At 66.2% G+C, this 115,343-nt stretch carries 68 protein-coding genes (2 of these 68 running past the window's edge); 23 read left to right on the top strand and 45 right to left on the bottom strand.

Going from position 1 to position 115,343, the window contains the following annotated elements:
• The 10 genes from ACIG5A_RS17875 to ACIG5A_RS17830 all read right to left on the bottom strand — a co-directional run.
• Positions 1–10,552, bottom strand: partial view of a hypothetical protein gene (locus tag ACIG5A_RS17875; protein WP_397241300.1) — the 5' portion only. It extends 6,041 nt beyond the left edge of the window; the window shows 10,552 of its 16,593 coding nt (coding positions 1–10,552); it begins with the start codon at positions 10,550–10,552; its stop codon lies off the left edge, out of view.
• A gap of 16 nt (positions 10,553–10,568) precedes the next feature.
• The gene (locus ACIG5A_RS17870) at positions 10,569–11,066 is read right to left on the bottom strand and encodes a YbaB/EbfC family nucleoid-associated protein (RefSeq protein WP_397241299.1); all 498 of its coding nucleotides are present in this window, start codon (positions 11,064–11,066) and stop codon (positions 10,569–10,571) included.
• Between the two features lie 2 nt (positions 11,067–11,068).
• A complete protein-coding gene (locus ACIG5A_RS17865; protein ID WP_397241298.1) occupies positions 11,069–11,422 on the bottom strand; it encodes a hypothetical protein in 354 nt (117 codons plus the stop codon).
• A gap of 124 nt (positions 11,423–11,546) precedes the next feature.
• A complete protein-coding gene (locus ACIG5A_RS17860) occupies positions 11,547–12,041 on the bottom strand; it encodes a YbaB/EbfC family nucleoid-associated protein (RefSeq protein ID WP_397241297.1) in 495 nt (164 codons plus the stop codon).
• Positions 12,031–14,811: a hypothetical protein gene (locus tag ACIG5A_RS17855; protein WP_397241296.1), complete on the bottom strand. Its 2,781-nt coding sequence runs from the start codon at positions 14,809–14,811 to the stop codon at positions 12,031–12,033. Before ACIG5A_RS17855 ends, ACIG5A_RS17860 begins: the two co-directional genes overlap by 11 nt.
• Positions 14,812–14,821: 10 nt before the next feature.
• Complete coding sequence (locus ACIG5A_RS17850; RefSeq protein ID WP_397241295.1) at positions 14,822–15,118, bottom strand: hypothetical protein; 297 nt, start codon at positions 15,116–15,118, stop codon at positions 14,822–14,824.
• A gap of 319 nt (positions 15,119–15,437) precedes the next feature.
• Entirely contained in the window at positions 15,438–17,984 is a 2,547-nt protein-coding gene (locus tag ACIG5A_RS17845) for a hypothetical protein (RefSeq protein WP_397241294.1), read from the bottom strand.
• Positions 17,985–18,111: 127 nt separating this feature from the next.
• A complete protein-coding gene (locus ACIG5A_RS17840; protein ID WP_397241293.1) occupies positions 18,112–18,435 on the bottom strand; it encodes a hypothetical protein in 324 nt (107 codons plus the stop codon).
• Positions 18,428–20,965: a hypothetical protein gene (locus tag ACIG5A_RS17835; RefSeq protein WP_397241292.1), complete on the bottom strand. Its 2,538-nt coding sequence runs from the start codon at positions 20,963–20,965 to the stop codon at positions 18,428–18,430. Before ACIG5A_RS17835 ends, ACIG5A_RS17840 begins: the two co-directional genes overlap by 8 nt.
• Before the next feature lie 13 nt (positions 20,966–20,978).
• Positions 20,979–21,476, bottom strand: a complete 498-nt coding sequence (locus tag ACIG5A_RS17830; RefSeq protein ID WP_397241291.1) for a YbaB/EbfC family nucleoid-associated protein — start codon at positions 21,474–21,476, stop codon at positions 20,979–20,981.
• Between the two features lie 183 nt (positions 21,477–21,659).
• Here ACIG5A_RS17830 and dtd point away from each other — a divergent pair, with 183 nt between their 5' ends.
• Positions 21,660–22,103: a D-aminoacyl-tRNA deacylase gene (dtd, locus tag ACIG5A_RS17825; protein WP_397241290.1), complete on the top strand. Its 444-nt coding sequence runs from the start codon at positions 21,660–21,662 to the stop codon at positions 22,101–22,103.
• A 31-nt stretch (positions 22,104–22,134) separates the two neighbouring features.
• On the opposite strand, the gene ACIG5A_RS17820 is transcribed toward dtd, so the two are convergent.
• From ACIG5A_RS17820 to ACIG5A_RS17805, 4 genes are read right to left on the bottom strand one after another with little or no spacing between them, the layout of a single operon-like run.
• Positions 22,135–22,956 (bottom strand): ESX secretion-associated protein EspG, encoded by an 822-nt coding sequence (locus ACIG5A_RS17820; protein WP_397241289.1) that lies wholly within the window; start codon positions 22,954–22,956, stop codon positions 22,135–22,137.
• The gene (locus ACIG5A_RS17815; protein WP_397241288.1) at positions 22,953–25,013 is read right to left on the bottom strand and encodes a hypothetical protein; all 2,061 of its coding nucleotides are present in this window, start codon (positions 25,011–25,013) and stop codon (positions 22,953–22,955) included. Before ACIG5A_RS17815 ends, ACIG5A_RS17820 begins: the two co-directional genes overlap by 4 nt.
• Complete coding sequence (locus ACIG5A_RS17810) at positions 25,006–25,821, bottom strand: ESX secretion-associated protein EspG (RefSeq protein ID WP_397241287.1); 816 nt, start codon at positions 25,819–25,821, stop codon at positions 25,006–25,008. Before ACIG5A_RS17810 ends, ACIG5A_RS17815 begins: the two co-directional genes overlap by 8 nt.
• Positions 25,821–27,626 (bottom strand): hypothetical protein, encoded by a 1,806-nt coding sequence (locus ACIG5A_RS17805; protein ID WP_397241286.1) that lies wholly within the window; start codon positions 27,624–27,626, stop codon positions 25,821–25,823. Before ACIG5A_RS17805 ends, ACIG5A_RS17810 begins: the two co-directional genes overlap by 1 nt.
• A 321-nt stretch (positions 27,627–27,947) precedes the next feature.
• Between ACIG5A_RS17805 and ACIG5A_RS17800 the strand changes: the two genes are divergently transcribed.
• From ACIG5A_RS17800 to ACIG5A_RS17785, 4 genes are all read left to right on the top strand, one after another.
• Positions 27,948–28,442 carry a YbaB/EbfC family nucleoid-associated protein gene (locus ACIG5A_RS17800; protein WP_397241285.1) on the top strand — a complete coding sequence of 165 codons (495 nt, stop codon included), beginning with the start codon at positions 27,948–27,950 and terminating at the stop codon, positions 28,440–28,442.
• Positions 28,443–28,445: 3 nt separating this feature from the next.
• Positions 28,446–55,763 (top strand): C2 family cysteine protease, encoded by a 27,318-nt coding sequence (locus tag ACIG5A_RS17795; protein WP_397241284.1) that lies wholly within the window; start codon positions 28,446–28,448, stop codon positions 55,761–55,763.
• Positions 55,756–56,067 (top strand): hypothetical protein, encoded by a 312-nt coding sequence (locus ACIG5A_RS17790; protein WP_397241283.1) that lies wholly within the window; start codon positions 55,756–55,758, stop codon positions 56,065–56,067. The genes ACIG5A_RS17795 and ACIG5A_RS17790 overlap by 8 nt, the downstream gene beginning before the upstream one ends.
• A 125-nt stretch (positions 56,068–56,192) precedes the next feature.
• Positions 56,193–57,707, top strand: coding sequence for a hypothetical protein (locus ACIG5A_RS17785; RefSeq protein ID WP_397241282.1), 1,515 nt, complete (start codon positions 56,193–56,195; stop codon positions 57,705–57,707).
• A gap of 15 nt (positions 57,708–57,722) precedes the next feature.
• Here the strand turns inward: ACIG5A_RS17785 and ACIG5A_RS17780 are convergent, their stop codons facing one another.
• The 3 genes from ACIG5A_RS17780 to ACIG5A_RS17770 form a co-directional block, all read right to left on the bottom strand.
• The gene (locus tag ACIG5A_RS17780) at positions 57,723–58,514 is read right to left on the bottom strand and encodes an ESX secretion-associated protein EspG (protein ID WP_397241281.1); all 792 of its coding nucleotides are present in this window, start codon (positions 58,512–58,514) and stop codon (positions 57,723–57,725) included.
• Complete coding sequence (locus ACIG5A_RS17775; RefSeq protein ID WP_397241280.1) at positions 58,511–60,709, bottom strand: hypothetical protein; 2,199 nt, start codon at positions 60,707–60,709, stop codon at positions 58,511–58,513. Before ACIG5A_RS17775 ends, ACIG5A_RS17780 begins: the two co-directional genes overlap by 4 nt.
• A gap of 213 nt (positions 60,710–60,922) precedes the next feature.
• Positions 60,923–61,204, bottom strand: a complete 282-nt coding sequence (locus ACIG5A_RS17770; RefSeq protein WP_397241279.1) for a PLD nuclease N-terminal domain-containing protein — start codon at positions 61,202–61,204, stop codon at positions 60,923–60,925.
• A gap of 379 nt (positions 61,205–61,583) precedes the next feature.
• On the opposite strand from ACIG5A_RS17770, the gene ACIG5A_RS17765 reads away from it, so the two are divergent.
• Both ACIG5A_RS17765 and ACIG5A_RS17760 read left to right on the top strand, forming a co-directional pair.
• Positions 61,584–62,084 carry a DNA-directed RNA polymerase subunit beta gene (locus ACIG5A_RS17765; protein WP_397241278.1) on the top strand — a complete coding sequence of 167 codons (501 nt, stop codon included), beginning with the start codon at positions 61,584–61,586 and terminating at the stop codon, positions 62,082–62,084.
• Positions 62,085–62,167: 83 nt separating this feature from the next.
• Positions 62,168–62,935 (top strand): class I SAM-dependent methyltransferase, encoded by a 768-nt coding sequence (locus ACIG5A_RS17760; RefSeq protein WP_397241277.1) that lies wholly within the window; start codon positions 62,168–62,170, stop codon positions 62,933–62,935.
• Positions 62,936–63,334: 399 nt separating this feature from the next.
• Here the strand turns inward: ACIG5A_RS17760 and ACIG5A_RS17755 are convergent, their stop codons facing one another.
• The gene (locus tag ACIG5A_RS17755) at positions 63,335–64,303 is read right to left on the bottom strand and encodes an alpha/beta hydrolase family protein (protein WP_397241276.1); all 969 of its coding nucleotides are present in this window, start codon (positions 64,301–64,303) and stop codon (positions 63,335–63,337) included.
• A gap of 67 nt (positions 64,304–64,370) precedes the next feature.
• Between ACIG5A_RS17755 and ACIG5A_RS17750 the strand changes: the two genes are divergently transcribed.
• On the top strand, positions 64,371–64,919 hold the full coding sequence (locus tag ACIG5A_RS17750; protein ID WP_397241275.1) for a helix-turn-helix domain-containing protein: 549 nt from the start codon (positions 64,371–64,373) through the stop codon (positions 64,917–64,919).
• 47 nt (positions 64,920–64,966) lie between these two features.
• On the opposite strand, the gene map is transcribed toward ACIG5A_RS17750, so the two are convergent.
• From map to rpsH, 9 genes are all read right to left on the bottom strand, one after another.
• The gene (gene map, locus ACIG5A_RS17745; RefSeq protein WP_397241274.1) at positions 64,967–65,767 is read right to left on the bottom strand and encodes a type I methionyl aminopeptidase; all 801 of its coding nucleotides are present in this window, start codon (positions 65,765–65,767) and stop codon (positions 64,967–64,969) included.
• A 6-nt stretch (positions 65,768–65,773) separates the two neighbouring features.
• The gene (locus ACIG5A_RS17740; RefSeq protein ID WP_397241273.1) at positions 65,774–66,319 is read right to left on the bottom strand and encodes an adenylate kinase; all 546 of its coding nucleotides are present in this window, start codon (positions 66,317–66,319) and stop codon (positions 65,774–65,776) included.
• The gene (secY, locus tag ACIG5A_RS17735; RefSeq protein WP_397241272.1) at positions 66,316–67,635 is read right to left on the bottom strand and encodes a preprotein translocase subunit SecY; all 1,320 of its coding nucleotides are present in this window, start codon (positions 67,633–67,635) and stop codon (positions 66,316–66,318) included. Before secY ends, ACIG5A_RS17740 begins: the two co-directional genes overlap by 4 nt.
• A 138-nt stretch (positions 67,636–67,773) precedes the next feature.
• Entirely contained in the window at positions 67,774–68,217 is a 444-nt protein-coding gene (rplO, locus tag ACIG5A_RS17730; RefSeq protein ID WP_397241271.1) for a 50S ribosomal protein L15, read from the bottom strand.
• Position 68,218: 1 nt separating this feature from the next.
• Positions 68,219–68,398, bottom strand: coding sequence for a 50S ribosomal protein L30 (rpmD, locus tag ACIG5A_RS17725; protein ID WP_062983142.1), 180 nt, complete (start codon positions 68,396–68,398; stop codon positions 68,219–68,221).
• Positions 68,399–69,061, bottom strand: a complete 663-nt coding sequence (gene rpsE / locus ACIG5A_RS17720) for a 30S ribosomal protein S5 (RefSeq protein ID WP_397241270.1) — start codon at positions 69,059–69,061, stop codon at positions 68,399–68,401.
• A 31-nt stretch (positions 69,062–69,092) separates the two neighbouring features.
• The gene (rplR, locus tag ACIG5A_RS17715; protein WP_397241269.1) at positions 69,093–69,500 is read right to left on the bottom strand and encodes a 50S ribosomal protein L18; all 408 of its coding nucleotides are present in this window, start codon (positions 69,498–69,500) and stop codon (positions 69,093–69,095) included.
• A 2-nt stretch (positions 69,501–69,502) separates the two neighbouring features.
• Positions 69,503–70,042 (bottom strand): 50S ribosomal protein L6, encoded by a 540-nt coding sequence (rplF, locus tag ACIG5A_RS17710; protein ID WP_397241268.1) that lies wholly within the window; start codon positions 70,040–70,042, stop codon positions 69,503–69,505.
• A 15-nt stretch (positions 70,043–70,057) separates the two neighbouring features.
• Positions 70,058–70,456: a 30S ribosomal protein S8 gene (gene rpsH / locus ACIG5A_RS17705; RefSeq protein ID WP_397241267.1), complete on the bottom strand. Its 399-nt coding sequence runs from the start codon at positions 70,454–70,456 to the stop codon at positions 70,058–70,060.
• Between the two features lie 307 nt (positions 70,457–70,763).
• Here rpsH and ACIG5A_RS17700 point away from each other — a divergent pair, with 307 nt between their 5' ends.
• From ACIG5A_RS17700 to ACIG5A_RS17665, 8 genes are all read left to right on the top strand, one after another.
• Complete coding sequence (locus tag ACIG5A_RS17700; RefSeq protein WP_397241266.1) at positions 70,764–71,066, top strand: WXG100 family type VII secretion target; 303 nt, start codon at positions 70,764–70,766, stop codon at positions 71,064–71,066.
• Positions 71,066–71,353, top strand: a complete 288-nt coding sequence (locus ACIG5A_RS17695) for a WXG100 family type VII secretion target (protein ID WP_397241846.1) — start codon at positions 71,066–71,068, stop codon at positions 71,351–71,353. The genes ACIG5A_RS17700 and ACIG5A_RS17695 overlap by 1 nt, the downstream gene beginning before the upstream one ends.
• Complete coding sequence (locus ACIG5A_RS17690; RefSeq protein ID WP_397241265.1) at positions 71,353–72,567, top strand: colicin E3/pyocin S6 family cytotoxin; 1,215 nt, start codon at positions 71,353–71,355, stop codon at positions 72,565–72,567. The genes ACIG5A_RS17695 and ACIG5A_RS17690 overlap by 1 nt, the downstream gene beginning before the upstream one ends.
• A gap of 18 nt (positions 72,568–72,585) precedes the next feature.
• The gene (locus ACIG5A_RS17685; RefSeq protein WP_397241264.1) at positions 72,586–72,816 is read left to right on the top strand and encodes a hypothetical protein; all 231 of its coding nucleotides are present in this window, start codon (positions 72,586–72,588) and stop codon (positions 72,814–72,816) included.
• 41 nt (positions 72,817–72,857) lie between these two features.
• Complete coding sequence (locus ACIG5A_RS17680; RefSeq protein WP_397241263.1) at positions 72,858–73,202, top strand: YbaB/EbfC family nucleoid-associated protein; 345 nt, start codon at positions 72,858–72,860, stop codon at positions 73,200–73,202.
• Positions 73,203–73,341: 139 nt separating this feature from the next.
• A complete protein-coding gene (locus ACIG5A_RS17675; RefSeq protein ID WP_397241262.1) occupies positions 73,342–74,829 on the top strand; it encodes an AIM24 family protein in 1,488 nt (495 codons plus the stop codon).
• Between the two features lie 346 nt (positions 74,830–75,175).
• Positions 75,176–76,348: a diguanylate cyclase domain-containing protein gene (locus ACIG5A_RS17670; RefSeq protein WP_397241261.1), complete on the top strand. Its 1,173-nt coding sequence runs from the start codon at positions 75,176–75,178 to the stop codon at positions 76,346–76,348.
• A gap of 81 nt (positions 76,349–76,429) precedes the next feature.
• A complete protein-coding gene (locus ACIG5A_RS17665) occupies positions 76,430–77,083 on the top strand; it encodes a Uma2 family endonuclease (RefSeq protein WP_397241260.1) in 654 nt (217 codons plus the stop codon).
• A 163-nt stretch (positions 77,084–77,246) separates the two neighbouring features.
• On the opposite strand, the gene ACIG5A_RS17660 is transcribed toward ACIG5A_RS17665, so the two are convergent.
• The 4 genes from ACIG5A_RS17660 to rplN are packed head-to-tail and all read right to left on the bottom strand — an operon-like array spanning position 77,247 to position 78,691.
• Positions 77,247–77,432, bottom strand: a complete 186-nt coding sequence (locus tag ACIG5A_RS17660; protein ID WP_014981705.1) for a type Z 30S ribosomal protein S14 — start codon at positions 77,430–77,432, stop codon at positions 77,247–77,249.
• A 4-nt stretch (positions 77,433–77,436) separates the two neighbouring features.
• Entirely contained in the window at positions 77,437–78,003 is a 567-nt protein-coding gene (gene rplE, locus ACIG5A_RS17655) for a 50S ribosomal protein L5 (RefSeq protein ID WP_397241259.1), read from the bottom strand.
• 2 nt (positions 78,004–78,005) lie between these two features.
• On the bottom strand, positions 78,006–78,320 hold the full coding sequence (gene rplX / locus ACIG5A_RS17650) for a 50S ribosomal protein L24 (RefSeq protein ID WP_397241258.1): 315 nt from the start codon (positions 78,318–78,320) through the stop codon (positions 78,006–78,008).
• A gap of 2 nt (positions 78,321–78,322) precedes the next feature.
• Positions 78,323–78,691, bottom strand: a complete 369-nt coding sequence (gene rplN, locus ACIG5A_RS17645) for a 50S ribosomal protein L14 (RefSeq protein WP_397241844.1) — start codon at positions 78,689–78,691, stop codon at positions 78,323–78,325.
• A gap of 325 nt (positions 78,692–79,016) precedes the next feature.
• Between rplN and ACIG5A_RS17640 the strand changes: the two genes are divergently transcribed.
• Complete coding sequence (locus ACIG5A_RS17640; RefSeq protein WP_397241257.1) at positions 79,017–81,059, top strand: M13 family metallopeptidase; 2,043 nt, start codon at positions 79,017–79,019, stop codon at positions 81,057–81,059.
• Positions 81,060–81,132: 73 nt separating this feature from the next.
• Here ACIG5A_RS17640 and ACIG5A_RS17635 read toward each other — a convergent pair whose 3' ends face one another.
• Positions 81,133–83,034: an ABC transporter ATP-binding protein/permease gene (locus ACIG5A_RS17635; RefSeq protein WP_397241256.1), complete on the bottom strand. Its 1,902-nt coding sequence runs from the start codon at positions 83,032–83,034 to the stop codon at positions 81,133–81,135.
• 313 nt (positions 83,035–83,347) lie between these two features.
• Positions 83,348–84,244, bottom strand: coding sequence for a hypothetical protein (locus ACIG5A_RS17630; RefSeq protein ID WP_397241255.1), 897 nt, complete (start codon positions 84,242–84,244; stop codon positions 83,348–83,350).
• Positions 84,245–84,553: 309 nt separating this feature from the next.
• Here ACIG5A_RS17630 and ACIG5A_RS17625 point away from each other — a divergent pair, with 309 nt between their 5' ends.
• The 3 genes from ACIG5A_RS17625 (at position 84,554) to ACIG5A_RS17615 (ending at position 87,360) form a co-directional block, all read left to right on the top strand.
• The gene (locus ACIG5A_RS17625; RefSeq protein ID WP_397241254.1) at positions 84,554–86,002 is read left to right on the top strand and encodes a hypothetical protein; all 1,449 of its coding nucleotides are present in this window, start codon (positions 84,554–84,556) and stop codon (positions 86,000–86,002) included.
• Positions 85,995–86,270: a hypothetical protein gene (locus ACIG5A_RS17620; protein WP_397241253.1), complete on the top strand. Its 276-nt coding sequence runs from the start codon at positions 85,995–85,997 to the stop codon at positions 86,268–86,270. Before ACIG5A_RS17625 ends, ACIG5A_RS17620 begins: the two co-directional genes overlap by 8 nt.
• Positions 86,271–86,379: 109 nt before the next feature.
• On the top strand, positions 86,380–87,360 hold the full coding sequence (locus ACIG5A_RS17615) for an ABC transporter substrate-binding protein (RefSeq protein ID WP_397241251.1): 981 nt from the start codon (positions 86,380–86,382) through the stop codon (positions 87,358–87,360).
• Between the two features lie 2 nt (positions 87,361–87,362).
• Here the strand turns inward: ACIG5A_RS17615 and ACIG5A_RS17610 are convergent, their stop codons facing one another.
• From ACIG5A_RS17610 to ACIG5A_RS17565, 10 genes are all read right to left on the bottom strand, one after another.
• Positions 87,363–88,469 (bottom strand): DUF6545 domain-containing protein, encoded by a 1,107-nt coding sequence (locus tag ACIG5A_RS17610; protein WP_397241250.1) that lies wholly within the window; start codon positions 88,467–88,469, stop codon positions 87,363–87,365.
• Positions 88,466–89,551, bottom strand: coding sequence for an MAB_1171c family putative transporter (locus ACIG5A_RS17605; RefSeq protein ID WP_397241249.1), 1,086 nt, complete (start codon positions 89,549–89,551; stop codon positions 88,466–88,468). Before ACIG5A_RS17605 ends, ACIG5A_RS17610 begins: the two co-directional genes overlap by 4 nt.
• A gap of 69 nt (positions 89,552–89,620) precedes the next feature.
• Positions 89,621–91,408, bottom strand: coding sequence for an MFS transporter (locus tag ACIG5A_RS17600; protein ID WP_397241248.1), 1,788 nt, complete (start codon positions 91,406–91,408; stop codon positions 89,621–89,623).
• A 119-nt stretch (positions 91,409–91,527) separates the two neighbouring features.
• Positions 91,528–96,036, bottom strand: coding sequence for an amino acid adenylation domain-containing protein (locus ACIG5A_RS17595; RefSeq protein WP_397241247.1), 4,509 nt, complete (start codon positions 96,034–96,036; stop codon positions 91,528–91,530).
• Entirely contained in the window at positions 96,033–101,993 is a 5,961-nt protein-coding gene (locus ACIG5A_RS17590) for an amino acid adenylation domain-containing protein (protein ID WP_397241246.1), read from the bottom strand. The genes ACIG5A_RS17595 and ACIG5A_RS17590 overlap by 4 nt, the downstream gene beginning before the upstream one ends.
• A 12-nt stretch (positions 101,994–102,005) precedes the next feature.
• A complete protein-coding gene (gene nbtC, locus ACIG5A_RS17585; protein WP_397241245.1) occupies positions 102,006–105,113 on the bottom strand; it encodes a nocobactin polyketide synthase NbtC in 3,108 nt (1,035 codons plus the stop codon).
• Positions 105,106–106,419, bottom strand: a complete 1,314-nt coding sequence (locus ACIG5A_RS17580; protein ID WP_397241244.1) for a polyketide synthase — start codon at positions 106,417–106,419, stop codon at positions 105,106–105,108. The genes nbtC and ACIG5A_RS17580 overlap by 8 nt, the downstream gene beginning before the upstream one ends.
• The gene (locus ACIG5A_RS17575; protein WP_397241243.1) at positions 106,416–107,171 is read right to left on the bottom strand and encodes a thioesterase II family protein; all 756 of its coding nucleotides are present in this window, start codon (positions 107,169–107,171) and stop codon (positions 106,416–106,418) included. The genes ACIG5A_RS17580 and ACIG5A_RS17575 overlap by 4 nt, the downstream gene beginning before the upstream one ends.
• Positions 107,172–107,380: 209 nt before the next feature.
• The gene (locus tag ACIG5A_RS17570) at positions 107,381–108,316 is read right to left on the bottom strand and encodes a methionyl-tRNA formyltransferase (RefSeq protein WP_397241242.1); all 936 of its coding nucleotides are present in this window, start codon (positions 108,314–108,316) and stop codon (positions 107,381–107,383) included.
• A gap of 58 nt (positions 108,317–108,374) precedes the next feature.
• Positions 108,375–109,661 (bottom strand): SidA/IucD/PvdA family monooxygenase, encoded by a 1,287-nt coding sequence (locus tag ACIG5A_RS17565; RefSeq protein WP_397241241.1) that lies wholly within the window; start codon positions 109,659–109,661, stop codon positions 108,375–108,377.
• Between the two features lie 140 nt (positions 109,662–109,801).
• On the opposite strand from ACIG5A_RS17565, the gene ACIG5A_RS17560 reads away from it, so the two are divergent.
• The 3 genes from ACIG5A_RS17560 (at position 109,802) to ACIG5A_RS17550 (ending at position 112,606) form a co-directional block, all read left to right on the top strand.
• Entirely contained in the window at positions 109,802–110,257 is a 456-nt protein-coding gene (locus ACIG5A_RS17560) for a hypothetical protein (protein ID WP_397241240.1), read from the top strand.
• A 105-nt stretch (positions 110,258–110,362) separates the two neighbouring features.
• Complete coding sequence (locus tag ACIG5A_RS17555) at positions 110,363–111,070, top strand: siderophore-interacting protein (protein ID WP_397241239.1); 708 nt, start codon at positions 110,363–110,365, stop codon at positions 111,068–111,070.
• Between the two features lie 135 nt (positions 111,071–111,205).
• Positions 111,206–112,606, top strand: a complete 1,401-nt coding sequence (locus tag ACIG5A_RS17550) for an alpha/beta hydrolase family protein (protein WP_397241238.1) — start codon at positions 111,206–111,208, stop codon at positions 112,604–112,606.
• 38 nt (positions 112,607–112,644) lie between these two features.
• On the opposite strand, the gene ACIG5A_RS17545 is transcribed toward ACIG5A_RS17550, so the two are convergent.
• Both ACIG5A_RS17545 and ACIG5A_RS17540 read right to left on the bottom strand, forming a co-directional pair.
• Positions 112,645–114,393, bottom strand: coding sequence for an ABC transporter ATP-binding protein (locus ACIG5A_RS17545; RefSeq protein WP_397241237.1), 1,749 nt, complete (start codon positions 114,391–114,393; stop codon positions 112,645–112,647).
• Positions 114,390–115,343, bottom strand: partial view of an ABC transporter ATP-binding protein gene (locus tag ACIG5A_RS17540; protein ID WP_397241236.1) — the 3' portion only. 900 nt of this gene lie beyond the right edge of the window; only the last 954 of its 1,854 coding nucleotides appear in the window; its start codon lies beyond the right edge, outside the window — the gene reads right to left on this strand; the stop codon is at positions 114,390–114,392. Before ACIG5A_RS17540 ends, ACIG5A_RS17545 begins: the two co-directional genes overlap by 4 nt.

Genomic DNA, 115,343 nt, shown 5'->3' with positions numbered 1-115,343 from the left:
CGGCCTGGGACTGGCGCAGGATCTGCTCGTGCCGCTCCGCGCTGCGCCTGCGGATGGCATCGAATTCCGCGTCGGTCCGCCGTGTCGATTCGGCGTGGCGCTCCGCGATGTCCTGTCGCAGTGCGTCGAAGTCGGTGGCGATCGGACGATCGGGGTTTCCGGCGCGCGGGGTGTGATCCGGTCGACCGGCCGGGTCGGCGGGGCCATTCGGCTGGTTCGGGTCCTGTGGCGGCAGTGGGCCTTCCGGACCGAAATCGGTGCGCCGATGGGTGATTCGGCCGTCGTCACCGTAGGTGATCTCGACGTGCCATACCACCACATCCGGGCGCGCGAGTAGCGGGCGCAGCTGCGGATGATCGGCCGCGAGCTGGGCGCGAACATCACCGGGCGTATTCCAGCCGACCACAACGATGCGCGGCGGCTCGCCATCGACGATCCCGACGCCGTCGTGGTCGTCCAGTCGGTGCGCGCCCTCGACCGCGACAGCCTCGCGTTCCATCGCCCGCGATACCGCATGGTCCAGGATCTCCAGGTTGGACTCGGCCTCATTGAAGCGAATTGCCGCGTCCCGCAATGCCTGAACGCGCTCCTGATGACCGGCTTGCTCATCGACCCGCATGGTCTGGGTCGCCAACCGCTCGATCGTTCCGTCCAGTGCCCGCTCGATGAGCTCGCTCTCGTCGACCCGCAGACCACGCATGGCCTCCGCGCGCTCAGCCCGAGCCGCATCCAATTCCCGGACCGCTGCGGCATTCTCGGAAGCGAGTCGGTTGGTCACCCGGCGCGCCAAGTCCGCGTCGACTCCAGGACGATCCGTCGATCCGGCAGGATCGTGATGCGGTGTTCCGCCCGCTCCGGCGCTCTCCGAGCCGCCGTTCCCGTCGGAGGGATCCGGAACAGCATTGCGCGCGGGCGGATCCGACGGCGGTTTACCCGAACCGCTCCCGGCCGCACCCTTTTCGGGGCCGGGCTCCGACTCGCCGGGGACAGACGACTGGGTCGGCTGCTCCTTCGACCGGGCATTCCCCGGGTCGACCACTTCTTGGGACCCCTCCGGGATCTTCTTCGCGGCGCCGCCCGATGTCGGCTTGTTCGGATCGGACGGGTTCAGCGGGCGCGGGCCGCCGCTCTCCTCGGGCGGGGGTATGCCGGGGTCGTCGCCGAGTCGGCGGGGCGGTTCGGCCGGGGGCAGGTGTTCTGGATCCGGTGTGCCGTAGAGCTCTTTCAGCAGGGCGTCGAGTTTCCGGATCTGCCCGGCGCGCCTGCGGATCTCGTCGCGAATCTTGGCGTGCTCCTTGGCCAGATCCTCCGCGCTGAGACCTTCGTGCTTTTCGATCTTGCCGTCGCGGTAGGCCTCGTAGATCTTGCGGAATTGCGCGTCGTCGGCTCCGGAGATGTCGACACCGATCAGGCGCGCCCAGTCGCGGTTCGGCTCGGGGCGCCACCCCTGCCTCGGCTCGTCGCGGGTCCACGCGCCGTTGCCGGACGGCCGGTTGGGATGCTCGGCCAAGGTACGCCCGAAATCGAGCGGGTCTCCGGACGGCACTGCGTCACCGATGATTTCGCGCAGGAAATGGATGGCGTCGCGGTCGTGGATCCGGGGTTCGCCCGCGATCCGCGGATCGTTGGTCAGATCTCCCCGCGCCACCTCGGAATACGGATCCGCCTTGATCAAGCCCTCCGCGTACCGCGTGAACGCCTTCTGGAGTTCGTCGCGCGCACCGGCCCGTTCCAGCTTCGCCGCGATTCTGCGCAACTTCTTCGCATCCAGCGCGTTCTTGTCGATCGGGTGCTCGATCTTGCCGCTCTCGGGGTCGACCTTCGTCTTCTCCGGGTGCACACCGTCGAACTTGACCTCGTGCTGCTTCGCGAGTTCCTCGAGCCGCTTCACCAACCGGTTGCGCGCGTCATCGGCCGCACCGGAATCGATGGCGCGCACCTGCTTGTCGTAGTTGGCCAGATCCTTGATCTGCTGCGCGCGCAACGCATTTCGATGCTTGGGGTTGGTGAGCTCCTTGCCGATCAGCTCCGGAGTCAGCTTCTCCTCCGGTATACGCAGCCGCGCCGCCAGCTGGCTGCGCGCCTTGCCGACATCGTGGAACGACTCGATGTCGTTCATCGAGCGCGCGAAATCGACCAGGGCTTCGAGTTGCCCGGCGCGAAGAGCATTGTCCAGCTTCAAATCTCGGATCAGCTCCGCGAATCGATCCTGGTGCAGTGCGTCGGGCGCCACATTCCCCATGTCGCGCACCAGATCAACCAGCTCGCGCAGGACTTCGGCCCTCGGCCGCGGCGCCGATGGGGCTGCCTCACCACCGGGCGCATCCACGTGCGGCGTCTCGGCGGGCGTCGCCACCGGGTGCCACTCACCGTCGCTGCCGCGCAGCAGGGTCACCTTCAGCTCACGACCATTGACCGTCTCGGTCTGGTGACGCACCTCCGGTGTCTCGATCGGATCGAGATGGATGCGGCCCGAACGATCTTCGCGCGCCACCCGGAAATCGACCTCGACATCACCGCGATTCACCGCCCTGGCGAGTGCCGGATCGCCCGCGAGCGCCGAGGCCAGCGCCTCCGCGCGCGAGCGCGGACCGTCGACCACGATCAACCGATCCGGCTGCCCCGCACCGACCGGGATGCGCACGACCTGATCACCGTGCGGCGTACCGATCGGCGTCTGGTCACCGCCATCGGGATACAACCGCGTGCCCGCGGCGTCGGCGAACTCGCGAAGACGTTCGGCGCGCGCCGCATTCGCCTCGCGCAAACCATTCAGGGCATCCTCGAAATGGCCCGCGGCCAGCGCGTCGAGCACGCGCGGGGTCAGCTTGTTCAGATCGATGCCGAACATCTGCGCCCAGTTGGACAATTCGTCGCGCAATTGATCACGCCGCAGCGCGTGTTCGAAGAAGGCACGCCGTCCCTGGTCGCGGCCCAGTTCGCTGTCCGGATGGATATCACCCCATTCCTTCAGCGGATCCGCGCCATTGCCGACCGGAATGTATTTCTGCACACCGGGATCGCCGTCGAAAGCCCGGTTGATCTCCTGAAGGAAGCGGCCCATCGGGTTTTCATCGAAGAAGCTGACTTCACTGCCGTACGGCACCGGACGACCGGTCGGATCAGGTTCACCGCGCCGGATCTTCGGTGTCGCGTCCTGGTCCTCGTCATCGTCATCGTCATAGAAGAGGTCGTCGTCCTCCTCGTCGCGGCGATGAGCTTGCGGCTCCTCGAGTTCCGGCTTGGTCTCGGGCCCGTCGAGCTCAGTGCGGCGCGTGCCCAGGTCTTCGTGGACGAACGGCCTCGACCGTTCCTCGTTGACCCGTCGGGCGGCATCGGCGAGACCTTCGATCGCCGCCGCCTCGCGCAGCGTCCGCTGCTCCTGCTCGTCGATGACCCGGCGCACGGTCAGCGGATCTTCATCGGGCAGATGGAAGCCGAGCCGGTCCGCCATATCCGTCAGCGACTCGCCCTCCGGCGGCGGACCATCCAGCTCCGGATGTGGCTGCGCCGCATGCGGTTCCTGCTCGAGCCCCCTGGCCTCCTCATCGCTGACGAGGCCGAGGCGCTCCATATCGTCGATGATCCGCTGGCGCTGAGCGGGATCCGCGACGGCGAGGGTGTCCTCGAGTACCGCTCTGGCCTCTTCGGGGCTGATCCGCCGCACCTCGAACAGATCGGTGATGGTCTGCCGCACCAGGTCCGGGTCGGCGTCGCTGACCCAGAACCGGTATTCGGAACCGTCCGGCGTGCGCGGCACCACATAGTCACCGACGGAGTCGGGTACCCGGCCGGACAACTTGCCGAAGATCGGCAGATGCTCCCGGTTCTTCCAGACCGTCGCCCCTTCCTTCAGGATTCGGGCGACGTTCGGCGCTTTGTCCGACGAATCGGGCGGCGCATCGATGTGCGGCGTATTCGATGGCGGATGCGCGGGCGGCGGTGGCACATGGTTGAACAGGTCGGGCGCGTGCGCGGCGCCGTCGCGCAGCGCGGTCTGCCCGCGCCCGTCCTCGCCCGAACCGGACGGATACTTCGGGTAGTCGCCGATGTAGCCGCGCACCCGCAGCGCATCCCGGATCCGCTCCCACACGCGACCCATTCGAGACGGCTTGTGCGGCTCCACTTCTCCGGCTCCACCGGGGCGAATCTGCGGTCCGTCGCCCGCGATACCGACAACCCGCCAGCCATTCGCGCCATCCGGCTCGATGATCAACGGCACCCGCTCACCGTCGACATCGATGTCTACCCGCCAGGTGCCATCCGGCCGCAGCACCGGATCGAGTTCGGCGGGCGGTAGCGGCAGCATCGACGACTCGGCGGGATCGCGCGGGACCGGCAATGCCGAATCCCTCGACTGCTCCTGTGTCTTCGAACGCGCAGACTCGGGCTGCGTGGTCGACGGTTCGGGGGTACCCGCTGGTTGCCGCGTATCCGCGTCGGATTCCCTAGGTGGCGACGTATCTTGCCGCGCCGCCTCCTCGGTCCGCGACCGCGAACCTGCCTCCGAGGGCGGCACCTCGGACTTCGCATCCGCGATGGCGGGGCGTCGCACCTCCTCCGTGTGTGGGACGCTCTCCGGCTTCGCGGCTCCCCGCGCTGTATCGGCGGGGCCGGTCGGCGGGGCCGGTTCCTGGTGCGGCAGCGCACCATCCGGACCGAAATCGGTGCGGCGGTGCACGATTCGGCCATCATCGCCGTAGGTGATCTCCAGGTGGCTGACCACGACCTCGGGCCGGTGCAGCAGCGGGCCGAGGCCGGGGTGCTCGGCGGCGAGTTGTGCCCGGACATCACCGGGGGTGTTCCAGCCGACCACGACGAGCCGCGGCGGATCGCCGTCGACGATGCCGATACCGTCGTCGGTGCGGCGCGCGCCCTCCGCGGCCAGCGCCTCGCGCTCCATCGCCTGCGCGAGCACCTCATCGAGATACGCCAGCTTGGCCTCGGCCTCGTCGACACGTCGCGCCACTTCGTGCAGCGCGGCCTCGTCGACAGTCAGCCCACGCATTGCCTCGGCGCGCGCCTGGCGCGCGGCGTCCAGTTCATCTGCTGCCGTGGCATTCTCGGCCGCGAGCCGGTTGGTCTCTCGCCGCGCGAGATCGGCATCCACCCGCGGACCAGGCCCGTCGGGCTCCGGCGAATCACCAGTAAGCGCCGGAGGTTTCGATGGTGGCTCTCCCGAACCACCGTCGGCAGCACCCAACTCGGGCTCGGCCGCCGGTTCACTGTCACCGGGCAACGTCGGCTTGGGCGGCAACTCGGCTTCACCCGAGGGCTCCGGCTTCGGCGGCAACTTGCGCTCGCCCGAATCCTCCGCGCGTGCCGGAGGTGTCGATGGCGGCCGCTTCGAGTCACCGCCATCGGAAGCAGGCGGTGGCGCATCCCCTTGTCGTGAATGGTCCTCGCGTACAACCGGGTTCGACGGCTCCGCAGGACGCGTGCCGGAGCGTGTTTCCGCGCCGGACGATGCAGGAGCGGACTCGGACGGCCACAGCTTCACATCCACCGGCTGCGCCCGATAGATGTATTTGCCCGTGCTCGAATGGCCCGCCTCGGCCTCCTCCATCAGCAGCCGGTGCAGTGCCTTCGCGGGGGCGGATGCGTTGTCCCCGTACCGTTCTACCTCGCGGTACGCATCCGCGAGCGCCTCACCCGGGTCCAGCCTGTCGCCGTTGAAGCTGTACTCGGTGAGCTGATCGGTCCAGGCCCGGAATCCCTCTTCGGTCGGATTCTCCGTGGTAGCCAGGTATTCCGCTCGCAGAGCCTCGAGCACTCGTCGCTGTGCGCGCCCCTGTCCGGCGTATTCCAGCACATGCCCGAGTTCGTGCACGATGACCTCGTATACAGGCCGCTCCGCACCGACGACTCTGGTTCCGTCGCGACTGGTCTTCGAGGCCACCGTATCCTCGGCGTGCCCCCATGCCTGCCCGACGGCCGATTCCGCGAGCATGATGATTGTCGGCCGAACCATGCGAAGGCGTTCGGCCAGTGGGGCATCCGGGCCCACTCGCGGACTGGTGTCGGTGTAGGCGACACCACCCTGCGGATGGTTCGGGCCCGCGGGTTCGATGCGTATCCCGGCCAGGGGCATGCCGGGGAATTTGCGCATCGTGTCATCGATCGCGCGCGCGATCTCGCGCACGACTTCCGGATCGACGCCGCGGAGATGGAAACCCGCCACCTCGATCGAATACCGTCTGGCCAGCTCACGGGCGACTTGCTTGGGGTTGCGCGAGGTCCACTCGTCGACGATGCGCTCCGAGCCCGGCGGCGCCTCTCCCAACGCGCGCGGCTCGCCACCGTCCGTCGCGGCGCCACCATGAAGGCGCTCGGAAATCCACTGCCGCAACCTCTTCCGTGGACGCTCGCCGGATTCCGGGCGAGGATCCTCGTTCGAGGGGGTCGCGCGTTCAGATGGGTCGTCACCGGGTCGCGTCGGCGTGCCGACGCGTGCTTCGAGGTCGGTGAGCCGGTAGCCGTGCTCGTCGAAGGCATCGGGAACGCGCAGGATCAACTCGCGCAGTCGTGGATCCATCGGTCGTACCGGCTTGCCCTCGGCGTCGAACACGATCGCGTAGTGCCGCGCGACTTCCCGCGGGACGAGCGGCGGAAAGTCGTGCACCGAACCGGTACTCGGGTCGCGGACGGTGATCCTGCCGCCCTCGTTGACCAGTGCGTACGCATGTGCGCCGACACCGTGTTCATCGGCCGCGCCCTTGTACGCGTCGACGACCAGCGCGGTCGCGCCGTCACCGAGTTCGAGCAGCCTCTTGCGAATATCGTTGTGGCCGTCGAACTCACGCATGTGACCGCCCGCGGCCGCCTGCACTTCGGCCGCGGACATACCGTCCAGCCCGACGCGCCGTGTCGGCAGGAGTATCCCGTCGTTGCCGGTGATGCTGCGCAGCAGCCGCAACGTCAGCTCCGCGCATCGGCCCCGGTTGCGTTCACCCAACGGCCGCTGCACATCGTCGGTGCGGTGCGCGGCGTCGCCACGATCACGCGTCGACTCCGCGTCCCGCCGTTGGCTTTCCCCCGCACTGTCACGACGCGTGACCGGGCCTTCATCCCCGCCGACCGTCCGCGTGGATCGCGCCGCGGCGCCATCGTTGGCCGGTGGCACGAAAGCGGCGTCGGGTGATTGCGCTGCGCGACGCCGTGGCTGAACGGCCTCACCACCACGGTTCGCTCGAGCGCCAGCATCCGAATCAACCGCCAACCGCTGATCCGCAGGCCGACGCTCAGGCATCCTGCTGTTGTGCTGCCCGGAATCCGCGTGCACCCCATCGGAATTCACCGGCCGACGTTGCCCGTCGCCCTCCCCGGCGCGCTGCCCCTCCGACTGCGGGACCGCCCGCACCGGCCGCTCCACATCCGGGCGCGGACGAGTGCCGTCGCCGCCGGTGTCCCCCGGCCGAGCCGTACGCCCCTCGCCCGCTTGACGCCCATCGGACCGTGACTGAGCAACATCCGGGTGCGGCCGAACCACATCGCCCGGGTCAGCAACACGTCCGTCAGTGGACGGGCGCGCATCCGGCCTGGACCGCTCGGCATCCGGGTGCGGGCGAGCCGCGTCACGAGAGGTGTCACCCGGCCTCGGAGCACGACTGTCATCCGAGAGGCGCGTATCGGACCTGGGCCGCTCGGATTCCGGATGCGGCCGGACGGTGTCTCGGGGAGTATCGCCCGGTCTCGTCTGGGCGGTATCCGGCCGCACGCGCTCGGCATCCGGATATGAGCGGGCTGGCTCCGAAGTCGGCGCGCTGGCGTGCTGGGGTCGATCGGAAGGACGTTCGGTTGCTGCCGGATCGGCGTCGGCGGCGCGAACGACCGAGTCAGCCTGCGGATGCCGTACTTCGCCGGTCCGAGCGGCGGAATCCGGTGAATCTGTGCGTGTGTGCTGCGGCTCGTCGGTGCCACCGGCGCGGACCGCGTCGCGGTGGGGTGAGCTGGTACGAGACTCGGCCGTATCGGGCGCGGGTCGGGTCGCGGGTTCCAGGTTCGCCGCACGGACAGGATCGGCGTTCGGATGCGGTTCGGCGTTGTCGCCGGTCCGCGTGGCGGCGTCCGGTATGCCTGCGCGGGTGTGCTGCGGCTTGTCGGCGGTGCCTGCGCGAGTCGTATCGGTGTGGGGTGGGTTGGCAGCGGTGTCAGCCCCGGATCGCATCTCGGCGGTGTTGCGGTTGTCCGTACCGAGGCGGGGTTCCGGCGTTGCGGTGCGCTGGGCGTCGGGCTTCGATTCCGCGCGCGATGGGTCGGTTCGCGGGGTGTCGGTGGTCCGAGGCCGGGTATCGCCGGGGGCGTCCGGGCGTGGCGTGGATGTGGATGCGCTGTTGCGTGTTTCGGCGGTGGGGCGGGCGTCGGCAGTGCCGTGTGGCGGGGTGGACGCGGTGGTGGGCGGGCCCGCGACCGTCGGCGGGGTCTGCGCGGGTGCGGAATCAGCCAGTGGGCGGGCGCCATTCTCGCCGGGTATTCGGCTGGAATCGCTGTTCAGTGCATCCAGGCGAGTGCCGGGCTCTGGAACGGCGCCTGGGGTATACGCCGGGCGCAGTGTCCCGTGATCGGCGTTCTCGCCAGGCCGGACACCGTCGCGTGTGGCCGCCGCATCGTGCGGTTGAGCTGAATCAGAGTGCGGTGCAGCGGTATCCGTGGCAGCGGTACCCGCGGCGTGCGGGCGAAGACCGTTGTCCGGACCGCCATGTGCCGCCGCGGTGTCCCGCACCGGCGCGGTGTCGCCGCCGCTACTGTCCGCGACAGCATGCGCCGGGCCTTCGGGCGAGGCAGCTCGGGTTGCCGGAGCGGTATCGCCGCCGTCGCCCGCCGGGCTGACATGTGCCTGCTCATCGGCTGCGGCGGTTCGCGTTTGATGCGTATCGCCCGCTGCGAGGTCCGCGGACGAATCGAGTTCGGCCACGGGCGTGCTTTCGGCGCGTGCCGCGGCTTCAGGCGCGATGACATGGGACGGGTCGTCCGGTGCGGCGCCGGCGTGCGGTGTCGCGGTCTCCCCGGTGCGCCCGGCATTGTGATCGGGCGGCGAATCCAGATGCGTATCACGGGTATTCGAGCCACCGGCATTCGTGTCCCTGGCGCTATGGTCGGCGCCACCGGGTGCGTCCGGTTCGCCTGCGCTCCGGGTGCCCGAGTGATCTCCCGCGTTCGACGCGTCACCCGCGCGCGGCGCGGGCGCGGAATCATGGTGCCCAGCACCGGTATTCGCCGAATCGCCGACTCCCCTTCCGGTGCCCGCCGAGTCGCCCCCGCCGCGGCCGTTCGCCGACGCATCTCCGGCACGACTGTGCGGCTGGTCGGTGCCGCGGCTCCCCGCGGCGGTGTCCCCTGCCCCGCGCACACCGCCGCCGGGACCGTCGCCCCGGCCCGACGGGCCCGAGCCGGTCGCGGGTGGCGCGCCGTTTCGAGCCATGCTGTCGCCGGAAGTCGATGCCGGAGCACCGTTTCGAACCATCGCGTCGGAGCCGGTGCGCGCGGGGGCGGTATCCGGTGGCTGATAGCCGATACGCGGCCCCGCGGGCTCCGTCGCGCGGTACCAGTCGGGATGGCGATTGTGATAGAAGTGGTCGGCCCGGCCCCGGCTGAAGCCCGATGCCGCGCCGTTCGTCGCGCCCGCGCTGATCATGCGCCAGTCGAAGTCGACGTTCGTCTTGTCGGCGCCCTTCTTGAAATCCCAGTTCCCGTTGCCCTGATAGGAATTGACGCCGAACTGATAGCCGACCGCGGCCGCGTACCCACCCGTCGCGCCCACCGTGCCCGCGACCAGGCCGGTGATCGCGCCGTTCGTCCCCGGCCCGAACCGCGGTACCCGCGGCCCGTCGCCGACCTTCTTGGTCAGGCTCTTGCCGATCAGATGCCCAGCGCCACTGCCTGTTAGCGCGCCGACCGCCGAGCTGACCGCCGTGGTCGCCAGCTGAGTCGTGTCGACATTCTTCCGGTGTTTCGCCTCTACCTGATACTTCTGGATCGCCCAGTCCTGCCCGGTGCCGATGGCGGTATCGATCGCGATATGGCGCACCAGGAAGTTCGCGAGCTTCTTCCCGAGCACCTTGCTGAGCAGGCTGACGATCCGGTTCATCAATCGCTGGGCGATCAGCCGGACCGTGGCTCTGGTGCCGATGATGGCCAGCGCTTCCTCCGCGGGCGCGGTCGGCGGGAAGAGCCAGAAGATCGCGATCTCGGCCACCAGGATGGCGATCGAGGTGATCACCATGATCTGGGCGTATTCGATTTCGGTGCCGACACCATCGGCCGCGTCGGCCAGCGACTCGAAGTCCTTGATCAGCAACTCGAGCGACTGCTCACCGCCCTTGCCGTAGACGGCGAGGTCCTTGATCATCGCGTCGACGCCCTCGCCCTGCGGATACGCGTTGCGCGTCGCGGTCTTCGCGGCCTCGATATCGTCGAGGATCTTCTTCAGTTCACCCGCGGCGGTGCGCCAATCGCCCGCCAGCGCCCACATACCGTCCGGATCGCCCTCGGGGTACTCCGAACCGGCGACGACCTCCAGCATCCACTGGAGCGCCCCGGGGATATCAACCATCAGAGATCAGCGCCACTCACCACACGGAATCGGTGACTCCACGGTCGTGATTCGGAACCATCGCCTCGACGTCACGGAATTCCATTGCCGTGCTGTCGTTCTCATCACCCGCGGCACCCGTCGGCAATAGCGGAACCGGCGGCGACTTCGGGGCCTCGGCGCCGAAGTCGGGTAGACCGTCGATGAGTTCGGACAGCTTCGGCAGTCGCGCCCGGCGATCGTGCAGCGGCGCCATCAGTTCCTGGTTCTTGCGAGCGACCTCGGCACTGGCCTGTTGCGCCGCCGCCGTCACCGCTCGGGCGATCTCGGGAAAGCTCAATTCCTCGATGCCGGAACCGAATTTGGTCTCGATGATCGTGCCCTCGGCATTGACCGTCACGGTGACGCGCTTACGCACGGTCGCGCTGGCGGTGAGCTGCACGCGCGCCTGCTGCACCTGGGCGATCGAGCGGAACTGCTGCTTGACCTCCGAAAGCACGCTGGCCAGTTCGGCCTTCGCGAAGTCGTTGGTCATGCTCAACCCCCGAAGGAGTAGGCGTTGGCCTGGTTCATCTGCGCGAGCAGGTCGGCAGACTTGATCTGCCCCTTCTCATAGTTGTCGTAGCTCGTCGCGGCGTTCTTCACGTTGGTTTGCGCGTTCGCGCGGCCGACGCCGTAGCCCTGCGCACCGTTGTAGAACTGGTGCCCGATCTTGTCGTCACCCCATGGCCTGCCCCGGCCGGCCAGTGCGGCATCCAGGTTCGTCAGTACACCCTTGAGACGATCACGTACATGTGCCGTCTTGAGCTGCGCGGCCTTGCGCAGTAGATCAGGATCGTTCTCGACGCCGTCCGCCATGACCGTTCGCTCCTCGGGTGCTCTCGCGGTCACCCGCGCCGTTCACTTCGGATACTCCGGACTCGACGATGACAGTCGAGAGCAACTCACCCATTGACCGAACGTGAACGAAAAGTGCAGTGCCAGTTACGCACCGGCCTATCCGTTCGCCCGGCGTTCACCAGCCGCGGTCGGTCACACCGCCACCGCGCGGGACGACCTGCTCGATATTCGTGAAATCCGGTGCTGCTTCCTCGAATCCGCGACGGCCTCGGGGTTGCTCGGTCGATACCGTTGGCTCGTGCGGGATCCGATCACGCAGATCCGGCATCCCTTCGACCAAGTCGTGCAGCTTGGGCATCCGCTCCCGCTGGGCCAGCAAGGGCGCCATGACTTCCTGCTCCTGTCGCGTAGCGTCGGCGACGGCAAGCTGCGCCGCCTCTGTCATCGCCTTGGCGATCTCGCCGTAGCTCAGGTCCGCGATATCGGTACCGAACCTGGTGTCGATGACCGTGCCGTCCACGTTGACGGTGACGGTCACCCGCTGCCCGCGCACCGTCGCACGACCGGTGATCATCGCGCGCTGCCGCTGAACCCGCGCGATCATGCCCATCTGCTGATCGAAATCCGCCAGCAACTCGGCCAATTGCTCCTTGGCACCCTCATTCGTCATCCGACCTCCTGATATGTCCACGCGGGGTCTGCTCATGCCCCGGGTCCGACGACCGCGTGCGGTCCGGCGAGTGCACAGGTATCGAGTCCGGCCGGGTTGGTTCGAGAACCGGTGTCGGTTCAAGCGAAAGAGTCGGCGCGGACCTCGGATCCCGAGTTGAAGTGGGTACCGGGTCCGATGTGTGCATGGACTCCGACACGAGCGCGGATATGGGCTCCGACACGTGCGCGGACCCGGGGTCCGGCACAGGCGCGGGCATGGGCTCCGACACGAGCACAGGTATGGGGTCCGGCCGCTGCGCCGGTTCCAGTCTCGGCATGGGGCTGGGTTCCAGCGTCGAGATAGGCGTCGACGCCGAGGTAGACATGGGGCGCGGAGTCGGGAGGTGACTCGGCGCCAGGATGGACCTGGAATCCGGCGTCGGCGCAGGTGTGGGCGTCGGCCCGGAGTCCGGAGTCGGCGTCGAGTCCGGAGTCGGAATCGGCGTCGGGGTAAGCGTCGGCTCCGGAGTCGGCGACGGCACCGAAGTCGGGGTGGGCGACGTCGGGATGTGCGTCGGGGTGGGCGACGTCGGGATGTGCGTCGGCGTCGGCGTCGGCGTCGGCGTCGGCGTCGGCGTCGGCGTCGGCGTCGGCGTCGGCGTAGGGATGCTGCTCGGCGTCGGGGTGGGCCTGGAATCCGGTGGCGACGTCGGGTCCGGAGCAGGTCTGGAACTCGGCATCGAGGGTGAGGTACGCCCGGGGCTCGGTGTCGGGAAGGGGCTGGGTTCCGGTACCGGCGCGGGAGTCGGTTTCGCGCTCGGCGTGGGAGCAGGGGGCTGAATCGGCTTTTGGGTCGGCTCAGGCGCGGGAGGTGGGGCCGGTTGGGGGTGGGGATTGTGGTTCCAGGTGCTGTCGGGAGCAGGTGCGGGCGCTTCGTACGCCGGAATCGGCGGCAGCGCGAAATATCTTGGGGTGTACGGGATCTGCGATGCCGTCTCCGGCGCTTCGGGCTTGGCCGGGGTCGCAGGGGCCGGTTCGGGTGCAGAGGTGGCGCCGTCGGGGTCGAGATCGGGGCGCGGCGCTGGGATCGCGCCGTCCGGATCGGGAGTGGTGCGCGGCGAGGTCGCCGGATCAGCGGTGTGCCGGTCCGGTGCCGATTCGTGGCCGAATTCGCTTGCGCTCCGCGAGTTCTGGCGGTCGATCTCCTCGTTCAACTGTCGCTCGGCCTCGGCAAAACGCTGCCTCATGCGCTGCTCGGCCTTGTCGAAGTCGGCGTCGCGCCTGCGGTCCGCCTCGTCGAAACTCTCGTTCCTGCGACGATCGCTCTCGTCGAAACGCTGGTCCGCACGGCGTGCGGCGTCGTCGAAACGCTCGTCGATGCGCCGCTGCAACTCGTCGAAACGGGTTGTCGCCGTGTCGGAGTCCGCCGCGCGGCGTGCCTGTAGCGGCTCGCCGGTCGCTCCATGATCACGTGCCGCGCCCGGTCGCTCGGGCACACCGGCTCGATTCTCCGCCCCTGCGGAATGACCCTCATTTCCCGCCGGTTGACCTTCGATACCCGCTGAGCGCCGCGGGTCGGGCCCGGCACCCGCCGGATCGACAGCCTTGGGTGGCGCGGCCGACGGGGAATGGGTGCCGTCGCCCACAGACCGTCTTTCACCCGATGTGGCAGCCGGTCGCTCTGGGCGGCCTCCGGTTTGGCCACGCACCGCCGCACCGTTCGCCGCCGGAGCCGCAGGACGCGAACCACTTCCCGTTGGATCGTGTGCCGTACTGCCGTCGCCGCCGCCCCGACCGGCGTACGCCGCGGCTTCAGGTGCGCTGAACCCCGTTGCGCCAGGACCATGTACGGCCACCCCGTGCCGGAATCCCTTGGCGCCACCGACGAGACCGCCGAAAGACGCACCGCTGGTGGCGACCCGGGGATCCCAGGTCAGCGGATTCCAGTTCGTCAATGAGCCGTCAACCAGGCCGCCGATGGCGTATGCCGCCTCGCCGCCGATGACGCCCGCGCTCGCGCCGACCACGGCCCCTCTGGCCGCGCCGGTCCAGCCGTTGGTTCGCATGGGTATCGCATGGGCTGCCTTGCCGAGCAGCGCGCCTGCCCCGCCACCGAACAGACCGCCGACACCACCGGCCATGGCGGTCATTCCGGCCCGCTCCGAGTCCATCTCGGTGCGTCGCCCGACGGTCCGCTGATAGCCCTGGATGGCGAGATCCTGCGCACTGGCGATACCCGCGCTCAGAATGACGTTCTGCGCCAACCACTTCGCCACCTTGCCGAGCGCCGCCCTGGTCACATAATCACGAATGGCGGCGACCGCGCGCTGGCCGATGATCCGGCACGCGACACGGGACGACGCGATGGCCACCGCATGCCCCGCCCCCGGAAACAAGGCCGCGAAGGCGAGTTCTGCGGCGAGCATTGCGAGCGTGCTGTAGACCAGGATCTTGGTGTACTCGATCTCGGTGCCGAGCGCGTCCGCGGATGCGGCGACCGTGGCGAGGATATCGGCCAAATGCTCGATGGATTGGTCCTGTTCGGAGCCGTCCCCGTATTCGAGCGCCCGCAGCCGCGTCTTGATGGCTTCGACGCCGTCACCCCACGGGTACGCGTCGGCGGTCGCCTTTGTCGCATGGGCGAGGTCCGGCAGCAACTTCATCAGCTCATCGCTGGCCGTGCGCCAATCGTCGGCGATGCCCCACATCTCGTCTTCGTCGCCCAGCGGCCACGCCGAACCGGCGACGTAGCCGAGCCAATGCAGCGAACTGGGCAGGTAGATCGACAATGTCGTGCCGCTACATGTGATCCTGGTCTTTGAACATCCTTGCCGTCTTGCGTTGCCCGGACGCGTAGGAGCCCAGTGTCTTCGCGACGTTGCCCATGCCCTCGGTCAGGTTCGCCCGCGCCTTCACGTAACCGTTGTCCCCCGCGGCGAAAGTATTGCCGTAGCTGTCGTCACCCCATGCCTCACCCCTGGCCCGCAGCGATGCCTCCAGCTTCGCCAGGATGCCGTCCACCTTGACCTGCAACATCTCCATCTCGCCTGCCGCACCCAGCAATCGCGCAGGACTGATCTCGATCTTGCTCGCCATCCCGAACACCTTTCGCCACGCTCCAACCGGATCCGACGATCGCATGCGCGCCGAGTCCCCGAACAGCCTGCGGAAGCGGAATTTACGACGCCCTGATAGTGGCTGCCGGACAAGGGAAATCGGCCAGACACCCGCCATGCTCCATCACGGCAGGTCCCGCTCGCTCCCGCACCAGACTCGGGGCTCAGCCCGCGTCAGCGGTATTGACGACTCTTTGACGGAGCCTCTGCCGAGCGGACACTTTTCCGACCCCCGAGGCAGATTCCGGTCGAATCCACCGAAAACTGTCCGCGCAGCAGAGATCCGCCGAGCACGACGGTTACGAAGCTCGTGGCGGAACAGCTGGATCCGGTCGCGACGGCGGATCCGGCGGGCATGGATCCGGCTCCGCAGGCGGCACCGGACGGCACGGATCCGCGGGCGGATGCGGATGCGGATGCGGTGAAACAGGTTTGGGCGGCTCGGGTCGCGGCGGAGCAGGCTTGGGCGGCTCAGGCCGAGGCGGAACAGGTTGGGGAGGTTCAGGCCGAGGCGGAACAGGTTGGGGAGGTTCGGGCTGAGGCGGAACAGGCTTGGGCGGCTCAGGTCGCGGATCCGGTTGGGGCGCAGGCGACCACATCTCTGGCGGTGCGGGCGCCTCATACGTATCGATCGGCGGCACACCGAAGTACCTCGGTGTGTACGGCAATTCGGATGTCGGTTCCCGCAGTGGCCTTTTCGGCGGCGCCTGCGGGGTCGCCGCCGGAGATGTCGCCGCGGGCGCGTGCCCCTGACCGGCCGATCCCGACTGCGATGCGGGTGTATTGGGCGTCGACCAACCACCATCCACCGAGGACGACCATGATGTCTGGGATCGGCCACCGGGCGTGGTTGCCGCGGCACCGGGCTGCCCGCTCATCGTGTCCGGCGCCGTCGCGTAGGTCCCCGAATCCGACAGTGAGCCCTCCGCCGTGTGGAACGACCCCGACTCCGAGCCTGTCGATCCGGATGATCGAGCATCGGAGCCGTGCGCCGAGGAGATGTCCTGGCGCACCGGACCTTCGCTCGCACCGACATGCGCTGCCGGTTGGTGACCGTCACCGCCGGGGCCGGTCTGCGCCGCCCCCGCACCGGGCCGAGGCCCGGATGTCGTTGCCGACGTGGCGGATTGGGACCGCACGTCACCGGCGGTCGGGCGCGCCTCGCCGACAGTTCCTGAGCTCCCGCCGCGCGCCGCACCGACATCGGGTCCGCTCGAGGATGTTACGGATCCACCGGACGACGCGGCCGCGTGTTGCACCGGCGCAGCGGCGCCACTGTTCGACCCGGAACTCCCGGCGGCGACGTGCCCTCCCGCACTGGGACCAACACCCGATGCCCCCGATGGCTGCGACCGGCCGTCCTGTGAATGACCACCAGCTTGACCATGCCCACCGCCGCTGGCCCTCGAATCCGCCGCACCGTGCTGTGAGGCGCCACCAATGTGTTGGGACCCTGCGGAATTCGACGATCCCGATGCTGTCGCCCTGTCCGGCCTGGAAGAAGCCACTACGTCGCGATTCGTACCGGCACCACCAGATTGGTGGCTGTCATTACCGGTCGCCGAGGTCGCTTGGCTGTGACTCGAAACGGGTGCGCGAGACGACGGTTGATCGCGATCGGCCGAGCTGGTGCTGGTCTGACCGGCGCCCCGACCGTCGGCTGGAGTGCGGCCGCTGGTGCCGACACCTGTGCCGCCGTTACCGACCGAGGTCGAATGCTGAGTACCCGCCCCTTCACCGGACGCATGACTCGGAGTATTGGTACGGATCGGGGCCGAGCCGTCGCCGAAAGTGCGGGCGGCGACTCGGCCCGCACCGGGTGCGGTGAATTGTCCTGCGGTGGGCAGCTTTCGGAAGGTATCGCGAAACCCCTTGCTGCCACCCGTCAACGCACCCATCGAGGCACCACTGACCAGTGCCATCGGGTCGACGGGGAAGACCGGGCCACCGGTAATGGCCGCGCCGACCGTCCAAGAGGTGAGCGCGCCCGCGACACCGGCCCCCGCGCCGACGACGATGCCCTTGCCGGTGTGCACTGCGACCGATTGCCATGAGCTCCGGCCGACAACAGTCGGCATGAGACGCCAGCTTGCCGGGGCCTTCCCGATCGCCCACGTGCCGAACTTGTTGAGGCCACTGCCGGCGAAGCCGCCGACCACACCACCCGCCGCGCCGGTGGCCGCGGTGATGCCGACCCGCTTCCAGTCCACCCCGGTGCGGTGACCAGCGATGTTCTGCCCCACCTGGATGGCAAGATCCTGTCCGGCCCCCAACCCGGCACTGACCGCGGCACTGCGGAACGCCTGCGGCATGAACTTCCGCACGATGAACCTGGCCACCGTCGGTCCGGCCAGCTTGGTGATGACCCGTTCGATGGCGGTGGCCATCCGACCGGCGATCAACCGCATCGTGCCGCGCGTCGCGGCGACAGCCGCCGCTTCCGCCGCGGCCGCGGTCGGTGGAAACAGCCACGCCATCGCGATTTCGATGAGCAGCATGACCAGCGACGTGATGACCAGGAGCTTGGTGTACTCGATCTCGGTAGCGAGCGCGTCGGCGGATTCGCCTACGCTGCCCAGTAATTCGGCTAGGTGCGCGACGGATTGGTCACCGGCGGTGAGCTTATGGAGCGCGTCGCGCATCTGCTCGACCCCGTCGCCGCCCGGGTAGGCCGCCAGCGTCGCATCGGCCGCGACGTCGAGATCGGCCAGCAAGGCACGCAATGCCCGGCTGGCCTCGTTCCAGTCGTCGCGGATGCCCCACATCGTGTCCTCGTCGCCCTTCGGCCATGCCGAACCGGCGACCCAGCCGAGCCACTGCAATTCATCGGGCATGTAGATCGACACCGAACACCCTCCGCACGATGGGCCCAGTCAGCCCGTTCCACAGCGGAATTCAACACGTCCCCGCGGGTCGATTTCGATGTCCCTGACGACTCCTTGACGGTGAACCGAGCGCCGATCCCCCGGGTCGTCAGGTGCGCAGCTGCGCGTCCCGGGTATTGAGGGCTTCCTGACCGTCCAAGTTGTGTGCCGCGTCCCGCTGCCCCGTCGCGAGCTCGCCGAACGTCTTCGCCATGCTCTGGCTGCCGAGGAAAAGACTGTCGCGCGCGGCGATGTACCCCTTCTCGCCTTTGGCGAACTTGTCACCGAAACCATCTGCTCCCCAAGGAGATCCGGCCGAGTTGAGCTTAGTCTCCAAATTGGCGAGTGTGGTCTTCATCTGGTCGTGGATCGCCGCCGACTTGTTCGCGGCCGACCGCAATTTGACCGGATCCACCGTAACCGTGTCAGCCATTCCTGTTACTCCTGTCTGTTTCGTTGTCGCGCCGCTCCTGGCGACTGTCCGCGCTCAACTGGAATGCCACATCGACATCCGCCGCGTCACCCGCCCGCGGCTTATGCCCCGGCGGGCAATAACCGTGTCCCGGATCAGGTTTCGGCGGCGGCCCAGGATTCGGGCTCGGGCTCGGACTCGGATTCGGGCTCGGACTCGGACTCGGACTCGGATTCGGGCTCGGGCCCGGATTCGGGCTCGGACTCGGACTCGGGCTCGGGCTCGGGCTCGGGTTTGGATTCGGCCCAGGTGCCGGGCCTGGGTTCGGTGCCGGGCCAGGGCCAGGGCCAGGGCCAGGGCCAGGGCCAGGGCCAGGGCCAGGGCCAGGGCCAGGGCCAGGGCCAGGGCCAGGGCCAGGAGGATGATCGCCGTTGCCTGGATCAGGTTTCGGTGGATTCGGCCCGGGCACGGGTCCTTGGCCCGGATTCCGTGTGCGCCCGGGATCGTCCATGTGGTCAGGTAGCCAATCACCGGCACTCGGCGCCGGTGGCGCCTCGAATTTCCCGGGCAGCGGCCCCCAGTCGACAATGACCTTCGGCCGCGTCTTCGCCTTCAGATCCTTGCCAGGTCCGAGGAATGGCCGCTCGCTCACCTCCGTACCCGCGGCCACGAACCGCTCCGCCGCCGGTGCCGGTGCCGGTGCCGGTGCCGGTGCCGGTGCCGGTGCCGGTGCCGGTGCGGCAGCTCTAGCGGGCTCATTGGCGTCCACCGACGACCCCCATGAGGTCGGCGCCCCACCACCGACGCGCGGCGCTGCGTGCCCCGTCCCCCCACTCGACGCCACAGGACCCGAGGCCACACTCGACGCCGCGGAGCCCGCGGCAGTGGACGCCCCGGCACCGCCTGTGCTGCCATGGGCCATCGCACCCGACACGCTCGACCCGATGGAACTACGTGCCGTCACAAATGAATTCGAGTTCCTGGTGCCCGAGCTGTTCGACGACATCGTCGAGCGCGCATCGTGGAAGGACTGGCCGAGCGAATCGCGAGTGCGCGCCGAAGACCCGTCACCGCCTGCGGGCGCGTCAGCCGAATTCCCGTGCTGTGCACCGCGATTTCCGATACCGCCCGCCGCTGTCCGCGCACCCTGGTTCTCATGCATCGACGGCGCGCGCACAGACTGATTCCCGTTGACCGACGGCGCACGCACACCCTGGTTGTCATGCGCCGACGGCGCACGCACTCCCTGGTTCCCATCCACCGATGGCGCACGCACACTCTGATTCGCATTCGCGTCCGCCGACGGCGCACGCACCGACCCGTGGGATCCGCCACTCTGCACGGCCCCGGCCCCGGCCCCGGCTACGGCCCCGGCCCCGGCCCCGGCCCCGGCTACGGCCCCGGCCCCGGCTACGGACTGCGGCACCTCGCCGTTGACCGATCCCGCACGCGAACCGCCTTGCCGCGTCTGCACACTCGGCACGGGCGCGGCCGGTGCGGGCGCGGATCCGTCCGAAGGCTTGCTGGCCCAGGCGAACCGGCGAATGTCGCGGCTCGACACCGATCGCATCGTGAACGCGCCACGCGCCGCACCGACGGTCGCCCCTCTGGACGCGCCACCGACCCAGCCGGCCGGTGAGCCGAACGAATCCCACGATCCCGTCGTCACACCGACGGCCAAGTTGCCCATCGCCGTGCTGATCACACCCGACCCCGCACCGATAAGCGCCCCGCGGAGCGCAGGGACCCCGGTCTTACCCGCAATCCGATTGCTGATCAGCTTGTCCAGCCCGAAACCCGCGTAGCGCGCGAACTCTCGTCCCGGGATGGTGCCCGCCAGCGAGGACAACAGCGAGATTCCCAGCTGCCGCCCGTCGAACGCCCTGCGATGTCCCGCCCGGAGCTGCCCGACCTGCACGCTCGCGTCCAATGCCATCGACGTGAGGCCGGACTCCAAGAACTTCACGCCGTACACGCCCCACCCTTTCGCGGTGGGCAGCACGAACTTCCCCTGGGTGATGGTCTTGAAGAAGTAGCGCTTCTCGGCGGACGCGCCGAGTTTCCGCGCGATGTTCTCGATCCACTTGGCCAGCTTGTCCTCGACCACCCGGAGGATAGAGCGGGTGGTGGTGATGGCCGCCTTTTCGGCGGCGGGCGCGGTCACCGGAAACACCCAAGCCCAGATGATTTCCAGCAGCAGCCAGACCAGCGACACAATGATGTTGATCTTGGTCGCTTCCAGCTCGGTACCGAGGTCGAAGGCGGAATCGGAAATGGCCGCGAACAGCTTCGCCAGCGTCTCGACCGAATGATCGCCGGTCAGCAGCTGATCGAACCTGGCGCCCATCTGCGTACGGGCCTGCCCCTCCGAATACGCGTCCATAGTGGCGGATTTGGCTCCGGCGACCGCCTCCAGCAGCACCTTCAGTTCGCCGCTCGCGTCCTTCCACGCATCGGCGACCGCCCACATCTTGGTCTCATCGCCCGCAGGCCACTTCGATCCGGCGATCCAGGCGAGACCCTGCAACCCGTCGGGAAGCTCGAGGCCCATTGTCCGTCCCTGCTCACCAGTCGGAATCCACGATGACCGAGCGCCGCGAGAGCTCGACGGTATCGCTGAACATCGGTCCGCCCGCCTGCTTTTCGACGCGTTCGGGCGACCCGGGCGGTGCGAGTGAGGCCGGTGGCGCAACCGGGATCACCGCGTCGAGGTCCGGCGCACCCTCCACCAGCGAGGACAACGGCGGCAGCTTCGATTTACGTTCCAGCAGCGGCGCCATCAGCTCGTGGTTCTGCCGCGCCACATCGGCGGCCGCCTCCTGGACGGCGCTGGTCATCGCGCTCGCGATCTCGTCGAAGGTGAGGTCCCCGATATCGTCGGCGAACCTGGTTTCGACAAGCACCCCGTCGGCGTTCACGGTGACCGAGATGCGTTTGTCACACGCGACCGCGCTGCCGGTGAGCATGGCGCGCCGCTGCTGGATCTGCGCGAGCCCGCTCAGCTGTTCCTGCAGACCTTCCAGCATGGTCGCCATATCGGCCTTAGCTCGCTCGTTGGTCATCGCCACTCCACGGTTCACCGGTCATCGGATCTCCACGACACCGCACAGCGGTGAATTCCCGATGTCGCGCAACAGAATTCGGTTTCCGAATCCATCACCCGCGGATCAGCGAACCATCATCGGCCCCGCCGCTGACCGGACCACCCGCCGATGCCACCGGCGGGCAGGGCATGATCCACCGATGTGCGAATCCTGCTGCAACGAGTAACCATGGCCACGGTATCCGTCGACGATGAGATCGTCGGCCGGATCGACCCCGCCGCACACGGTGCACCGCACGGGTTGCTCGCGCTTGTCGGCGTGACCCATGACGACACCGAGGCGACGGCAAAAGCCTTGGCGGACAAGCTCTGGCGGCTGCGCGTCCTGGACGGCGAACGCTCCGCCGCCGATCTCGACGCCCCGATTCTGGTGGTCAGCCAATTCACCCTCTACGCCGACACCGCCAAGGGCCGCCGCCCCTCCTGGTCGGCGGCCGCCCCCGGCGCGATCGCCGAACCACTGGTCGACGCCTTCGCGCAGGCGCTGCGCGACCTCGGCGCCACCGTCGCCACCGGACGGTTCGGCGCGCACATGCACATCGAGCTGATCAACGACGGCCCGGTAACCCTGCTCCTCGAAGGCTGACCGGACCGCCGATGCTGCCGTTGATCAGCGATCACCACCCGGCGCTCGCCGACCGGTTCCTTTCCCGAAGAGAGTCTGAATCCCCTGCTTCCCAGTGTGTTTCGAGTCGTTCGACCATTTCTCCGATCGCCTCGTCGATCATCTCGATCAGCCTGCGCGCTTTGACGCCCGCCGCAACCGGATTGACGCCGACCGGAATCACATAGCGGCCGTCGTCGGACAGGTCACGCCAGCCCAGCGCCCGCGACCCCATCCCGCGCGGCCCGAACTTCGACCTGCCCTGGCAGACCGTGATCATGCCGATGGATGTGGTCGGCGCGCCGAGGAACCGCGTGCTGCGTTCCAGCGAAGCATCGCCCTCATCGGCCACGATCGACCTGGTCTGATGGAAGGAGCTGTCGGGCTCGGGCCCCTCCACGATGGTCACGTTGCCCCACTGGCCCGGCGGGGTCTCGGGCAGTGCGGCAACGATCGCCGCCGCGATACCGCGTGGCTGAATGTCGGCGATCGTGAATCCGCCACTGTGCCAGATGGTTTCACCGGGCAGCTGGGTTACCACATAGGCGCTCGAGCCCGCGCGCGCGGCATGCACCCGGATCCGACCGGCCGGATTCTCCCAATCCGCGGGATCCCAGCCGTCCACCGCAACGTAAACGTCGGGGAGGTGCAGAGTCTGGACCATCTGGGCCAGGAATCCATCGGCGCGCAACTGCTGCCACACCTGATGCACCTCGCGCTCGTAATCCTCCCGGCATGGGGTGCGACTCATGAAGGTGAACGGCGTCGGCAGCCGCTCGCCGGTATACCGCTCCCACACCGCACTGAATTCGAGATCTGTCAGCGTTCTCGTCACGGCGACGGCTCGATCACTGGCTTCATCGCGGGAGGCAACGGGCCGAATCCTTCCTCGAGATGTTCTTTGGAATCCAGATACTTGGCGCGCTTGTGCTCCCCCTTGCCCTGGTTGGCCGCGCCCGGTGCACCCGCACCCGGAGCGCCGGGCGGCATGCCGGCGCCCGCGCCCGACATGCCTGGCCCCGCGGCGCCCGCGCCCACCGGTAGGCCCGCGGCGGCGCCCGGAAGTGCCACGCGCGGGAAAAGTTTCGAGGACTGCGAAGCACCGGGGGCGGACGGCCCCGCGCCGGGACCGCCACCGATCGCGCCCGCGCGACTACCAGGTCCGCCCGGTCCGCCCGATCCACTCGTCCCGTCCAGCCTCGGTACCCCGGGCAGTCCAGCCATCGCCTTGGCTGCCTGATCCGCCTTGGCGGCCGCGTCGGCGGCACGCATCCGCTCCGCGGCCTGCGCCTGCGCGGCTTGGCTCGCGGCATTGGCGGCTTGGCTCGCGGCATCCTTTGCCTCCGATCCCGGGCCGTTCCCGGAACCCGGCGCGCCATCGCGGGATGACGGTCCACCAATGGTGGGCAGACCGGGAACGGATGGGCTCGACACGGGCGGCGTGTACTCGGGTAGCGGGCCCGAGCGGGCCGAGGGCGGCGGCGGAATATCGACATCCGGCATCGGACCTCCGATTGTCGGCGGTGGGATGTCCAGACTCGGCGGTGGTGGAACACCCGCGCCCGACGGCATCGGAACGTCCGCGCTCGACGGTGACGGGATATCCACGTTCGGCGGCGGCGGGACATCCACGTTCGGCGGCGGCGGGACATCCACATCCGGAACGCCCGACCCGCCGCCGATATCTCCGCCCCCATCGGGAAAGAGCGTCTTCAGCAAATCGCTCAGGTCGGGCTTTTCGTCACCACCGCTCTTGTCGACATCGATGTCATTGTCACCATTTTTGCTGTCACCGGGTTTGTTGTCGTCTTTATTGCCGCCACCCCCTATAGCGGGCGGCGCGACAAGACTGACGAACTCCTTCTTACTATTGTCTATACCGTCGGCGTAGTGCACCTTGAAATTTTCCTGATACCCGGGAAGCTTCCGCGCCTCATCGACGATATAAACGCCGTCACCCCTGCCTTCATGATCACCGGGCCGATTGCTGTTGTTCCAGTGAACGTACTTCTCTTTCGGCGGGTCGGGATACGGCTTGGTCGGCATGGAAAGTCGCGTAGTATGCAGCCATTCCGATGTGTACTTCAAATTGGCCGCCATGATCTTCATACCTTCGGCCAAATTGTTCACCGTGACACTGTATTTGCTCACCGCGCTGGCGGCCGCCGTCGCCCCCGGGCCCTCCCACTTGTCGGCCTTCGCGGTCACCAGATGCTTGTCGAGTTCCGTAACGGACGCGGTGATCGTCTCGTGCCCCCACTTCCAAGCGCCGCCCGCCTCTGCGGCCAATTGCGCTTTCGAAGGTGTCCCACCCAGCTCCTGCCCAAGCTTGTAGAGCTTGTTCCATTCTTGAGCACTCGGCGTTTCGGTCGCGAAGGTTATCGTTTCCGATCCATTGTTCGAGTCATGTTTCGGGACGGAGTCGGAAGGCGGCTTGTATTTCTGCGGCGTATAGACCACATTCGGCGCCGGATCTTTCGTGATCTTCATGCCGTCCAGGTACTTCATCGTGTCGGCCGACTTTCCGTCGGCATCACCATATGCCCGTCCGGCATCGCGAAATGCCTCACCCATCGCAGTGAGCAGCGCGACATGCGATTCCAGGATCTTGACCAGGTTTTCCGCTTTGTCGTTGAACGCCTTGGTCAGAAAGAATCCCGAATCCATCGACCCGAGCTGGGGTAGGGTAGCGGCCTTCTTGCTGATCTCGTTTTTGATGGCCAGCAGCATGCCGATCATCACATTGCAACCGTCGGCGCACTCCTTGGCGGCGCTGGGCTGGAACTTGAGTTCTCGATCGGCGACCTGCTTCTGGATCTGGCCTATGGTCAGCTCAGGCGGGTTAGCGGGCTTGTCCGGGGGCGTGGGCGGTTTCTGGGGATCGTCAGCCACCGTATCGCCTTCCCGCTATCGAATCGCCTGTTTCCCAATGGGTTTCGAGTCGATCCACCATCAGATCGATCGCCTCGTCCAGCACTCCGATCAGTCGCTGAGTTCCGGTCCCCACAGCGATCGGGTCGTCATCGTGGACGATCACATAGCGGCCGTCGTCGGGCAGGTCGCGCCAGCTCAGCACCTGCTCGAGGATGCCGCGCGGACCGAACTTCGACCGGCCCTGCCGGACGATGATCTCCCCGGTGGTCGTTGCGGGCAGCTCCAGAAACCGCCTGCTGTTGACCTCACGGGAGTCGTCACCGTCGAGCAGCAGCGGGCCGCGGTACTCACCGTCGTCGTCGGCCTCCGGCTCGGCCACGATCGGCACATTGGATCGTCTACCGGCCGGAACCGCGGGCAGGGCCGCGACCACCGTCGCGCCGAGGCCGCGCGCATCACATTCCGCGATGGTGTAACCACCACTGTGCCCTACGGTCTCGCCGGGCAGCTGGCTGAGCACATAGCCGGATGCGGCGGAGCGCGCGGCGACGATTCGGATCCGTTTGCCCGGGTTATCCATATCGTCTGCACACCAGCCCCGAGCGCTCACGAATACGTCAGGCCGACATACCGTTTCGATCGCACCGACAACCTCGGTCGGCACGCTGTCGCGCAACCGTTCCCACACCTGCACTTTCGCCCGCTCGTACTCGTTGTGCCCGGTGTATCGGCAGGTGTAGGTGAACGGATAAGGCAGCGGAAGGTCGGTGTTCCGCTCCCACAGCACCATGAAGTCGAGATCGCTGAACGACCAGGTCGCGGACATCAGTCGAGCACCGGTTTGACCGCGGCGGGTTCGATGCCGAATTCCTCCAGGAACTCCTGCTCCACCGGCTTGTTGCGCCGATCGGCCGAATGCCCGCCGGTACCAGTGGATCCCGGCGCGCCAGCGCCCGCCGCACCGGGGCCCCAGCTGCCAGGCGGCGCGAGTACTTGACCATCTGGGGCCGGAAGTGCCGCTCGCGGAAAAAGTTTCGATGCCTGCGGCGGCGTGACCGAGGGCACCTCAGCTGCCAACGGCAATACCTGACCACCCCCCTTCGGACCGGGAATGCCCGCACCCGGAACACCACCGAGCTCCGGCACCTTCAGCCCGGCGGCAAGGTTGGCGGTATGGATCTGCACAGCCGCCTGCGCGATCTGCCCCACGGTCTGCCCCACGGCCTGAATCCCTTGGGAGAATGCGCTGATCAGCGGGCCGATGATGTTCTGGTTCGCCGATCCGGGGTCCGGAGCAGGCCGCGGCGATCCACCGGGGTTGCCGGGCTTGGGATCACCCGGTTTCGGATCACCCGGTTTCGGATCACCCGGCTTGGGATCACCCGGTTTCGGATCACCCGGCTTGGGATCACCCGGTTTCGGATCACCCGGCTTGGGATCACCCGGTTTCGGATCGTCCGGCTTCGACGTCCCCGGGGCCGAGCCACCACCTGACCCGCCACCGCTGCCTGGGCCACTCCCACCTGGCGAACTCTCGCCGCCTGGCCCCTTGTCTCCAGGTCCCTTGTCCGCGGGCGACTTATCTTTGGGCCCATTGTTCGCGGGCGACTTATCTTTGGGCCCATTGTCCGTGGGCGACTTATCTTTGGGCCCATTGTCCGTGGGCGACTTATCTTTGGGCCCATTGTCCGTGGGCGGCTTATCCGCCCCTGCCGGTTCGGGCAGTCGCGGAAACAGCTGATCGGAATTCTGCAGACCCTCGCGGAATACCTTGTCATAGATCTCGCGATATGCCGCGAGCGTTTTCTCGTCCTCCTGCGCGGGCATGACTCCCAACTGAGTCCACGTCGCATTCAGCCAGTCCGCGGTATATTGAGCATTGTCGATGACTATTTTCATGGTGTCGCGCAGCTCTTGCACCGACGAGTAATATTGACCGACCGCCTTGTGCGCCGCGGCAGCAGCCTTGCCCGTCCAGCGGTTCTCTTTTATCTCTTTGAACTTGTCCTGCAGCTTGCCCGCATCATCGACATACTCTTTGGCCGTCGTCTCCCAGACATACTTCAATGTCATCATGGTGTTCACATCGATCGACTGCGCAAGGCTGTACAGCATGGACCATGACATACTGCTCGCCGGATCCGGATCAATGGTGGCTTTATCCATCCCGGCGCCAAACTTAGGAATAGTCGGCTTGTTCGGTTTGGCTCCCCCTGGATGCGTCTTATCGGTCGAGGGAATGAGTATCACATTCGGCGGGGATGGTTTGAAAGATATGTCGTCGAGTGATTTGAACCAGTCAGCCGAATCATGTTCGTTCGCGGCGAAAGCCTTGCCCGCGGCAACGAAGGTCTCACCCATATCGGTGAGCACCGTGAGATGCTTGCCGAGCACGGCGCCGAGCTGGACAGTCTTGTCGTCGAATTTCTTCGCGAGCGCCTTGCCCGAATCCCGATTCCCGATTCCGACGACCTTCGGCGTCTGACCGACCCAATTCTTGAAGCGTTCGGTCCGGGTGATCAGTTCCGCAATAGCCTTCGCAACATCCAGCGCGACACCCGGGTCGAGCTGGAGGTACTTGTCCTTCGCCTGCTGTTCGAAATAGGACCACGAACCCGGTTGGCTGACCACCGCTACTCCCGTCGACAATCTCTGCACACTGCGATCTCGGACCACCACGCCACTGAGAGCAGCCGTCGCGCACTAGAATTGAACACCCGGGTCGCTCATCGGCGGATCATCGTGAGCTCATCGCCGGATCACCGAGCGCTATCGGCCCGAGTGGACCTCATTTCGCCGTCATTCATGCATCATCGCCGCGGGAAAGCGCAGGATATCCAGGCGCGCAACGACTTCGAGGGCGCTTACGCCCGATGGTTCATGGGTAACGTTGCCACATGATGCCGCATGTGCGCCGCATTACCGCAAATCCGGATGCCGCAGGAGAAAGTCATGGCGAACGAAGCGGCGAAATCGGATCTCGCCGACCTGATCGATACCGTTCAGGCTCACGTGCGCTCGCTCGCGAGCGCCCATGAGCAGCGAGCTCAGCTCACCGCGAGCGCCACCGCATGCGATAAGCGAATCCGCGTCACGGTCAACGCCGATGGTGTACTGATCGACACCACCTTCGCCGACGACATCGCCGACCTGACCTACGACGAGATCGCCGCGGCCATGACCGAGGCGGCGCAGTCCGCGGCGGCAAAGGTGAAAGCCGAAGCCGAACAGCTGTTTCAGCCGCTGCAGAAGCAGCGGTCACGGCTGCCCAGCCTGTCCGAGATGGTGCCAGGACTGCCGGATCTGCGCGATTCGAGTCTCCAACCGCGCACCGCGCCGACCACGCCACCCGGCCATCCGGATCGACAGCGGGACAATGTCACCCAGTTCGATGATGTCGTGCCGCAACCCGTGCACCGGTCGGTCGTCGCCGACGCCGATTGGTAGTCGATGACGGTCACGATTCCCTCCTGGCTGGAGTGGACCAGCTGGATCGCGGGTTCGGCCTGGCCGGAGGGCGACGAAACTCAACTGTTCGAGATCGACCAGGAATGGAAGGCCGCCGCGCGGGAACTGCGCGCGATCATTCCAGAGTTGCAGGACGCCACCAGAACAACGCTGATGTCCTACTCCGGCGACGGGGCCGAGGCGATGCGCACCGAGTTCGCGGGCCTGTTCGCCGGTGATACCTCGATCGAAGCGATGGCCAAGCGCCTCCACGAATTCGGCGAGTACGCCAGAGATGGCGGCGCCCAGATCGAGTACAGCAAGCTACAGATCCTCACCACACTGGTCATCGTCGCCATCGAAATCGCCTGGGCCCTGTCGACATTGTTCGGCGCCGCGACGATCGGCGCGATCGAGACAGCGGGACAGGCCGCGACACGCGTCGCCGCCACCACGCTATTGAGTCGTCTCGCCGCCATGGGCACCCGGCAGGCCCTCGTCTCGTTCGCGAAGAAGGCGGCCATCGGTGTCGCGTTCGGCACCGCCACCGGTGCCGCGCAGGAGCTGGTGGTTCAGGGCATTCAGATCGGACGCGGACATCGCGATTCCATCGACTGGGCACAGGTCGGCATCACCACCGCCATCTCGGGCATCAGCGCGCTCGTTGCCTTCCCGGTGGGTTACGCGTTCGCGGGCGCGATGACCGCACCGAAGAGCGCGTGGGGTGCCGCGTGGCGAGCAGGTGCGAGCGCCATCGTCGCGGGGACCGCGGGCATGGGTGCGGGCTATGCCGCCGGTGGACTCATGACCGGCAACTGGGATTTCGATCTCGCCATGGTCGTCGGCGGGATGGCGGGCGCGTTGAGCGGCAGCGTGGAGGGGGTCAAGAGTCACTTCACGCCGCACAAACTGAACCCGTCCGCCCCGCTCCCGGCTATCGACGGCAGCCTGCCACACCCGTCCGGCTCGGGCGATGCGACGGTCAGCGCCAAACCGGGCTCGAGCGACGCGAACGTCCGGCCGAACCCGGCCGCCGGCGCCAAGCCGAACCCGGGCGAGACAGTCTCGCGCGCGACTACCCCCGACAAGGCAGCGACCGACCGCAAGCCGACCGTCGACCAGAGTTCGGCGTCATCGAAAGGCAGTCCCCAACAGTCGAATTCGCCGCAGCAACGCGGTGAATCACGGCCGCGCACCGACGGCTCCAGCCCCCGCGCGAGCATCGATTCCTCCAGTCCGGCCGGCACGGGGAAGCCCGGTTCTGTCACGGCGCCGCACACCGGACCGGCCAAGCCGACCAGCGTCGAGCACAACCCCGCGCCGGGACAGCGCAGCGGTTCGCCCTCCACCACTGGCGAATCCACGACCAAACCCACGATCCCACCGCAGCGCGGCGCGGGTCTATCCGGCAGCACCGAAGCCACGTCCGGCGGCAGTAGGCCGGTGCAGCGCAGTGGATTGCCGGGCGGCACCGTGGAGAACAGCAACAGCAGGTCGGCGCAGCAAAGTGGATCATCCTCGGTCAGTAAGGAATCCGCGACGACCAACGACAGGTCGGCATCGCGGTCTGCCCTCCCCGGCACCGCACGCGAATCCGGTGATCGGGCCGAGGCGGACACCGCACGGTCGACCGGGATCGCCGCGCGCTCCGGACAGTCCTTCGATGTACCCCTCACCGCGGCGGTAACAGAACCGATCTCGACGACCGAGCCGACCACCACCCACGCACTGTCGAACACCGAACACGCCATCGCTTCGGACGGCTTCGAACCCATCCCGCAGTGGGTGCTGGATGATGTCGTCCTGGTAACGGAGCCCGACCTCACCAATGTTCCCGCGCCGCAGGGCTATCAGTGGGAGAGCATGGTCCGCAACGGCAACTGCCTCCTGCAAGCGCTCGCTCTCGCCGAAAGGGTGCCGGGCCGCACCCCTGCTCAACTCGACGCCCGCATCCGAGAGCTGCGCCGCGATCTCGCCGATTCGATAGCCACCAACTTCGAGACGAATCCCGAACGCTATCTGGGGATCTCCCTCGAAGAGTTCCCGGCCCAGCTCGAGCAACTGCGCGGCAACGAGTTCTACACCAACGACCTCTATGACTTCATGGTGTACGAAGCCGCGCCGCACCTCGGCATGAATCTCGAAGTCCATCGGGCGGGTGGTGCGGAGCCGCGAACACAGGGCGTGGATTACCTCGAGCGCGACGGCAACCGACACCATGACCGCCCGCCGAACTGGCAGCCCGATGCCACGTTGCTACTGATCGGCAATCATTACTTCCTCGCAGTGGCAGACCCTGCCGCAGCGCCCCATCACACGGCACAGGGGCCGCACACAGGACGAACACAGTCGCACACTCCGCCCGACACGTCGGCAGTGCCCGACGCTGATCAGGCACATACCGCCATCCCGCCGCAGACGTCGCCCCTACCCCATACCTACGACGCGGCTGCCCCGGTCCCACCACGGCCCTCCGCCCCGCCACCGCCCGAGACCGCCACCACCACAACCGAAGTCGCGCCCAAACCGGCAACCACAACAGACCCCGCGGTACACGGCGACGAAACGCAACTCCAGCACGGAGCGGATCGACCGCAAGATCCAGCACCACAACACCTTTCGCCCGACAGCCAGCGAGCGAATCCGGATGCCGCGCACCCGCTCACCTCCGCGCTCACACCGGACGCGCTCACCGATCTGCGTACGAGGTGGGACTCGTTGCTCGGCGGAATACCCGAGGAGCGGATTCACACCGAAACCGCCGATGCGATCGTCGCCGCGAAACAGAAGGCCGACAACGCCTTCCGTGCGTGGTCCGACCTGAGCCAGGCCGAACGCACCGCCCTGACCTGGAGCGAACCACATCGAGTCGGACGGACCGAGGGTCTCCCCGCGGGCGATCGCGACCTGGCGAACCGGACCGCGATCCATCGGGACTACAGCGCACTGAAGGACCGCGCCGCAGCCGGTGAGCGTTTGACAAAGGTCGAACAGCGGGCACTGACCAACCTCCGCGACACGATCCACCAGCTGAACGAATTCACCGATGCTGCAAGAGAATTGGTCGATATCCGCGGTACAGAGAACCCCTGGCCGCACGACGCACCGCCGAAGGTGCACGTACTGAGCTACGACGCCGCCGCGTATAACGGCCGGGGCCGCATCGTCCTCGCGATCGGCGATGTCGACACCGCGCATTCGGTCTCGTGGCATGTCGGTGGCGTCGGCACCAACCTGCTCAGGCTCGACTACAAGTTCAAAGCGGCGAGCAACCACTTCCTGGAGACCATCCGCTGGCTGGACAACGACAAGACCGCCGCATCGGTCGTCTGGATCGGTTACGAGGCCCCGCAGAGCACGATCAAGCCCGGCAACATCGTCAAGACGATCAAGAGCATCGTCACCCCCACCCTCGCACAGCAGGGCGGCGCGCGGCTGGCGCACGACATCGCGGTATTCAATGAAGTACGGCGTCTGCGCACATCAGCCGACTCAGCCGCGAATTCGCTGCCGCTCAACTACATCTTCAGCCACAGCTACGGCAGCGTCGCCACCTCCTACGCCGGACAGGGCGGGCGACTGAAGAGCGAGGTCAGCGCCATCACTCTGCTGGGGTCGCCAGGTGCGGGACCGCTGGCTCGATCGGCGGAATTCGGCCTGCCACCGAACAAGGTATTCGTGGCGTCCTCCGGCCGTGACCCGATCACCCAACTGGGTACCAGCAGGCAAGGCACCCGCAACCAACTCGTCGTCGCCGGGCTCGGCGTCGACCCGTCCACCAGAGACTTCGGCGCCACGCGATTGCAAACCGGTTTTCCTCGCGACTTCGGCAACCCGCATGGCGCCCACTCCAACTACTACCGATTCGAGGGCAGCGATCGCGCGAACGCCGGGAAGGCGTTGCGTTCCTTCGCCCGGATAGCGGCCGATCGCCCGCCCCTCGACGTCAAACCACCGCGCCGCAGTGGCACGTCGGTATACAGCGACATCGCTCGTCTGTGGGACCGAATCACCTCCGGCAATCCCTCGACAGCGCCCGGCAGCGAGGGCACCGCACCACATCAGCACCAGCCAACCACCCAGCACTCGGAGGCGACGCGCGCCACCGAGCCGCAACATCCCACCGCTGGAACACGACCGGACATTCGACCACGCACCTCATCGCGCCCTACCGCGAACGAGGCCCGCCCCGTCATCCCGCCACGCACCGACGGAACGCGACCGCACATACCGCCGCGCACCTCATCGCTACCCACGCATACCACGAGTCGCACAGCCGAAGCCGCACCGGCGACAGCCGAAGCCGCATCGCCACACGCACTCGAATCGACAACGAGCCCGGCGCACGGCGAAGAACCGCGCGACCACATCGGTGGCGTGTATCCGCCATCTGGCCGCTGGAAAGCCATGCCGCGCAACGGCGACGGCATGTTCCACGCCCTCGCCCACACCCTGGGCATGACCGACGCCGACGCACCCGGCGACCTGCGCGCCCACGTGGCCGGAACACTCATGGCCAACCGCGATGAGTACCTACCGTTCTTCGCCCCCGACTCGTTCGCCGAACGTCAACGCGCAGAGGACACTCGCCGCGCCACCTTCGACAGCGAAGACCATGACGAGGCCGCGCAAGCCACCGAACGCACCCGCCGCGCCGACTTCGACAAGGCGCGCGCGGACGAATACGATCGCCAGGTCGAAATCCTGCTCCTGACCGGCAAATTCAACAACGAGGTAGCAGACTTCGTACTGCCCGCCGCCGCCCGCGCCTTACAACTCAACCTGGTCGTGCTCCACCCCGGCGGTCACCGAACCCCACTGCTGCACGGAATTCCAGGCCAATCCACCCACTTCCTCTTCCGCGAGAACACCGAACAGGGCGCCTATCACGTCGCCGTCCACCGCGACGGCACCGTGGTCACCGACAACCCCGCACCGCGAAAAGCGGGTGGAGAATTCACCCCTGACCACGGTGAGACCTACTTCGGCGACGACCTGCTCGGCAAGCTGAATACCGAACCGTCCGCAAACACCCCGCGCCACACCAGCAACGTCCACACACAGCAACTTTCCGTATCGACACCCACCGCCACACCGATCAGCGTCGAAGCCGCCTCCCCCAGCCGTGCGCCGATCTCGGTCGTGGATCCGGCCCCCTCGGCGCCGCCCGACATGAGTCACCGCAACCTGACGTCCAGCATCGATGGCGTCGAGGCACCGAAAGGCCATGTGTGGGAACGAATTACGGATCTGACCGACTTCCTGTATCGAGTCGACCACATGGCGAAGACCCCCGACCCCGACGGTCGGACGCTGGCGATGGATACCCTGCGGCGGACCGTCGCGGCCGCGCTCGAGCATGAACGCGCGGCGATCTCGGATCAGCTGAGCACGGACAGCGCGAAGCAGCGCGACGCGCGCCCCAACGAGAGAATCGCACTGGGGCTGCGCATCGCTGGAGCGCGGCAGAGCATCCGACAGCTCAATGATCAGCTGCGAGAGCTACGAACGCCGTCGGGGCCCTTCGGTGGAACGCATGCCGATCCCCTCCTGCGGAAGGCCGCCGCCGCGACGTCGGCCCATGTCGAGATACGCAGTTGGAGCGGCATCGAACATCTCGGCACAGCCAAGCCGGGCAGCACGCACCCGGTACTCCTGCAGACCGATGATCACTACTATTTGGCGGTCGAGGCCCACGGGCTGAGTGCACCCCAGGGCACCGCCCCAGCGCTGGCACGGCAACCCGCGGCCGCGGTCAAGGTCCCGAACGAAGGCCTGATCCTCGTCGGCACGGATGGCACGACAATCCGGCTCCCCCGCACACAGACAGACCTCATCATGACGCCGATCCCCGGCGATAACGTCCATTTCTCTGTGCGTTACAACGACAAGGCAGTAGTTCTGCCGCGATCGATACTCGAAGCAGGCTTCAACGGCAATAGATGGCTCGGTAAAAGTGGCGGTATCCGATATACCGACCCATGGGGGCAACCGATCGAACTCGCGAACGGTGCCACCATCGCGGTCAAGCATGGTGAAGGTGATACCAAGTGGATCAGGGATCCGAGAGCCACCGAAGAGGAAAAGTGGATCCCGATCCGCGACACCGATTCGGCGCTACAGATACCAACGATAGAAGATCGAACGGATGCACCGGTTTTCCTCAGGAAGCCGGAGCCGTACACCGACCAACTGTGGATAACACCGGACGATGTCCGTCAGGGCGCACTCGGCGACTGCTATCTGTTCACCCCCCTCAAGGCCCTCGGCGGACGACCGGATCTGCTCCGGGAAATGATTCGTGAATATCCGGACGGCACGGTGGCCATACGATTCTTCGAGAACGGCGAACCCGACTGGACTCGCGTCGACAAGAATATCTACGTCCACTCGGAAACCCGACAAGGCCATTACGCCGGGCATGCTCCCGCGGACGGCCACCCGCCACTGGTCCCGGTGTACCGAGAAGCACTGTGGCCCACGCTCGTCCAGAAAGCGTACGCCGCGCGCTTCGGCGGCGAGAACGGCTACCAAGGCATAGATGGCGGCGGTCACGCCGGTATCACGGCGAATCGCCTCGGCCTCGGTTCCACCCTTCCGGACGGCAGCATCAACCGCACCGCGCGCTCGATCGATACCGGCTTTTATCTACACCCGATGCGATTCGCGCCGACAACGTTGGCAAAACAATTCGGGATACCATTAGAGCTGGCGCGACACGTCGTCGACTCCACCGATTCAATTCTCCATGAGCTCAATTCGATCGTTAAGCACCGAGAATTGCAGAAGGTGCATGGTAACGACATAGCCGCTTTGGACCGAGAGTACTCGGCGTTTGTTCGCGACGACTTTCAGGCGTTGCTCGACAAAATTTTCGGAGATCAATTCCGTGACGAAAAGAATCGCCTCACCGACTTTGTGAATTCCGTTTATTCGGAAGCCGGGCCAGATCGAAACATCCGCCACTTCGAACATATGAACAGGGCGGTAGCCGACACATTAGCCTCCGCACTGCGCAGCGATACAGCAGTCTTTCTGGGCACCCATACACTCGGGTCGGGAGCGGAGAACACCACCGCCGTCCCTGGCCTGGTCGGCCAACACTCGTACCTGCTGCTGGACATCGAAAGAGATGCGAACGGGCAACCCGTTCGGCTCATTGTGGAGAATCCCTGGAGTAATCAGCCGCGGGAAACCAATCCGACGCGACAAATCGCGCTGCTCGACAGACAAATCGCCGAGAAAAGTGCCGAGCTCGGGCCGACTATCGCCATGATGCGGCGAACGATCTCCGTTGCCGAAGAGCAGATCGCCACCTCGACGTCACAGCTCGATCAGCTGCGGCACGAGGCCAAGCGGCACCTGCCCACCGCACTCACCGGGCCCGATGAGGCAAAAGCAGCGGCCGTTCGGAATATCGCCGACTTGAACGAACGCATAAACTTGCTACGTCCAGAGATCGAAGACCTGCAAATTCTGGTCGATGACCATAAAACGCGGCTCGCTTCCCTGGAGCAACCCATCAGCGTCCTCGAGCTGCAGCGGGATACCGTGCTGCGCTGGCAAGCAGCCGGGGCAAAACCGTTCGATGTCTACCCGGACCCGGTACCCGGGATCGAGTACCGCATGTATGGCCCGAGCAACGTTCACGAGACACGCCGCGCGCGGGGAATCATCGCGATCGATCTGGAACATCTGCCCAAGTTCACCACGCTCTCCATGAGCGACCGCACCGCCAACGTCCCCCACGGATCAGCGCAGTCCCAACCCCCCATCGACCCGATGTCCTTACACGGCCCGGCCGTCGCCTCCGCCGACCCGGCGCACACAACCACCCCCACTGCCACTGCGGCACAGCACCCGGTCCATCCGACCGAAGTCACACCACCGCAACTCCCGCCCGAGCCAACCGTCGCCGCGATCGGGGCGACGGTCGTCGGCGAACGCCCTCACCCGGGTGGCGACATCCACGACCGCATCAACGGCGTCTACCCACCCGAGGGTCGCTGGATTTCCATGCCGGGTGAGCGGGACGGCGTATTCCATGCGATCGCCCGCGCATTGGGACGTACCGAAGCCGACGCACCTTCGGTGTTACGCGCTCTGGCAATCGACGAGCTGACCCGCAACCGGGAACTGTACCTCGGCAGGTTCCTTCCCGACGATCTCGCAGAACGGCAACTGACCGAGCAGCGCCGCCGTGTTGCCTTTGTGAACTCGACAAACAACCGCATCATCCAAGAACGCGAGCACACGCGGCGTCGCGAATTCGATACCTTGTTCGAACAGAACCGGAATTCCGCATACCACCGCCAGCTCGAACTCCTGCGCACGACAGGCACATTCGACCACACCGCGACCGACCAACTACTTCCGCTGGCAGCCCGTGCCGCAGGGCTCGAGCTGGATGTCGTCCAGTCCACCGACGGTCAGACACTCGCGCTACTACGCCGACCGGCGGCACCCGCCACACACGGACGGCTGACAACGCCCTCTGCGTACGTCCTACTCAGCGACGAAACCGCCAGTGGCCGATACCATCTCGCCGTCAGCGACAACGGCACCGCCGTCACCGTCAACCCGGACCACTACCGCAGGCGCGAATGGTTCGTGCCCGAACTGCACGAAACCTATTTCGGCAACTACACCGACGACATCGTGCGGGCGCCTGCGGAACCATCGGCGGTGACCCCGACTCCGCCTGCACATGTTCGAGTAGACGATGGACAGCTCGTACTGATCGACGCGGACGGGAAGGTGTTTCAGCCGACAAAGGAGTATTTGTGGTTCGTCCAGTCGTCAGATGAGCACCACCTCACCATTTCGGTGCAGGACGAGTCGGTTCGGCTACCCAGGTCGCTTCTGCAAGACAACTTCATCGTGGCAACCATCTTCGACGGTATGACAGTCCTCTCGTGGGACGGCAGCGGCGGTGGTATTCGATATGTCGACCCGCTCGGCACGGTGGTCCGGCTATCGAACAGCACACCGATCATCGCCCTGCCGGGCGAAGGGAACAGCCTGTCGATCCGGAGCCCCCAGAACCGCGACCCGTCGGCATGGCTCGAGGTTCAGGATCCGGCCGGAGCGTTGCGCATGCCGACGTTGGCCGATCGCAGCGGCGAACCGCTGTTCGGACCGGACGGGCCGCATCCTGACGATGCCGTACAGGGCGGGGTCGGCGACTGTTTCCTGATCGCCGCCATGAAAAACCTTGCCGAGCACAATCCGAACGCCATCATCGAGATGTTTCACGACTACGGTGACGGCACCGTCGGCGTCCGATTCTTCTACGACAACAGACCGCACTGGGTCCGCGTCGATCAGCAAATCTATGTCGATCCGCACAACGGGTACGGCTACTACGCGGACCATCGGCCTGGAGAGCCGCTATGGGCCGCGCTGGTCGAGAAGGCGTACACGATCGCCTTCGGCGATGAAAATGGCTATCACAGCATCGATTCCGGCTATTCCGCCCTTGCCAGTTCTCGATTGAGCAACGATTTCTACGACACCGATCATTGGCTGCTGCAGAATCCTTGGCGCGCGACAACCGACGAAATGTTCCTGTCCCCCATGCGATTCGACGCGGACACATTGCAGCGACAGTTCAGCGAGACGATCCGCCAGCGGATCGCCCGCGACCTGCGCGCGCAGATCACACAGACCATCGCGAGCATCAGCACGATCGAGAGAGGTAGCGAATATTCGCGCGAGCGGATCATCCAAAACCTTCGTAACGGTTTTGCCGAACTCAGAGCGGAGTTCCAGGGCACACAGAACCTGCCTGCCGTGTCCGCACTCATCGATAGGATGGGCGCGCAAACCGCCGATATCATGCGCCAGAAGCTCCCGCCCCTCATCATCGGCCGGAATTTCACCGCCGCTGAGCGACTCCAACTCGCCGCAGCCTTGCACAACCAGCTCGAGACCGATCTCCATCAGCGGGTCACCGAGGCTGTCCAGCACAGCGGGATCCGCAGTGATATCGCGTTCGCTCGCAGGCTGATCGACGCCGAATCCGCTTGGCAGCAACACTATGCGGATCGGACGGCGGAGAAACAAGCAGAGCTATGGACGGCTCCGGTCGAGGAGTTCCTCCAGTACTCGATCGAGAAACCCAGAGTCTGGACCGAGTTCTATCATGCGCAGTTCAATGATTTCCTCGGACAGCACTTCGGGGAGTGGCCGCTGGAGATCCGTGCCGCGACCGAGTACATCCAGGCCGTCTACCCCAAGCCCGATACGCCCGCCAACCTGACCGATTTCCCGATCCTCACCCAGGCGGTCGGACACCAGATCGCACAAGCGTTGGCGCGCGGTACCGCGGTGACCGTAGGCACTCATAAACCCGACACGGGTCCGCTAGTGGGCAATCACGTGTACTCGGTCATCGGCATCGAACGGGATGACCATGGCAATCCCGCTCGAGTCATCCTGGAGAACCCTTGGAACTATCGGCTGCCCGGCGCTCTGCTTCCACCGAGTTCGCCGGATCCAGTCCCCGGCATCGAATACCGCAGGGGCGACCAACACGCCCCGGGCGGGTCACGTCGTGGGCCCGGGATCATTGCGGTGGATCTGACGCATGTCGTCAAGTTCGCCGCACTGCAACTGTCCGGCAGTGGTGAAGTTCATCGGCTCGGGCACGACGTCGTTCCTGCACGGGAACCGGCCGGCCCCGCACTCCCGCCGGTGGCGGCCGAACCGCAGACCGCGCAGCAGCCCGACCATTCCAGCGAAACAGACCGGCGTGCATCGCATCTGGAAGTGGAGGAATTTCCGGAACCAGGCAACCCCGTCCCGGTTCCCGTCAAAGTGCTTGGGCGCGAACTGATACTGGTCGCCGAGGACGGCAAGGTCGTCCCTCTGCGCGAGGCGAAGCCGTTGCCCGGCCGGTTCACCGATGACGACCACTACGCGATGGAAATCCCTGCCGGACCGATACGAGTGCACACCTCGCTCCTGGAGCAGGATTTCATCACCGATCCCGCCACCGGAACCCTGCACTGGCAAGGAAACGAAGGCGGCATTCGATTCATCGACGGCCTCGGAAATCCGGTGCTGCTGCGCAGTGACCAGGCGATCGTGGCAGTGGCCGAGCAAGGCACGAACAAACTGATCCGCGACCCGCGAGAGCCGAATTCCGCTGCATGGATTCGGATCGACGATCCGGACAGCGCACTGTCCCTGCCCGAGCTCGTCGATCGCCGTGACGACCCCCTGTACCCGCCGAGCGGCCTGCCCCGCCCCTTCGACGCCTGGCAAGGCAACGTAGGCGACTGCTACCTGATCGCCACGCTGAAAAGCACTGCCGAGCAAAACCCGCGTGCGATCACCGACATGATCCACGACTACGGCAACGGCTTCGTCGCCATCCGGTTCTTCGACGAGGGTGACGAGGTGTGGGCCGTCACCGACAAGCACATCTACGTCGACCCGAGCACGCAGGACGGCTATTTCGCATGGCACCGCACCGGCGAACCGCTGTGGCCCGCCCTGATCGAGAAGGCTTATGCCTTGGCGTTCGGTGACGGTAACGGGTATCAGGGCATAGACGGCGGCAACGCGGGTACGGTCGCGGCGCGATTGATTCCCGATGTCGACGATCGCGGGTGGCGGCCGCAGCCGGTCCGCACCATCGAGGACCAAGAATTCCTGTCGCCCATGCGTTTCGACCTCGACACGCTGCATGCGCAAGTCACTGAACTGGTGCGCAAAGCCGACAGCGGGGCTGCCGCGGACATCGAGTTCTCCCGCCGACTTCTCGCCTCGGAACGCGTATGGGATCGGTATCACGACAACGGCACTCACGGGGCGTGGTACCGGCTATCCGACGACGAGCGGTCGGCACTGCAGCACGACACGAATGCGATGAGAAATTTCTGGCGCGACTACTTCGCCACACGCTTCCAGGAGTTTCTCGAGCGCCGATTCACGCAGTGGCCCACCGAGACCGCCGCGCTCCAGGGCTACATAGAGGACATATACGGCTTACCCGGTCACGAGGCCGGACGATCCGACTTCTCGGTGCTGGCTCGAGCGGTCGCACATCGGATCGACTACGCGTTGCAGCGTGGCACCGTCGTCACGGTCGGTACGCACGAATTCGGTACGGACACCGACACCGCCTCCGGACTGGATGGCACCCATGTCTACTCGGTCACCGGCGTGCGGAAGTCCGCGGATGGATCGCCCACACACATCCACTTGGCGGATCCGAACCAAGACGGTTCCCGATTCCTGGCAGTCGAACTGCGACACCTGGCCAAATTCACGATTCTCGACCTCACCGGCGCAGGCGCCCACGGTCTCTACGGACCGGATACCGAACAATCGCCCCGATTCGCGGTGCAGCACAAGGTATCTGCCCACCACACACCGGATAGCCCGGCGCTATCCGCCGTTGCCGAAGAGGTACCCGCACCCCATGGCGAAGTGCGGGAAGCCGTGGCTCGCAACAACGGCGACATCCGCGATCACATCAACGGCATCTACCCACCCGAGGGTCGCTGGGAAGCCATGGCGGCCAATGGTGATGGCGCTTTCCACGCTATCGCTCGCATCATCCGGACAGGGAGCGACAGCACCGCGACCGCCGATTCCGTGCGGGCCGAGGTTGTCCGAGAGTTGGTCGCCAACCGTGAGCACCATCTCGAGGCCGGACGGTTCGCCGCACTCGAAAGCGCGGAGCACTTCCGACGAGAAGTCTTCGATCTCGATGAGCACGACCCCGTTGCGAGCCGGGCCGAGACGGCTCGACGCTCTCTCTTCGATCAGACCTTCGACCAGTTGCTCGCAGCGCAGTACCAGCAGCACCTCGAAACTCTGCGCACGACTGGACCTTTGGAATCCACTGAGGTACGTCCACTACTCCCCGGTGTGGCACGTGCGTTGCGGCTGAACCTCGACATCGTCGACTCGACAGGCGAGACAACGTCATTGCGGCATGGAGCGCCCAATTTGCCGGCACATGTCCTGTTCCACGACGCCGACAGCGGGCACTACCACCTGGCTGTACAGCGCGACGGCAGACCTGCCCGCACAAACCCGCGGGGACAGGGTGACTGGTTCGCCCGCGACCTCGACGAAACCTTCTTCGGCGACCATCTCCTCGCGCAGCTGGAGTTCGAGCCCTTCCAGGAACCGAACCTCCCGACGCCCACGGCCGCATCGAAGCTCGCTGTGCCACCGCCGATCCCGTATCGCGTACACAGGGACGACCTCGTGTTGGTCGGCTCCGACGGCGGAATCGTCCGACTGAGCAGGAACAAGCCGGTCGTGGCCGCGACCTTCCTCAACGGCCACTACGAGGTGGTCACCTCGCACGGGAAGGCACGACTACCAGAAGCGCTCGTCGAAGAGGTCCTGGGGGTGCGCCGTAAGATCGGCGGCGGCCCGAGCTCCGTCGTCTTGAAGTGGGAAGGGACAAACGGCGGCATCCGGTTCATCGATCAAGGCAGACAGGTGGTGTATCTACCGCACACCGAGCCTGCTGTCCTGAAACCCCCGTCGGGGGACCAGGTCGGATGGTCGATCAGGGATCCGAAGAACCGCGCTGAGAATGCCTGGATTGCGGTCAAGGACCCCAGCGAAGTACTGCACATTCCGGTGTACGTCGACCGCAGCACCGACCCATTGTTCGGATCCGGCAACCAGCCACATCCTGACGATGTCGGCCAGGGGCGCGCAGGCACCTGTTACTTGCACTCCGTTCTCCAAAATCTGGCCACCCATCGCCCGGAAGCGCTCCGCGAGGTATTCCACGAATACGGAGACAACACCATAGGTGTCCGACTCATTGTCGACGGCGACGTGCGATGGGTCCGGGTGGACAAGCACATATATATCGATCCGCAGACCCGCGAGGGCTACTACGCCAAACATGCGCCGGGTGAACCACTGTGGGCCGCGTTGTTCGACAAGGCGTATGTGGCAGAATTCTGCGGCGGCAATGGTTATGCCGGCATCCGCGGTGGTTACCCCCATGAAGTCGCCCAGCGCCTGCACAAGGGTTTCTACCTGGCAGGCGATGAGAGCGTGCAGCGGCCCGTGCTCAGCGTCAAAGACGGCTCGCCACTGTCACCTATGCGATTCGGCGAGGAGGCGTTGCACGAGCAGATCGGCGTGATCATGCGCTCGGCACTCGAAAAGGAATTGCTCCAGCAATTCGATAGAGCGTTCACAGATTTCGCCGAGACCGGCGGACCTCTCGACACCGACCTGGCACAAGGCAACCTGACTACCGCATTACGTCGCGCAAGCACGAGAACTCTCTTGGAATGGTTCTCGTCGAACCCCACCGAATCCGAACGAAATCTCATGGAAGACCTGAACGGCCGGATCGCCCGGAGCGTGCGTGAGCATATTTCCGCCGTGGTTGTCGAGCTCAACACCACACTCGAATCCCAGGCAAAATATGATGCGGTCACCAATCTTGCCGACCGCTTGGTTTCCGATACCAAGAATTTCGTCGGCGACAACATCAAGGCCGATATGGAGTTCGTCCGCCGACTGTTGAGCGAGGATCGCGCCTGGCACGGCCACCACGAAACCGAGCTCGCACGACGAGCGCAGCAACTCACTCCCACAGAGCGGTCACGATACAGAGCTGATCCATCAGCGATGGAAGAGCTCTATCGCGAACACTATCGCGACACCTTCCTGACGTTTCTCGAGAGAGACCAGTTCAGCGATTGGCCGCGAGAAAGAGCGTCCCTCGGGGCCTACATGCGGGCCGTGTACGGCGATGATGCCTCCGCCGACGCATCGGCCGCGTTCACTGTCCTGCCCCAAGCGCTGGCCCGCCGAATCGAGGAGGCCTTGGCTCGTGGCACTTCGGTGAACCTGGGTACATTCCGGTTCGGGCCGGGTCGGGAGAATGTCACCGCGCAGCCCGGATTGATCGGCGGCCACGCCTATTCGGTGATCGGCGTCGAATCAGGCACGGACGGACGGCCAGCGCGCATCATCCTCGAACAGCCGTGGAACCACCGGCTGCCGCAGCATGACCTCATACGACGCCAGCCGGAACCGCTGGCAGGCGTCGAGTACCGCACACAAGACACAGTGAACCCCGGTGGCCTTCGCACCGGGCCGGGCGTGATCGCGGTCGATCTCCATCATCTGACCATGTTTCGCGACTTGTACATGGTTGGCCCCGGCGCGCCGAATCTGCCCGAGGCGAAACGACCGGCCGACCTGCTGGCCCCCGCTGCCACGCCGACCGTGCCATCGCCCACGCCGCCGACCGCATCCATACCGGATCATTCGGATGCCGGCATCGAGTCGCCGTATCCCAGCCCGCAGGAAACCACAGCTGCCCCCGAAAACGCTCCGCTGATTCCGCCCACACCACCGCTGGTCGACCACGGCATGCCGTCCGCGGACGCCTGGCCGACTGGAGCCGACGAGCCCTACCTGGGCAGCCTCCTCGATACGCTGGCGACCGGCGAACCCGCTTCTGCGGCACCGGTTTCGCACACGGCGGTTCCGGTCCACGCGCCGAAGGGTGAGCTCACCCTCATCGGCGCCGACGGTAGGTACTTACATCTGCAATCGGCCATGACGTTCTCGGCTGTGCCAGTCGGCGACCACTACGAAGTACCGGTCAAAGCCGGGGCGCTACCGGCGGTACACCTGCCGAAGTCGATCGCGGGACGCGACTTCACCTTCGATCCCACCACCCAGACCCTGCACTGGAACGGAACCGGCGCGGGTATCCGATTCGTCGACCCGCTCGGCAACCCCACACACCTCGCAAACAACCAACCCGTCCTGCTCGTGCACGACGGCGAGGCCATGCGAGTCCACGACCCACGCAATAGGCATCCACTGTTCCGGGATCAGGCCGCTTGGCTCCGAATCGACGTGCCTGCCGAACTGCTGCCCGACTACTACCGACTCGGCCTGCGCGCACCTGCCGTTACCCCGAAACTCGCACCACCCACGATGGTTTCGGTCCACGCACCGGCAGGCGAACTCGTCCTCATCGGCGCCGACAACAAGGTCCTGCACCTGACACAGGCACAACGCGACCAGCCACTGCAGGCTCGTGTGGTCGGCGACGAGCTCGAGGTATCGACGCCACACGGTCCGGTGCGAGTGCCGAAATCGTTGAGCGGGAACGACTTCAGCCACGACCCGACCGCCGGAACGCTCACGTGGAAGGGCACCGGCGGCGGCGTTCGATTCGTCGACCCGCTCGACCGGGCAGTGCTCCTGTCGAATACCGAACCTGTTGTCGCAGTGCATGACACCGGAACGACGAAGTGGATTCACGACCCACGCAACCAGGACCACGCGGGATGGCTCCGGGTAGACGACACGATCAACGCGCTACCCATCCCCGATGGATACGAACGCGGCCTGCAAGCGCCAGCGGTCACACCGCAAGTGGAAAAGCCTCCGCTGGTTCGGGTATCGCCCCCAAGGGACAAGCTCGTCCTGATCGATGTCCACGGCAAGATCGTGCACCTGGGGCCAGGCGACAAGCTCCAGATCGACACCAGCACCGCCTTGTACGACAACTTCCCGGTGCTCGTGGACGGCCGAACGCGGCTGATTCCACCATCGCTTGTGGCAAGCGATTTCACCTTCGATCCCGACGCCCAGACCCTGACATGGGACGGGAACGGTAGCGGGATCCGATTTGTCGATCAACTGAAGCTGCCGGTGCTGCTGTCATCGGATCAGATAGCGGTGGCAGCGCAGGCCGAGGGAACGAAAGCACGAATCCGCGGCCAGCACAACCAGGATCCAACAGCGTGGCGTGAGGTCGACGACCCGGACCGGGTGTTGCAGCTGCCCGTCTATGCCGACCGCAGCGGCGAATCGCTGTTCGGGGCGGATGGGCGACCACATCCAGACGATGCCGCGCAAGGCAAAACAGGCGATTGCTACCTGATCGCGCCGCTGAAGCACCTCGCCCGATTCAACCCGGGCGCGATCCTCGAAATGATCCACGACAACAGTGACGGTACGGTCAGTGTCCGCTTCTTCGTCGATGGCGAGCCGCGGTGGATCGCCGTCAGCAAACACCTCTACGCCGACCCGGTAACCGGGCACGCCTACTACGCCAGGCATCACCCCGGTGATCCGCTGTGGCCCGCGCTCGTCGAGAAGGCATACACCGCGCTGTTCGGCAACGAAAACGGATACCAGGGCATCTGGGGCGGGATCCCCGCCGAGGCCGCCGAGCAATTGCGCGCGAATTTCCACCAGGCCGTCGGCGGCGGGCTGCAGCAGCCCGTGCGCGCCGTAAGCGATGCGACGTTCCTGTCCCCGTTGCAGTTCGACGCCCACACGCTGCACCAGCAGGTCACCGACACCATGCGGCGACGGCTTGCCGAGCAACTGCACTTCACGACCACAGACATTCTCGACGGTCTTCACGACGAGATATCGCCGTCCCGGCGTGCCGAGATGTTCTCGAGGCAGCTGTTCGATGCGTTACCCACCAGGATCAGCCGAACCCTCGACAGGTGGACTGCTGCCGGCACTGCCTCGATCATCGGCGATCTCCACGAAGAAGTCGCCCTCGCCTTCGCGCACTTCCCAGGATCGTCCAACCTGGCCGACCTCCTCGCCGCGCGCCCCGTGATCACGGAATCCGGGCTCGCGCTCAGTGATGTCGCGCGCCGCGCGATCACCGATCGGTTCGAGCACCCGATCAGCGCCCTGCACCTCCAGGCCGTGAGCACGCTGCTGGAAGTACTCGGCGATGACCGGAACGGAGTCAACACACCACAGCAGATAAGTGACGCGTTGCGCCCAGGGTTCGCCCGAACGCTGTCCTCCGCCGGTATTCCGCCGGATGTCGCCAACCGGCTCATAGCCGCCCTTGATCGTGCGGTCGTAGAGACCACGCAACGCCAGCTCACGGATACCCCTGATCGGCGCGCCCTCCTGGACGTCATCGACGCGCTCGATCAGCAGATCGCCGCTACCGTGCGACAGGAATTCACCCAGGCTGTGGACGCGGAAATCCAAGCCGTGCGCACCGTTATCACGGAGACCATCACCGAGCTGTTCGACCGCAGCACAGCGCAACTCGACACCAGCGCGCAACGCGGACGTACCGTCGAGCGGCTGCACGCGGAGTTCATCCGAATTCTCGGCGAGCACTTCTCAGCGGATCATCCACAATCCAGTACCGCCAGTCATCTCATCGAGGGATTGGACGCGCTCCGACCAGAGGTCGAGGGGGCAGTGCGCACACTCATCCCGGACGAGCCCCTCACAGACACCGTGCGTCAGCAGCTCACGAATACCGTCCGCCAGCAGCTCCCGGGCGCCTTCGCGGACATCACCGATATCGTGCGCGATGCCATCGAAAGCAAGCTCGACCGCCAATTCGACAACCTGTCCGCTGAGTGCGCGCAAACAATCGCAGGCCACTTCGACCATGGCCTGCTGCCACAGCACGCGCGCACTGTACGAAATCAACTGAGCGAGGCGCTGAGCGAGCAATTCGCTCGAAGGCTGGGTAGTTGGTTCCCGGGTGACACCCACCGGGACGCCCACACTCGGCTCATCAACGCCGTCGATACGCAGGTCCGCGCGATCCTGCGCACGCACATCCCGGACGGTCCCGGTCCGATGGCCGCCGACGCTGGCCAGCGGCTCACCAGAGCAGTCACGCGGCAGGCGACCGACATCGGGCGAAAGGCACTGTTCGCGGCCGTGGACAACGACATTCGAACCTTGCGCACCGATTTCACCGACACCATCTCCGAATACCTGAACCGCGCCCCTGCTGCGCGATCGCACGCTGATCTCCGTGCACAGCTGACCGCCGCACTGGACGCACGGCTCACCCGAACCCAGGGCCGATGGCTATCCGTCGACCCGGATGAGAACACCTTTGCCCACCTCATCGAGTCCCTCGATCGACGGGTCACCGCGACCGTCCGCGCGGGCTTGCCGGACGATATCAGCCCGCACAACATCAAATCCGTGTTCGGGAGTCTGCGTTCTGGCCTCGAACACGAGATCGCCGACATCGTGGACGGACACATTCACGGCGATTTCGAGTTCGCCCGCCGACTCAGCGACCCGGCTCTCAGGCGCGAGTGGCTCGACCGCTACGAACGTCACTATGGTGCGAAATGGGCGCAGCTGTCGACCGACGAACAAGTTCGGTACAACTCCCACGGCGACTTGAAAGCCGAGTTCCGGCGCGCGACCGAGCGCGAGGTGTTCCAAGATATTCTCGCCAGCCATTTCACGCCGTGGCGGCACGAAGTTTCCAGCATCACTTCATATCTGGATGCCGCGTACACGATGGCAAACGACTTCGCCGACTTCCCCATCCTCGCCGAGGCGGTCGGTCACCGGATCGAGTACGCGCTCAGGCGAGGCGACACTGTGTCGCTGAGCACCCGTTCCTTCGGCCAGGACCGTCAGACAACCAGATTCCCCGGGCTGGTCGGCAATCACGCCTACTCGGTGATCGGTATCGAGCCAGGGCCTCCCGCACGCGTGATCCTGGAGAATCCGCACGACTACCGGCTCGATGGGGCAGCCCTCCGAGCGCGCCACCCCGCCCCCATCGACGGCGTCGAATACCGTGAGGGCTCAATCGAACCAGGTGAACCACACCGTGGCCCGGGAATCATCGCCGTCGAGCTGAGCCAGCTGACCAAGTTCGGCTACCTCGATATCACCGGTGCGGGCGCCTACGGTCTACACGGACCGGCTCACCCGACTATCGAAGGGCCGCCGCGAATCGCGGTCCAGCACGAGGTAGCCGCTAGCCCCGCACCGGATGGTTACGTGTGGGATCCCTTGGCGCACAACGGTGCAGAGATGCCAATCAATGGCGACTCTTTGGTACACGCACTGGCCCGAATCGACAGCGAACGCGGCCGGGAGACTCCCGATCTCACGTCTCGCGTACCCGAACTGCGACAGGAGATCGCCGATTCGATGGCCGCCAACTACGCGGCCTACCGCCCCGAGTACAGCCGTGAGATCTCCGATGAGGAATTCCGGGCCTACGCCGAGGACCTACGAACGAGCCTGGCCTACAACAACGACGCGCAGGACCCCCTACTCCGCGAGGCCGCCCGCTATCTCGGCTTGAACCTGGAAATACACACCCAGGAAGAAATCCACTACGTCACCTCGGGCGGCACGCGACACACGGGAGCACCGGCGAACTGGCGACGTGACGCCGCACTGCTGCTGGACCGCGGCCAGTATCAGCTCGCCGTCCCCGAGACGCCGCTGTCCGGCGACACCAGCGCCTACGGCGATCACCTGCTGTCGCTTCTCGAGTACGAGCTCCCCGGCGATTCCATCGATGACCTACCGCTGAGAGGCTCCCGCGCGGACGACGCACCGCCCGCACCCACCGTCGCACCGCCCCCGCGAACGGCTCCACCGGTTCCGGTTCGTGTACCGAAAGACACGCTCGTGCTGATCGGCTCCGACGGCAAGGTCATCCGGCTGGCCACTGGGCATCGACTCGAAATCGCCATCACTACGGATGGTCACCATGCCGTTCGGGCGAACAACGAGATCGTCCGGGTACCGAAGTCATTGTTGGCGAACGACTTCGTCGTCGAGGCCATGCAGCTGCGTTGGACGGGGAACGGCGGCGGAATCCGGTTCGCCGATGCGCACAACAACCCGGTGATCATGGCGCATGATCAACCGGTCGTCGCAACACATGTTCCGGGGACCCACAGCGCGAAGATGATCAAAGACCCGTCCAATCCGGTTGCGACAGCGACGCTTCGGATCGATGACCGCGCTGGTGCGCTGCCGATGCCTGGTTATGTCGATCGTGCGAACCATCCGCTTTTCGGGGTCGACGGCCCACATCCCGACGATGTGGGACAAGGCGCGATCGGCGACTGCTATCTGATCGCACCGCTCAAAAGCCTTGCCCTCCATGACCCATGGGCCATCACCGAGATGCTGCACGACTACGGAGACGGCACCGTCGGAGTCCGATTCTTTGCCGACGGAGCGTACGAATGGATCCGCGTTGACAAGCAGATCTATGTAGACCCGCGCACCGGCGACGGCCACTTCGTCAAACATCTTCCCGGAGAACCGATGTGGGCCGTCCTCATCGAAAAGGCCTACGCGGCCCGATTCGGTGGTGAGAACGGATATCACGCGATCGACCGCGGGATTACGTATCAGGCCGCCAGACGATTGGGCAAGGGCTTCTACCTGGACGAGCACGGCGTGATCCGCCAGCCGACCCGCAGCAATGCCGACACCCGTTTCCTGTCTCCTATGCGGTTCAGCCTCGATGCGCTGCATGAACAGATCACCCACACCATGCGGTCACGACTCGCAGGAGGGCTGAACCACGCCATCCGCCTGGCCTTGATAGTCCAGCAGGAGCCCACCGCGCACAATCTGGACGTCGACGGCATGCACGCGCAGATGACCGCGGACCTGCGACGAGAGGTTGACACGGCGATAGGTGAATGGTCCTCGACCGCCATCACTCCCGCGCACCAGCGGATTGTCGACACCCTCCATCAGCAGCTCGCCGAGACCATGCGCACACATATCACGCGCTTCGCAGAACAGTTCAAAGCCGAAACCCTGCTCGAAGGCGTCCTCGAAGCCCTCGACGCGGCACAAGTCGACGCGACCGTACGTGCCCACATCACGGAGATCGAGCGGTTCACCACCGAGCCCAGCGCCGATGACATCCTGGCAACGCTCGACGAACGCGGCCCTGCATACGCAGCCACCTTGATCCGAAGGGCGCTCGAGGACTATGAGCCGACCATCCAGATCCACGACGCCCTGGGCGAACATGTCACCGAGTTCGCGCAGAAGTACACCACCGGTGATATCGAATTCGCACGCAAAGTCCTTGCCGCAAAAAGCCAGTGGGACAATCATTTCCGCGCCGCACACAAGATGGAATTCGATCCGCTACCGAAGGAGATCCGGGATCGGACAAGAGACGAGTTCATCCGCAAACAGTTCGCGGAGTTTCTCACTGCCACACAGTTCACGGACTGGCCACGCGAGGTCGATGCCCTCAACGCGTACATGGACGGCGCTTTCGGCGGAAAGGGGGATCTCGCCGAGTTTCCGATCCTGGCCCGCGAAACGGCCAGCCGGATCGAGTACGCGCTGGCACATCGTGACGTCGTGGTCCTCGGCACCCGCCGTCTAGGCGACGGCGAGGAGAACGCTACCGCCTTTCCCGGGCTGGTCGGCACCCACGCTTATACGGTTATCGGCATCGAGCGCGACGCAGCCAACCAGCCGGTCCGGATCATCTTGGAGAACCCCTGGACCTACCGGAACGCCGAAACGGCCGACGCGCTGAACCACCCGAGGCCGAGCGATGGCATCGAGTACCGTTCACACGGCCTGGCCGCTCCGGGCGAACTCCGCCGCGCGGCCGGTGTCATCGCCGTCGATATCAAGCTCCTGCCCAAGTTCCACGCCCTGCATATCAGCGGCGCTGGCGCGCATGGACTCTACGGACCGGAGGCGGTATCGCCGCGACGTGTCGCGCCCCCCAAAGGGCCGCCACCTCCACCGCCGATCACACCGGTGCCACCCCGCCCGAAGGGACCACCACCTCCGCTACCGGTCACCCCGGCACCACGACGCCCGCCGGGCCCGCCGCCCCCGCTCCCTGCCACACCGGCGCCAGCACTACCGCCGAGCGGACCACAGCGCCGAGCGGCCATCCCGCCACTCCCAACGACCGTCGCAGAGCCGACCCATGTCATCGACGACTTGATCGAAACCGGCTCACAGGTACCGCAACTCACCGAGGCGACTGCTGGATCGGCCGCCCTCGAAGGCCGTGTGCTGGAACCCATCAACGACTTCTTCGATTTCCTGCACCGCGCTGTCCATCCGCGACCGAGTGACGGGCCTGCCACGCGTACCGCCGAGATCAATGGACTACGCAGCAAGGTGGCGAGGCGACTGGACCAGCAGCGCAGGGCGCTCCGCATCGAACTCCGCCAGGGCCACCTGCCGGACAGCCCGGCACTCCAGCGGCAAACCAGTCCACTCGAGAGCCGAATCCGCACACTCGACGACCAGATCGCAGCGTTGCTGGATACGCGCAGTCCCTTCGCGGGCCGGATCGACTCGGATCTGTTCGAAGCGGCGGCCGCGGCGACGGGGCTGCGCTTCGGACAAGACGGGGTTCCTGTTCAACGCCTGGGGACCGATTACTACCTGGCCGCTCCCGAACACGGTCTGCGGGCTCCGGAGCATCGACCGGCCTTGGCCACGACACCACCGATACCGACGAACCCCCCGGGCGGGCATCTCGTCCTGATCGGCGGGAACGGCGAGGCCATCGCGCTGATACCGGGCGAGTCGGAGCAGCTTCGAATAAACCATGCATATCACAGTGACACTCATATCGAGGTGCAATACCGCGGCGAGTGGGTGGAGCTTCCCGCATCGATGGTGTCGACTGGATTCCAGCCGGATAAGGACCGGCTCCACCTGAATTGGGATAACGAGCACACCGGACTCCGGTTCGTCGACGCCAACGGAAAGTTGGTCGCGCTATCCGGTGACAATCCTTTCATGGTCGAATCAGCCGGCGCCGACCGCAGTTGGATCTGGGATCCCGCCGAATCGGACCGTCGCTCACGAGTACTGATCATCGACCGATACGACGTACTGTCTATGCCGATACTGGAATCCGCGGACGATTCTCCCCTGTTCGATCGCCGGGGACCGAGCACCGATGACGTATCCCAAGGCAGAGTCAATGATTGCTATCTGATCGTTCATCTCAAAAACCTGGCACTGCGCCCAGGTCTGCTCCGCTCGATGATTCACGACTACGGCGACGGCACCGTCGCCGTACGATTCCTTGCCGAAGGCGTACCGGAGTGGGTTCGAGTGGATAAGAGAATCTATTACAACTCATGGACTTCCAGCGGTCAGGCGGTAATGCACATACCAGGTATGGCGCTGTGGCCCGCACTGATCGAGAAGGCATACGCGGCGAGATTCGGCGGCGCGCAGGGGTATCACGGTATTGATTACGGATTATCGGCCGATGCTGCCGACCGCCTCGGCATCGGCTCGATACTGTCGTACGGCAGCGAGTGGGGTCCGCTCCATTCCGGCGTCGAGAACACGGTCTTTTTACATCCAATAAACTTCACGGCGGAAACCTTACGCAGACAATTCGGCGCACCGCACGAGTGGGCGTCGATATTCACCGGCGCGAAGGAACGCTTGCGAAAGCATCTCGACGACTGGGGGGATGCGGAAGCCCAGGCGAAAAAGGACAATCCCGACGACCGCGATGCGCCCGTTCGCATCTCGCGCGAGTTCGTTCGTCGCGATTTCCGGGCGGTGGCGAAGGAGCTTTCGCAGGGTAAATGGGCCGACCAGGTGGAGGCGCTCGACCGCTACATGGCGGACGCGTACGACCCGGACGGCCGGACCGCGAATATCCAGAACTACCCGCAGGTGTTCGGCGCCATCGCCACCACCATTCAGGCGGCACTGAGCAAAGGCACGACGGTAACGCTCGGCAGCGCCGTGCTCGGGCACAACCAGGAGGGCGCGCGACAGGTTCCCGGTCTTTTCGGAGGCCACGAATACCTTGTGCGCGGTATCGAGATGGACTCCAGCGGGCAGCCCATCAAAATTGTCCTGGAGGACCCGGGGAGTACTCCGTACATGGAGCCGGATCCAGAGCGTGCGGGAGAGCGGCGCTTTCCCACTCCGGTCGACGGTATCGAATACCGCATGTATGGCCCACGCAACAGATTCGAGCTGCCGCGGGCAGGCGGCGTCGTCGCGATCGGCCTCGAGCACCTGCCGAAATTCACTGTGCTGTGCTACAGCAACCAGTCCGACGACCTCGTACACGCGCCTACTCCAATGCACGATGAGGACGGCCCTGCCGCCGCCGCTATACCGACCTCCACCGTCGATGATGTCGGCGCGCCACCCGGCTACCTCTGGAAAGCCATGCCCCGCAACAGGAATCGCCTCTTCTCTGCGCTGCTCGACGCTGAGCCGCGCAACGCCGCGCTACTCGACGCTCTCCCTGCGCCGGACGGGATGGCCCCCGAGTCCGCCGCGGACCCGCTCGCGAAGCTGCGGCGGCTGACGTTGAGGCAGCTCGCCGTCGATGTCGAGCGCTACTCACCGATGTTCGCCCACCGCGTCGACTTGCTGCGGGACGAGCACCACAAACGCCTCGAGGTCATGCGCGACGGCGGCAGCGCGATCGACTATTCCGGCGTGGACGCATTCGGATTCGACGCCGACTATCGATTCCTGAGAAATATCGAATTCGAAAGACGGCTAAGGGATTTCGCGGATGCCGGCCTGTATGCCGACAGTTTTGTCGAGGTGTTGGCGCGCGGAGCAGCCGACGTACTGGGGATTCAGCTCGTACTGCACGCGGACGACGGAGTGGTGCAGCGATTCGGACCCGAAAATGGTCCGTTGGCCACTCTGCTGGTCCGCGACGAGCGAGTGTACGCCGCCGTTCCGGAGGCTGCGATGCCCACGGCCCGCACCTCGCCCGACCCCAAGCCCGAGTTCCCTCGGCCGTTGCCGCACCGGGAGATCGGCTCGGTTTATGCTTCTGGTCCGCAAGGCACGGAGTTCGGCGAAAGCCACCTTGCCCGAGCAAGAGAAGAGCTCCCCGACCGGACCTACCTAGCAGCGGTTCGGTACACGCTGTTTCCAGAGGTCGATAGTCAACTGGCCGACCCAGCCCACATCCGACGACTGGCCACCGACCGCTACGCCGCCTACCGACTGCAATCACTCTATGCCGAGCACCTGGAGCGCACGACCGCACCCGACGACTTGGTCGCCCCGCACCAGGACGACCTACATAGGCTTGCGGTAGCACTCGATCTCGGACCGGACGCAGACCATCGGGAGAAGGACTACTTCGCGGTCGATCAGGAAACGCATTCGCGCGAATTCGATCGCAGGCTGATCGCGCACCTGGCCGCGGATCCTACCCGCGTGGGCAAGATCGTCGCGCTTGGCGAGCAATATCTCACGACCTTCGACGGGTACGATTTTCTCAATCTGGGCAAGTCCGAGTCGATCTTGAACGCGGCGCCGCGAATCATCACCGAGTCCACGAGCGTGCGGCACCTGGAAACACTGCTGCGGGAGCGGCATGACCATTTCGTCCAGCATCTCGATCATGCCTTCACACAGCAAGATCGAGCCCAGTCGCTGTCATACAGCGTGCTGGCGATCAAAAAGGCGCCGACGCTCGAGCGGATACTGCAACGGCAATCAGGCGACCTCGGGCTGCCCGGGACCATAGCGGGCCGAGTGGCGAATCTGGCTGGTGAACGCGACAGGATCGGGCTCGCTGTCGCGCTCACCACCGAACTCCGCGGTCGGATTGTCACCGAACCCCGGTATCTGGCTGCCACACTCGGCAACGAGCTGATTCACACGATCGATACTCCATTCGTGCTCGAGCTCATCGTGCCCGCGGGCACCGAGGCGCTGTGGCTCGGAAAGGAAAGCACTCACCCGACAGCACCCGAACTGCTGCTGCGGCGCGGGAGCAGCTACCGGATCCTGCATGTGCGGGCCCAGGTGGACGGTGGGCATCTTCGCTACATCGTCCGCGCCGACGTCGTCCCCGCCGAGGCCGCCTCGCCGCAGCGGAACTCGCTGGAGCCGCGCACAGCAGATCGGTCACTGAACTTGCCGGGCAACCAATTCATCGGCCATATCGACGGCGTCATCACCCCTGCCGGGCACGTCTGGGAACGGGTGGCGCGCAACGGAGATCACCTGGTGGATGCCCTTCGGCGGGCGATGCCCGACCGCTTCGCGACTGTCGAGCCCGCGCCCACCGGCGAACAGTCGCGGCGCCGAGTCGCCGCCGTGCTGCATGCTCAGCGTGACGACTACCTGCCCCGATTCAAAACCACCCGCTATCTCGAAGCGGTCGGCAACCTCAACCAGTCGCAGCGTGATGTGAACTGGGCCCCAGCGAATCTCGCCCACGAATGGGCGGCACTGGAGCATTGGCGCGCTGTCGAATTCGATCGCCAGCTGATCGAATTCGTGCGTTCCGGGTCCCACCTCGGCGACATCGGTCTGTTTGCCGCCATGGTGTACGCCGAACAATTCCACCTCCGCTTCTCGTTCAACGACACCCGGGGAAACCTCCACGCCATCGGTCCGGTCACCGGCCACCGCGTCGATCTGCTCATGGTCGACGACATCTTCTACCTGGCCGTCCGCGATCCGAACCCGGCACCGCCGGCACCAGTACACCGGCCGCCATCCCCGCCACTCGACCCCCGACCGCAGAAGAAGCAACGAACAGGAGCACACAATGCCTGAACCCATTCGCATCGAAACCCGTGGATTGCGTACCGGCTCAGCCGGACTCGAGCACGTCGGGGAGCGCGTCGACGCGATCCTGGCCAAGCTGATGGCCTCCGCCGCGATGCGTGGCACCCCATGGGGCACCGACAAGCCGGGCAAACAGTTCGCCGAGGGCAACCAGGGGTATATCACCGGGCGCAGCAACCTGTTCGGCTCGTTGAAGGCCAATGCCGAGCGCATGCAGGACCAGGCGAAGGGGTTGCGCGAGACCGCGGTCGCCTTCGAGGTGACCGAAGCCGAGAACAAGCGTCAGCTGTGAACGTGCGGACATCGTGGTCGCCGGGTGGTCACCGGGGCGGGCGGTGCACCGATACCGTAGCGGCGGATCGGCAACCGTGACAGACTCGGTGGCCAGGCGGATGCGGTGGCGGTACGCGGAGGATCATGCGGGAAACGAGGGTCGCGATGGACGTGGATGCGATCGAGCGCCGGATCGCCGCGGATCGGTACGCGGCGACCGATCGGACGATGGAGCACGAACTCCAACTCGCCACCTCACTGTGCGATTTCGCGAAAGCCTTGCTCGCCACCGGGGTCGGCGGTCGGCGCGATCGCACACGCGAGGCGCTCGGACCTGCGGAGGAAGCGGTCGCCATCCGGCTGCGCTGGCTGGCGGCCGGACAGGTTTCGGCGCGGTTTGCCGGTGACGTGAACGAGGCGCTGCGACTGTTCGAGCAGTCGGCCCGCAACGGCGGCAGGCGCGATCTCACGGTCCGCACGATCCGGCGCGCCTGCGACACCTATCGTCAAGTGGCACAGACATATCCCACCGCCGCGGGCATGTGCGCCGACGGCCTCTCGAAGTGCGGCGTGTGGCTCGGCAGGCTCGATCAGGACGCGGCGGTATCGGCCACCGAGGACGCGGCGCAGATCCGCAGCATGATCGCCGCGGCGCAGCCGGAGCTGTCGGGCAAGTACCTGCAGAGCCTGAGCACCCTGCTGCGCACGCTCATGGTCGGCCGCTCGCGCAAGCAGGCCATCGCGATGTACCGCGAACGCTATGCGGCGATGACCTCGACGAATATGTCGATCCGCTTGCGCGCGTGCGGTATTCGCGATCTCGACCTCACTCCCAAGGCGCTCAACGCGCTGACCGAGCTGAACTGCCGCACGCTCGAACAGGCCGGGCACCTGACCCAGCAGCAGATCCTCTATCGGACCTCGGGCGATCTGTCGACGGTCGAGGAGATCAACTGGCGGCTCGCCCTCGTCGGATTGCGACCGCTCGCGCCCGGCGCCGAACCGGATCCGCCGGCACACCCGGTACAGATGGGCAGCACCTTCGGTGCGCTCTGTGTGCGGCTGCCCGGTCGCAATGCCGCGGCGATGCTGCGTGCGGCGATCATCGCCGCCTACGGCACCGACGACGTCTACCCGATCGATCGCGCCACCTATCTCGGATCCGACGAAAAGCGGCCGGAGATCACCGATCCCGAGCTCAACACCGCGGACACGCTCGGTGACGACGTGGTGCTGATCGATACGCCGTCCGGCGGCTGGGTCACCGTGATGAGCATGAACTGGGAGTTGGCCCCGCTCGGGAAACACCCACTGGCACTGCGGCTTTCCACCGACTGGCCGGTGATCAGCGTGACCCAGACCGCCGACGTCGCCTACGAACTGTGCTGGTACGAGAACGGTGTCGCCACCCAGTACGCGGGCCTCGGCAGGCCGAGCGGGCAGGCGCCGCTGGATACCCCGTTGCGGCCGTTGGACTTCGGCATCCTTGCCGAATACGGGGCGGGCCATGCGACCGAGGCGAAACTGCGTGCCGCGTTCGGCAACAACCAGATGTTCACCAAGCTGAGCGGTTTACCCGACAGCGGGCTGCGCCAGGTCGGCGCCGCGGGTATCGATCACGGCACGCATGTGCTGTATTTCGGCAAGACCGCGCCGTGATCGTTCCCGTTCGGGCTAACCCATGACTTCCCAGTGTGTTTCGAGCCGGGACAGGATGCCTGCGATCATCGTGTCGACCTTCGTCATCAGCTGCCCGGCACCCATGCCGATCGCCATCGGCGCATCGTCGAGCTCGATGACGTAGCGCCCGTCATCGGGTAGATCGCGCCACACCAGGGTCTGTTTGAGGATGCCGCGCCTACCGAACTTCGAATGTCCCTGGCGGACATTGATGACACCGGTCCGATCGGCCGGGGTATCGAAGAACCGTTCGGTGGGGCCGATGGTCGGCCGGTTCACCCGCTCTGTCACCAGACCGCGCGCGACCGGCTCCGCCTCCTCCTTCGGCCCGACATCGAGCGGAAAACTCTTCTGCTTGCCCGCGCCGACGTTCGGCAGTGTCGCGACGATCGCATCGGCCAGGCCGTGCGGGCCACACTCGGTGATCGTGAAACCACCGCTGTGCCAGGCCGTTTCACCGGGACGCTGCGTCAGGATGTAACCGCTGGCCCCGGAGCGCACGGCACGCGCCCTGATCCACTTCTGCGGATCCTCCTCGTTGCGGTCGTACCAGCCCATCGCCTGCACCAGCACCTCGGGACGCGCGATGACCTCGAGCACCTCGGCGATCGAGCCGTCCAGCGTATCCCGCAGCCGCTGCCTGATCTCCCAAGCGTTGCGCGCGTAATCGCTCTGGAACTCGAACCGGCTGGTGTAGGTCATCGGTTTCGGCGGCAGGTCGCCGCCGGTGTACTGCTCCCACAGCACGTCGAACTCGTCGTCGGTGAACTCCCACACCCGGGTCACGAATCAGCCGCCACGGTATGCCCACCCCGGGAATCCGCTTGGACCGCAACAGGTTCGGTGCCGGAGGCGAGGCCGGGCAGACCGGCCCATGATGGTGCGCCCGCGGCGGCGCCCGCCCCGATCCCTGGCAGCTGCACCACTGACGGTTGCGCCGCGGGCACGGAACCGATCACCCCGGTCAAGAACTCTTCGAGGCTTGGTAGCCGTGGTTGCGGCGCGAACCACGGAACGGACGCGCGCGGAAACAGTTTCGACGCACCGGTGGGTGTCGTCTGCGGCAACCCACCCGCGGGCACCGGCCGCGCCTCGGTCGGGACGATCTGACCGGGGACGGGCTCCTTGGGCGGGATGTGCATGAAGTCGGCCAGCGGCCGCAATTCCGGATTGGTCGCGATCATGTCGCGGATCTGCGGGAACTGCTCGAAGAACTTGTTGAAATCCGGAAACGGGTGCAGCGCCTGGAACTGTGCGATCGCCTGCGCCAGATTCGGAATGGCCTCCAGCCCCTTGGTCAGCGCGGTCACCAGCGGCGTGAGCACATCCGGGACGTTGCCGTTCCCATTTCCGTTACCGTTGTTGCCGTTACCGTTACCGTTACCATTCCCGTTGCCGCCGGGCTTATCTTTGTCGCCGGGCTTATCCTTGTCACCGGGCTTATCCTTGTCACCGGGCTTATCCTTGTCACCGGGCTTATCCTTGTCACCGGGCTTATCCTTATCACCCGGCTTATCCTTATCACCCGGCTTATCCTTACCGCCGGGCTTATCCTTGTCACCGGGCTTCTCTTTGCCATAACCGGGGTCAGGATCGTTCGGAAGCGGCGGCACCTTGGGCTTGCCCGCACCGCCAGGCTGCCCCTTGCCCCCACCACCGGGCAGGCCCCCACCACCGCCGGGCGAGCCCCCACCACCGCCGGGCTTCTCCGCACCACCGGGCGCACCAGGACCACCGGGCTTCTCCGCACCACCGGGCGCACCAGGACCACCGGGCTTCTCCGCACCACCGGGCGCACCAGGACCTCCCGGCTTCTCCGCACCGCCAGGCGCACCAGGACCACCGGGCTTCTCCGCACCGCCAGGCTTGCCAGGCGGGATAGCCTGGAGGTTCCCCGGCGGCGCGGGCGCATCCGTCAGCGGTGGGAATGCCGCGTCCGAGTGCTGCAGTCCGAATACGTAATGGTCACGGAATGCCCACCGGAATTCATCCTGATCGCGCATGTGGGCAAAGTTGCCGAAGAACCCGCCGACACCATTCGAAGGCATGAGGCTCTCGGTCATGGCCAGCCACCGCGCAACGTATTTCAGATTCTCACCGACGTGCGCCACCTGGCCGCCCAATGACTTGAAATTATCGTTGTACCCGGCAATGGCCTTGACGGCCTGCTCCCCGCCATAACCTTGCCAATTGTCTTTGGTCAGTGCGGCAACCTTTTTGTGCATCGCTTCGCCCGCCTCGCCGAGCTTATCCGCCACGTCGACCAATACCACCCCGGCCTGTCCCGCGGTTTCGTGGTAGATGTGCTCTTTGAGGAAATTGAGCCGGGCTATCGATATGCCCTTCCAGTTCTCCACCTCGATCGTCGGCGCGTCCATGCCGGTGATACTCGGGCCGACCTCCCCGGACTTGGGTCTGAACGCCGGCAGCTTCTTCTTGGCTTGCTCGTCGAGCGTGCCGTCCGCCGACGTCTTCATCCAGTCCGGACGTTTGGCGGGACCGTCGGAGTTGTATTTCTCGTACCAGCTATCCGTATCCGGATCCTCGTTGTATTTCGGCGGCTTGTACTTCAGGTCGCCCAGGCCTGGACTCGAGGAAATGTCGGCGAGTTCCTTGGTCGCATCACGGTATTTGCTGAGATCGTCCGCCGAAAGACCGTCCTGCGCAATATAATTGGCACCAGCGGTCTTGAACGTCTCGACGAGGTCGGCGAGATTCTGCTCGTGCTTCGCCAGGTTCTCTTTCAGCTGCGTGGTCTTCTTGTTGAACTTCTCGGCCAGGTCTTTCCCGGAACTCAGACCGCCGAAGTGGCTGACATCCTTGATATGCGCATCATCAGCGGCGCCGCTGAAAAGCTTGATCTGCCTGATCATCTCGGAACAGGCACTGGCGCAGTCGAGCGCCGCCTTCGGATTCACGTAGATGTTCCCCTGCTTCGCCTGATCTTTCAGACCGGCCCAGGGTGACGGACCACTTGCCATGTCGACGCTCCTTCGACGCCAACACGGCGCCCATACCTCATCAGCAACCTCGGCCGAGTCTAGGTCATGTGGGCGAAAGTTGACCGCCTCGAGCGTCGTTCGAGGTGGCCGGCGCCAATTCCTTACCAACTCCTAACATCCCGCCGGCAAGAATTCAGCGATGTAATGCCGTCCGGCAACCGTTGCGTCAACGACCCCGTGGCAGAACCATCATCACGCGGCGGGTGTGTGCGGAGCTGCTTGAATGGCGGAGTTACGGCCCCAGATGAACCAGACCAGCGGGCCGAGGAACGGGAAGGCCAGCATGAGCAGGATCCAGATGGCCTTACCGCCCGTCGCATAGTTGCGAGAGCGTAGCGCGCTGACCAAACCGGCGACGAAGAGAATGATCCCGCCGAGAGCGATGGCGATAGCGAAGACGGCGAGGGCGATCGAACCGGCGGTTTCACCGGCATCAGCCAGGTTGGATGCGGAAGCGAGGGCGATCGTTGTCATGCCATCCACGGTAGATGGGCGCATACCGACCGCGCATCGGTAATTAACCCTGAAGTTGCTTGCTCGATATCAGCCCTCGGGCGTACGACTCGAGGACTATCCGGCGTGGATCACCCACCTGACCGGCCGAGTCGCCACGTCCGCCGGACCGCGCATCGCGCGCACCCCACGCCCCGCCGCCGATCGCTTGATCGGATGCGCAATCCTGCGATCGCAAACGCGAATCTTGTTCCGCCCGAGATATTTTCACGTGAACTAATCGAACGGAATGTTTCGGCCCCTAACGGGCGATGCTCTACTGGAAGACGCGCCTTGACGGTGCCGATGTGGCGAGGCTCGGCGCGGCACCACTACTTCTATGCGAGTCGAGGCCCCACTCATGGACCAACTGGCGTTCGCCGATACACCGACGTCTCGGTGCGCCTTCTACCGACACACCTGTGGCCTGCCCGCCGGGATTCATCCGGAGATCGGGCGGATCGTCGTCAAGGCGGGAGCCGTCGGCGCGATCACCATGCCGGCCACCTTAGGTCAACGCGTTCGCGACGACTTATTACATAAACGCATCGCGTTGGGACCGATCATCTCTCATGCTCGGTCCGGTCGGTGGACGTTCCTGGTCCGTCCGGATGTCCGCGACGACGTGCAGGTGTTCGGCGAGTTGTTCCGGCTCAACGTGTCGATCGTGCCGATCGGCGGCGAGATCGCGCTCCCCTCCCCCGACGACGCGCGCACCGGCTACCGCCAGTGGGTGGTGCCGCCGCGGGACAATGCCCGCCCGTCCGGCCTGGATATCGTCGCCGCCGTCCGTTCCTGCGCCGAGCGTGCCAACTCCACCGATCGCCGAACCTCCCGACCCGCCGCCACGGTCTCCGCCTGACGGCGTCCGGCGCATGGTGTGCCGCCGTACCCCTCACCCGCGGCACACCATGCGGCCCGGCACCCCGGCCGTAGGGTTGACGTATGCGGAAATCGAATGACGAACGCGGCCTGCGCGCCAGACGGGCCAGGTCATTCGGCCCGCATGCCGCCGACTACGCGGAACATCGCCCGGACTATCCGGCCGCCGGAATCCGGTGGGCGCTGGAACCGGTTGCGAGCGAGCACATCCCGACCGTGCTCGATCTCGGCGCAGGCACCGGCAAGCTGACCGAGGGCCTGCTCGCGGTCGGCGCGTCGGTGCTCGCGGTCGAACCGGACGAGGCGATGCGCGCCGAACTGCTGCGCCGCCATCCGGAGGTCACCGCGCATCCCGGCACGGCGGAGGCGATTCCACTGCCCGACGCGTCGGTGGACGCGGTGCTGGCCGGGCAGGCCTTCCACTGGTTCGACCCGGAGCGCGCCTTCCCGGAAATCGCCCGCGTGCTGCGCACGGGCGGGGTGTTCGCGGCGCTCTGGAACGAGAACGACGTCAGGGTCGCCTGGGTCGCCGGTCTCAACCGCCTCACCCAGACGGCGGCATCGGTGCCCGGGATCCAAGGCGCCGACACCTTGCCGCCCCACCCCCTGTTCCCGAGCTTCGATCGTGCGGTGTTCGCGCATTCGCAGCGGCGCACCGCGGAATCCCTCGCGGCGACCATCGGCACCCACTCGCACACGCTGGTCATCCCGGAGCGCGATCGCACGGTCCTACTCGACCGAATCACCGCCTACCTGCGCACAACTCCGGAGACCGCGCGGGGCGAATTCGATCTGCCCCTGGTGACATCGGTGATTCGCGCGGTCCTGTAGCTCCGCCCGGACCCCGGACGCAAGCGTAATCGGTACCGAATTCGACCAGAACTACGCACACACTGCGTAGGTATTCCGCGTGGCCGCAACATGATTCGAGTAGTTGCCTACTCGGGCTCGACCACCCACCCCGGGCATACGGTTATCCCATCGTAGAAATCGGAAAGTGAAATACGAAGGGAGACAGCACCATACGCCCCTCGGCACCTGGAATGGTCAGGCGCACAAGGCGCGGGTGGAAGGAACGACGTCACCGATCCAGCGGCGGAGCTGGGTATCGCTCGGCAGCAACGTTGCCGTAGCGAGATCGACCAGGATGCGGGCCCGGCCCGCGGCGGCGTCGGTGCGACTCGGTTCCTCGCCGCACAGTGTGACCCGACCCGGAGTGTCGACCAGCCGTCAGCGACCGGATGCGTGCAGCCAGTCGGCGATATCGTCGATCACCTCGCGGTCGACATGCTGTGGGCGTTCGAGATCCGCGGGCAGAGGTACCCCGCTGCCTCGGTAGAACATGTGGTCCTCGCCGGGGTAGATCCGAATCGTCACCTCCGGCTTGTCGCCGAGGCCCGCCTGCCAGCCCGCCAGATCGTCGGCGACCGTCACGTTGTAGTCGCGGCCGCCCTGCAGGATGAGCATGGGTGTGTTCAGTGCCGCCGCGGTGGCGACCGGATCGTAGTCGCGCAGGTCGAGCCAGTAGGAGCCCGGCGCGCCGAAGGGTAGGTCGGACGGCGGAGTCGACACCGAAAGTTCGTGGCTGTCCACCAGTTTCGCCTGTTCGATCATGGTCTCGATGGGCGGAAGCGCGGCGAGCGTATCCGGCGCGATCTCGGCGAGCAACCGGGCCACCCGCACCATTGCCCACTGCATCGGCACGGTGTCGCCGGCCAGGATCACCACTCCCGCGACGGACGGCGCGGCCTCGGCCACCCGCGGCGCGAACTTGCCACCCATGCTGTGCCCGGCCACGAAGATCCGATCCGAATCGACCGCGGGCTCCGCACGCAGCAGCTCGATCGCCGAAACACCGTACGGCACATATTCATCGGCCGCGACGACACCGGGCGTGCCCCAGAACTCCGCGGCGTGCGTGAAGCTCGCCTTGTCGAACCGCAGCACCGCGATGCCACGACTCGCCAGCCCCCACGCGAGATCCTTGAGCGTCTTGTTCGGCCCGACCGTCGCATCGCGGTCGAACGGGCCGCCGCCACTGAGCAGAACCGCGGCCGGATGCGGCCCGGCGCCGCGCGGGATGCTCAGCGACGCGGCCACCGGCAGCGCACCCACATCCAGCGTCACCTCCCGCTCCTCGAAGGTCGTCACGTCCATGTACGCCGCGGGCTGCCACGTCGCCACATCGATCTGTCCCATTGCGGTCCTCCTGCGAAGCAATCATTCTCGACTTTGAGAACGTTATCAGTTGTGAGAACATTCGTAAATGGACACGATGGAGCTGCTGGTGCACCCGGTGCGACTGCGGATCGTGCACGCCATGTCGGGCGAGCAGATCCTCACCACCGCACAGTTGTGCGCCCGTCTGCCCGATGTCTCCAAGGCCACCGTGTACCGGCACGTCGAACTGCTCGCCGCCAACGGCGTGCTCGAGGTCGCCGACGAACAACGGATCCGCGGCGCGGTGGAGCGTCACTACCGGCTGCGCCGCGACCGCGCGGTGATCGATCCCGAACTGGCCGCGACCGCGACCACCGCCGACCACCGGCATATCTTCGCCTCGGCCATGGCCACCCTGCTCGCCGAGTTCAACGCCTATCTCGATACCGAAAACGCCGACCCGGCAGCCGATCTCGTCGGCTACCGGCAGCACTCGATCTGGCTCAGCCGCGACGAGCTCACCGCGCTGATCGACGATCTTCGCGCGGCCATCATCCCCCGCCTGGCCAATGCGGCCGCGCCGGACCGCAGACAGTACCTGCTCAGCCCGATTCAGTTCCCGATCGGGCAGCCGCAGGCCGAACCCGGCGCATAGCAAAGCGCCCGGTACCGAAGTACCGGGCGCTCAACGTTTTTCGGGCTCTATTCGTCACGCAGGGTGAGGATGCGCGGGCCGTCCTCGGTGACCGCGACGGTGTGCTCCCAGTGCGCGGCCCTGGTGCCGTCCAGCGTCACCACGGTCCAGTCGTCGTCGAGCACCTTGGTCTGGCTGGTGCCGAGAGTCAGCATCGGCTCGATCGCGAGCACCGAACCGACAACGAGCTTCGGGCCCTTGCCCGGATCGCCCTCGTTCGCCAGGAACGGATCCATGTGCATCTCGCGGCCGATGGCGTGGCCACCGTAGCCGTCGACGATGCCGTAGGCGCGGCCGTGCAACTCCTCCGCCGCGCGGGTGCCGAGTTCGATGGCGTGCGAGACATCGGTGAGCCGGTTGCCCGGCAGCATCGCCGCGATACCGGCCTCCATGGACAGCTTGGTGGCCTCGCTGAGCAGCCGGTCGGCCTCGATGATGGCGCCGACGCCGAAGGTCCAGGCCGAATCACCGTGCCAGCCATCGAGAATCGCGCCGCAGTCGATGGACACCAGATCGCCCTCGGTGAGGATTTCGGCGGCGGTCGGAATGCCGTGCACCACACGGTCGTTCACCGACGAGCAGATCGACCCGGGGAAGCCGTGGTACCCCTTGAAGGAAGGCACGGCCCCCGCATCGCGGATCACCTGCTCGGCGACCTCGTCCAGCTCCAGGGTGGACACACCCGGCTTGGCGGCAGCGCGCACCGCGACCAGGGCGCGGCCGACGATCGCGCCGGCCGCCGCCATGGCATCGAGTTCTCCGGCGGTGCGAAAAGGCACCACCTTCTTGGACTTACGCCCGAAGACCATACGGCCTCAGTGTCCCAGCGCTCGCAACGCGCGCGCGTTGACGTCGTCGACCTCGCCGACGCCGTCCACCGTGACCACCAGCCCGTCGTAGTGCTCGAGCAGCGGTTCGGTCTCGTCGCGGTACACCCGGAGCCGGTTGCGGATGACGTCCTCGTTGTCATCGGCGCGGCCACGCGCGAGCATCCGCTCGACCACGGTGTCCTCGGGCACGACGAAGCACAGGACGGCGTCCAGCTTCTTGTCCATATCGGCGAGGATCTTCTCCAGCGCGTCGGCCTGGTCGACCGTGCGCGGGTAGCCGTCCAGCACGAAGCCGTTCACGGCATCGGGCTCGCCGACGCGCGCCTCGACCATCCGGTTGGTCACGTCGCTGGGGACGAGATCGCCGTTGTCCATGTACTTCTGGGCCTCGCGGCCCAGCGGGGTCTGCTGGCTGATGTTCGCGCGGAACAAGTCCCCGGTGGAGATGTGCGGGACGCCCAGCTTTTCGGACAGCAGGACGGCCTGGGTGCCCTTGCCGGCACCCGGCGGACCGAGCAGAACAACTCTCACTTGAGGAACCCTTCGTAATTTCGATTCATCAGCTGGCTCTCGATCTGCTTCACGGTGTCGAGACCGACGCTCACCATGATCAGCACCGCGGTGCCGCCGAATGGGAGGTTCTGATTCTGACCGCCACCGATATCCAGGAACAGATTCGGTAGTACCGCGACGAGACCGAGGTAGATCGAGCCGGGGAGGGTGATTCGGCTCAGCACATAGTTCAGGTAGTCGGCGGTCGGCTTACCGGGACGATACCCCGGAATGAAGCCGCCGTACTTCTTCATCTCGTCGGCGCGTTCCTCCGGGTTGAAGGTGATCGCGACGTAGAAGTAGGTGAAGAACACGATCATCGCGAAGTAGATCGTGATGTAGACCGGGTTGCCCGGATTCACCAGGTACTTCTGGATGATCTCCTGCCACCAACTCGGATTCGTATTGTTGCGCGAGGAGGTCAGCTGCGCGATCAGGTTCGGCAGATACAGCAGCGAGGACGCGAAGATCACCGGGATGACACCGGCCTGATTGACCTTCAGCGGCAGATAGGTCGAGGAGCCGCCGTACATCTTCCGGCCGACCACACGCTTGGCGTACTGCACCGGAATTCGGCGCTGGCCCTGCTCGACATAGATGACGACCGCGATGATCGCCAGCGCGGCGACACACACCAGCCCGAAGACCAGGCCGCCGCGGTTGTCCAGAATGTTCTTGCCCTCGGAGGGAATTCGCGCCGCGATACCCGCGAAGATCAGCAGCGACATGCCGTTGCCGATACCGCGCTCGGTGATCTGCTCACCGAACCACATGACCAGGGCGGCGCCCGCGGTCATGACGAGCACGATGATGATCATGCCGAAAATGCCGGTGTCCGCGAGGATGTCCTTCTGGCAGCCCTGCAGCAGCTGACCGCGCGCCGCTAGCGCGACAAGGCCGGTGGCTTGCAGGATCGCCAGCGCGATCGACAGGTATCTGGTGTACTGCGTCATCTTGGTCTGGCCGGCTTGGCCTTCCTTGCGCAGTTCCTCGAACCGCGGGATGACGACAGTGAGCAGCTGAATGATGATGCTCGCGGTGATGTAGGGCATGATGCCGATCGCGAAGACCGACAGCTGTAGCAGCGCACCACCCGAGAACAGGTTGATCAGCTGATAGATACCGGCGGAATCACCGCCGGAGACCAGAGCGATACAGTCCTGCACCGCTTTGTAGTCGACGCCGGGAGACGGCAGCGAGGCACCCATCCGGTACAGCGCGAGCAGCCCCAGCGTGAAGAGAATCTTCCGCCGTAAGTCCGGAGTCCGGAAGGCCGATACGAAGGCGGAAAGCACAGATCCTCCTGGCGAACGACATGGTCATGCCATGGAATATTTCCCCACGGCGAGTCTTGGCAGACGACAACAATTGAACTCTAACAGTGGCACCGGACGAGCATTCACTCGTCCGGTGCCACTAATTGCAGAGTACCGTCAGCCCAGCTCGGTGACGGTGCCACCGGCCGCGGTGATCTTCTCCTTCGCGGCACCGGTGACCTTGTCGACGGTCACCTGGACGGCAACGCCGATCTCGCCATCGCCGAGGACCTTGACCAGCTGGTTCTTGCGAACCGCACCGGCGGCGACCAGCTCGGCCTTGCCGATCTGGCCACCCTCGGGGAACAGCTCGGCGATCTTGCCGATGTTCACAACCTGGTATTCCGTGCGGAACCGGTTCGTGAAGCCCTTGAGCTTGGGCAGCCGCATGTGAATCGGCATCTGCCCACCCTCGAAGGCGGCGGGGACGTTCTTGCGAGCCTTGGTGCCCTTGGTACCACGGCCCGCGGTCTTACCCTTGGAGCCCTCACCGCGACCCACACGGGTCTTCTCGGTCTTGGAGCCAGGGGCCGGACGCAGGTGATGCAACTTGATGGTCATGTCAGACCTCCTCAACTGTTACGAGGTGGCGCACGACGTTGATCAGCCCACGGTTCTGAGGATTGTCCTCACGAACCACGGTCTGGCGGATCTTGCGCAGGCCGAGCGTACGAAGGCTCTCCCGCTGGTTCGCCTTGGCGCCGATCGACGACTTGATCTGGGTCACCTTGAGATCTGCCATTTACCTGGCACCTCCCGCTGCCTGGGCGCGTGCGCGCAGCATGCCCGCGGGGGCGACGTCCTCGAGGGGCAGACCACGACGGGCCGCGACCTCTTCCGGACGCTGCAGCATCTTGAGCGCCGCAACCGTCGCGTGCACGACGTTGATGGCGTTGTCGCTACCGAGCGACTTCGCCAGAATGTCATGGATGCCAGCGCATTCCAGCACGGCGCGAGCCGCACCACCGGCGATCACACCGGTACCGGGCGAGGCCGGACGCAGCATGACCACACCGGCCGCCGCCTCACCCTGAACCGGGTGGGTGATGGTGGAGCCGATCATCGGAACGCGGAAGAAGTTCTTGCGAGCTTCCTCGACACCCTTCTGGATGGCCGCGGGAACTTCCTTGGCCTTGCCGTAGCCGACGCCGACCAGACCGTTGCCGTCACCGACGATCACGAGGGCGGTGAAGCTGAAGCGACGACCACCCTTCACGACCTTGGAGACGCGGTTGATCGCAACGACGCGCTCGAGCTGGTTCTTCTCCGCGGCGTTGTCGCGACGGTTGTCACCGCCACCACGACGATCGCGGCCACCGCCACGGCCGTCGCGGTTGTCGCCACCCGCGGCACCATTCTGTCCGGCGGGTCCGTTGCCGCCGTCACGCCTCTGACGTCCCGGCATCAGACGTTCCTTCCGTAAATGTTTGCAGTCATCAGAACTTCAACCCCGCTTCGCGAGCAGCGTCCGCAAGCGCGGCGATCCGGCCGTGGTAGTCGTGGCCACCACGGTCGAACACGACGGCCTCGACACCGGCGGCCTTGGCACGAGCGGCCAGCAGTTCGCCGACCTTCTTGCCCTTGGCCGACTTGTCGCCGTCGAGCGCGCGCACATCGGCCTCGATGGAGGACGCGGCGGCAATGGTCTTGCCGATCGAGTCGTCCACCAGCTGTGCGTGCAGGTGACGCGAAGAGCGGTTGACCACCAGGCGCGGACGCTCGGTGGTGCCGACGACCTTCTTGCGCAGACGGAAGTGACGGCGCGTCTTGGACAGACGACGCGCGGTCGACACGTCCTTGCCGCGCGGGATGCGCTTGGCCTTCTGGTTTTCGGTTTGCGCCATGATCACTTACCCGTCTTTCCGACCTTGCGGCGAACGACCTCGCCGGCGTAGCGGATGCCCTTGCCCTTGTACGGGTCGGGCTTACGCAGTCCGTGGATGACAGCGGAGATCTGGCCGACCTTCTGCTTGTCGATTCCGGACACGGAGAACTTGGTGGGCGATTCCACCGCGAAGGTGATGCCCTCGGGGGCGTCGATCGGCACCGGGTGCGAGTAGCCCAGAGCGAACTCCAGGTTCGAACCCTTGGCGGCGACACGGTAACCGACGCCGAAGATTTCCATCTTCTTCTCGTAGCCCTTGGTCACGCCTTCGACCATGTTGGCGACGAGGGTGCGGGTCAGGCCGTGCAGCGAGCGGTTCTGGCGCTCGTCGTTCGGGCGGACCACCTCGAGCTGGCCGTCTTCACCCTTGGCGACGGTGATCGGCTCGGCGACAACGTGGGTCAGGGTGCCCTTGGGGCCCTTGACCGACACGGTCTGGCCGTCGATGGTCACCTCGACGCCGGCGGGAATTGCGATGGGCTTCTTACCAATACGCGACATTAGTCCCTACCTCCCTTACCAGACGTAGGCGAGGACTTCGCCGCCCACGCCCTGCTTGGCCGCCTGACGATCGGTGAGCAGGCCGGTCGACGTGGAGATGATCGCCACGCCGAGGCCGCCCAGGACCTTGGGCAGGTTGGTGGATTTCGCGTACACGCGCAGACCGGGCTTGGAGACACGGCGCACGCCGGCAAGGCTGCGCTCGCGGCTCGGGCCGTACTTGAGGTCGACGATGAGCGTCTTGCCCACGGCCGCGTCCTCGGTCCGGTAGTCGGCGATGTAACCCTCGCGCTTGAGGATCTCGGCGATGTTCGCCTTGATCTTCGAGTGCGGAGCCTTCACCTGATCGTGGTACGCCGAGTTGGCGTTGCGCAGACGCGTCAGGAAGTCTGCGATCGGGTCAGTCATGGTCATGGATAGACCTCGACACCTTTCTCGCTGCGGTTCCCATGCAGCGCCGATCTCCGTGGAGATCGACCGTGGGCCTACAGCAATACGGCGGTCCGGCCGACACTTGCCGACCGGATGAGTTCTCATTACGAGTTCTCAGCGCCCGGGCCGCCCGCACGCCGATACAGTCACTGCATCAGGGATATGCGGACATAGAGGTGCCCAAGCAACCGGTCTAGTGTAGACAAGCCCCAGCTAGCCGCCAAATCCGCCCCCGATCCGCGCCCCCGTCGGCGGTCCCCGGGCCCTCGCCCCATGCTAGCTTCGCACCGTGCACGCCACCCCTGAACAAATGCACATGACAGCAACCCAGATGTCCGCGCAGGCAGACGGGTTCTGGCGGGACATCGAGGCGTTATCCAAGGAAGCCGAGACGCTCATGTCCAGCGACTGGGTCGGCGAAGCGGCCGAAACGCACGCGGTGCTGTGGACCGAGTGGGTGGATTCCGCCAAGAAGGTCGCCGCCGCCCTGAGCGAGGATGCGACGTTGATCCATCGGGCCGCCGACGCCTACTCGAGAACCGACTGCGACACCTCGGACGCCATCGCAGGCATCAGCATCGTCGGTTTGTGATGTCGGGTTACGTTGCCGACACCGAGCAGATCCTGGCCCTCGTCGAAAAGGCCCGACAAATCGGGCAGAAGATAGAGCAGCGCATCACCGACGTCGAACGCGACATCGCCGCGCTGCACATCGATTGGGCCGGCCAGGCCGCCGAAGTGCATCGAGCCAAGCATGACATCTGGCAAAACGAGATGAGCGATATGAGATCGGCGCTGGCCGATCTCGAATCCGCCGCCAAAGCCGCGCGCGATCGGTATCTGGCCAACGTCGCGCACAACAAGGGCATGTGGCCCTGATGGCGCCCATCACCATGAACCCGAGCGTCCTTTACGGTGCCGCGACGCTGTACGAAACGGCGCGCAACAACACCGAGGGCGTCATCAAGACCCTCGCCGCGGCACTCGACAAAGACTGGGGCTGTGCGGGCAGCGACAGCGCAGGACGCACTTGGTCGGGCAGTTACGACCCGGCCGCGTTCAACGGTATCGCCGCAGGTACGAATGTCGTCAATGGATTCGGCAAGCTACACGACCTGCTTGCCTTCACCGCGATCAATCACGTCAATACCGAGAAACTCAACAAGAAGCCGCCAGAGGTACCCGATCCGGCCCCTGCGGTGCTCAGCACCGCGACCGCGCCGACGTTCAAGGGCGCATTCGGTGGTGACACCGATCCCCCATTCGGCTGGGAGATGATCAGCAGCTGGCTCCAGGGACATACCTGGCCGAATGGGGATCCGGACAAGCTACGCAGACTCGCCACCGCGTGGCGGACCGCAGCCAAAGGTTTGCGCGATGCCAACAACGGCACCGAACAGGCGTGGCTGGATCTCGAGGAACTCGGTTCCGAGGAAATCCCGCAGGCCCTGGCACAAATGGACGCAGCGTTCACAGCCGCCGAGACAGTCGCAACGCAGTACGAGAATTTCGGCAGCTCGTGTGACGACTGGGCGCAGCAGATCGAGGACGTACACCGCAAGATCCTCGCCATTCTTGCCGGAGCGATCGGCATAGGCCTGATCGCAGGTGTCGTCGTCGGATTCTTCACCGCGGGAACAGGAGCCGTGGCGACCACCGCTGGCACCGGCAGCGCCGCGGGTGCCGCCGTCGTGACCATCCTCGTCGCATTCGACGCCGCAGCGGCACTCGCGACCGGGGCCACGGTCGCCGCCGGTGTCGCCGCAGTCGGTGTGGCGACGGATCTGCAACCCCTGCTGGAAGCCAATCCCACACAGTTCAACGCGAGCACGAGCGGGGGCGGAAACAATCACAGCTATGTCCCACCGCCAAAGGGCGGGTTATCCGGATTCCCGAAAGCGCGCCCGGTCAAGAAGATTGGACCACGGTATCGGCAGCGCTGGGAGGACGGTGACGGCAACACATACGAGTGGGACTACCAACATGGCACCGTAGAGAAGTACGGCAAGAACGGCAGGCACCTGGGCGAGTACGACCCGAACACCGGCGCGCAGACGAAGCCGCCGGAGCCCGGCCGCAAACCGGGGCGGTAAGTCATGGAAGGAGATCAAGTGAACTACCTGGAAGCCTACGACAAAAAGTCCGGACTGCTCGTTGTCGAATATCCGCTGATCGGCCTCGACCTGCCTGCGCTGAAGAAGCTGCTGAATATCGACGAAGGCATCGAGATATACGGGTTCGACGTGACCCCGGCACAGGTACGAGAGCTGGCTCGATACATCAGTGGTCCGTTCACGGCGGACGACACATGCGACTACCAGGTCGGCTTCTATCGCGAGTAGCCGGGCCAGTACCCGAGTCAGCCGATCATCAGGGAGTCGTCATGGATTATCTGGATCAATGGAACGAAGAGCAGCGCCGAGTGGCCGCCACATGGCGGCACAAGAATCACGCCTTACGGCAGGCGCTCGATCAGGTCACGGTCCGCGCAAGCTCTCGCAACGGCGAGTTGGGCGTCACGGTGAACGCCGAAGGCGGAGTCACCGATCTGCGACTTACAGGACAGGCACTGCGACTTGGGGAAGTGCAACTCGGACGGGTACTGCTGGAAACGATCCAGCGCGCGCAAGCCGACGCGCGACGCCAAGCCGAAGCCACCGCACGGCCGTACACCGATGATCCCGATGCCGCCGCCGCGCTGCGGTTCATCCGCGAGACGCTGGAGTAGCGACCTACCGCGGTGCCACGGCGAAAATCAGGGAGAAATCAGGGGGTGGGACGGTGGCGACCGGGGGCGTGGGACGCCACACTGGAGCGCGTGAATCACATGCCACTCGAGGTGGCACCGACGGGGAGGACGGGGGGTTATGACGACGCTTGCCCGGGGTGAGAATCGGCCCGCGCCTGCGGCACAGTTGACGGCGACCGTGACGTGCGCCGCGCCGGTCGACGTTTCCGCGCTGCTGCTCGGGACCGACGGGAAAGTCAGATCCGACGGCGATTTCGTGTTCTTCAACAATCCGGTCGGACCGGGTGTCACCTATCGGCACGGGCGCGGGCAGGGCGACATGGTGGATGTGAACACCGCCGGGCTGCCCCGCGACGTCGACCGGGTGGTGGTGACCGCCAGCCTGGACGGGTCGGGCCCGCCGACCTTCGCCGGTGCCGGATCGCTGGTCGCCTCGATCGGATCCGCCTCCGGGGCAATGACTTTCCAGATGACCGGGCTGACCACCGAGACCGCGGTGGTGTGCGTCGAGATCTACCGGCGCGGTGACCAGTGGAAGGTGCGTGCGGTCGGGCAGGGGTACGACGACGGGTTGGCCGGTATCGCGCGGGCGTTCGGTGTCAACGTCGACGACGAGCCCGCGGCGCCCACCCCGCCACCTGCCGCGAGGCAATCGCCTCCGCCTGCCCCGCCCGTCTATCAGCAGCCCGCCCCTGGATACCGGCAACCTCCGGCGCCGCCGGCCTATGCGCCCGCGCCGCAGCCTCCCGGATATCAGCAGCCGCCCGCGCAAGCTCCGTACCCGCCCGGCCAGCAGTCGTATCCGCCTGCGGCAGCCCAGCATTCGACACCCAGCTACCAGCCTTCATCTCAGCAAGGAGCGCTGCCCATGCAGAGCGAACTGTTCGACGCCAGCCACGCCGAGGTCAACGGTGTCGGCATCCAGAAGCAGGGCGGCAAGATGATCAAGGTCGCCGTCAACGGGGAGACCATGGCGCGCGCCGGATCCATGGTCGCCTACCAGGGTGACCTGCACTTCCAGGCGCTCGGCTCCGGCGGCATCGGCCGCGCCATCCAGGCGCGGCTCACCGGCGAGGGCGTGCCGTTGATGAAGGTGTCCGGCCGCGGCGATCTGTTCCTTGCCAATGCCGCCTCCGATGTGCACATCGTCGACCTCGACGGCAGCGACGGCCTCACCGTCAACGGCGCCAACGTGCTCGCCTTCGACCCCTCACTGCGCTACGACATCAAACGGGTGCAGGGCGCCGCCGGTCTCGCCAGCAACGCGGGCCTGTTCAACTGCGTCTTCACCGGACGCGGTCGCATCGCCATCACCACCGAGGGCTCGCCGGTGGTGTTGAACGTCGACCAGCCGACCTACGCCGACCCGCAGGCGGCGGTGGCCTGGTCGTCCAGCCTCCAGACCGGCATCAAGCGCAACGACTCCTTCGGCCTCGGCAGGCTCATCGGCCGCAGCACCGGCGAGGGGCTCACCCTGTCTTTCTCCGGCCGCGGATTCGTCATCGTGCAACCCTCCGAACTCCCCCCGGGCGGCTTCCTCGGCGGCACCGGCGGCGGCCAGGAAGCGGGCCAGAGCGGCGGCGTACTCGGCGGTCTTTTCGGCTGAGACCTCGTCGAGCGCAGTCATATGGCCCCTGTATACGGCGTGTCGTACGGCCGTTCGACTGCGCTCGGCGCACGCACCGGACCTGATAGCGCCGCGATCCGTCTGGGTGGATGAATCACAGTGCGATAAGGGAATTCGCGTGATCGCACCGGCGCGTTCGTCCATCGCGTTGTTGGTGAGCCCGGATATTCAGGCCCGGACCGACCTGCGGTGGCGCCATGGATGAAAGTCACGTTGCGTGATTCGAAAATCCGCCTTACCGTGCGAAGAGTTCGTCTTGTTGACCAGCCGGGGATGGCCCCGGGATAGACCCTCGAGTCCGATGCCGACGTAAGGCGGTAGCTCGTTGACCGACAGTCGATCGACGTTTCGAACCTGGTGGCGCGACCGGGTCGATTACGGCTGGCTGGTCGAGACCTTGCAATCGCACGGGGCACTCGGCCGATTCAAATTCATGCTCGGGGCCGGCGGCATCGTCATGCTGGTGATCGCGGTGCTGGCGATGCTGGCCCAGGCCGATGTGGCGGGACCGCCGGGGCCGGTGCAAGGCGGTATCGAGGCAGCCGTCGCCGGTGTGTGGACCGTGCGCTGGTGGTTCTTTCCATGGCCGCGGGAAACCGAGTCGCTGATCTGGATCGCGCTGTTCGATCTCGATGCCGCCGCCAACACCGTGCTGGTCCACGATCGAGTAATCGGCGTGCTCGGGATCGTGCTGCTGATGGCGATGGGCGGATATGTCACCGTGTTCCACGGTCCGCGCGTGCTTGCACTGCACGTCGGCTGGTCGCTTATGGCCAGCGTGCTGTTGGCGGGCCTGATCGCTATCGGCGTCCTGCCCGATAACGAACGCGGCAACGGACATTGGCGTGAGGATCTCGCCCTCGGCCTTGCCATCGTGCTGGTCATGCTTGTGGTGGTCGGCGTCATCCTCCCCTTCGTGCAGTACTGCAACTGGGTCCTGCGGGTGGACGCATTGACCGACCCGTTGACCAAACTGCTCAACCGCCGCGGCCTCGACTCCTACCTGCCCGCGCGCATCCGCCGCTGCCGCGGCCGCACCGCCTATGTCGCCACCCTCGACCTGGACCGGTTCAAGGCGGTCAACGACACCTTCGGCCATCCACTCGGCGACGAGGTGCTGGTCAAAACGGCCCAGCGGCTGCGCGAAGCGGGCGACCCCGGCGCGCTCATCGCCCGCACCGGCGGCGAGGAATTCGTGGTCGTCGGTTATCTGCGCGATGACCCCGCCACCGTCGGCGAGCGACTACGCCACGCCATCGAAACCATGCCCGATGTCCCCACCGCCATCACCGCCAGCGTCGGCATCTCGGTTCACGACACCTCGCGCTCCGCCATCAAATTCACCGAGGCCGCCTACCGCGACCTGATCCGCGGCTCCGACTCCGCCATGTACCGCGCAAAACACCTGGGCGGCAACACCGTCGTGATCGCCGACCAAACCGAACCCCCGTCAACCCCCTCCGGCCCCCTACCAACCGCCGTCCCCATCGGCAACTGATCGAATTCCCCACTAGGGACTCGCCCCACCCGCTGGACGCAACACTGACCGGCACCCAACTACCGAGCTTACGATTGGTTCATGGCGAGTCCGCGCATCGAACGGCCCGACCTTCCCGAACACATGACATGGGAGGAACTCGAGCAGCTGCCCGACGAGATTGCCGGGCAGATCGAACTGTGGGATGGGCGGGTTGTCTGGGTATGGCGCGGCCCTGCCGAACATCAGGAATTCACCAACCTCCTGTGGAGCGGCCTGCGTCGATGCGCTCGCGAACACATGTCCGCAGACCCGGAGCAGTGCTGGCGGGTCCACACGGAAACGAATATCTTCTTCGGCACATCCGGAAAGTCCGATTTCGTTACGCCGGACTTCCTGGTGCACCGTTGCCTGCCCGCCCCCTACCAAGATGTTCGCGCTGACGACGTCCTACTGGTTGGTGAGGTCTTGTCACCCTCGAACACGCAGACCGACATCGACGAAAAGAAGGCACGCTACGCCAAGGCAGGCATTCCTTGGTACTGGGAGGTGGCACTCGAACGCGAGAAGAGCGCGATCGCCATGGTTCGCGCCTTCGCACTCGAAGCCACCCACGGGGAACTCCCGGCAGGAGTACACCCGCTGTACCCGGCCAACTATCTGCTGATCGGAAAATGGACACCGCGCAATACCCCGTCGATCGATATCGACTTCCCGTTCCCCATCACGATCCCTTGGACCGAACTCGAATTCTGAACGCCGCCATCCGATGTCATGGCTGATTCGCTGCGCGGCGGTGAAAACGATGCGCGCCAGCGGGATTCGCGCGCGCCAGGCGGGTGAACAGGACAGGGACCCCGGCCGGAGCTGGGGTCCCTGTCTTGGTGTTCAGTTGGGTGCGCTCACGAGGAGCGCGGGCTCACCAGGAGCTCTTGTGCACGCCCGGGAGTTCGCCGCGGTGGGCCATCTCGCGCAGGCAGACACGGCACAGGCCGAACTTGCGGTAGACGGCGTGCGGGCGACCGCACCGCTGGCAGCGGGTGTAGGCGCGAACCGCGAACTTCGGCTTGGCGTTGGCCTTGTTGACCAGTGCTTTCTTGGCCATGTGCTCAGTTCTCCTTGAACGGGAAGCCGAGGTGCTTGAGCAGCGCGCGGCCTTCTTCGTTGTTGGTCGCGGTGGTGACCACGGTGATGTCCATACCACGCGGACGGTCGATGGAGTCCACGTCGATCTCGTGGAACATCGACTGCTCGCTCAGGCCGAACGTGTAGTTGCCGTTGCCGTCGAACTGCTTCGGCGACAGGCCGCGGAAGTCGCGGATACGGGGCAGCGCGATGGAGACCAGGCGGTCCAGGAACTCCCACATGCGGTCGCCGCGCAGGGTGACCTTCGCGCCGATCGGCATGCCCTCGCGCAGCTTGAACTGCGCGATCGACTTGGTGGCCTTGCGGATCTCGGGCTTCTGACCGGTGATCAGTTCCAGATCCTTGACGGCGCCGTTGATCAGCTTCGCGTCACGGGCGGCGTCGCCGACACCCATGTTCACGACAACCTTGACCACGCCCGGGATCTGCATCACGTTGGCGTAGTCGAACTCGCTGTTCAGCGCGTCCTTGATCTCGGCACGGTAGCGCGCCTTCAGACGCGGCTGGGTCTTGTTCTCAGTCGTGGTCATGATCAGATGTCCTTCCCGTTCTTACGGGAGATCCGGACCCGCTTGCCGTTCTCGTCGGTCCGGTAGCCGATACGGGTCGGCTTGCCATCGGAATCGACGACCATGACGTTCGACGCCTGGATCGGGGCTTCCTGGGTCACGATGCCACCCGAGGAGGCGCCGCGCTGGTTCGCGGAGTTCGCGACGTGCTTCTTGATCCGGTTCACGCCCTCGACCAGGACCTTGCCGGTCGCGGGGTAGGCCTGGATGACCTTGCCCTTCGCGCCCTTGTCCTTACCCGAGATGACGAGCACGGTATCGCCCTTGTGCACCTTCATGGTCAGAGCACCTCCGGGGCCAGCGAGACGATCTTCATGAACTTCTTCTCGCGCAGCTCGCGGCCGACCGGGCCGAAGATACGAGTGCCACGCGGGTCGTTGTCCGCCTTGATGATGACGGCGGCGTTCTCATCGAACTTGATGTACGAACCGTCGGCGCGACGGCGCTCCTTGACGGTGCGCACGACGACGGCCTTGACGACCTCGCCCTTCTTGACGTTGCCGCCGGGGACGGCGTCCTTGACGGTGGCGACGATGATGTCACCGATTCCGGCATAGCGACGCGACGAACCACCGAGAACGCGGATGCAAAGGATTTCCTTCGCGCCCGTGTTGTCGGCGACGCGCAGTCGCGACTCCTGCTGAATCACTTCAGCCTCCTTGACCTGGATGTATACGCACGCCGGATTGCCGACCCGACGGGCATGGTCCATTGCCCTCCGAACGCGCGCCTGCCAGCGGTTTTCCTGGATCTGACCGACCCAACCACTGGGGGTTCGCTGCCGAAGTGCGGGCACAGCTCCCGCAGGCAACCGGTTCAGTGTAGGGGAATCCCCAGGTCATTCCCAAATCGGGGTCGGGGGCGCCGCCACCGCAGGCGCTCGGACCGCGAGATTCAGCTATCACTCAGTCTCCGTCAGTAGCGTGCCACGGGCGACTCATGAGATTCACCAGTGCAACCGCCTAGGAGACCATGTGACAGCCGATCGTCTTTTCTCGCCCGACCGCCGCACCTTCCTGACCGCACTCGGACTGCTGCCCGCGGCAGCGGTGCTGGCATCGTGTGGAAGCAAGGATTCGACGGCGAAGACGCTCACTGGGCCGGATATGTCGGGTTCGGATCCGGCGATCCGCCCACAGGACGACCTCTACCGCCACATCAACGGCACCTGGCTCCGGGACTACCGGCTGCCGCCGGACAAATCTTCCTACGGCACATTCGCCGAAGTCCGGGCACGCGTCGAGCGGCAATTGCGCGACATCGTCGACGGCATCCACAACCCGCGAGCGAATACGCCGGAACAGCAGATCCGCGACATGTACGACGCCTACCTCGATGTCGACGAGATCGAGAAGCTGGGCATGACGCCGCTGCAGGGATACTTCACCAAGATCGACGCCGCGGCGACCAAGGCCGACCTGGCTCGGACAATGGGAGAACTACCCATCCCCGGGCTGATCGGGCTCGAGGTCACCACCGACGACAAGAACTCCAGTCGGCATATCGCGAGCATCAGCCAATCCGGCATCGGACTGGACGAGCAGTACTACCGCAAACCCGAATACGCCGAGAAGCTCGCCGCCTATCGCACATATCTCGAACGACTATCCGCCGCAGCGGGTTTCGCCGACTCCGCGGCGACGGCCGGACGGGTTTTCGACCTCGAACGCCGGATCGCCGCCGGGTTCTGGGACAGCGTACGCATGCGAGACCCGCAGGCTCTGTACAACATTCGCTCCTGGAGTGAATTGGCCGCGCTGGCGCCGGGATTCGATTGGAACGCCTGGCTCGCGGGCCGGACCGATCGGCCGCTGAACCTGTTCGACCAGGTCCTGGTGCGCCAGCCCTCGTTCGTCGGCGGTGCCGGACAGCTGTGGGCCGAGGTCGACCTGCCCACCTGGCGTGACTACCTGCGCCTCAGCCTGGTCCGCACCTACGCGCAGTACCTGAAGAAGGACATCGCCACCGCCGATTTCGATTTCACCGGCAAGGTGATGCAGGGTCTGCAGCAGCAGCCGGAGCGCTGGAAGGCGGCCATCGACACCGTCAACAAGAAGGTGGGCCCGCCGCTCGGCAAACTGTATGTGGCCCAGCACTTTCCCCCGGCCGCGAAGCAACTCGCCGAGGAAATGGTCCGCGATCTGATGGCCGTGTACCGGGAGAGCTTCACCAACTCGGCCTGGATGTCCGCACCGACCAAAGCCGCGGCCATCGCCAAACTGGAGAAGATCGCCCCCAAGATCGGCTACCCGGACCAGTGGGAGGACTACTCCGGGCTCCGCATCTTGCGCGGCCGATTGGTCGAATCGCTGTTCACGGTCGACGCATTCGACCGTAAGCGGATGTTCGACCGGCTCGGCACCCCGGTCGACAGGTCACGGTGGGAACTACCGCCACAGACGGTCAACGCCTTCTACGAACCGGTCCGCAACGAGATCATGTTCCCGGCGGGCATTCTGCAGGCGCCGTTCTTCGACAAGGACGCCGAACCCGCGGTGAACTACGGCGGTGGCGGCGCGGTGATCGGCCACGAGATCGGGCACGGCTTCGACGATCAGGGCGCCCAGTACGACGGCGACGGCAACCTGCACGACTGGTGGACCCCCGCGGACAAGGCCGCGTTCGAGGCCAAGACCAAAGCCCTTATCGCGCAATACGATGCGCTGATCCCCGAGGGCTTGCCATCGGGCGCACACGTCAACGGCGCACTCACCGTCGGCGAGAACCTCGCCGACCTGCGCGGCCTCGACATCGCATTGAGCGCCTACCAGCTCGTCTCGAAGCGCAAAGGCACCGAAAACCCCGACTACAAGCCGATGTTCGAATCATGGGGCCGAATCTGGCGCATCAAACAGACCGATCAGACACTGGAAAGCCAACTGGCCCAAGACCCCCACTCCCCCGGCCAATTCCGCTGCAACCAGGTAGTGCGCAACCTGCCTCAGTACTACTCGACCTTCGACGTGAAGGAGGGCGACAAGATGTATCTACCGCCCGACCAGCGCGTCAGCCTGTGATCGGGTAACCAGGCACACTGATCGTGAATCCCGAACGCCCGGAACGAACTACCCGGGCGTTCGGGACCACTCGTCAGGCGTTCGCGGCGATCGGCTCCAGGCTCCAGGGGCCGGTGCCGTCGAGCTCCAGCTTCTGGGTGTGGTGCTGGTCGACGGTGCTGCGGTGCGCCACGCTGATCACCATGGTGTCGGGCAATTCGGTGCGGATCAGCTTGTACAGGGTGTACTCCAAGCCCTCGTCAACCGCGGAGGTTGCCTCATCGAGGAAGACAACCTTCGGCTTCAACAGCAGAATTCGGCCGAACGCCAACCGCTGTTGCTCACCCGGGGACAGGATCTTGGCCCAGTCGGCCTCCTCGTCGAGACGGTCGACGATATGGCCGAGATGCACCTTTTCCAGCACCTCCCGAAGCGCATCGTCGCTGATGTCCTCAGGCTTGCCCGGGTACTCGGCCGCGGTACGCAAGTCACCGAGCGGCAGGTAGGGGATCTGCGACAGGAACATGGTGTCGTCACCAGTCGGTCGACCGATCTCGCCTTCGGTGTACGGCCACATCTCCGCCAGCGCCCGCAGCAGCGTTGTCTTGCCGCTGCCCGACGGCCCCTTGACGACCAGTGCGTCACCAGGGCTCAGCCGCAGGGTCAGGTCGTCGATGAGCAGTTCACCGTCCGGCTTGCGCACGTCGACCTTGTCGAGCCGTACCGCATTGTCCAGCTCGGCGGCGGCGATCTTCGGCAGATCGCGCGATTCGCGACTGGCGATCTGCAGGCCGTCCAAACGCATGAGCGACGCACGCCAGGCGGCGAAGTCATCGTAGGAATTGCGGAAGAACGACAGCGAGTCGCTGATCTCGTTGAATGCCGACGCGGTCTGGTTCACGCCGCCCAGCGTCACCTGCCCGCTGAAGAATCGCGGTGCCTGAAGGACGTAAGGGAAGACGAGCGACAGCTGACTGACCAAAAGGTTCCAGCCTTGGAAATAGGTGTTCTGGCGAACGTAGCGCCAAAACACTTGAATCACCGCGGCGAAGCGGGCCACGATACCGCGGTGCTCCACTTCCTCGCCCCGGTAGAAGGCAACGCTCTCCGCGCTGTCGCGCAGACGCACCAGGGCGTAGCGGAAGTTCGCCGTCGCGCGCTCGTACAAGAAGTTCAACCGGATCAGCGGGCGGCCGATCCCGATCGCGATCACCGTGCTGATAAGCACGTACATGAGGACGATGAACACCATCGCCCGAGGGATGTCGGCACCCAATACCGTCATCGGACCGGACAGATCCCACAAAATCTTGGTGAATGAGACAACCGCAACGACCGCTCCGATGCCGCCGCCCGTACTGCCGCCACCCACAGCCAGACTGCGCGCGGTTTGCACGAAGGTCGTGATGTCCTGCTGTATACGCTGATCCGGATTATCGATGGTGTTGTCGATGAACCGGCCGCGGTAAAAGGCGCGGTCCTGCAACCAGTCCCCCGCGATGTTGTCGGTGAGCCACACCCGCCACCGGATGTCGTAGGCGTAGGCGAAGTAGAACGACGCCATCGACCGGATGACGTGGATGACACCCAGCACCGCCCACAGCACCATCGCGTTCCGGAAGGCTTCGAGCGCCTCATCTTTGGCCGCGTCGTCCTTGGCGACCAGCGCCTGCCCGCCTGCCTGCAAGGACGTGAAGAGGTCGTTACCCCAGTACGAGAAGAGCACGCTGACGCGCACGCCCGAAACCGCGAAGAAGATCACCAACAGGGTGAAGAGCCAGGTCCGCCATGCGCCCGGACCCCAGAAATAGCCCCCGCTAGCCCGCCAGAACTGGCGACCCCACGTCGTTGTCCGCAGCAACACCGCCATGATCAGCACGAACACGACGACGGTGATCGAGGTCGCGATAAGCAGCCACTTCAGCGACTCGTACCACTCGATACTCCAGTCCCTTGACGTTTTCACACGCAGGCTCCCGATTCCCAATCCCAGCAAAGCTGGCGAAGTCTAACCCGACCTGCCCCAACACGCGGCCCGACGCGGCAACCCCGTCACCGCTCGGTAATACTGCGCACCCGCGGCCATTCGCGCGCCAGTTCGAGCAGGTCACGCAAATCGGTTGCGGCATCGCGGGTTCCACCGAGCAACAACGTCGCGCGCGGCCAACCGCAGCCGCCGCGAGGCCCTTGCGGCCTACGCCATCGACAGCGCGTAGGCGCCGACCGCAGTAAAGCCGGGAGTCGAGCGGAGTCGGATTGCTGCTCCGTCGGCGTATCAAACCGCAAAGTGACTACGCTCGACGACCAGGTCAGCGCACAACGGCGTCGGGGTGGCGGCGTAGTGCTCGGCGGATGGGTTCGGTGAAGTGTTCGGGGTGGTGGTAGACGTCGGTGGCGGTGGTGTGCAGGAGGGTCCAGCCTTGGGCGGTCAGCCAGTTGTGCCGCGTGCGATCGCGGGTGGCGGCCTCCTCACCCGAATGCCATGAGGTGCTGTCGTATTCCAATCCGATCCGCCAGGCTCGCCAACCCAGGTCGATGCGGCGTCGGCCATCAGGTGTGTCGACCTCTAGTTGCGGCTCCGGCGCGGGCAGCCCGGCGTCGATACATCGCAGCCTGGCACGCGACTCCATCGGCGATTCGGCTCGGCCGTCCGCCAGTGGGATCAGTTCGATCGCCTGCCTGCGCCCACGGCGTCCTCGACAGCGCAGAAGTTCGACAGCCAACTCGTCCGGCGAAACACCTTGCCGAACCGCTGCGTCCAGTGTCGCCATGGCATCCATCCGCTTCAGCGTGCGCGCCAGGTCGACAGCGGTCCGCGCCGGACTGGTGGCCAACGTTTCTCGAACCAGCACGAGTTCCTCCAGCGCGACCCGATCCTGATGCACCACCAACCCACCCGGCCGTCGCTTCTGGATACCGAGCACATGGGTCACCGCATCCACTAGCACCGAAAACCCATGCAATTCGGCGGCCGTCTCGTAACAGGCAGGCATGCAGGCCGCCCCCGTCGACAATCGTGCCGCCTCGACCCGCATCTCCGGCGACGGAAAGCTCTCGACCGCGCGGTAGACCCCATAGAACACCCGAATCCACTCACCGCGGTCGATCCGAGCACGCATCTCCGCCGGGGAGTACGCCACCAGCGCCTGCCGTGCCGTGAACGCCCCGAACTGCTCATCTCGCAATTGCTTCAACCCGGTCCGCATCCCAGCAGCTTCTCCCCCGCCCGCCCCGCACCGCTTCGCCCCACCAGCACAAACACTCCACCTGTGGACAACCTCTCCCTGTGGAAACCCCGCCGAGCGTAGTCACATTGCGGCCCAGCCCGGCGTATCACACCGCAATCTGACTACGCTCGCCGCCCACCACATTACGAATTGGGGCTGTTTCTCTTTTTTGGTGAAACGGCGGCTGCCAGCGTGCGTATATCCGCTTATCCACGGATTCGAATCGGTGGATCTGGGAGTCGCCCACTCGCGACGAGGCGAGTGCTCCCTTCGGCAGAGGTGTGCGTCATGGCTCTTATCTGTACTCAGATTTCCGAATGGATCGAGGAAGAGGTTTCCAAACCTGTCGAGGAATGGGAGGAACGGCAGGAGAAGAAGTGTAAGGACTATCCGTGGTACGACCCGCGCGGCTGGGTGTGCTGGTTCGTCACGTATTTCGTCAAGGTGATCCGGTGGGTGATCGTCAAGGTCGGCAAGTGGGTCGTGCGGACCGTATGCAAGCTGGTCGGGGTGTTCTGGGGCATCATCACCGACGTCGCGGGCGGCCTGTGGGACGTGGTCGCCGGGATATTCACCCTCGATTGGCGGCGCATCCTCGACGGGCTCCTCGATATCTTGATCGGTATCGTGCTCGGCGTGATCCGGCTCGGCCGCATCATATTTCTCGGCGACCTCATCGCCTACATCATCGAGGAGATCAACCGCTGGCGGCTGCGGGATTATGTACGCGGACTGCTCGTAATGAAATACAGCGGAACGACACTGGATCAGATCAAGGAAGCCATTCGGCTCGACCATGGTGCGTTCGGATTGCGCATGGACGCGACGGCCTATCGCACCGTACTCGATTCCGAGGCGCCGTCACCGACCGACGCGACCGCACCGAACCTGGTCGTGCTGCACGAGACCGGCGCCATCAACCTGCGCGCGCTGTGCGGATTCGAATTCGATGAGGGCTTCTGGAATCGCAAGAGCTACAAGACATTGAAGAAGGAGATTGTCGTCGGCGGCGGCGGGGGCGGGGAATTCGATAATCCGATCTCCGAGGACGAACTCGACACCTACCTGTCCTCGCGCGGGCAGCAGGGTCCGCCGTTCATCGTGCTGCCGATGCGCGATGGCTCCCTCGACGAACGGGTGAGTATCGCGGAGGAGAAGGGCCGCGAGCTCAGCCTGATGATGAGCTTCAGCACCGATCGGGTGCTGGTCACCCAGGCGGGCCATATCGTCCACCACGGCTTCGACACCAATGACTACGACCCCGCGCTGGTCAGCTTCCTGATCGACAAGATCGGACGGATCGACAAGTCGACGTCGTCGACCGGTCGGACCGGCGCGGACCATCAACTGTGCCATCCGGTCGTGGTCGGCATCTTCCGATACACCGACACCCTGCGCGGCCTCACCGCCACCTTGGAACCCACCAAGTGTGGCCTGTCCGGCCACAATGCCTCCGGAGCGACGTTCATCGACAACCGGCCCGACCAGATCTGGAAGTACGTGCCGATCCACGAACTCGGCCACTACTTCGGGCTCTGCCACACCGATGGCGTCAACCGAATCATGTACTCCAACAGGCACAACAGTTGGTGGAACTGGTGGCTGGTGCCGGATATCTATCTCACCGGCGAACCGAGTTTCGTCTTCGACGAGGCCAAGGCGGCCTGGGACTACATCGTCGCCCACTTCCCGCCCGAATGCCTCGGCGCCGAGCCGATGGCCCCGCCCGTTGGCTGACCAGCAGGCCCTGCGCGCCGAGATCGATCGGCTCGGCCGCGAGTGCGGTTGCGGCACCGGCACTGTCGCCGCCGCACTCGCGGGTCTGTGCTACCCGCTCGCGCTGATCGCGGGCTGGACGCCGCCGGGCCACGGTTCGATCCCGGGCACAGTCGCCGGCGTGCTGGGCACTGTCCTACTGGGCGCGCTCCTCGGCAAGGCCTTCGGCATCGCCGCCGCCCGCTACCGCCGATCCCGCCTGATCCGGCAACTCAGGTCGCGCCCCTGAACCACACCCTCACTCGGCCGCCTACCTCGAGTTTTGTCGAGTGTAAGTTAGCCTAGGCTGACCTACGTTCAAGGCTCGGAGGAGTCGTTCGCGGAAGAAGGGTGCGGGAATGAAGTCGGTTCGATCGGGACGCTGGTGGACGCGAGCGGCGGTGGCCGCTGTGGCCGGCGCGTTGACGCTGGGGGTGGCCGCTTGCGGATCGTCGGGCGACGACACAGGATCGGGCGGCGAGCCGGTCACCATTTCCCACGCACGCGGCTCTACCACCGTCAACGGCACCCCGAAGAAGGTTGTCACGCTGGGTAATCAGTGGATGGATTCGGCGCTGGCGCTCGGCGTGACGCCGGTCGGCTACATCGACAATGTCGGCGTGGCGACGCAGAGCATGCCCGCGTGGGAGCCCGAGACGCTGAAGTCGGCGAAGGCGCTCAACACCAGCGGCAATATCGCCGAGCAGGTAGCGGCGCTCGAGCCGGATCTGATTCTGGCGGACGGATTCATCGCCGATCAGAAAACCTACGACGAACTGTCCAAGGTCGCACCGGTGCTGCCCGCGCTCGGCAAGGAGGCGGTCACCCCGTGGCAGGACCAGGTGACAACGCTCGGCAAGGTGCTGCGCAAGCAGGATGAGGCGAGCAAGGTGATCGCGAACGTCGACAAGAAGACCGAGGCGCTGATCCAGGCGAACCCGGGGATCAAGGGCAAAACGTTCGTCAGCACCTGGCTGGCCAGTGCCGCCCAGTTGATGGTGCTGACCGACCCGAACGACGGCTCGAGCAAGATCTTCACTCAGCTCGGCATGACCATCCCCAAGAACCTCACCGATTTGCCCGCCAACCAGGGCAGGCTCGCCCTCTCGCCGGAACGCGTCGACGAACTGAAGGCCGACCTGCTGCTGGCGGGCTACTCCCCCGGCTTCGACGAAAAGTACCGCCAGCTACCGGGTTACAACGATCTGCCCGCGGTGCGGAAGGGTTCGGTCGTCTTCCTGAACCGCCAGGAGATCAGCGCCGTCAACCAGCCGACCGCCCTCTCGGTGCCCTACATCCTGGACAAGATCACCCCCGCGATCGCCGCCGCGGCGAAGTAGGTTCAGTTCGCCGAGAAGGCCGCGCGCGCGGCAATCACACGTGTGCGCGGCCATTCGTCGGCCAGCGCGAGCAAGAAGCGGAGGGCGGCCGTCTGATCGGACATGCCGGATCGGGCTTCACCCTGCGGAATCGGCGGTCGGGTGACACCACGCGATTTCTCTTGTGCCGCATGGGCGATCGCCGTGGCCAAGCGAGCGGGGTCGCTCTCCTGGCCGGTGATATCCGCATGCGGCCCAGCCAGATAGGGGCGCAGGTGGAGCAGGGCATCCCAGATCTCGACCGTCATCCGGTAGAGGCGAAGGGCCGAGGCGTCCCGGCCGTAACGTCGTTGATCCAGGACGACTTCCGGTACCGCGGCCGTCAGATCGCGCCATAGCGGCCGCAGCCGGCGAATGTGCCGGCCCGACCGATCCAGGCCCGAACGCGTGAGCAACGCGGCGGCCAGCGGCAAGGAGATCAGCATGGCGATGAGCGCGAGGTTGATGTAAGCCGCTGTCGCCCAGATCGGTCCGGGGTTCTCGGGCCGCCAGCCGCGGGTGATCCGCACGGCCGATACGGCCGCGCTGACGAGCCAATACGTGGTCACCGCGAGCAGCGCGAGGTAGGCAAGCCGTTCCTGCAGGCCCAAACCGCGGACCCTGAGCTCTCGCGCGCAGGCTCGCACACCCCGCAGCGCGGACACCATGATCCACAGCTCCGACGCGTCCCAGATGATCCGATCCCAATGCAGCCACTGAATCAGCGGCACACCAACGCCTTCGGCGGCGGTGAACAGCAGCAGGGAGAGCCCGGCCATCGCCGCGACACGGTTGTACCCGCGTTGCCGTCCGGCCGCACGGCCGGGATCGCCGTCATCGAGCAGCCGGGTCCAGCCGTAGACGTTGGCCAATGCCATGAGGCCACCGCAGAGGAACAGCCGGGGCCCGAGGTCGGCGGCGCCGAGCAGCACAGCGCCGCCGAGCAGCGCGAGGCCGCAGATATCCCAGGTCAACGCCTGGTTGATCAGGCGGTCGTTGATCGCGTCGTTGAGCAGCCACCACCGGCCGGCGAGGATGATCACCACGAGCACGATGCACGTCGCCACGAGCGGCGCGGGGGCAGTGTTCACCGAGCGGTACCGGTCCGCTCTCGGGCATGCGGCCAAGCACGAGCGAGCTCGAGCAGGGTGCGCAACTCGGTCGTGCGATCGCGGACGTCGGCGTGCACACCGCCCGGTGCGGGCACCACCCGCGGCAGGTCGCCCGCTGTCTTCGCCTGTGCCGCTTGCGCCATCGCCAGGGCGAAGCCGGGGACATCCTCGGGATCGGCGGCCGGATCGGGAGTGTACTGCCGCAGATGCAGCAGGGCGTCCCAGATTTCGACGGTCATCCGGTACAGCCGCGAGGCCGACTGTTCCTCGGGCGAATGCCCCTGCCGCAGGACGACTTCCGGTACCGCGGTGGTGAGATCGCGCCACAGCGGCCGCAAACGGCGGCAGTTGCGGCCGGTGCCGTCCAGCTCGGTGCGCGCGAGCACCGCGGTGACCAGCGGGACGGTGATCAGCGCGGCGAGCAGCAGCAGGCTGATGAAGGTGAGCGTCGCCCACAGCAGGCCGAAATCGCCGGGCAGTTCCCCGAAAACGATACGCACGATGGCGATGGCCGCGGCGGTGATCCAATAGGCGGACAGCAGCAGCAGCGCCGTATCCGCCAGCCGTTCCTTGGGCGTCGCGTCGGCGAAACGCAGTTCGTGCACGCAAGCGCGCGCGATCAGCAACCCCGACAGCATGATCAGCACCTCGGACCCGAGCCAGCTGAGCTGTTCCCACCAGCGCAGCGGGTCATCGGGCATGCCGAGAGCGACGAACGCGCTGCCGATCAGCAGCACGCTGGTCACCACGACGGCCACGGTGTTGTATCGCCGTTGGCGTACTCCTGCCCGGTCCGGCGGCGCACCGCCGAGCAGCCGCGCGATGCCGTAGACATGGGCGATCGCCATGGTTCCGCAACAGATGAACAGTCGCATCGCGACGTCGCTGCGACCTGATGTCTGTGCGCCGCTGTACAAGAGCAGGCCGACGACATCCCAGATCAGCGCCCGGTTGATGAGCCGATCGATCGTCGTGTCGTTGACAACGAGCCAGCGGCCACCGATGACCAGCGCGACGAAGACGGCGAGCGACGCCACGATCGGCGCGGGTACAGCGTTCATCGGGAGACCGGCAGGGTGTTCATCGTCCTCGACAGTAGAACCCCGCCGGTCTCCCGGACAACCACCCGCTCAGCGCACGACCGCCGGCACCGGCGGGTGCGCCAGCTCGTCGGCCTCGGCGAGTTCGGCCTGCTCGTCGTGCATGTACTTGTCGCCGGCGAAGTACGAGGCGATCGCGGCGAGCAGCATCATCACGGCCGCGGTGACGAAGACCACGATCAGTCCGGTGTGGAACGGCCCGGTCAGCAGGTTCGGGAAGAATTCCTGTCCGGTGAGCATGTCCGCGTTGACGCCGGGTTTGGCCAATTCACCGGTGGGGCCGAGCAGTTCCTGGATCGGGTTGAAACCGAGGAAGGCGGCGAAGAGGCTGGCCACCGGCGGCATATTCGCCAGCTCGCCCGCGGCGTGCGCCGAAACACCTTGCGCCTGCAGCCCGGAATTCAGCGCGGCGGGCAGGTTGGCGGCGAGGCCGACGACCATCAGGGAGAAGAAGATGCCCATCGACAGCGCGTTGCCGCCATTGAACAGGGTGCCACGCATACCGGATGCCGCGCCGCGCTGGGCGGCCGGGACGCTGGACATGATCGCCGCGGTGTTCGGCGAGAAGAACAGGCCGCTGCCGATGCCGTTGAGCAGGATGACGAACGCGAAGACCCAGTAGTTGAAATCGACCGGGATCAGCAGCAACAGCAGGAATGTCGCGCCGGTCAGCAACGCGCCGCCGGTGGTGAACCGGCGCGAGCCGTAACGGTCCGACAGCCAGCCCGAGATCGGGCCCGCCGCAAGGAATCCCACGGTCAGCGGCAGCAGATAGATACCGGCCCACAGCGGTGTGGATTCGAAACTGTAGCCGTGCAATGGAAGCCAGATGCCCTGCAGCCAGATGATCAGCATGAACTGCATGCCGCCGCGGCCGATCGAGACCATCAGGTTGGCGAAGTTGCCGAGGCCGAAGGCGCGGTTGCGGAACAGGGCGAGCTGGAACATCGGTTCCGCCACTTTCGATTCGACCACGCAGAACACGCCGAGCAATGCGATGCCGCCGATCACCGAGGAGAGCACGAACGGGCTGGACCAGCCGGTGGCGTGCCCGCCGTAGGGCTGGATGCCGTAGGTGATGCCGGTGAGCAGCGCGGTGAGCCCGAGGCCGAAAGTCAGCGTTCCCCACCAGTCGACGCGGCCCGTGGAACGAATGCCGACCTCGTGCAGTGAACGGTAGGACCAGATCGCACCGAGCAGGCCGAGCGGCACGCTCACCCAGAACACCGCGCGCCAGTCCCATTCCGACAGCACGCCGCCGATCAGCAGGCCGAGGAACGAACCGGCAACGGCGGCAACCATATTGATGCCGAGCGCGGTACCTCGCTGTTTCGCCGGGAAGGCATCGGTGAGGATGGCGGCCGAGTTGGCGGTCAGCATGGCGCCGCCGATGCCCTGGATCACCCGCCAGATGATGATCCACATCGCGCCCGCGCCGCCGTGGAACGGATCGAAGGACAGGGCGACGGCCGTGAACGCGAAGACCGCGAAGCCGAGGTTGTAGATCTTCACACGGCCGTAGATATCGCCGAGCCTGCCGAACATCACCACCAGCACCGCGGTGGCGAGCAGATAGCCCATCAGCATCCACAGGAGGTAGCCGACATTGCCCGCGGCCAGTGGATCGAGCCCGACGCCGCGAAAGATCGCGGGCAGCGAGATCAGCACGATCGAGGAGTTGATCGTGCTGAGCAGGATGCCGAGCGTGGTGTTGGTCAGGACGATCCACTTGTAATGCGGATGGTCCTTGTCATAGCGCTGACGGCGGCGGATGGTCTGGACATCACCCAGATCGAGATCGGCGGATGGATTCGTCACGGCGGCCCCTTGGCTTAACTATTACCTCAGCAAACTATATAGTTAGCCGATGCAACGATCAAGTCGGAGTCTGACGCCGCAACCCTGGGGCTTGCGGCGTCAGGTCTCGGCGGTTCCGATCAGCGGAGCCCGACGGCGGCGACTACCGCGGCGACGGCACGCTGCCAGAGCTCGGCGAAGTGATCTATGCGGTCGGTGTCGAAGATCGCATCGCTCCACCGGAGCAGGGTCGCCAGCCGGGGTCCGTCCGTACCCGGGTACACCGCGGTGACCAAGTCGAGGGCGTAGCGCAGCGGCATCTCCGGTTCGGGGGCGATCGGCAGGCGCTGATGCAGGGCGAGATCCGGGATCGGCGCCCAGTCGGCCGGGCCTGTCGCGGACAGATCGAGCCTGCCGATGTAGTCGAGCATGATCTGCGGATCACGCGCGAGTTCCGGCGCGACGCCGCCGTAACGGAGCAGGCCGAAGTCCAGGCCGTTGTTCGGCACGCTGTCGACCTGCGCCGCAACGGCTTTCAGCAGATCGGCGACGGCGGACGGATCCGCCTCGGCACGGGCGATATCCAGCGGTGCGCCCACGCCGACCCGGATCGGATAAACGGTGGTGAACCAGCCGACGGTGCGCGAGGTGTCGACACCGCCGACGATCGCGTCCTCGCGGCCGTGGCCTTCCAGTGCGACCAGTGCGCCGCCCGCGGGGTTCTGGCCGCGTTCGGAGCGCCAGGTGGACAGCGCGATCGACAGTGCGGTGAGCAGGAACTCGTGCATGCCGAGGTCCTTGCCGATGCCGTCGAGTAGTCGCCGCGTTGTCTCGGCGGTGGTGAACGACGGCGTGATCCGGTACGAATCCCAAGTGTCCGCCACCGGATTCGGGTGGCGCAGGCCGAGCTCGGGGTCGTCGCCGGCGAGCTGGTCGGCCCAGAAGTCGCGCTGTGCGGCAACTTCCGGCGCCGTACGGCGGTCGTCGAGCACGGTGGCCCACCGGCGGTAGTCGGTGAACTCCATGGTGAGAGCTGGGGTCCGACCGGTGCGCATCGCCGCCCAGGCGTCGGCCAGGTCGGACAGGATGATCTGCCACGACACCGGATCCACCGCGAGGTGGTGGATCGACAGCAGCAGGACGTCGGCCTCGCCGGGTCGGGCGAAGCGCACCGCCTGCAGCATCGCGCCGGTGGCCGGGTCGATGCGATCGATGGCCGCGCGCGCGGAATCGGCAAGGGCCGTCTCGAAATCGCCGTGCACCTCGGCCAGCACATCGGTGGCGCGGACGCTGCCGGGTTCCCGGATGCTCAGTTGTCCGGTTTCGAGCCGGGCGCGCAGCATGGGATGGTTGTCGAGCACTGCCTGCAGTACCGATTCGAGTCCCGCGCGATCGAGATCGGCGGGCAGCGAGATCAGCGTCGACAGTGCCAGCCTGCGGAAGCCGCCGTGCTCGTACATCCAGGACATGATCGGCGTCGGCGTCACATCACCGTATTCGACGACTCGACCGTCGGCCGAATCGGCCTGCGCCACTGAGGCATCGATGGCGGCGGCCAGGTCGCGCACCGTGGGGTTGGCGAGCACCATGGCAGGGCTGAGCGACAATCCGGCCTTGCGCGCGGTATTGACGAGAGAGATGGCCACGATGCTGTCCATGCCGAGCGCGACGAAATCGTCGTCGATGCCTGGGGCACTGCCGCCGAGCGAGTCAGCGAGCGCGGCGCACAGCGCACGCTCGGTTTCGTTGCGTGGCAACGCCTTCTCGGCCGAGCCCGAACTGTCGAGCGCTTCATTGCCGAGCGCGTCGAGCGCGCGGACATCGAGCTTGCCGTTCGGGGTGACAGGTAGCGCGTCCAGCGAAATGATCCGCGCCGGAACCATGTACGCGGGCAGCCGCTCGGCCAGCCCGGCGCGCAGCGTAGCGGTATCGGGTGAGCCCACCGCGAATGCGACGAGGGCGGAGCCGCTCGGCCGCTGCACGACGAGCACCGCGCCCGCGCGCACTTGTGGCAGCTGCAGCAAAGCCGTTTCGATATCGCCGATTTCGATCCGGTAGCCGCGGATCTTCACCTGGTCGTCGGCGCGGCCGAGATAGGACAGACCACCGTGTGGCAACTGCCGCACCAGGTCTCCGGTGCGGTACATGCGCTGGCCGGGACGCGACGGGTCGGCGACGAATCGGTCCGCGGTGGTCGCGGGCTTGCCGGCGTAGCCGCGCGCGACCTGGGCACCGGACAGGTACAGCTCGCCGACGGCACCGCGCGGCACCGGACGTAGCCAGGAGTCGAAGACATACGCCGACATGCGATCGACGGCGGTGCCGATGGTCGGCTGAGCGGCGTTGGCCGACAGCTCGTTTCGGCCGGTGTTCACGGTCGCGACGACCGCCTCGACGGTGGTCTCGGTGGGTCCGTAGCAGTTGTAGACCGCCGTGCCCGGCAGTGCGCGCAGTTGCTCCCACATCGGCGCACCGATCGCCTCGCCGCCGAGCGCGAGCACCGTGAGCCGCTCACCGTCGACCAGGCCGGCGGCATAGAGCTGGGTGAACATCGACGGTGAGGTGTCGATCATGTCGATCCGATGCCGAACGATGCCGTCCACCAGGCCGTGCGCGTCACGCATCTCGATCTCGTCGAACAGGTGCACGGCATGGCCGTCGAGCAGGCCGATCATCGGCTGCCACGATGCGTCGAAGCTCAGCGACCAGGCGTGCGCGATCCGCAGCGGGCGGCCACCGAGACGGGCGACGGCCGGGCGGTACACACGGTCGCGATGATCGGTGAAGTAACTGGCCAGGGCGGCGTGGGTGCCCATGACGCCCTTGGGTTCCCCGGTCGAGCCGGATGTGAAGATCAGGTAGGCGCACGACTGCGGATGTGCGGCACGCGGGGCCGCGATCGCGCGGGCGGCGATGCGCTCGGCGGCGTCGTCGAGCACCAAGGTCGGGTAGTCCCACGGCGCCGCGTACCCGCGCACCGTCACGACGAGGCTCGGAGCCGCCTGCCGCAGGATCGATTCGATGCGTGCTGTCGGTGCCGAAATATCCACCGGCACATAGGCTCCCCCGGCTTCGAGTACCGCGAGCATGGCGATGATCGACCGGTCGGATCGCGGCAGTGCCAGCGCGACAACCGATTCCGCGCCGATACCGTGCTCGATGAGCTCGCTCGCGAGGCGGCCCGCCGCCTCGCGCAGTTCGCGGTAGGTGTAGCGCGCGGTGCCGGTGCTCAGCGCGATCGCGTCCGGTGTCAGCTCCACCTGTCGCAGGAACAGCTCGGTGACCGTGGCGTTCGGCTCGGCTTCCGCCGCGGCCGAAGCGATTCGCTCGGCAGGCAGCAACACATCGAGCGCGTCCGGGGTGGCGTCACCATGGTCGGGCAATTGACGCAGCACCGCGAGGATGCGCTCACCGATCTCGGCGACCGGGAAGTGCGGCAGCGCCTCGGCGACGGCCTCCAGCATCACCACCAGTACGCCATCGGTCAGATGCGACACCACCGAAAGCGGGTAGTGCACCAGGCTTTCCATGGCGACAGGCAGAAACCGGGTGCCGTTGCCGGTGACGATGGGATCGGTGGCCGCGCCGATGGGTGCGTTCTCGAAGACGAAAAGCACGTCGAACAGCCCACCGTGCCCGGCCGCCCGCTGAATGGCGGACAGGCTGACGTGCCCGGCATCGCGCATGGCCGCCGATTCCCGTTGCATCCCAGCGCATTGCTGCACGATCGAGCGCACCGGGTCGAGCAGTACGCGGGCGGGCACGGTATTGATGAACAGCCCGAGCATCGATTCCACGCCGGGCAGCGAATCCGGGCGGCCGGAGATGGTGGTGCCGAACACCACGTCGCGGCGGTCGGTGAGCCTGCCGAGCACCACGGCCCAGGCGAATTGGACGACGGTGCTCATGGTGAGACCGTTCGCCCGCGCCCAGCGCACCAGGCGCGAGGTCTCCGTGCTGTCGAGGCTCAGCCGGGTGCGGCGCGGAATCGCCGCGCCGATCTCGATGGCGGTGCCGTCCGCGAGCATGAGCGGGCCGCTGAGTTCGGCCAGATATTCGGTCCACGCGCGGGTCGCCGCGTCGGCGTCCTGCGCGGCGAGCCAGCCGATGTAGTCGCGGTATGGGCGCGCCGGAGGAAGCGAATCGGCCTGTCCGCCAGCCTCGTACACGGCGATCAGCTCGCGGAAGAAGATCGCGACCGCCCAGCCGTCCATCAGGATGTGGTGTGCGGTGACGATCATCCTGCGACGCTCGTCCGGTAGCGAGACCAGCGTGATCCGTAGTGCGGGGCCGCGACTCAGATCGAATCGCCGTTGCCGGTCGGCCGCCGCGATCGCGTCGAATTCCGCCGGCCGCGCGGCTACTTCGAGCCACGGCAGGTCCACCCAGGTCGGCACGATCTGCACGGGCTTGGGCAGGTCGGTGTCCCAGAACGACACACGCAGATTCGCATGCCGCTCCAGGATCGCCTCCGCGCTGCGGCGCAGCAGCGCGACGTCGATCGGACCGCCGATGTCGATGACGAACTGCATCGTGTACAGATCCACGCCGTCAACGGCCAGGCGGGCAAGTGAGAACAACCCCTCCTGCAGCGGGCTCAGCGCCAGCACATCCTCGATCTCGGCGGGCAGGCTGCGATCGACCGTCATCGGGCCGCCTTCCACGCGGCACCGAGCGCCGACAGCGCATCGCTGCTCAGGCCGGACACACTCATCGCCGCGTGCTCGTGCGCTGGTTCCCGAATAGGGGCGACCGTTTCGGGCTTGTCGGCGACAGCGACCGCGCCGCCGAAGGTTTCGTCGATGGTCGCGGTCACTCCCGCGGCAATCGCCTCGTCCACCGCGGCGGCGAGTTCGGCGATGGTGAGATGTTCGAACACCAGCTGTGGTGACAGCGGGAGCCCGATCTGGTTGGCACGCGCCGACCACTGGATGGAGATGACGCTGTCGCCGCCGAGGGCGAAGAAGCCGTCGTCGGAGGCCACATCCTCGATCTCGAGCAGTTCCTCGAGTATGGCGATCAGCTGCCGCTCGGTAGCCGTTTCGGCACCCGTCGCACCGGATTCCCCACTCGCGGCGGCCTTTTCACCTGCCGGGGGCGTGATGATCAGGTAACCGGCAGTGTTCCACCTGGCGCGAGCGCCGGTGCGCAGCAGTCGCTGTCCCTTGACGAAGGGATCCTCGACGCTTTCGGCAGCGTCGACGAGCCCGGCTCCACCTATGTACACCTCACCCTCTACTCCCGGCGCCGTCGCGCGCAGTGCCGCGTCCAGCACCAGCACCTTGGCGCCTGGCACCGGCCGCGCGCGCCCGGTGCCGTCGAGCGGGCCGCGCGCCACAGTGCCCGCGTACTCCGAGATGCCGTAGCCGAAGGTGGCCACCGAACCCGCCGACAGCGCGGGCAGCAGATCGGGCAGCGCGGCGGGCCAATGGAATCCGGTGACGTCCCAGCGCCGCACCGTCGGCAGCATCGAGACGCCGGTCTGGACGAAACGCGCCAGCGTGTACGGTTCGGCGACCACATGGGTCACGCCGTGCGCGCCGATCAGCTCGACCAGCGCGGCCGGATCCTCCCGCTGCGCCTCGGTGGCGACGATCAACTCGGCGCCGTCGGCGAGTGCCGCGAGCAATTCGACATCGACCTGTCTGCCGGTCCACGATGCGGCGAGGAGTCGGACGTCGGCCCAACCTGCTACGGGGTCGGCGCTTTCGGCACGCCGGTCGGCCGCGACGGCACGCCGGTCCGCGACCGCGACCGACATGGCCGCCGCATCCGGTGTCGCGGCGAGCGTGCCGAGCCGTCGCACCATCCCGGCGACCGAAGCGCCGGGATCCGTGGCCTCGCCGGACTGTCCGGCCAGTCGCTCGAACAGCGCACCGTAGGTGAGCGATTCGGCCCCGCATCGCACCGCGACCCGCTGTGCGGGTACGGTCCGGGCCCGGCTGATCAGCTGCGCGATGCTCGGCGCGCCGGGAACCTCGACGCCGGTGGCCCATTCGTGGGTCACCCGCTCGCGCTCGCAGGCGGGCAGCACGTCGAGTTCGCCCACCGTGCTGTCGGGGGTCTCCGCGAAGGCGGTCAGGACACGAAGCATCCGCTGCGCGAACAGATTTCCGGTCGCCGGTTCGTAGAGGTCGGTGTTGACGATGACGCTCGCGTCGAAGCCGCCGTCGGCGCCCGCGAAGAAGTTGATGCTCAGATCGAGCAGCGAGGTGTCGAAGTCCATCGGCAGCACCGACATCGCGATGCCCGCGTCCAGGCCGTGGTCGGCCGCGTCCCAGTTCTCCTCGCGGAAATGCATCATGGCCTGGAACAGCGGGTTCCTGGCACGGGACCGCGCCGGATTCAGCGCGTCCACCAGCCGCTCGATCGGGATGTCCTGGTTGCCGTACGCGCCGAGCGCCACATCGCGGGCGCGCTCGAGTACCGTGCGCAGCGTTGGATCGCCGGACAGGTCGTTGCGCAGCACCACCATATTGGCGAGCAGGCCGACGAGATCGGCGGCGGCCGGGTCCACTCGGCCCGCGATCGGGGTGCCGAGCGGAATATCGGTGCCCGCGCCGAGTTTGTGCAGCAGCGTCACCACCGCGGACTGGTAGAGCATGAACTCGCTGGCCCCGGCCGACTCGGCCAGCGCAGCCAGCTTGCCCCGCAGTGCGGCGGGTACCGCGAACGACGCGACGTGGCCGTTCTTGCCGAGCACGGCGGGACGCGGATGGTCCAGTGCGGCATTGATCTCGTCGGGCAGCCCGGCGAGCGCGTCACGCCAGTAATCGATCTGGTGGCCGAGCGATTCGACCACGTCGTGCTGCCACAGTGCGAAGTCGGCGTACTGGACTTCCAGCGGCGACCAGTCCGGCGCCGCGGCCGCGGCGCGGCTGCGGTAGGCGGTGGTGAGGTCGTCGATGATGGTCCGGAACGACCAGTGGTCGGCGACCAGGTGATGCACGAGCAGCGACAGCACATGAGTCTTGCTGTCCAGCACGAAGATTCGCGGCCGAATCAGCAGCTCGCCGTCCAGCGCGAAGCAGTGGCGCCCCGCCTCGGCCAGCTCCGTGCGCAGCCGCTCCGGATCGTCGAGCACGGTGACCGGCACGTCGAGCGGGCCCGCGGCGCGCACCGACTGATACGGCACACCATCGCTTTCCGGGAACACGGTGCGCAGCGCCTCGTGGCGGGCCACGACATCGCCGATGGCGGCGGTCAGCGCGTCCACGTCGAGCGCGCCGTGCAACCGGACCGCGAAGGGGATATTCCCGATCGCGCTCGGCCCTTCCAACTTGCGCTGGAACCACAGCGCGAGCTGCGAGTACGACAGCGGAACACGCTCGGGCCGTTGCCGTTTCGCCAGCGCGGGCACCACCGTTTCGGCGGAGGCGGGGGTGGCCTCGATCAACGAGGCCAGCCCGGCGACAGTCGGGGTGTCGAACGGTGCGCGCACATCGATCGCTACGCCGAATTCGGCGCGGATACGCACCACGAGCCGGGTGGCGAGCAGCGAGTGCCCGCCGAGCTCGAAGAAGGAGCTGTCGGCGCCGATCCGGTCGCGGCCGAAGATCTCGCCGAACAGGGCGGCGACCCGAACCTCGGTGGCGGTGGCCGGTTCCCGGTACCGATTCGCGACGGCGCGCTCGGGCGCGGGCAGGGCCCGCCGGTCCAGCTTGCCATGCACGGTCAGCGGGATCTCGTCGATCACCGCGAACGCGGTGGGCACCATGTACTCCGGCAAGGCGGCCGCAGCGTGCGCGCGCAGCTCGTCGATATCCACGGCGGCTTCCGAAAGTCCGCTCGCCGGAACGACATACGCGGCGAGCATCGCGCCGATGGCCCGATCGGCCACCGCGATGGCGACGCAGTGCCCCACCGCGGAGTGCGCGGCGATGACGGCCTCGACCTCACCGAGCTCGATCCGGAATCCGCGCACTTTGACCTGCTCGTCGGCCCGGCCGACGAACTCGATCTCGCCGTTCGCGTTGCGCCGCGCCAGATCTCCGGTGCGGTACAGCCGCGAACCCGGCGCGAAAGGATCGGCGACGAACCGTTCCGCGGTCAGCCCACGCCGGTTCAGGTAGCCACGCGCCAATTGCGCGCCACCCAGATAGATTTCGCCGACGACGCCGGACGGCACCAGCCGCAGCGCCTCGTCGAGCAGGTACACGGTGACGTTCTCGTTCGGCAGCCCGATCGGCACGGTCCTGGTGCCCTGCGGTCCGTCGACCGACATATGCGTGGCACACACCACGGCCTCGGTCGGCCCGTAGTGGTTGCGCAGCTCGGCGTCGAAGACGCCGGCGAACTTGTCCGCGACCTCGCCGGGCAGCGCCTCACCGCCGACCGGAACATGCCGCAGCGCCCGCCATTCGCTCACCTCGGGCAGCAGCAGGAAGGTGCTCAGCATGGACGGCACCATGTGCAACACCGTGACGCCGCAGCGGGTGATCAGCTCAGCGATGTACGGAATATCCCGGAACGCATCGGGTTTCGGGATGACGAGCCGGGCGCCGTTGGCGAAGGTGACGAAGATGTCGAGTAGCGAGGCGTCGAAACTCACCGAAGACGACTGCAGCAGCCGGTCTTCGGCCGTCATGCTCCATTCCGCGACGAATCCGGCGAGGTGCTCGGCGATGGCGGCATGGGATACCGGAACGCCCTTGGGCTTTCCGGTGGAACCGGAGGTGTAGATCACGTAGGCGAGGTTGTCCGCCAGCAGCGGCCGCATCCGGTCCGCGTCGACCGGAGCGCGGTCGGGCAGCTCCGCGGCGGCGGTTTCGGCGACATCCAGTTCCACGCGGCCGAGGACCATCCGTGGCGCGGCGTCGGCGACGAGGTAGTCAATGCGGTCGTCCGGGTAGGCCGGATCGATCGGCAGGTAGGCCGCGCCCGCCTTGAGCACGCCGAGTACCGCGACGACGAACTCCACCGAATTCGACAGCCGCAGGCCGACGATGTCCTCGCTGCCGAGCCCGTGCCCGATCAGCCAGTGCGCCAGTCGATTCGCGCGCCGGTCCAGCTGGAGGTAACTGAGTTCGGTGTCGGCGGTGCCGGGTTCGCCCGGCGCGACGATCGCCAGTGCGTCCGGCACGGCGGCGACCTGCGCCTCGAACAGCGCCACCATGGTGCTCGGCGCCCGCTCGACGAGCGCACCATGCGACCGCGCGAGAATCTGCGCGTGGTCGTCGGCGCCGAGCATGTCGATATCGCCGAGCCTGCGGCCTGGGGCGTCCAGCGCACTGTCGAGCAGCTGCACGTAGTGCCCGAGCAGCTGCTCGACGAGAACGCGGTCCAAGTCGTCTACGCGGTACTCCGCCTCCAGGTGAGCGCCGTCGTTGTCGAGCACGACGGTGAGGCCGAGCGGTACCTGTGACACCGGGCTGCCCAGCTCGAGCTGCGTCGCGGTGATGCCGTCGAGCGCGAATCCCTGGGCGCTCTTGCGCACGCTGAAGCCGAGCCGCACCAGCTGCTCCAGGCCGTCACGGCCGCCGATGCGGTCCGGATTCGCCTCGCGGACCACGCGATCTATGCCGACGTTCTGGTGGGCGAAAGCGCCGAGGCAGGTATCGCGGATGGCTTCGGTGAAGCCGGCGAAGGTATCCCCCGCACCGACGGTGGCGCGCAGGAGCAGGGTGTTGCCGAAGTAGCCGATCAGTGACGCCGCTACCGCGTTCGGGCGCACAGTGATCGGTACCGAAACCAGGAAATCCGTTGCGGCGGTGTAGCGATGGATCACCGCGTCGTAGGCGGCGAGCCAGACCATGAACGGAGTCGCGTTGTGCGCGCGGGCGAATGCCTCGACGCGCCCGACGAGCTCGGGCGCTACCGCGAGGGTACAGCGCTCGGCCTGTTTGGACGGCACCGCCGCGATCGCGGTCGGGCCTGGCAGTTCCAGCGGCTCGGGCAGCGGCCGCAGCGCGGCGCGCCAGTAGTCGACCTCGGACGGCTCTTCGGCATGCGCGCCGAATACCGCGACATCGACGAACTGCCCACCGGGCTCGGCCGGCGCGGGTAGGTCACCATAGGCGGCATTGAGTTCGGCGAAGAACACCCCCCAGGAATCGTCGTCCCAGCCGATGTGGTGCACGACCAGGATCAGCGCGAATTCCTCGATCCCGGTGCGCACCAGGCTGACCCGCAGCGGCGCCTCGGTGGCCAGATCGAACGGACGCCCGAACTCACGACGGGCGAGCACCTCCAGCCTGCGCGACCTGCTCACTTCCGCCAGCTCGGTCAAATCGTGCGACTGCCAGGACAGTTCGAGGTCTGTGCGCACGAGCTGATACGGCTCGCCGTCGTCACCCAGCCCGTATACGGTGCGCAGCACGTCGTGCCTGGCGACTACCGAGCCGACCGCGGCGCGCAGGCGCGCATCGTTCAGCGGGCCGGTGAGCCTATAGGCGACGCAGATGTTCAGCGTCGTATCCGCCGGGTCGCGGGTCTGCAAAAACCACAACCTGCGCTGCCCGGCCGAGAGCGGTTGCCGCTCACCGGCCTTCGCCCTACGCGCCGCCGCAGGCTCGGCGGGCGCGGTGGTCACGCCGCTCTCGGCCAGCTTCTGGCGCAGCAGTGCCTTCCGGCGTTCCAGCACGCTCGTGAGTTCGTTGTTCGACATGAATTTCCCTCGCTAGACGTTGCTGCCGGCCATCAGGCGCACGACGTCGTCCAGCGACGCGCCGCCCAGGATGGCCGCCACCGGAAGATCGCGGTTCAGTTCGGCTTGCACACGCTTGCGGAAATCCAAGGCCTGCAGTGAATCCAGGCCGAGCGCCACCAGCGGCACCGTGCTGTCGATGCTCGCGACGCCATCGGCGCCCATCACCTTGCCCAATTCGCGACGCACCTGGTCGGTCAGCGTCACGCCCGTCGGCGTGCTTTCGGTCGCGACGACCGCCGCCGCGACGGCGGCGGGCACATTCGCCGTGGCGTGCCGCGGCGTGCCACGCTCGACCTGCCGCAGCACCTCCGAGAGCACCGGGCCGAAACCGACCGCCGACATCAGCGCGTGCACCTGCGACCAATCCGCCGCCGCGACAAGCCGGTTGCCTGAGCGCCCCGCATCGACGTGTTCGGCGAAGCCGACGGTCAACGCCGCATCGGCGTCCATCGGCACCACACCCGCCGCGGTCACCCGATCCAGGCCGACGGCGTGCAGCGGTCCCGTCAGATCCCAGATGCCCCACTGCATCGACACCGCGTCGCGACCGCCGGCGCGCAGTCGCTCGGCGAGGGCATCGAGCATCCGGTTCACCGTGGCGTAGAGGATCTGGCCCCGGCCACCGAACGTCGCCGCCGCCGAGGAGCACAGCACGATCCGGCAGCCGTCGGTCATCGGCAACCACCGCAGCGCCAGATCGGTGCCGAAGATCTTGGAACCGGCCATCTCCCGCACCTTTTCCGGGGTGACCTCGGCAAGTTCGGCACCGACATAGTTGACCGCCGCATGGACGAGCAGGCTCACCGGCGCGTCCACCGCCGCGGCGAACGCCCGTACCGCGGCCTCGTCACTGACATCGCACGCGACGACAACGACCTCGGCCGCGCCGATCTCCCGAATCGCACGCAGCCGCGACGCGACGGCATCCGTCTCCCCCGAACGGCTCAGCAGGGTGATCCGACGCGCGCCGCGCCCGGCGTAGTACTCACCGAATTTCAAGCCCAAGGTGCCGGTGCCGCCGATGATCACGACGTGGTCGAGGTTCGATGGCACGCCGGAATCGGCGGCGGGCGGCGAATCGACCTCGAGCCGTTTGGCGTACAGCCCGCCGTCGCGCAGTGCGAGCTGTGGCTCGCCCTTGGTATGCAGCGCGCGGACGATGGCCGCGGCCTGCGCCGCATCCTGCCCGGCGAGGTCGAGGTGCCGGAACGCGGTGCCGATGTGTTCCATACCGAGGCAACGGAATCCGGCCGAGACCGCGCCGTGGAACAGCTGCGGTGCCGGATCGCCCGCCACCACGGACTCGCCGCCGACGGTGACCAGCCAGCAGTCGGTGACCGTCGAGTCGATCTCGGGCAGCGACAGCGACTCGTAGAAGTCGACGACTTCGTCGAGCGCGACGGGCGCCGCCATATCCGCCAGGTCGGGCAGCAGCACTACCACGACGTCGTAATCCGCTACGGCGGTGGGCTGTTCGGTGTCGAACACCGTCATGTTCCCGCCGTGGTTGTATGCCGCGGTACGCAATGCGTCGACCAATTCCGCACGGCCCGTGCGATCGACGAGCAGCAGGGTGCGTGGTGCGACCAGCGAGCGGCGGTCGAGCCGAATCCACTTCTCGGACAATCGGGTCGGGTAATGGTCCTCGTCGATCGGCGCGTCGATCTCGGCGACCACCGCCGCCTGGTATCCGGCCCACAGCTTCTGCGGATTCAGCACGGTGTTCGGGAAGTCACGCAGCGGCGGCCTGACCGCGGAGTCGGTGACCACACGCAACGCGGACCAGTCATAGTTCAGGTCGTGCACGGCTACCGTAACCAAATTCCGGGTGAACTCGGCCAGGCCGGTCGCGGTGCGCAGCGAAGTGCCGAGCACACGGAATTCGCGCGGTGGCAGCGTCGGATCCTGTGGCACCAGGCCGAGATTCTCCTGCACGGCCAGCTGCAGCATCGGATGCTCGGACACCTCGACGAAGGTGTCGATGCCGTCGGTCGCCGCGGCGACGATGGCCCGGTCGAACCGGACCCGATTGCGCAGGTTCCAGTACCAGTACTCCTCGTGCCGCAGATCGGGCGTGATCGCCGCGCCGAGTGTCGCTCCGTAGCAAGGGATTTCGCTCGACATGAAGGTCGGGGCGCTCATCTCGTCACCGAGGAAGGCGATGAAGTCCTCGCGCAGTTCGGCCACGATCGAGGTGTGCGCCGGATAGGCCACCCGGATCTCCCTGGCGAATCGGCCTTGCGCCGACGCGGCGCCCACCATCTCGACGATGGTGTCGCGGTCGCCTGAAATGGCCAGGATGTGCGGCGAATTGACGACCGAGAGCTCGGCCCAGCCGGAGTTCCTGGCCAGCATGGCCTCGCAGGTCTCGCGATCCATCCCGAGCACGGCCATCGAATATCCACGCGGCGAGATCTGCTCGACCAGCCGCGCCCGGTGCGTCACGGCAAGCACCGCGTCGCGGCGAGTCATCACGGCCGAGACCGCACCGGCCGCGAGTTCGCCCTGGCTGTGACCGATCGTCGCGGCGGGCGCGATGCCCGCCGCGCGCCACATGGCGGCCAGCCCCGCCATGTGAAACATCAACGCAGGCTGCACTTCCCACACCGCGTCGGCGTACTCGCCCTCGTGGCCGAGAAGATAGTGCAACGGGCTGGTGTGCCCGAAACGCTCCTGGTGGATCATCGCGCAGGCGTCGACCTCGGCGCGATAGGCCGCGGACGCCTCGTAATACAGCGAGCCCATGCCGGGCCGCTGGCTGCCCTGCCCGGGGAAGATGAATCCGATCCGCCGCGGCGCGGCGACGCCGACGGTCGCCACCACCGCGGGATGTTCAATCTCGGCGGCGATCGCGCGCAGCGCGTCGAGCAGCTCATCACGGGTGGTGACCATCGCGACCGCGCGGCGCCGCCGGGCGATCCTGGTGCGGAACAGCATGTCCGCCACCTGCTCCGGGGTAACCCGCGGCCGCGCCTCCAGGTAAGCCAGGATCGCCACGGCCTCGCCGCGCAGCCCCTCCGTGGTGTCCGAGGACAGCAGCACCGGGACGGTGCCGTCCGGCAGTAGGTAGTCAGGCATCGATCTCCTCCAGCTCCGGCATCGCCAGGATCGCGTGCGCGTTGGTGCCCGCGACGCCGAACGACGAGACGGCGCCGTAGCGCACGCCGCCGCGCGCCGCCCACGGTTCGAGTTCGGTGGCCAGCCGCAAACTGGTGGCGTTCCAATCGATTTCGGTGGTCGGCCGGTCTGCGTGCAGGCTCGGTGCGATCTGCCCGTTCGCGCCGCACAGCAGCACCTTGATCAGCCCGAGCATCCCCGAACCGGCCTGTGCGTGACCGAGATTGGACTTGACCGAGCCGAGTCGCGCGCCCTGCTCGCGCTCGATGGCGCCGTATGCCTGCGCGAGCGCGGCGAGTTCGAGCGGATCGCCCACCGGCGTACCGGTGCCGTGACCTTCGATCAGGTCGATCTGATCCGCGCTGATTCCGGCCGCGGACAGGGTTTTGCCGATCAGCCGCTGCTGCGCGGCCGCGCTCGGTACCGCGATCGGCGCGCCCTTGCCGTTGTGATTGACCCGGGTGGCGAGCAGCCTGCCGTAGATCCGATGGCCGAGTTCGTATGCCCTCGACTCGCGTTCGAGCACGACAACGCCCGCACCCTCGCCCCATAGCGTGCCGGTGGCGTCGGCGGCATAGGGACGGCAGTGCCCGTCGGCGGCAAGCGCGTTGTTCTTGGAGAACTCGAAAAAGGCGGCGGGCGAACCCATGACGCACACCCCGCCGGCCAAGGCCCAGTCGCACTCGCCCGCACGCACCGCGTTGGCGGCCAGATGCACCGCGGTGAGTGACGAGGCGCAGGCGGTGTCGGTGGTCAACGAAGGCCCGGTAAGCCCGAGACCGTGCGAGATTCGCCCGGCCACGGCACCGAGCGCCGTCCCGGTAACCCGGTAGCCGCTGTACTCGGTCACCATGCCCGAGGACGGGCCGTATTCGTTGACCGAAGCGCCCATGAAGACGCCGACCTCGGCGCCGTCCAGTTCGCCCGGGTTGATGCCCGCGTTTTCCAGCGCCCGCCACGCCACCCGCATCGCGACCCGCTGCTGCGGATCCATCGCGACCGCCTCGCGCGGCGTGATGCCGAAGAACATCGGATCGAATTCCGTTGCTCCGGTGAGGAACCCGCCCGCATCGGCGACTTTGCTCCAGCCCTGAGTGCGATGCAGCGACAGCAGCTGATCGATCGGCCATTCGCGATCGCGTGGGAACGGGCCGATCATTTCACGCGATTCGGCGAGCGCCGACCAGAATTCGGACAGTGTTTCGATTCCGCCGGGCGCCTCGACGGCCATTCCGGCGATGACGATCGGATCCATATCGACGCTCATGCGACGTGATTCAATTCCGGCGCAAGCAATTCCGCGATCCCAGCGGCATTGTCATTCAAATAGAAGTGGCCGCCGTCGAATACGGTCACCTCGAGTTCCTGCTCGCTGTGGTCCGCCCACCCGTACAGCAGCCGCGGCGTGATGAAGTGATCCTCGGCGCCGCCGAGTGCGTGAATCTTGGCCCGCACCTTCACCTCCGGCGGGCAGGCGTAATCGTCGTAAGCACGGTAGTCGGCCTTTACCACCGGCAGCGCCATGCGCATGACCTCGCGGCTGGCCAGCACGGCCGCACCGGTGCCTTCCAGCGCGGACAGGTGATCGAGGATCTGCTCGTCCTCGCTGGGATGCGGCGGCAGGTCGACGGCCCGGCCCGGCGAGATGGCCGCCGACGGTGCGAGCAGGCGCACTTCGACGCCGGCCGCCTCGGCGGCCCGCACCAGCTCGAACGCCACCATCGCGCCCATACTGTGGCCGAACACGGTGATCGGCAGCCCCCGATTATGTTCGGAGACGCGGAATTCCGCGAACGCTCCCGCCGCGATCTCCGGCAGGGTGGTCAGCGCCGCCTCTCTGGCCCGGTCCTGGCGGCCCGGATATTGGAAGATCAGCACATCGAAGTGCTCGCTCATGATCTTCGAGAACGCCCGGTAGGCGGATGCGCCCGCGCCCGCGTGCGGACAGATCAGCAGCGGCGGCAATGCACCGGAGCTGGGCTTGTGGAATTGCCGGATCCATCCGAGATTTGCTGGCATTTCTTGACTCCTGCGCTTCCGCCGAACCCTCACGGCGCGACTGATCGCGCCGCGAGGGGTTGGGTAAATCGGCGGCGTACAACACACCCCGCTTGCTGCACTATCTGGTTAGGTCTGAAAATCGTTCGCCCGATATTAGCGTAGGCTACCCTTATCAGTCCACTTGTGCAGTGGGGATCACTCGCCGCCCGGCAGCGTTCGAAGCGATTTCACTGGTCGGTCAAATACCCACCGCGGGCGAAGAATTCGGCCCCTGCGCGCTCGACGCCGTCCGCGGTCCGCACCCGGCCGATGACCAGGCCGTGGTTACCCCCACGATGGGCGTCCGAGCCCGTCACCACCGCGCCGCCGCCCTCCTGCACGATCACTCGACCGGGCGTGCCACCGTAGCGAGCCTCCGACACGCTCGCTTCGAGCACCTCGATCCGCTCACCGCGATAGAAGGTGAACGCCCGCGGATACGGCTCCGACAGCGCGCGCACGAAACGCTCGAGATCCGTCGCCGACCAGGTCCAGTCGATGCGACTGTCCCGATCGGAGCGCTTGTGGAAGTAGGTGCGCTCGGCCTTGTTCTGCGGACGCCATGCGGCGGTGCCGGATTCGAGGGCGGCCAGCGCCTCGCGCACCGCATCGGGGATGAGTTCCATTCCGCGCAGCACCAATTCGGTGCCGGTATCGCGCGGCCCGATCGGCAGCGCGCGCTGCACCAGGATGTCGCCGGTGTCCAGCCCCTCGTCCATGCGATGCACGGTGAGGCCGGTCTCGGACTCACCGCTGATCAGCGCCCAGAGCACCGGGGAGAACCCGGTGAACTTCGGCAGCAGCGAATCGTGCAGGTTCAGCGTGCCGTGCGGCGGCAGGTTGTACAGCTCGGCGGGCATCCAGGTGTACCAGCTGTTCACCACGATGACGTCCGGTTCGGCCCGCTTCACCAGATCGATGGTCGCCTCGTCGGCCCGCTCGGTGAGATGGACCGGGATGCCGTGCTCGCGCGCCAGCTCCTCGACCGAATCGGACCAGATCGCCTTGTACGACGACTCACTGGCCGGATGCGTCACCGCCAGCACGACCTCGTGCTCCGAATCGATCAGAGCCTGCAGGGTTTTGCGACCCCAAGTCTGGAAGCCGAACGACACGATACGCATGGACCACCTCACCTCGAATGAACTTCAGGTAGCTTAGCCTACCCTTATTCACGCCGAATCAGCCTATGCGAGAAGCGGCGCCACGGCGTGCGCCCGAGCCGTGCGCGGTCACGGGCGTGCGCAGCATGCGATCCGAAAGTTCGCCCAGGCAACTGAGATTCGGAAAGCCGGGCCCCTGCGCGACGGCCGCCATGTTCGGCAGGTAGAGCTTCGCGTCCAGCCCCGACACCGCGAGGTCGTAGCCGATGGACGCCTCCAGCCTGGCCTGGGTCAACGGGCCGCCGACCGCGAGCTCGAGCAGATCGGCCGCGTTCGCGTCGAACATATCGAGGAACCACAGCGGCTGACCACCGGTCGCGTCGACCACCAGATCGAAGGTGTGCACCTGATCGGTCCGGTTGTCGTTGCGCAGCGTCATCGTCACGGCATCGCCCTGCTCGCCGACCCGGACCACGCGGCCCTGGAGGTGGTGCACCCGATTGTCGCCGATCAGGCTCTCCTGCACGCGGACCGAGAACACACCGCGGTCGGTACGCCGGATGACGTCGCGGCGTTCGTCGACGCTCAGCGCGTTCCACTTCGTCGGATCGCTGAAAAGCGCGTTCTCGAAGTAGCTTTCGCCACGGGTGTACAGCGTCGCCTTGGGTGAGACAACCGAGATGGTGAGCATGTCGTGGCGGACGAGTTCGTCCAGCGCGGAGCCCGCGGTCTCACCACCGCCGATCACCGCGGCGCGCGAAGCGGGCGGCAATCCACGCCTGCCCGCGAGATCCCAGAACTCGGCGATGCTCAACACGCGCGGATGCTTGGCAAGCGCCTGACCACTGTGACCGGGCCCGGTGATCATCAGCGCGTCGGCGTCGATCTGACTGGCCCCGCCGTCGGCGTCGGTGACCGAGACCAACCAGCCATCGGCGGCCGCGGCCACCGAGGACACCGTGCCGTGCACGATGTCGAGATCGATCTTGCGGGCCACCCACTGCAGGTATTTGGCCCAGACGTGATGCTGTGGATTGGGACGGCCGCGATCGATCCACTCGGCATAGGTGCCGTGTTCGATCAGGAACGAGGTCCAGCTGAATGCCGTCATGGCCTCGTCGATGGCCCGATTGTGGCCGCGCGCCCAGGTCGAGTGGTACGGGAAGCCGATGTCCTTCTCCGGGCTGGTGCCGAGCCGGTGCCTGCCGTCGGTCCAGCCGCCGCTGGGTAGCCAGTTACCACCCACCGCGTGCGCCTCGACGACAACGACGCGGGGCGCCGGGAGGCCCAGTTCCCGCAGCACATGCGATTTCGCCGCTACCGCAAGGGCTTTCGGCCCAGCTCCGACAACCAGAAGCGTTTCCACTCGGCATCCCACTCTCTCGCGCGCTGTGCTTACGGTCTCACCCACCCCGGCAATATTTGCATAGGCTTACCTTATATTGCACTGTAGTGCCAGTCCCCGACACAGGCGCATTCGTGCACCGAAACGATTGGATGACCCAGATGAGACGCATGACCACCGCGATGCTGTCGCTGTCCGCCGCCGCGCTGATCGGCGCGTTCGGCGCCGTCGCGCCCGCGACCGCCGCGCCGCTGACGCCGATGCACACCAGCGCGCCCGGTACAGGTGAGCTGAAGTCCAAGCTGCAGCTCGCGCTGAACACCGGCGCCGCCCGCTCCGCGCGCGCCAACGAACTGGAGGCGGGCGAGGCCGGAATCGGCCTGGTCGACCAGGTCGGCACCGTGATGGCCGCCGCGCCGCCGAGCTTCAAGTGGAACATCGTCGGCCCGGTCAACGTCTCAGGCGATACCCTCACCGCACAGCTGACCACCTCCGTAGACGGTTGGGATCCATGGTTTTTCGATGTGTCCTGGAAGCAGATCGACGGCACCTGGAAGCTGACCCGCCAGGGCGAGTGCACCGTCGCAAGCGTCGCGATGCTGCCCTGCAACCTCTGATCGACGCACTTGCGACAACGGCCCCGGATCGGCGCGATGCGCGCTCCGGGGCCGTTTCCTTCCCTGCCATGCCCAAAATAGTGTGTTTAGGCTAACCTTATCTTCATGGGCAGAGGATTCAACGGCGTCATGGTCAAGGCGTGGGGCGGTCAGGACTACCGGCTCACGGTCACATCGACCGAGCTCGTCACCGAAAAGTACGTGCGACTCGGCTTCACCACGGGCGGATTGCTCGCGGATCATCCGGTGCATCCCACGCAATTCATCCGCGCGTGGATCCCGGAGGCGGACAGCGACAAGCTGCACCATCGGGCCTATACCCTGATCGACCAGGATCCGGCGGATGACCGCTGCACGATCGAATTCGCCCTGCACGACGGGCCAGGCACCCGATGGGCGCGCGACGCCGTCGTCGGTGACCAGCTCGACGCGACCGTGCTCGGCTCCAAATTCGAACTGCCGGAGCAGACCCCGAGCGAGTACGTCATCTTCGGTGACACCGCTTCACTGCCCGCGATCAATTCACTGCTCGATGCCATCGGCGATACTCCGGCCCGCGTCTGGCTGGAATGGCAGTACGAATCCGATCAGACGCTGCCGCTGCGCAGCAAGCCCCACCACAGGGTCACCTGGCTGCAGCGCATCGACGACGGACGGCTGATGCGCGAGGCGGCGCACGAAATGACCTGCGCCGACAACGCGTTCGCTTGGGTCGCCTGCTGCGGCAATACCACCCGCTCGATTGTCAAGACGCTGAAGCAGGAGCACAACCTGCCCAAGACAGCGTTGAAATATCAGGCCTACTGGAAGTAGTACCTCCTGGTCATCCAGCCGGATGACCACATCGCGACCTGCTGCCGACGCGCGCGAACCCGTCCTCCGGGAGGCTGGTGTACGGAATTTGCCACCGGTCTCGGCACCGGTGGTCCGTGGAGGGAGGCGCGGCCCATGTCGCTCATCGATGTCCTGGTACCGGCGGCGGTCATCGTATTCGCGGTGGCCGCACTGGGTTTCGGGCGGATCGTGCATCGGATCGCCCCCTATGCGCTGGCCGCCATCGTCATCGGCTGCGTCGCACAGGTGGTGGTGGAGCGCTTCTACTGGCAGTTCGTCCCGACCTATGTGCTGATCGCCGCCGTCGGGGGTTTCGTACTGGCACGACGACGACCGCGGGAACGTCGCCGCAGGATCATCGGGATCGCCGCGCGTGGCGGCGTCGGGCTGCTCGTGCTGCTCGCCGCGATCGCCTGGCTTGTCGTTCCGGTGCCCCGGCTACCCAAGCCGACCGGGCCGTATCCGGTGGGCACGCAGACTTTCCGCTGGGTCGACCAGCAACGGCCGGAGACGGCAACCGATTCCGCCGATGATCGCCGCAATGTCGTTGTCCAGGCCTGGTATCCGGCCGATCCGTCGGCCTCGGGTGACGGATCGGCCTATATCGATGGGCTCGGCCATCTGCCACGTCAGGTGTCGGCACTGCCGAGTTTCCTGATGCGTGGCTACGGCGATATCGCGACGCACGCCCGGCGCGCCGTACCCGTCAACACCGATCGGGCCCGCTGGCCCGTGGTGCTGTTCTCCCCCGGATACGGTGCGCCCCGGGCCTTTTACACCGGTCTCATCGCCGACCTGGCCAGCCGCGGCGTCATCGTGCTCGCCGTCGACCACCCCTACGAGGTGGCGGTGACCGAACTCGCCGACGGCACCATCGCGACGCCGATCGAACGGTTCCTCGACGACGATCCGGACGGGGACCGATACATGAACGGCAGGCTCGACACCCGTGTCGCCGACCTGCGATTCGTCCTCGACCAGCTCGAGCGCCCCGGCAGTCTCGGCACTGGACTGAGCGGCAGGCTCGACACCGATCACGTTGCCGCCATCGGACATTCGTTCGGCGGCGCCGCCGCGACCACGGCGCTCGCCACCGATCCGCGGCTTCGGGCGGCCGCCGATATCGACGGCACGCTGTACGGTACGGTGCCGCGGCAATCGCTGACCAAGCCGTTCCTGCTGTTGGAGAGCGATCACGCGGAGACCAAACATTCGCAGATCTACAACGACCGCATCCGCAGCCTGCTCGAGCACCTGGGCGCGGGCGGCTATCGCTACGAGATACTGCGCGCCAACCACTTCAGCTTCACCGACGTACCGCGATATCTCGCCACGCCAGGCCGGTTCCTGCTCGCCCATGCCATCGGCGGGAGCCGAGGACCGCGCGAGACCCAGCGCGCGACCAACGACATCCTGATGGCCTTCCTGCAGCAGCCGCTCGGCGGCGCGGCCGCCGACGTGCCCGCCGCGGCCCGGCACTATCCGGACGTGCGCGGCGGGCCGGTCGTCCGCTAAGCCCGTCCGTCGCCCGACCGCCACCCCTCATCGAGGCGCTACGCGCCGCTGGCCTCATAGGCCGGTTCGAGCCGCCAGCCCGCGGCGCGGGAGCGTTCGTTCCAGAAGTCGGCGTAGCGCCCGCCGAGCGCCAAAAGCTCGTCGTGCGTACCGCATTCGAGAATGCGGCCGCCGTCGACGAACAGGATCTGGTCGGCGTGCGCGATGGTCGCGAGCCGATGCGCGACGACGATGACCGTCTTGCCCTTGGTCACCTCGTGCACACCGCGCACCACCACGGCCTCGCTGTGCGGATCCAGCGCGCTGGTCGCCTCGTCGAGCAGCACGATCGGCGCGTCCTTGAGCAGCGCCCGCGCCACCGAAACCCGTTGGCGCTCACCGCCGGACAGCGCCGCACCGCCCTCGCCGACCAGCGAGTCGTAGCCGTCGGGCAGCCGGTCGACGATCTCGTCGACCCTGGCCGCCTCGGCCGCGCGACGCACTTCCTCGTCGGTGGCGTCGGGCTTGCCGATCCGGATGTTGTCCGCGACAGAGCGATTGAACAGGTAGACGTTCTGGAACACCAGCGACACCTGGTTCAGCAGCGTCTCCGACGGCTGCGCGCGCACATCGTGGCCACCGACCTCGACCCGGCCCGCATCGACATCGTGGAATCGGGCCGCCAACCGCAGCAGAGTGGTCTTGCCCGCTCCACTCGGGCCGACGATCGCGGTGGTCGTCCCCGCGGGGACGGTGAACGAAAGGTCGGACAGCACCGGCGCATCGGGCTGATACCCGAAACTCACCTTGTCGAAGACGATCGCCGGCGCGCCGGGAGTGACCGCCGTATCCGCCTCCGGCAGAGTGGGTTCGGCGAGTAGTCCGGTGATGCGGTCGGCGGCGGCAGCGGCCGACCGCAGCGCGTTGCCGAGCTGTGCCGCCTGATTGACCGGTTCGATGAACCGCGCGCTCACCGCAATCAGCGCGATCGCGGCGGCGGCCGAGATGGCGCCGCCGGTCACCCGGCCCACCGCGACATAAACCAGCACCAGCAGGACGGCCTGCACGAACAGCGAGAACACGATCAAGCCCGGCACCGAGGCGAACATCATCGAGAGAACGGCCGAACGCTGTTGCGCCAATGCGCCGTCCAGCGCCTTGTTGCCCGCGCCCACCGCACCGAAGGCGCGCAGCACCGGCTGCGCCTGCGCGAATTCCACCACCCGCGAATCGGCTTCGGCCGCGGCCTGATGCATCCGCTCGTCGGAACGGGTGTAGGCGCGGTTGGCCACGCCGTTGACCAGGAACAGCACCGGCGCGGCCAGCAGCATGGCCAGCGAGATCCGCCAGTCGACGAACAGCATGCCGACCGCGACACCGAGCGGAACGATGATACTGGTGAGCACCTTGGCGAGCAGATAGGCGACGAGCCCCTGCATTTCGCGCACGTTCTCCACGGCGATCCGTGAAATAGGCCCGGCGTCACGGGTTTCGAACCAGCCGAGTGGCAGTGCGTTCAGGTGATCGCCGATCCGGGTCTGCAGCCCGCGCTGCATGCCGATACCGATGCGCAGCCCGAGCACGGCCTGCCGGTAGCCGAAGATCACCACGATCGCGACGGCGAGCACCATCCACAGCGTCCAGAACCAGGCGCGGCCGAGGTCATCGTCGAAGAACGCCTCCAGCACCGGCACCAGCAGCAGATAGGCAGCCGCCTGGGCCAACGCCTGCAGCACGATCGCGAAGAACAGCTGCGGTGTCAGACGGCTGAACTCGTCCGGGACGAGCCCGAGCACCTTGCGAATCATCGGGCGGCCTCCGCACTTGCCACGGTCGCGAGCACATCGAGCGCGGCCTCGTTGATCTCGAACAGCTGTTGGTAGGTGCCGCCCGCATGCCGCAGGCTCGCATGGTCGCCCTGTTCGACCACGGCGCCGTTGTCCAACACCAGAATTCGGTCGACACCGGTGATGGTGTGCAACCGGTGCGCGATCACCAGCACCGTGCGGCCGGCAACCAGGGTCGCGAGCGCGTCCTGCACGGCGGCCTCCGACTCCGGATCCGCGAACGCGGTCGCCTCGTCGAGCACGAGCACCGGGGTATCGGCCAGCAGCGCGCGGGCGATCGAAAGCCGTTGCGCCTCACCGCCGGAGAGCTTGGCATCGACGCCGATCTCGGAGTCGTAACCGCGCGGAAGCAGCATGATCCGGTCGTGGATCTGGGCGGCCCGCGTCGCCCGCTCCAGCGCGACATCGTCGGCGTCGGTGCGGGCGAGCAGCAGATTGTCCCTGATGGAGCCGCGGATCAGGCGCACGTCCTGGAAGACGAATCCGACGGTGCGATAGAGCTCTTCGGTCGAATAGTCCCGAACGTCGCGGCCCGCGATGGTGATCCGGCCCGCATCGACGTCGTAGAACCGGGGCAGCAGTTTGGCCAGCGTCGATTTTCCGGATCCGCTCGGGCCGACCAGCGCGGTGATGGTGCCCGGTGCCAGCTCCAGCTCGACACCGCGCAGCACCTGGCGATCCGCGCGGTAGCCGAACGAAACGCCTTCGAAGCGGACCTCGCCCTGATTCGCCGCTTCGGCCCCGCCGGAATCCGCTGCACCCGAGACCAACTCGGGTGTCGCCTGTAGCTCGTGCAGCCGCAGCGCCGCGGCACCCGCGGTCCGCAGCGCTTGACCGCTGTAGCTCAGGCCGAGCAGCGAACTACCGAGGCCGAGCCCGACGAGCAGAAAGGGCAGCACATCAAGCGGTGC

Source organism: Nocardia sp. NPDC052566 (genome assembly GCF_044547285.1).
In the GTDB taxonomy this organism is placed as follows: Bacteria; Actinomycetota; Actinomycetes; order Mycobacteriales; family Mycobacteriaceae; genus Nocardia.
This window is presented reverse-complemented; position numbering and strand designations above follow the sequence as displayed.

Coding starts and splice junctions, on each gene's coding strand:
- ACIG5A_RS17870 (WP_397241299.1), bottom strand. CDS start 11,066: ATGACCAACGACTTCGCGAAGGCCGAACTGGCCAGCGTGCTTTCGGAG.
- ACIG5A_RS17860 (WP_397241297.1), bottom strand. CDS start 12,041: ATGACGAATGAGGGTGCCAAGGAGCAATTGGCCGAGTTGCTGGCGGAT.
- ACIG5A_RS17850 (WP_397241295.1), bottom strand. CDS start 15,118: ATGGCGAGCAAGATCGAGATCAGTCCTGCGCGATTGCTGGGTGCGGCA.
- ACIG5A_RS17840 (WP_397241293.1), bottom strand. CDS start 18,435: ATGGCTGACACGGTTACGGTGGATCCGGTCAAATTGCGGTCGGCCGCG.
- ACIG5A_RS17835 (WP_397241292.1), bottom strand. CDS start 20,965: ATGGGCCTCGAGCTTCCCGACGGGTTGCAGGGTCTCGCCTGGATCGCC.
- ACIG5A_RS17830 (WP_397241291.1), bottom strand. CDS start 21,476: ATGACCAACGAGCGAGCTAAGGCCGATATGGCGACCATGCTGGAAGGT.
- ACIG5A_RS17810 (WP_397241287.1), bottom strand. CDS start 25,821: ATGTCCGCGACCTGGTCGTTCAGCGATCTCGACTTCATGGTGCTGTGG.
- ACIG5A_RS17800 (WP_397241285.1), top strand. CDS start 27,948: ATGGCGAACGAAGCGGCGAAATCGGATCTCGCCGACCTGATCGATACC.
- ACIG5A_RS17795 (WP_397241284.1), top strand. CDS start 28,446: ATGACGGTCACGATTCCCTCCTGGCTGGAGTGGACCAGCTGGATCGCG.
- ACIG5A_RS17790 (WP_397241283.1), top strand. CDS start 55,756: ATGCCTGAACCCATTCGCATCGAAACCCGTGGATTGCGTACCGGCTCA.
- ACIG5A_RS17785 (WP_397241282.1), top strand. CDS start 56,193: ATGCGGGAAACGAGGGTCGCGATGGACGTGGATGCGATCGAGCGCCGG.
- ACIG5A_RS17775 (WP_397241280.1), bottom strand. CDS start 60,709: ATGGCAAGTGGTCCGTCACCCTGGGCCGGTCTGAAAGATCAGGCGAAG.
- ACIG5A_RS17770 (WP_397241279.1), bottom strand. CDS start 61,204: ATGACAACGATCGCCCTCGCTTCCGCATCCAACCTGGCTGATGCCGGT.
- ACIG5A_RS17765 (WP_397241278.1), top strand. CDS start 61,584: ATGGACCAACTGGCGTTCGCCGATACACCGACGTCTCGGTGCGCCTTC.
- ACIG5A_RS17760 (WP_397241277.1), top strand. CDS start 62,168: ATGCGGAAATCGAATGACGAACGCGGCCTGCGCGCCAGACGGGCCAGG.
- ACIG5A_RS17755 (WP_397241276.1), bottom strand. CDS start 64,303: ATGGGACAGATCGATGTGGCGACGTGGCAGCCCGCGGCGTACATGGAC.
- ACIG5A_RS17750 (WP_397241275.1), top strand. CDS start 64,371: ATGGACACGATGGAGCTGCTGGTGCACCCGGTGCGACTGCGGATCGTG.
- map (WP_397241274.1), bottom strand. CDS start 65,767: ATGGTCTTCGGGCGTAAGTCCAAGAAGGTGGTGCCTTTTCGCACCGCC.
- rplO (WP_397241271.1), bottom strand. CDS start 68,217: ATGACCATCAAGTTGCATCACCTGCGTCCGGCCCCTGGCTCCAAGACC.
- rpmD (WP_062983142.1), bottom strand. CDS start 68,398: ATGGCAGATCTCAAGGTGACCCAGATCAAGTCGTCGATCGGCGCCAAG.
- rpsE (WP_397241270.1), bottom strand. CDS start 69,061: ATGCCGGGACGTCAGAGGCGTGACGGCGGCAACGGACCCGCCGGACAG.
- rplR (WP_397241269.1), bottom strand. CDS start 69,500: ATGGCGCAAACCGAAAACCAGAAGGCCAAGCGCATCCCGCGCGGCAAG.
- rplF (WP_397241268.1), bottom strand. CDS start 70,042: ATGTCGCGTATTGGTAAGAAGCCCATCGCAATTCCCGCCGGCGTCGAG.
- rpsH (WP_397241267.1), bottom strand. CDS start 70,456: ATGACCATGACTGACCCGATCGCAGACTTCCTGACGCGTCTGCGCAAC.
- ACIG5A_RS17695 (WP_397241846.1), top strand. CDS start 71,066: ATGTCGGGTTACGTTGCCGACACCGAGCAGATCCTGGCCCTCGTCGAA.
- ACIG5A_RS17690 (WP_397241265.1), top strand. CDS start 71,353: ATGGCGCCCATCACCATGAACCCGAGCGTCCTTTACGGTGCCGCGACG.
- ACIG5A_RS17680 (WP_397241263.1), top strand. CDS start 72,858: ATGGATTATCTGGATCAATGGAACGAAGAGCAGCGCCGAGTGGCCGCC.
- ACIG5A_RS17675 (WP_397241262.1), top strand. CDS start 73,342: ATGACGACGCTTGCCCGGGGTGAGAATCGGCCCGCGCCTGCGGCACAG.
- ACIG5A_RS17665 (WP_397241260.1), top strand. CDS start 76,430: ATGGCGAGTCCGCGCATCGAACGGCCCGACCTTCCCGAACACATGACA.
- ACIG5A_RS17660 (WP_014981705.1), bottom strand. CDS start 77,432: ATGGCCAAGAAAGCACTGGTCAACAAGGCCAACGCCAAGCCGAAGTTC.
- rplE (WP_397241259.1), bottom strand. CDS start 78,003: ATGACCACGACTGAGAACAAGACCCAGCCGCGTCTGAAGGCGCGCTAC.
- rplX (WP_397241258.1), bottom strand. CDS start 78,320: ATGAAGGTGCACAAGGGCGATACCGTGCTCGTCATCTCGGGTAAGGAC.
- ACIG5A_RS17630 (WP_397241255.1), bottom strand. CDS start 84,244: ATGCGGACCGGGTTGAAGCAATTGCGAGATGAGCAGTTCGGGGCGTTC.
- ACIG5A_RS17625 (WP_397241254.1), top strand. CDS start 84,554: ATGGCTCTTATCTGTACTCAGATTTCCGAATGGATCGAGGAAGAGGTT.
- ACIG5A_RS17615 (WP_397241251.1), top strand. CDS start 86,380: ATGAAGTCGGTTCGATCGGGACGCTGGTGGACGCGAGCGGCGGTGGCC.
- ACIG5A_RS17605 (WP_397241249.1), bottom strand. CDS start 89,551: ATGAACGCTGTACCCGCGCCGATCGTGGCGTCGCTCGCCGTCTTCGTC.
- ACIG5A_RS17595 (WP_397241247.1), bottom strand. CDS start 96,036: ATGACGGTCGATCGCAGCCTGCCCGCCGAGATCGAGGATGTGCTGGCG.
- ACIG5A_RS17590 (WP_397241246.1), bottom strand. CDS start 101,993: ATGTCGAACAACGAACTCACGAGCGTGCTGGAACGCCGGAAGGCACTG.
- nbtC (WP_397241245.1), bottom strand. CDS start 105,113: ATGCCTGACTACCTACTGCCGGACGGCACCGTCCCGGTGCTGCTGTCC.
- ACIG5A_RS17580 (WP_397241244.1), bottom strand. CDS start 106,419: ATGAGCGTCGATATGGATCCGATCGTCATCGCCGGAATGGCCGTCGAG.
- ACIG5A_RS17575 (WP_397241243.1), bottom strand. CDS start 107,171: ATGCCAGCAAATCTCGGATGGATCCGGCAATTCCACAAGCCCAGCTCC.
- ACIG5A_RS17570 (WP_397241242.1), bottom strand. CDS start 108,316: ATGCGTATCGTGTCGTTCGGCTTCCAGACTTGGGGTCGCAAAACCCTG.
- ACIG5A_RS17560 (WP_397241240.1), top strand. CDS start 109,802: ATGAGACGCATGACCACCGCGATGCTGTCGCTGTCCGCCGCCGCGCTG.
- ACIG5A_RS17555 (WP_397241239.1), top strand. CDS start 110,363: ATGGGCAGAGGATTCAACGGCGTCATGGTCAAGGCGTGGGGCGGTCAG.
- ACIG5A_RS17550 (WP_397241238.1), top strand. CDS start 111,206: ATGTCGCTCATCGATGTCCTGGTACCGGCGGCGGTCATCGTATTCGCG.
- ACIG5A_RS17545 (WP_397241237.1), bottom strand. CDS start 114,393: ATGATTCGCAAGGTGCTCGGGCTCGTCCCGGACGAGTTCAGCCGTCTG.